Below are 115,343 nucleotides of genomic sequence, written 5' to 3'. Positions count from 1 at the left end.
GGGCTACAAGGCCGGACCGCCGTGATCGCAGGCTCCAGAAGCCGCGTCGAGCGGCTGCTGGCAGCCGTGGTGGCCTGGTTCAAATCCGTCGGAGAATCGCTGGGCCACACGTGGCGGCGATCGCTGCAGTTGCGCGTGGTGGTTTCCACGCTCACCCTGTCGCTGATCGTCATCACGATTCTCGGTGTGGTGCTGACCAGTCAGATCACCGACCGCCTCCTGGACGCGAAAGTCAATGCGGCCGTTGAGGAGATGGGCCGCGCCCGCAATACCGTCGAGGCGCAGCTCACGGGTGTCTCCGATTCGAGCACCCAGGCGGTCCGGTTGCAGGACGCCGTGCGTGCCCTCTCCTCCGGCGGCAGTTCGTCCACCGGCGGTGCCGGAACCTACAACGTCGCTCTGGCGATGGTCGGCGACGGACAGCAGGAGGTGACCGCCGGGCCGATGCTGGAGGTTCCCGCCGAGTTGCGCCGGTTCGTCCAGCAGAACCAGGTGAGTTACCAGTTCGCGACGATCTCGGATCCGGACGGATATCGCGGGCCGGCGCTGATCATCGGCAGCCCGAGCTCGGAAGTGCCGACCCTCGAGGTGTATCTGATCTTCCCGCTCAACAACGAGCAGCGCAGCCTGAGCCTGATGCGCGGCACCATGCTGATCGGCGGCATCGTGCTGCTGTTGTTGCTGGCCGCGATCACCGCGCTGGTGGCCCGGCAGGTGGTGTTGCCGATCCGCTCGGCCGCCCGGATCGCCGGACGCTTCGCCGACGGCCGCCTCAAGGAGCGGATGCTGGTCCGAGGTGAGGACGATATGGCCAGACTCGCCATGTCGTTCAACGAGATGGCCGAAAGTCTGTCCAATCAGATCACCCAGCTGGAGGAATTCGGCAATCTGCAACGCCGCTTCACCTCCGATGTCAGCCACGAACTGCGGACCCCGCTCACCACGGTGCGGATGGCCGCCGACCTGATCCACGGGTCCAGCGACGAACTCGATCCGGCGCTGGCACGCAGTGCCGAACTGCTGGTGACCGAGCTGGACCGGTTCGAGGGCCTGCTCAACGACCTGCTCGAGATCAGCCGCCACGACGCGGGTGTGGCCGAATTGCAGATCGAATCGCTCGACGTGCGGATGTGCGCGCGGGCGGCGGTCTCCACGGTCCGGCATCTGGCCAAGGAATCCGGCTGCGAACTGGTGGTGGATCTGCCCGAGGAGCCGCTGGTGGCGGAGGTCGATCCGCGCCGCGTCGAACGTGTGCTGCGCAATCTGCTCGCCAACGCCATCGATCACAGCGAGGGCAAGCCGGTCCTGATCCGGATGCGCGGCGACGTCGACGCCAATGCCGTCGCGATGGTGGTGCGCGATCAGGGCGTCGGACTGCGCCCCGGCGAGGAGAAGCTGGTCTTCAATCGCTTCTGGCGGTCCGATCCCTCGCGGATGCGGCGTTCCGGCGGTACCGGGCTGGGTCTGTCGATCAGTGTGGAGGATGCGAATCTGCACGACGGACGCCTCGAGGCCTGGGGTGAACCCGGCGCGGGCGCGAGCTTCCGCCTGACCCTGCCGCTGGTGCGCGGCCGCAAACTCGGCGCGAGCCCCCTGTCCCTGGAACCGCCCAAGCGACGGTTGGCCGAGCTGCCCGCCGGTTCGGTGGCCGCGGCGGAGGACGAGGTGGACCCGGCCGCAGACGCCGATCCGGCGGGCGATTCCCCCGACCCGGCGGATCCGGCCGCGAGCCGACCGCCGGCCGACGGACCCGACGGCCCGGCGAGCGTCCCCGGTACCGTCGAAGCGAATGCCGATGCCGAACCGTCGGCCCGTACGACGCCGGCGGACGAGGACGCGCCGGAGCCTCCGGAGTCACCGGACGGTGAACCGGCGGCCGCGCGGACATCGCCGAACCCCGCGGGGAAGAGCGCCGGCGGTTCGGACGACACCGCACTCGCCGACAAAGAGGACATCAATCCATGAACCGCACCCGCCTGGCAACGCTGCTCGCCGCGCTGTTCAGCTGCGTGCTGGTTCTCGCCGGCTGCGCCAATCTGCCGGATTCCTCGGCTCCGCAGGCGCTGGGCACGCTCAGCCACGAACCGACCTCGACCGGCCCGCATCCGCCGATCGTCGGGCGCGACCCGGATCTGCTGCTGCACGACTTCCTGGAGGCGACCGCCGACCCGACCGACCATCATCGGACGGCTCGGCAGTACCTCACCCCGGCGGCCGCGCAGAGCTGGGACGACACGGCCAGCACGGTCATCGTCGACAAGCCGGATACGCTGCGCGAATCGCGGTCGGACAATACGGCGACCTATCAGATCCGCGCCCGCAAGGTCGGGCAGCTGGAGGCCGACGGCGCCTACAGTCCGGTCGACAATCTACTCGAGAGCAAGATCGAGATGACGAAGATCGGCGGCGAGTGGCGGATCGACGACCTGCCCGCGGGCGTCGCGATCGACAGCAACGCCTTCTACAAGTCCTATCGGCGCTACACGGTGAACTTCGCCAACACCGAGGGGACCGCGATGGTGCCGGACCTGCGGTGGGTGTCGGCCCGGAAGGAGCAGCTCACCAAGGTACTGCTGTCGCTGCTCTCGCAGGGGCCGCAGCAGGCCCTCGCGCCCGCCGTGCGCAACGTGCTGGCCGATCCGGTGACCGTGCGGGGCATCAGCAAGGCCAACGGCGACGTCGAGGGTGTGGGCGTGGGCCTCGGCGGCGTCCGGGTCGACTTCACCGGCACGGGGGGATTGGATCCGCACAGCAGGGAACTGCTCGCCGCCCAGGTGGTGCTGACCCTGTCGAGTGCCGACATCCTGGGCCCGTACTTCTTGTTCGGCGACGGTAAGCCGCTCGACGAACGGCATGCGGAATCCGGCTGGTCGGTCGCCGACGTCGGTAACTACAACGTGATCAACCGCGCGCACAACAAGATCGGCCTGCACGTGGTGCGCGACGGTGCGCTGATGAAGGTGACCGATACCTCCGTCGTGCCCGTACCCGGATATTTCGGGGCCGCGCGCAATCTGCAGTCGGTCGGGCTGTCCGAGGACGGCAAACTCGTCGCGGCGGTGGCCGACAGCGGCCAGCCCGCGCCGGCTCCGGCGCAGACGTTGATCATCGGCAGCTACGACGGCACGGCGTTCCCGGTTGCCCAGGGCAACACCTTCACGCGGCCGTCGTGGGCCTTCGACGGTGGATCGGCGTGGGTGGTCGTGGACGGCAACCGCGTCATCCGGGCCGTGCACGACCAGGCCAACGGCAATGTGTCGGTTCAGGACGTCGACTCCTCCGACTTGTTCGCGGTGGCGCCGGCCAGTTCCTCCGGATCGATTCCGCCGCGGCTGCCCATCACCGAACTGCGGATCTCCCGCACCGGCGCGCGGGCGGCGATGATCATCGGCGGCAAGGTCTACGTCGCGGTGGTGGTACCCAGGGGCGACGGGAAGTACGCGCTCACCTCGCCGCAGCCGGTGGCCGTGAGTCTCAGTACGCCCGCGGTCTCGGCCGACTGGCTCGGCGCCGACACCCTGATCGTGGCCCGCGAGGGCAGCGTCGATCCGGTGCAGTCGGTCGTCATCGACGGATCGCAGCCGAATCCGTTCACCAGCCGGAACCTGACCACCCCGGTGCGGGTGGTCAGCGCCTCCCCGGACGAACAGTACGTCGCCGATTCCCGCGCGGTCATGCAACTGCAATCGGTGGAACCCAATACGGAACGCTTCTGGCGAGAGGTCCAGGGCATGGGCGCCAACGCGATTCCGGTGTTGCCGGGCTAGTAGCCACCCGCGCCGGCTGTCGGTGCCCTCGGCCACACTGGGCCGATGCGGACGCTGCTGGATTTGGTCCTGCCGCAGTACTGCGGGGGATGTGGATCGGCCGGAACCGGATGGTGCGAGGAATGTGCCGCCGCATTGAGCGTGGAGCCGATGCGGGTGTGGCCGCGCGCCGATCCGGGGGTGCCGTGCTGGGCGTTGAGCGGATACGCGGGTCCGGCGCGGCGCGCGGTGGTGGCGGCCAAGGAGTCGGGCCGCCGGGATCTGGCCGCACCGCTGGGCCGCGCCTTGGCCCGCGGCCTGGGCCTGCTGCGGGCTCCCGGCCGTCCGCTGATTCTGGTCCCGGCGCCGAGCCGCCGGGTCGCGGCACGACGCCGCGGGGGTGATCCGGTCCTGCGGACCGCGCGCGTCGCGACCGGTTGGCTGCCCGATTGCCATCTCGCACCCGTGCTGTGGGCACGAGGTGGGGTGCGCGACTCGGTCGGCTTGGGCGCGCGTGCACGCCGGGACAACCTGGCGGGCCGGATCGCCGGCCGCATCGAGGCGTCCTCGGTGCTGGTCACCCTGGCGGCCGCCGACATCGTGCTGGTAGACGATGTCCTCACCACGGGGGCGACCGCGGCGGAATCGGTGCGGGTACTGGCTGGCGCAGGGGTGAACGTGCGTGCCGTGATGGTGACGTGCGCCGCGTGAGTCGGAGAAATTTGCGTGAACAGTGGCGGACCGCACGTCGGCGTAATAGCGTTGCTGACAGAGCGATCTGACACCCGAACCCAGAGTTTGGAGGTGGCGACTCGGACGACTTCGTACCGAGCTTTCCGGCATGAGTGGCGGGCCACGGGTGGCAGTCTGCAAGCCCTTTCCGAATCCCGCGCAACCTCTCAGTCCGGCTCGGTGCGGTTGCTAACCCGCCGCACATGAATCGATTGTGCGGCCAGATCCGGGAGGTACGCGTGACGACTTCACGACCTTCAGTGAAAGAAGCAGATCCCTCGACCGGTACGGGCACCCAGCTGGGTTCCGGTGAACTGAACGGAGCCGAACAGACTATTTCGGATGTGCCCCGGACGCCCGATGCGGACGTCGTGGTCAAGGGACGTAACGTCGAGGTACCCGATCATTTCCGCATTCACGTCGCGGACCGACTCTCCCGCCTGGAACGTTTCGACCCGTCGATCTACCTATTCGATGTCGAGCTGTTCCACGAACGAAACCGCCGCCAGCGCAAGAACTGTCAGCGTGTCGAGATCACCGTGCGCGGCAAGGGCCCGGTGGTCCGGGCCGAAGCCTGTGCCGACAGCTTCTACGGCGCACTGGAGTCCGCGGTGGTCAAACTCGAGGCCCGATTGCGGCGCAGCAAGGACCGCCGCCGGGTGCACTACGGAGAGAAGACGCCGGTATCGGTCGCCGAGGCGACCGCCGCCCTGGTGGAAGACACCCTGCCCGTCGGCGCCGACGGCTCCGAGTCGGCCGACCGCGCCGATACCGAATCGGGCGAGTACGCCGGACCGGGGCATATCGTGCGCACCAAGGTCCATTCCGCGACTCCGATGTCGGTGGACGACGCCCTGTATCAGATGGAGCTCGTCGGCCACGACTTCTTCCTCTTCCACGACCGCGAGACCGATCGTCCGTCGGTGGTGTACCGCCGCCACGCCTTCGACTACGGGTTGATCAGGCTGGCGTAGCGAGTGTCGAAAGCCGGACGGCCGGGGCGAAAACGCCCCGGCCGTCCGCCGTTCACCGGACCGGTGAGATTACCGTGACACCTTGTATCGGGATCTTGCTCGCCCTACTGTAAGGGCATGGCCACCAAGCGTTCTCGTCGCGCCGTCATCGTCGCCGGTGCTCGCACCCCGTTCCTGCGTGCCTTCACCGACTACACCCGAATGGACACCATCGATCTGGGTGTCCTGGCGGTCGGTGGTCTGCTCGCGCGGACCGGACTGCCCAAGGATCAGGTACAGGCGATGGTGTGGGGCGGGGTGATCCTGCCGAGTGCGGCGCCCAACGTCGCGCGGGAGATCGCGTTGGATCTGGGCCTCGACCACGGTTGCGAGGGCTACACCGTGACCCGCGCCTGCGCCTCCGGACTTCAGGCCGTGACCGCGGCGGCGGCCGCCATCGAGCGCGGCGAATACGACATCATGGTCGCCGGTGGCAGCGATTCGACCAGTAATGCCGAGGTGAAGCTGCCGCAGAAGATGGTGCACGCGGCCGCTCCGCTGGCCCTGGGCAAGCCGAAGCCGAAGGATTACCTGTCCGCGGTGGCGCAGCTGGCGCCGTTCACGGATCTGCTGCCGCGCCGGCCGAAGATCGCCGAGCGCACCACCGGCGAGGTGATGGGGGAGTCAGCGGAGAAGATGGCCCGCATCCACGGCATCACCCGGGAAGAACAGGACGTCTTCGCCGCCCGCTCGCACCATCGCGCGGCGGCGGCGATCGAATCCGGCCGGTTCGACCGGGAGGTCCTTCCGGTCGCCACCGCGGACGGGAAGACGGTCATCCGGGACGGGCTCGTGCGCGCGAACACCAGTGTGGAGAAGCTGGCGACCCTCGCCCCGGTTTTCCAGCGCGACGGCACGGTGACAGCGGGCAACGCCAGCCCGCTCACCGACGGCGCGGCGGCCGTACTGCTGATGAGCGAGGAGAAGGCGCGCGCCCTCGGCTTCGAACCGCTGGCGGCCTTCCGGTCCTGGAGTTTCGTCAGTGTCGACCCGTCCGATCAGGTGCTGATCGGTCCGGCCATCTCCATGCCGCGGGCGCTCGACAAGGCCGGCCTCGCGCTGCCGGACGTGGATTTCGTCGATATCCACGAGGCCTTCGCCGCCCAGACCCTGTCGGTGGTGTCGGCCCTCGGCAGCGACACGTGGGCGAAATCGCGGCTGGACCGCGACAGTGCCGTCGGCGAGATCGACCCCGACATTCTCAACGTGCACGGCGGTTCGGTCTCACTCGGCCATCCCTTCGGCGCCACCGGCGCCCGCATGGTGACGACCATGGCCAACGAGCTGGCACTCACCGGGAAGAACACCGCGCTGCTGGGCATCTGCGCCGCGGGAGGGCACGGCGCTTCCGCCGTCCTCGAACGGGTGTAGCGCGGGGCCGCTAGTACCGCTCCCAGTGGATCGCGTCGCCGAGTGGACGCCGGTCGCGCCAGCCGAACCGTTCCAGGTCCGGCGTCTGCTGGAATTCGTGCACGGGTCCGACGCACAGCCACGCAACGGGACGAATGCCGGCGGGCAGCTCGATCAGGTCGGTGAGGAAGGGGGCGTCGTAGAAGCTCACCCAGCCGACGCCCACGCCTTCGGAGGTGGCGGCCAGCCACAGGTTCTGGATCGCGAGAACGGTGGAGTACAAACCGGTTTCGGGGACCGTCGCGCGACCGAGGATCTGCGGTCCGCCGCGACTGTCGTCGTGGGTGACGACGATCCCGGTCCCGCTCTCGGTGATGCCCTCGACCTTGATCGGTTCGAAGGTGCGCGCCCGTTCCGGGGGCAGCGAATCCCGGAATTCGCTGCGTTTGCCGGCGACATGTGCGGCGAACCGCGTCAACGTCGCCGGGTCCCGCACGACGACGAAATCCCATGGCTGCGAATTGCCGACGCTGGGTGCGCGGTGGGCCGCGTCGAGGATTCGAAGCAGGGTCGCATCGTCGACGAGATCTCCGGTGAATTCGGCACGCACATCGCGGCGCCGCCGGATCACGTCGTAGATGCTGGATTCTTGCGGTGACACCGGTTCAGTCAATCAGGCCCGGACACCGGCAGACGAAAGGGGCTCCGCGGAGGTCGTCTCCGCGGAGCCCCTTTCGGGTTCGATATCGTCTCAGGCGGCCGAGCCGACCGGCTGACGACGTTCCGCCACCCGGCGCTTACCTTCCTTCAGCGCGGTGCGCAGCCCGCGCCGGCGCCCGGTCACCGGGTCGACCGTGCCGATACCGCCGAACGCGCGCTCGGATTTGGTTTCGGGGGCGTCGTCGGTGCCGCGCCGCAGATATTTGTTGGGCACCGACAGTTTGATGATGGTGCGCCACGACTTCGCGTACTGCACCGGCAACGAGCCGCTGGTGTAGGGCAGATCGTATTTGTCGCACAGTTCCCGCACCCGCACGGCGATGGCCCGCAGCCGGTTGCTCGGCAGGTCCGGGAACAGGTGGTGCTCGATCTGATGAGAGAGGTTGCCGGTCATGAAATGCATGAGCGCGCCGCCGGTGATATTGGCGCTGCCCAACATCTGACGCAGATACCACTCGCCCTGCGTTTCGTTGTCCACATCGCCCCTGGTGAACTTCTCCGCGCCGTCGGGGAAGTGGCCGCAGAAGATCACCGCATTGGTCCACACATTGCGGACGATATTCGCGGTGATATTGGCCGTCAGCGTGGACAGGAAGGCCGGTCCGGTCAGCAGCGGGAAGATCACGTAATCTTTGGCCGCCTGCTTGCCAATCTTCTTCAGCACGAGCTTGCGGTCCTGCTCGAATTGCCGGCGTTCCGGCGAGTCGGGCGCCCACTTCTTCTTCGCGACCTTGCCCAGCTCCAGATGCTGGATCGCCACGCCGTATTCGAAGAACATCTGCAGCAGCAGGTTGTAGACCGGCTGCCCGAGATAGAACGGTGACCACCGCTGATCGCGCGTCACGCGCAGCAGGCCGTAGCCGATGTCGTCATCCATACCCAGCACGTTGGTGTACTTGTGGTGCAGGTAGTTGTGCGTGATCTTCCAGTGTTCGGACGGCCCGGCGTTGTCCCACTCCCAGTTGGAGGAGTGGATCTCCGGATCGTTCATCCAGTCCCACTGGCCGTGCATGACGTTGTGGCCGATCTCCATGTTCTCGATGATCTTGGCGGCCGACAACATCGCGGTGCCGGCCAGCCAGGCCGGCGGTAGGAAACTGGCGAACAGGGTGGCGCGGCCCCCGATTTCCAGGGCGCGCTGCAAACGGATCACGTTACGGATGTAGCGGGCGTCGTGCTCGCCCCGGGAGGCCTCGATTTCGCGACGGATCGCGTCCAGCTCCGCGCCGATCGCTTCCACATCCTCGGGAGTGAGGTGGGCGTATTCCTTGACATCCGAGATCGCCATACTGGTTACACTACCGTAGGTTACGGTCCCGTAGGTTGTATCCGGAACAGATTACAACTGTGGCGTATACCGCATTGTGATCGCGCCCGACATGACCTAGGTTAGTCGCCTTCGTTGTTGCCGCAACCGGACGCGAACAGTCGCTCGTCCCCGCAGTCCGCGGCGCTGGAGCAACTGCTTCTCGGCGCGCGCCTTTTCCTGCAGGGCGAGCTTCGCTTCGCGTAGCGCCGCCTTTTCCTGCCGGGCCTTCTCCCGCAGCGCGGCCTTCGCTTCGACCAGTGCCGACCGCAATCCCTGACGCCGGCCGGTGAGCGGGTCGACACCGAACAACGGCTCGTCCGCACCGACCGTCAACGGCCGGGGCAGCAGCGAGAATTTGCGTTCCGACGACGTCTCCGGGGCGTCGTCGGCGGTGCGGCGCAGGAATCGATCGGGCAGTGCCAGTTTGTGAATCGTGCGAAACGCCAGCGCATATTGTTTGCCCAGCGACCCCGTGGTGTACGGCAAGTCGTATTTGTCGCAGAGTTGACGTACCTGCTCGGCGATCTCCGGATACCGATTGCTCGGAATGTCCGGAAAGAGATGATGTTCGATCTGGTAGCACAGGTTGCCACTCATGAACGCCATCGCCGGGCCGGCCTGGAAGTTGGCACTGCCCAGCATCTGCCGCAGATACCATTCCGCCCGGGTCTCGTCCGCGAACTGTTCCTGGGTGAATTTCTCGGCGCCGTCCGGGAAATGCCCACAGAAGATCACCGCGTAGGCCCACAGATTGCGGATCAGATTGGCCGTCGCGTTGGCCTTCAGCGTGGCCTTCCAGCCCGGGCCGCTCAGCAGCGGGAAGACCACGAAGTCCTTGGCGACCTGGCGGCCGGCCTTGCGCAGGAACTGCCGGTTGGGTTCGGACAGCAGATCGCTGCGCGGAACCCCGGCCTGCAGTTTCTCGATCTTCAGATCGTGCAGGGCGATACCCCACTCGAACAGGGCCGCCAGGATCAGATTCGCCACCGGCTGCGCGAGATTGATCGGCTTCCACTCTTCGTCGCGGGTCATGCGCAGGATGCCGAAGCCCACGTCGTCGTCCATGCCGACGATGTTCGTATAGGTGTGGTGCGAGAAGTTGTGCGCCCGTTTCCACTGCCCGGAGGTTCCGGTCATATCCCACTCCCAGCTGGTGGAGTGGATCTCCGGGTCGTTCATCCAATCCCATTGCCCGTGGCTGATGTTGTGCCCGAGCTCCATATTCTCGATGATCTTGGCGACCGACAACATCGCGGTGCCGGCGACCCAGGCCCATCTGTTCCGGCCGGCGAACAGGACCGCCCGGCCGGCGGCCTCGAGCGTGCGCTGGGCGCGGATGGAGCGCCGGATGTAGGCGGCGTCGCGCTCACCCAGTGATTGTTCGACCGTGCGGCGGATGGTGTCGAGTTCCTGCCCCAGTGTCTCGATATCGGCAGCCGTCAGATGCGAGTACGCCTTGATGTCGGTGATGGCCACGGTCCTGCAATGCCTCCGCTTCGCTCCGGCGGTGTCGAAATGAATGCCTCTGCGTCGCGTCGGCGGGCCGGGATCGGATTGCCTCCGCTGCGCTTCGGTGGAATCGCCTCCGCTGCGCTCCGGTGGAATCGCCTCCGCTGCGCTTCGGAGGAGTCGCCTCCGCTGCGCTTCGGTGGGAGGTCTCGGTCTTGTCCTCTTCAGGATATCGGGTACCGGTGGTGATCGCTCGCGCCGCCGCGGGGCGAGCGGGTGAACACCACCGGAACGCGACTCACACGTCCAGGGTGCAATTTCCGGCCGCGGCCGAGATGCAGGTCTGCACCTTCTCCCCGGCCTGATGTTCGGCGCCGTTGCGCAGATCGCGCACATGCCCGTCGGTCAGGGTGACCACGCAGGTCTGGCAAATACCCATCCGGCAGCCGAACGGCATCTGCACGCCCGCCGCCTCACCGGCCTCGAGCAGGCTGGTGGCGCCGTCGACCTCGGTGCTGCGATCGGTGCGAGCGAAGGTGACGGTGCCGCCCTCGCCGACCGCCGACCGTTCCACCTCGAACCGCTCGACGTGCAGTTTGTCGCTGATACCGGCGGCGGCCCAATGCTTTTCGACATCGTTGAGCAGCCCGGCCGGACCACAGGCCCAGGTCTCGCGCTCGCGCCAGTCCGGGAACCGCGCATCGAGATCGGCCAGATCGAATTTGCCCTGCTCACCCGTGAGGTGGATATGGGCGGTGAACCCCGGATGCTTGTCGTGCAGCGCCCGCAGTTCCGCGCCGAACATGACGTCCTCGGCGGTCCGGGCGGAATGAATGTGCACGATGTCGTCCATCGCGTCGCCGTCGGTGCGGTCGGCGGCGCGGCGATCCATGGTCCGCAGCATGGCCATCACCGGAGTGATGCCGCTACCCGCGGTGATGAACAACACCTTCGCCGGCGGCGGCTCCGGCAGCACGAACCCGCCCTGCGGCGCGGCCAGGCGGACGACCGTGCCCTGCGGCACGCCGTTGACCAGGTGGCTGGACAGGAAGCCCTCCGGCATCGCCTTCACCGCGATCGAGATCACCCGCTCGGCGCGGTTGTCCGGGGCGGTCCAGTCCGGCGGGCAGGTCAGCGAATACGACCGCCAGTGCCAGCGTCCGTCGACCAGGACACCGATGCCGATGTACTGGCCCGGCGTGAAGGTGAAGTCGAAACCCCAGCCCGGTTTGATCACCAGGGTCACCGAGTCCGCGGTCTCCTTGCGGACTTCGACGATCCGCCCGCGCAGCTCCCGCGCCGACCACAGCGGATTCACCAGATGCAGATAATCGTCGGGTAGCAGCGGGGTGGTGATGCGGGCGGCCGCTCCGCGCAGCGCGTCCAAGCGCGTCCGTCCGGCCATCTTCGCGTCGGCGACGGGGGCCTCGAGCCATGCCCGCAGGCCTTGTACCGATTTCGACACCATCGTGCGAATGCTCATTTCCTGTGATCACGCGCCTGCGGCGCACCCTTCGAGCAAGGTTACGGCATCGTAGGTTAGCGGGCGGATCAGAGGAGGTCGAGCAGGAACGGCAACTCCTGTGCCGCGTACCAAGCCAGCTGGTGATCCTCCGCGTCGCCCAGCACGAATTCCGCGTCCGGATCGCCCAGATCGGCCGCATCGACGACATCGACGGCCTTCGCGACCTGCGGTTCGGCCTCGGCCAGGTCGACGTGGACCGAGGCGATGCGCTGATAGGTGATCGGCCCGGACAGCCGGACCACCGCATCGTCGAGGTCCGGGCGCAGCGTCGTGCCCGTCACATCGGCGGCGATCACGGCACGGCGATAGACCGGGGCCGAATACGACGATCCGGCGTCCTCGGCGGCAGCGTCCGGATCGGTGCCGGCGGGCTCGGCGTCGCCGTCGTCGGCGTGCAGCAGCGCCGATTCGCGTTCCTCGGCCAGCAGGCGCAGCGATGCGCGCGCCGCCTCGCCCATCGCGACCTCGGCCAGTTCCTCGTCGTCGCCGGAGGCATATGCCTCGCGCAGCGCGGGAGTGACCGCGAAGGCGGTGTCGTTCACCGCGCGGATTTCGCGCTGTGCCACCAATTCCCGGAGCATGGCGATGGTGGCCGGGACATAGACGCGTAGCTTGCCCTGATCAGACGCAGGCACCGAGCATCTCCTCCATGGATTCGCGCACCGCCGCCGCCAGTACGGCGATATCGGCCATCGCCTCGCGGTCGGCATTGAGACCGTAGAACACACGTCCGTCGTAGGACGTGATTCCGATGCTCGACGCCTGATTGCGCAGCAACGGCGATACCGGATACATCTCCAGCATCCGTGCGCCGCCGATGTACATCGGCCGCTGCGGACCCGGGGCGTTGGTGATCACCAGATTGAATGTGTGTTCTGCGAACGTACTCGCCGCCCGCACACTCATCGCGTGCAGGCTCGCCGGGGCGAAGCCGGCCATGTGAACCAGGGTGCGCGCCCGCACGCCGCGCCGATGCCGGGAATTCTCGGCAGTGGCATGCGAGATGTGGGACAGCCGCATCACCGGATTCTGCTCTCCCACCGGCAGATCGATCAGGAACGAGGAGACTTCGCTGGTCGGGCGCAACGTGTGGTCGGGCGGCCCGTCGACGTAGACCGACATCGGCACCACCGCTCGCAGCACCGCCGATTCGACCAGGACCTCTCCCCGCGACTGCAGGAAGATCCGCAGGGCGCCGGTCACCACGGCGAGGATGGCGTCGTTGATCGAGCAGTCGAAGTGTCTTCGGATGCGGCGATAGTCCTCGAGGTCGGTCCGTGCGATATCGAACCGGCGGCACCGCGAGATCGAGGTGTTGAAGGGACTGTCCGGTGCCGTCCGCCCGGCCGCGCGCACCCGGCTGACCGCGGCGTCGACGGCCTTGCCCGCGGCGGCGACCACCGCGGACGCGTTGGCGCCGGCGTCGCGCACGACTTCCCACGCCGCCGCGGGCTGGGTCGCCATTTCGGCCAGCGACATGCCCAGCAGTTCCGCCTCGCCGGGTTCGCGGTGAGCCACCCAGGTATCGGGTGCGACCACCCGCGGTGAGGGCCCCGAGTCGAGGATGACGTGCCCGATCTCGAGCGCGGTGTCGCCGTCCACCAGCGCCGAATGGGTTTTGGTGAAGATCGCGCAGCGGTCGTCGGACAGGCCTTCGATCAAGTACATCTCCCACAGCGGCCGGCTCGGGTCGAGTGCTCGCGAGGACAGCCGCCCGACCAGTTCGTAGAGCTGTTCATCGGAGCCCGGAGCCGGCAGCGCCGAGCGCCGCACGTGATAGGTCAGGTCGAAGCGACTGTCCTCGACCCACACCGGACGACCGAGCTTGAACGGCACCTCGCGCACCTTGCGGCGGTAGCGCGGCACCATCGACAATCGGCTGTCGACCAGATCCAGCAGTGTCTGGTAGTCCACGCACGCGGAGCCGTCGCCGAGGTCCTCGGGGGCGACGCGCACGATCGCGAGAGAGCCGATGTGCATGGGATTGCTGCTCGACTCGAGGCGGAAGAACGAGGCGTCCTGCGGCGTCAGTCTCGTGATCACGCTGTCCGATGCTCCTCTCCGTTGCCGCTCTCCATTGTGCGGTGACACAAACCTTCCGCGAGGGACTGTGTGGGACTTGTCGCGTCGGTGCCGGAATTCCGTCGTCGAGGATGCCGGGCATGGCATGCTGGTTCGATCCGTGCCCAAGCATGCCGACCAGGGGGAGTGTCGAATGCTCGAGTCTTCTGCAAGCCCGGTATACACCCGCCGCGCCCGCCGCGCGCCGATATTCGAACCACCGTTGGAACCGAAGGGCTCCGGTGGTCGAACGCCGCTCGATCGGGGGACGGCCGACCACGGTGCGCCGCGACTGCGGGCGCCGCGCCGGTCCGCCCACGACGGGCGCTCGCCGCACTCCGGAGCCGGTGCCTCGGCACCGCACGGAATGTGCAATGACGATGAAATCGGCTCTGCCGCAGCAATTTTCGCGGTGCGGTCGCTGCGTCTGGTGCTCGAGGTCATCGACGGCCGGCGTCCGCTCGGGCAGCTGCGTTCGGTGGTCGAGCCGACCGTGCTGGCCGCCGTCGAAACGCTCGCCCGCACCGCCGCCGCGGAACGCCGCCTCGGGACGGCGGTGCTCGTCACGGTGAAACTCGCCGAGGTCACCGGGCACACCGCGGAGGTGTGCGGCGGATACGAGCGGGGCGAGCGCCGGTTCGCCGTCGCCGCGCGGTTGGTGCTGCGGCGCGGACACTGGCGGGTGAGTGCCCTGCGCATGCGGTGATCGCCGGGCCCGTGGCGTGCCGAAGTGTGATCGATCACTGTCGGCCCTCGAGGGGGCACCGCCGTCCGTGGATGTGCTGACGCGGCGGCGCCTACGATGGAGGCCGCATTACCATGGACGATGCCGCTTATCCGCGCGCCGGGAATTTCGCCCATACGATGTGGCGGGGGCTTCGGTATGCCGCGAGTAGTGCGGTGTGCCGAAGATGTAGCACTGCAAGACGACAACATCGACCAGAGGACTGACGAGACCCGTGCCTGCGCTGACACTGACGAGGTTGCTACGTTTTGGTGAGGGTCGCACCGTCAAGCGGCTCGCGCATCTGGCCGACGAAGTTCTCAGTCTGGAAGACGACTACGCCGATCTCACCGACGCGGAACTGCGCGCGAAGACCGACGAATTCAAACAGCGCTACGCCGACGGCGAATCCCTGGACGAGTTGCTGCTCGAGGCTTTCGCCGCCGCCCGTGAGGCATCCTGGCGCGTGCTGAATCAGAAGCATTACAAGGTGCAGGTGATGGGTGGCGCGGCCCTGCACATCGGCAATGTCGCCGAGATGAAAACCGGTGAAGGTAAGACGCTCACCTCGGTGCTGCCCGCGTATCTCAATGCGATCAGCGGCGACGGTGTCCACATCGTCACCACCAACGATTACCTGGCCCGCCGTGACTCCGAGTGGATGGGCCGTGTGCACCGTTTCCTCGGCCTGCAGGTCGGCGCGATCCTGTCCGGGATGAGCCCGGCCGAGCGGCGTGCGGCCTACAGCGCCGACATCACCTACGGCACGAACAACGAATTCGGCTTCGATTATCTGCGCGACAACATGACCCATTCGCTGGACGATCTGGTCCAGCGCGGGCACAACTTCGCCGTGGTCGACGAGGTCGACTCGATTCTGATCGACGAGGCCCGGACGCCGCTGATCATTTCCGGCCCGGCCGACGCGTCGAGTAAGTGGTATGCCGAATTCGCCCGTATCGCACCGCTTCTGAAGAAGGATGTGCACTACGAGGTCGACATCAAGAAGCGCACCATCGGCGTGCACGAGGCCGGTGTCGAATTCGTCGAGGATCAGCTCGGTATCGACAATCTGTACGAGGCCGCCAACTCGCCGCTGGTCAGCTATCTGAACAACGCGATCAAGGCCAAGGAACTCTACGTTCGCGACAAGGATTACATCGTCCGCAACGGCGAGGTCATCATCGTCGACGAATTCACCGGCCGCATTCTGGTGGGCCGTCGCTACAACGAGGGCATGCACCAGGCCATCGAGGCCAAAGAAGGTGTGGAGATCCAGCCGGAGAACCAGACGCTGGCCACCATCACGCTGCAGAACTACTTCCGTCTGTACGACAAATTGTCCGGTATGACCGGTACCGCCGAAACCGAGGCGGCCGAGCTCCACCAGACCTACGGCCTCGGTGTGGTGCCGATCCCCACCAACAAGCCGATGATCCGCATGGACCAGGCGGATCTGATCTACAAGACCGAGGAATCGAAATTCGCCGCGGTCGCCGACGACATCGCCGAGCGGCACGAGAAGAACCAGCCGGTGCTGATCGGTACCACCTCGGTGGAGCGGTCGGAGTACCTGTCGAAGCTGCTCACCAAGCGCGGTATTCCGCACAACGTGCTGAACGCGAAGTTCCACGAGCAGGAAGCGCAGATCATCGCCGAGGCCGGCCGCCCGGGTGCGGTCACCGTGGCGACGAATATGGCCGGTCGTGGTACCGACATCGTGCTCGGCGGTAACCCCGACATCATCACCGATACGCTGCTGCGCCGCCAGGGCCTGGACCCGGTCGAGACGCCGGACGACTACGAGGCCAACTGGCTGCCCGCGCTCGAGCAGGTCAAGCGGCAGGTCGAAGACGACGCCGATCTGGTGCGCGACGCCGGTGGCCTCTACGTGCTGGGCACCGAGCGGCACGAGTCGCGGCGCATCGACAACCAGCTGCGCGGTCGTGCCGGCCGCCAGGGCGACCCGGGTGAATCGCGCTTCTACCTCTCGCTCGGCGACGAGTTGATGCGGCGCTTCAACGGCGCGGCCCTGGAGTCGATCATGACCCGGCTCAACCTGCCCGACGACGTGCCGATCGAGGCCAAGATGGTCTCCCGCGCGATCAAGAGCGCCCAGACCCAGGTCGAGCAGCAGAACTTCGAAATCCGCAAGAATGTTCTGAAGTACGACGAGGTGATGAACCAGCAGCGCACCGTCATCTACGCCGAGCGCCAGCGCATCCTGGCCGGCGAGGATATGGAGGGCCAGGTTCAGTCGATGATCACCGACGTGATCACCGCCTACGTCGACGGCGCCACCTCCGAGGGCTACGTCGAGGACTGGGATCTCGCCAAGCTGTGGACCGCGCTGAAGACGCTGTACTCGGTCGGCATCGAATACCAGGATCTGACCGGTGAAACCGAGGACGGCGAGATCGGCGAACTGAGCCGCGAGGAACTGCTCGAGGCCGTTCTCGAAGACGCCCACGACGCCTATGCGCGGCGTGAGAAGGAGATCGACGATCTGGCCGGTCCCGGCAGCATGCGCAACCTCGAGCGCCAGGTTCTGCTGTCGGTTCTCGACCGCAAGTGGCGCGAGCACCTCTACGAGATGGACTACCTCAAGGAGGGCATCGGCCTGCGCGCGATGGCGCAGCGCGATCCGCTCGTCGAATACCAGCGTGAGGGTTTCGACATGTTCTCCGCCATGCTCGAGGGTTTGAAGGAGGAGTCGGTCGGCTTCCTGTTCAACCTCCAGGTCGAGGTCCAGCAGGCCCCCGAACAGCAGCCCGCGGTCGACCCCGGCCTGCGGTCCCCGGTCGGCGCGTCCCACCCGGCCCCCGCCGTCCCGCAGGGCAATGGCGCCGCCGAGAACGCCCCGGCGGCCTTGCGCGCCAAGGGAATCGACGAATCCGGCCCGCGCGGTCTGAGCTTCTCCGGCCCGGACGAGGGCGGCCACGCCGAAGTCCGCAGCGCCGCCCAAGAATACGGCGACACCCCCGCCACCGGCATGACCCGCCGGGAGCGCCGCGAGGCCGAGCGTGATCGCGCCAAGCAGGGCAAGCCGGCGAAGACCAAGCGCCGCCGGTAATTCCGGAACACGAAACGGCTAGTGTGCGGTTTCGGTTTGCCGCTCGTAGCGTTCGCGGGCCTCGTGGACCCGGTCCATGTTCTGCTCGGCCCAGTCTTTGACCGCGCGCATCACCGGTAGCAGGGAATGGCCGAGTGGGGTGAGCTCGTATTCGACGCGGACCGGGACCGCGGGGGTGGCGGTGCGAGAGACCAGGCCGTCGCGTTCGAGGTTGCGCAGCGTTTGGGTGAGCATCTTCTGGCTGATGCTGGCGAGGCGGCGTTGCAGGTCGCTGTAGCGCTGGGGGCCGTCGGCGAGGGCGTTGACGGCCAGGCTCACCCATTTGTCGGCGATGCGGTCCAGTAGTTGCCGAGCGGGGCATTGCGCCAGGTACGCGTCGTAGTCCGCGCTCGCCTGGGCTCGGCGTTGGGCGGCGGTTCGGGTGGCCACGGGTCTCCTCCGGGTGGGATACGCACCTTCGAGTGCGTACTTCCCTTTGGAGAGTAGCTCTCCATACATTGTGCAGCATGAGTTCTGGAAACAGCATGCGGGCAGTGGTCGTTCGGCGGGTGGGTGGCCCGGAGGCACTCGAGATGGTGCGGGTGCCGGTGCCAGAACCCGGGCCCCGGCAGGTGCGGATCCGGGTGGAGGCGGCGGCGGTCAATCCGGTGGATATCGCGACCCGCAGCGGCGCCCTGATCGACGCGGGGCTGATGGCGCCGCGCGAGACCATCGGAATCGGCTGGGACGTCGCGGGAACAGTCGACCGTATCGGTCCGGGAGTCACGACATTCGTTGTAGGCCAACGGGTTATCGGACTACGTGACCTGCTCGACCGGTCGCTGGGTGCTTACGCCGAGTATCTGATCCTCGATACCGATGCGGTCGCGCCGGCCCCACCGGACGTCGATGCGACCGAGGCGGCCACCCTGCCGCTGAATGCGCTGACCGCGCAGCAGGCGCTCACGCTGCTCGACCTTCGCCCCGGTGACACGCTGCTGGTGACCGGCGCCGCCGGAGCGGTCGGCGGTTTCGCGGTCGAGTTGGGCGTGCGTGGCGGATTGCGGGTGGTCGCGCAGGTCGCCGACGAGGATGTGGCGTTCGTTCGCGGACTCGGCGCCGAATGGACCGTGCCTCGCAAGTGCGCCGACCTCGCCGAAGCGATACGTGCGCTGGTTCCCGGAGGTGTCGGTGGCGCGCTGGACGGCGCGGGCCTGGGTGTGCGCGCCGCGGCGGCGGTCCGCAACGGCGGCGCGTACGCCGGAGTGGCCGGTGGTCCGGCCCCTGTTCCGTTGCGCGGCATGAGAATTCATCAGGAATGGATCAGGGCCGACGGCGCCGCGCTGGCCGAGCTCGCGGCGCTCGGCCTGACCTTGCGGGTCGCCGATGTCCTTCCGCTCGAGCGCGCGGCCGAGGCGCACGAGCGTTTGTCCGCCGGTGGATTGCGCGGACGGTTGGTGCTGACGCCGTAGCCATCCACTGGTTATGTGCTTCGTCAGCACGCCGCGGCGATCTCGTCTGTGACTTCTCAACAGGGGGAACCGGGAGGCAGGCGAACAGCTAATACGGGGCATACGGTCGGTTTCATCGAAGGCCGACACCGACCAGGAGCTGCCCATGTGTTCGACGCCGCAATTCTCACCGCACCGCGTCACCGAGACCGCCGTGACGGCGGTCTCCGGTGCGGTATCCACCGCCGCACCGAGAGGCGGTGTTCGCGGTGACCGGTGACCGCTCGGATACCGAGGGCGCCCGGGTGGCCACGGTATCGCCGCTGCTGGTGCTGGAAGGAGGCGGCGCCGAGGTGATCGGCGGCCTGCCCACCGCCGAAATGCTGCTGCGGATGGTGCGTGATTCGCGCCCGGCCGCGCATCCCCTGGACCCACTCGCGCGGCAACTCGCGGAACTGCACACCGGCGCGGCCCAGTCGAAGGATGCCGAGTATCGCCGCGCGGCCGAGGCATCGCGCCGCGAGACAGTGCGGGTGATCGACCGATGGATCGAAGCCCACGTCCCGCAGCATCGGCACGGCACCGCGATCCATACCGAAACCGTCGGTTCCGTGATCGATCGGCTCATGGCGGCGTACGCCCGTGCCGCGCACCTGCTGGAAACCGCCACCGACGATCTGGCATTGCACGCGGCGTGGTTCCGAGTGGCCGAACTGGTCAACGGCTATGACGATCTGGTCGCGGCGATCACACACGGCGAGCGCCGGCTGCCGACCTCGGCGTGAACGCGGCCGGTCTCGGCACTCGGCGGGGCCGTCTCGTCGAACATGGGGCCGCCCGCGCGGCGAATCGGAATCGCGTCACGCCCGCCGGGCGGTGACCAGAAGGTACTCCCAGCGCATCCGCCCGCCGCCGAGGTTGTGGCGAGCGGCCAGGTCGGCGAGGGCGCGGTCCAGTTCGGCGATGCGGTCCGGGTCGCCTGCCAGGGCTTTGTACACGGCGACCGTGGGACCGTAATTGGCCTTGAAGAAGTCACGGAAGCGGTCCCCGTCGGCGAAACACTCCACCGTCGCGAATTCGCGCTCGATGCGCAGGTCGGTGACGCGGTCGCCGAACAGGTCCCGGAGGTGGTCGGCGGTGCCCCAGAGCAGCGGCGATTGCGCACCGGGCGGCGGAGGCGGCGCGAACCGCTTCGCGATGGCGAACATTTCGCCGATGAATCCCTCCGGCGTCCAGTTGATCAGCCCGATCGTCGCATTCGGCGCCGTCACTCGGAGCAGTTCGTCGGCGGCCGCCCGATGCGACGGAGCGAACATGATGCCCACACACGACATGGCGACGTCGAATCGACCGTCGTCGTACGGCAGCGCCTGGGCGTCGGCGGTCTCCCAGGTGAGATGGACACCGCGGGCGGCCGCCGCGGCCCGGCCCGCGTCGAACATTTCCGGAGTCAGGTCACTGGCGATGACGTCCGCGCCGGCTTCGGCTGCCGGAATGGCCGCATTCCCCGCTCCGGCGGCGATATCGAGAACTCGCCGGCCAGGACGGATATCGCAGGCTCGAACCAGGCGCCGGCCCAGGCCGGGGATGACGGTGTCGGCGACGCGGGGATAGTCGCCGAGGGCCCAGAGCGCGTGAGTGCGTTCGGTGAGGTCGAGGGGTGATTGCTGGGTGTGATGGATTGCTGTCATATCGCCAGCATCCGGCGGCGGCGGTAGCTTCGGCCAGTTCAACATCTGTACCCCGCGCGCGCGGAGTGGTCTACTGGTTGTGTGTCCGGCTACGGGGAGTTCTGCCCGATCGCCAAGGCAATGGATGTCCTCGACGAGCGGTGGACATTGCTCGTCGTGCGCGAATTACTTTTGGGTAGTACGCATTTCAACGAGCTGCGGCGGGGCAATCCGAAGATGTCGCCCGCTTTGCTCTCCCGGCGTCTGCGCTCGCTGGAGCGGTCCGGGGTGCTGCGTCGCGAGATCGGGGTGGACGGGCGCGCCGCCTATATCCTGACCGAGGCCGGACGAGAGCTGTCGACCGTCGTACAGGCGCTCGGAGCGTGGGGGGTGCGCTGGATCGGCGATCTCGGCGACAGGGATCTGGATCCGCACCTGTTGCTGTGGGATATGCGCCGCACGATACCGATCCGGGCGTGGCCCGACGAGCGGACGGTTCTGGCGGTCGAGTTCACCGATGTCCCCGGCAAGGAGGCGCACTGGTGGCTGTTGGTCGAGCGCGGTACGGCGGCGATCTGCGACTACGACCCCGGATTCGAGGTCGCGGCGACGGTGCGCAGTACGTTGCGCCAGCTCACCGAGATCTGGCGTGGCGACCGGAGCTGGGCGGCGGCGCTACGGGAGGAAACGACCGAGATCGTGGGCCCGGCCTCGATTCGGCGGCAGGTACCGCACTGGATCGGCCAGGCGAGCCTGGCGGCGACTCCGCGCCCGGAAAGGGCCGATTGACCACCTCAGCCGTTGCCGACCACCCAGGGATCGTTGGAATTCAGTGCCGTCAGCAGCAGGCGGATCGCCGCGACCCGCCGTTCCTTGCCCGGTAGTTCATCGAGGGCGCATTCCGGGTCGGCGGGCGGGCCGAGGTGGGTGCAGCCGCGGGGGCAGTCCTCGATGGCCTCGGACAGATCGGGGAAGGCGGCGATCACGTCGTCGGGGGAGATGTGGGCGAGGCCGAAGGAGCGGATGCCGGGGGTGTCGATGACCCAGCCCCCGCCCGCCAGGGGCAGGGCTACGGACTGGGTGGAGGTGTGGCGGCCCTTGCCGACGCCGGAGACCGTGCCCACGGCCCGTTCCGCATCGGGCACAAGGCGATTCACCAAGGTCGACTTGCCGACGCCGGAGTGGCCGAGCAGGCATGTCAGCGAATCGTGCAGGAGTGCGTGAATGGGTTCCAGCGGATCGTCGCGGCCGCCGTAGACGATGGTCAGATCCAGATCCGCGAATTCCGAGGCGAATTCGGAATCGGCGGCCAGGTCGTGTTTGGTCAGGCACAGAATCGGTTGCAGCCCACCGGCATACGCGGCCACCATGGCGCGTTCGACGAAGCCGGTCCGGGGCGGCGGATCGGCCAGCGCCACAACGATGAACAGCTGCTCGGCATTCGACACCACGATGCGTTCGAAGGGGTCGGTGTCGTCGGCGGTGCGGCGCAACACCGTTCGGCGATCGGCGACGCGGACTATGCGTGCGAGGGAATCGGGTTTACCGGACAGGTCCCCGACCACATCGACCTGGTCGCCGACCACGATCGGGGTGCGGCCCAGCTCACGGGCCCGCATCGCCACCACATGCCGATCCGGGTCGCCACCGAGGACACAACCCCACCGACCCCGATCCACCGAAACGACCATGGCCGCCACCGCATCCCGGTGTTCGGGCCGGGTCTTGGTGCGGGGACGCGAACCCCTGCCCGGGCGGACCCGGACATCGGATTCGTCGTACTCCCGGCGCCTCAGTGGGCCGCTCCCTCACCCGATAGGGCGCCGGCGCCCGCCAGCATCGATTCCCACAGGGTGACGAATTCGGGCAGCGTCTTGGCGGTGGTGCCGATGTCCTCGATGCTCACACCGGGTACGCGCAGGCCGAGAATCGCTCCCGCCGTGGCCATCCGGTGATCGGCGTAGGAATGCCACTGCCCGCCCTTCAGCGGGGCCGGCTCGATGCTCAGCCCGTCTTCGGTTTCGGTGACATTGCCGCCGAGGCGGTTGATCTCGGTGGTCAGCGCGGCCAGCCGATCGGTTTCGTGTCCGCGCAGATGGGCGATTCCGCGCAGCCGCGACGGGGAGTCGGCCAGGGCGGCCAGGGCGGCCACGGTCGGCGTCAGTTCGCCCACATCGTGCAGGTCGATATCGATACCGGCGAGGGACTGCGGGCCACGCACGGTCAGTTTGCCGTCGAAGCGCCGCGCCTCGGCCCCCATCCGGACCAGGATTTCGCGGATCACGTCACCGGCCTGGGTGGTCAGCTGCGGCCAATGCGGAATCGTCACCTCACCACCGGTCACCGCCGCCGCGGCCAGGAAGGGAGTGGCGTTGGACAGATCCGGTTCGACGTCCCAGTCGACGGCGTGGATCGGCCCGGGCTCGACGGTCCAGACCTGTTCCTTGCGCGGATCGGCCGGCGCCTGCACTCGCACGCCGGCCTGCTGCAGCATCTGCACCGTCATCTCGATATGCGGCATGGACGGCAGCGGTGCGCCCTCGTGCTGCACGGTGATCCCGGTCTCGAAATGCGCCGCCGACAACAGCAGCCCGGAGACGAACTGCGAGGAACCGGAGGCGTCGATGGTGACCGACCCGCCGCGCAGCGTCCCGGCGCCGTGCACGACGAAGGGCAGGGTGTTGCCGTCGATGTCGATGCCGAGGCTGCGCAGCGCGTCGAGAATCGTGTGCAGCGGACGCAGCCGCGCCTGCTCGTCCCCGAAGAACGCGACATCGCCGTGCGCGAGCGCGGCCACCGGCGGCAGGAACCGCATCACGGTGCCGGCCAGTCCGCAATCGACGGTGGCGTTGTGCAACTGCGCCGGCGGGGTGACGGCGAGGGTATCGCCGTCACCGGTGATTTCGGTGCCCATCGCGCGCAAGCCCGCGATCATCAACTCGGTGTCCCGGCTGCGCAGGGCGCCGGTGATCGTCGAGGGGCGGTCGGCGAGCGCGGCCAGAATCAATGCCCGGTTGGTGATCGATTTGGACCCGGGCAGGGTGACGGTCGCGTGCACGGCATGGTCGATGTGGGGCGCGGGCCAGAAACTCACCGGACCATCTTCGCGCATGAGAGCTGACCCCGTGTGCAGGGAGCGCGGTTTTGTGATCTCCGACGTATGCTCGTTTATTTGCTGGATTCGGACATTTGCGGCCTCATGCGGGATCTCGCCGGTAGCCATGGGCGATTTCGGCATGCGAAAGGGCCCGCGCCATTGGGTGCGGGCCCGATCACGAGGCCGTGATCCACTCGTCGCGGATCTGCCCGTCGCGGATCTACTTGTGGCGGCCGTGCAGCAGCGGAACCACCTTGCGCAGCAGCTTCATCGTGCTGTCGGTGCGCTTGTAGCTCAGCAGCGCCATGCCCGGAATGGCGAAGCGCTGCACCGCGATCGAATGCGGGCTGGTGAACTCCAGCAGACCCGGCGCGCCGTGGATGCGGCCGATACCGGAGTCGCCGACGCCGCCGAAGGGCAGCGACGCGATGGCGGCGAAGCCGAGCACCGAGTTGACCGAGGTCGCGCCGGCGCGCAGGCGGCGGGCGATCTCGAGGCCGTGCTTGCGTGAGTACACGGCCGAACCCAGGCCGTACTTCGAGTTGTTCGCCAGGTCGACCGCCTCGTCGATGTTGTCGACGGTGCGGATGGTGACGGTCGGGCCGAAGGTCTCCTCGCAGACGGCGTCCGAGCTCTCGTCGACATCGACCAGCACCACCGGCTCGATATACGGCGCGTGCACCGATTCCGGGCCGCCCAGCACCGCGGTGCCGCCGTTGGCCAGGGCCGATTCGATGTGCCGACGCACGATGTCGACCTGCGACGGCATGGTCATCGGACCGTAGGAGGCCTTGTCGTCGGATCCGGCGTGCACGTTCGACAGGATCTTCTTCACCTCGGCCAGGAACGGCTCGCGAATCGACTTGTCGACGTACACGCGTTCGACGCCGGCGCAGGTCTGGCCGCTGTTCATCGTCGCGCCGTAGGCCACGGCGTCGGCTGCCGCCGCGATATCGGCATCGGCGGCGACGATCACCGCGTCCTTGCCGCCGCATTCCAGCAGCACCGGAGTCAGTGTTTCGGCCGCGGCGGCCATGATCTTCTTACCGGTCGCGGTGGAGCCGGTGAAGGCGATCTTGTCGACTCCGGCACGCACCAGCGCGGCACCGGTCGCGCCGAAGCCGTTGATCGTGACGAAAACGCCCTCGGGCAGATCGGGGTTGGCGTCCACGAAGGCCTGACCGACGAAATTGCCGATCGCGGTGGAGTATTCACTCGGCTTGAACACCACGGTGTTGCCGGCGGCCAACGCGTAGGCGAGCGAGCCGTTCGGGGTGTAGACGGGGTAGTTCCACGGGCCGATCACCCCGACCACGCCCAGCGGCCGCTGTTCGATCGACGCCGCGAAATTCGACATCAGCGCGCCGGGCGAGACCTTCTTCGGTTTGAGGACCTTCTCGGCGTTCTTGGCGGCCCAGGCGATGTGTTCGAGGGCCAGCATCAATTCCAGGTACGCGTCGTCGCGCGGTTTGCCGTTCTCGGCGTGGATCAGATCGCAGAATTCGTCGGCACGGGCGACGAGGCGGCTGGACCAGCGCAGCAGCGCCCGCTTGCGGTCGGCGAAACCGAGGCCGCCCCAGGTCGCGGCGGCCGCGCGGGCCTTGGCGACGGCCGCGCGCACCGCCTCGTCGTCGGCGATGGGGTGCGTGGCAATGATCTCGCCCGTGGCCGGATTCAGTGAGGAGAGCTCGGTGGGCAGAGCGGTTTCGGCTGCCTGTGCCGACTCGGTGGTGGCGGTGGACTCGGTGGTGGACATGATTCGGCGACCCCTAATGAGAGAGTTATGGCAAAAAGTTCTCACATTCAAGATGTGATGTCAATCGCCTTCAGTTGGATTCGTCTCGTTGTGCGGGTATAGCCGAGCCTACGGATTCTGTCGGTCCGGAATGGCAGCATGGAGATATGTGCGGCAGATATGCGACCACGGCGAATCCCGCCAGGCTGGCGGTCGAACTCGACGCCCTCGACGAAACCGCCGACGGGGCGCCGAGTGGCGAGGCCGCGGGAAAGCCGGCGCGCGGCGGTGAATCCGGAAACGGCGCCAACTACAACGTCGCCCCGACGAATCAGATCCTCACCGTCGTGCGCCGCCACGATCACGACCACCCCGACGACGATCCGGCGTTGCGCCTCCGTCGCATGCGCTGGGGTCTGATCCCGGTGTGGAGCAAGGCTGCCGAACCGGGGGTTCCGGCCAAGGGCAAGCCGCTGTTCAATGCCCGCGCCGACCGTGCCGCCACCGCACCCTCGTTCCGGGATTCGGTGAAGAAGCGCCGCTGCCTGGTTCCGATGGACGGCTGGTACGAGTGGCTCACCGAACCACACCCCACCGGGTCCGGCAAGGCTGTGAAGCAGCCGTACTACATGTCGGATGCGGAGGGGAACCGGTTGTACATGGCCGGCCTGTGGTCGGTGTGGCGGGACCCGGCGCAGCGGGATATGGCCCCGTTGATGTCCTGTACGATCCTCACCACCGACGCGGTGGGCGATCTGACCCGCATCCACGATCGGATGCCGCTGATGATGCCGCGCGAACACTGGGACGCCTGGCTCGACCCCGACCATCCGGCGCCGCACGAACTGCTGGAAACCCCGAAGCCACAGGTGATTTCGTCGATCGTCGCGCGGCCGGTGTCACCGTTGGTGAATTCGGTGCGCAACAACGGTCCGCAGCTGCTGGAGCCGGTACCGGGTGCGGGCAGCGAACAGGCCGGGCAGATCAGCCTGATCTGAACCCGGCCCGGCGCTGTTCGCGTGCCGCTAGTCACATTTCACGGATGGCATCGCGATATTCAGCCCACATTTCAGGACATCGGCGCCCATCTCGACGATCTTCGTGGTGGTGTCGGTGGCCAGTTCGATGATGTCGGTGGCGGCGTGGCCGCCCAGCTTCTCGGCCTTGTCCGCCTGCGGATCCTGCTCCGGCGTGCCCGGATGTTCGGCGTCGCCGCCGAGCGGATAGTTCGGATCGTGCACGGGGACCGGCGCGCTCGGAGCAGCGCCGGCGGGCGCTGCCGTCAGCAGACCGGATCCCAGGGTGAGCAGTGCGGCGCCGGCGGTCGCTGCGAGCAGGCTACGTACGCGCGGACGATGGTTCATTTCGCATCACATCCTCGGTTCGGAACGAATCGGGGGACAACGAACTGCCCGACAAGTAACGCACAGAGACGGGTGAGCTTCGGGTAATTGGCGGGAATCGTGGGGTGTGGCGCAGCGTGTCCAGCGGAGTGTTGCCGCCCGCGCCGGATCACCTCTGTAGAGTCGCCGCCGGATCCGGCTCTGTCCGCACCGCTGTCGCGGTCGGTTCGGCCTTCTCGCCGCCCACCGGAGCGGAGTCGGCATCGGCCGGGCCACGCGGCTCGCTGGTCTCCGCACTCGCCTGCAGTCCACCCGCCGTGCGTAGTGGCACTTCCTTCCAGAACATCACCAGCAGCAGCGCGATCCCGGCGATGGCGGTGACGGCCAGGAAGACGGTGTCCATCGAATCGGCGAAACCGACCTGGAACGGGCGGGCCAGCGTCGGATTCAACCGCTGGATCACCGAACTGTCGCTCATCACCTGTCCCGCTGCCGAAACATCGTGGGACAGCAAGCCCTTCGACAGTGCCGCGTCGGCCGGATCGCTGCTGTGCGCACCGTCGATCACGGCCTGTTGGTAGGCCGGTTGTGTTGCCGCGCTGTGTAATTCGTCGCTGATATGCGGTGTCAGCTGTGCGAACAGAATGGACAGGAAAACCGCCACGCCCAGGGTGCCGCCGATCTGCCGGAAGAAGGTGGCCGCGGCGGTGGACACGCCCATATCCTTCGGCGGCAACGCGTTCTGCAATGCCAGCGTGAGCGGCTGCATGAGGTTGCCGAGGCCGGAGCCGGTGATCGCCATGAAGACCATCACCAGCCACAACGGGCTGTCGGCGCCGATCAGGTGCAGCAGGAACAGTCCGAGCGTCAGGAGGCCGGCGCCGATCAGCGGGAAGATGCGGTAGCGGCCGGTGCGCGAGATCGTCTGGCCCGCGATGACCGAGGCCGTCATCATCCCGAGCACCATGGGCAGCATCTGGAGTCCGGCGACGGTCGGACTCGATCCGCGCACCACCTGCAGATACTGCGGCAGCAGGGAGATCCCGCCGAACATGGCGGCACCGACCACGAACGAAATGACCACGCCCAGAGCGAAGGTCGAATTCTTGAACATCCGCAACGGGATCAGGGCCAGATCGCCGAGTTTCGCCTCGACCGCGACGAAGCCGAGAACGCCGACCGCGCCGATGAGATAGCAGGCGATGGCGTCGGGACTGCCCCAGCCCCATTCCCGGCCCTGCTCGGCCACGACCAGCAGCGGGACGATGCCGACCGCCAGCATCAGCACGCCCCACCAGTCGATCCGCACACCGGGATGCGGGCGGCGCGGCAGATGCAGGACCTTGGTGACGACGGCGAAGGCGAGCAGCCCGATCGGCACGTTGACCAGGAACACCCAGCGCCAGCCGTCGATGCCCAGAATGGCCGGCTGACCGGCGAACAGGCCGCCCAGCACGGGCCCCACGACGCTCGAGGTGCCGAAGACGGCCAGGAAGTAGCCCTGATAGCGGGCGCGCTCACGGGGGGAGACGATATCGCCCATGATGGTCAGCGCCAGCGACATCAGCCCGCCCGCGCCCAGCCCCTGGAATGCGCGGAAGGCGGCCAGTTCGTACATCGACTGCGCCATGGTGCACAGCAGCGACCCGGCGACGAAGATGGCGATCGCCGCCAGGTAGAAGGGCTTGCGCCCGAACATGTCCGACAATTTCCCGTACAGCGGCGTGCTGAGGGTGGCGGTGATGAGGTAGGCGGTGGTGACCCAGGCCTGCAGTGAATAGCCGCTGAGGTCGTCGGAAATGGTGCGGATGGCCGTGGACACGATGGTCTGGTCCAGTGAGGCCAGCAGCATGCCGAGGATCAGGCCGCTCATGATCACCAGCACCTGCCGGTGGGTGAAGCCCGCGGCGTTCGGTGCGGTGCCGGCTGCGGCCGGGGTGGTGGTCGTGGTCACGAATTCTTCTCCGTCGCAGGGCCTTCCGTGGGGGAGGGGAGGGTGAGCATCGCCGGTCGCGCGGATTCGTAGTCGTCGACGAAGCGGTGCAGCAGGACCGCGAACCGCTCGCGGTCGGGGTCGTTCCAGCCGGTCAGGATGCGGCCGATCATCTCGTTGCGCCGCGCGCGCAACTGGGCGGCCATCTCCTTACCGGCGTCGGTGACGATCAGGACGCTGGCGCGGCCGTCGCTGGGATCGGCCTCGCGGCGCAGCAGGCCCCGCTTGACCAGGGCCGCCACCTGGCGGCTGATCGTGGAAGCGTCGGAGTACATGGCCTCGGCCAGCGCGCCGGAGCGCATCGGACCGTCCCAGAGCAGTCGGAAGATGATGCGGTAGGCCGAAAGGTCGACGTCGCCGTGCGAGGCCGCCGCCACCTGGGCGTTCGTCCGCTCCCGGATCCGCCCCAGACGAATCAGCTGCTGGGCGATCTGATCGATCACCTGCTCGCTGTCCATATATCGGACCTCCCGCTGTCGCCCGCTCGACCGGGTACCGGCCGAAAACTACTTGCATCAATCAACTATTTGTATACACCAACTAGTTGTTACACGCAAATATTTCCGATCCGTGCGGTCGGATCTCACAGACTGCGAGAATCAGGCGACGATGGGCGCTGTGACCGCGCCGGTCAGCCGGATCAGCTCGCCGGGGGCGAGTTCGATCTCGAGCCCGCGCTTGCCGGCGCTGACAAGGATGCGATCCCAGGTCAGAGCGGATTCGTCCACCACGGTGGGCAGTGCCCGCTTCTGTCCGAGCGGCGACACTCCGCCCAGGACGTAACCGGTGATGCGCTGGGCCTTCGCCTTGTCGGCCATGGCGGCCTTGGGTGCGCCCAGCGCCGCGGCCGCCGCCTTCAGCGACAGCGACTGCGGAACCGGGAGCACCGAGACCGCGGGCGTGCCGGTCGACAGTTCGACGATCAGCGTCTTGAAGATCTGAGCGGCCGTCACACCCACCCGCTCCGACAGGGCGGTGACGGCCTCGTCGCCGTAGGAATCGCTGCGCGGATCGTGCGGATAGGAATGCACCACATGCGTCACCTTCGCCTGGGTCAGCGCCCGGATCGCGGGTGTCGATGCGGCCATGCCGGTCACCCTAGCGGCGCCGGTTCACACCCGGCAATCGCGTGTGCGCCCGATGTGACGCGTCCGGTGGGAACACAGTCGGGGTCGTGCATGTTGCACTGTTCCGCCAGCACAGCGCAGCTGCCTTCGCAGCCGCTCGAGATCGGAAAAGTTCGAAGGAGATGCCGGTGACCGTCCTCGTCGACGAACGCCCGGTAACGACCGGTGACACGCTGTCGTACCCGCTGATCGACATCATCGTCCCGGACACCGGGTTCGATCGGCGGCCCTCGCGCGCGGTAGATTCAGATGCTACGGCGACCGAAGGGACTTCCGTGACGAGCGACGACGAACTGGCGGCCGATCGCCCCCGCGGTGACACCGCGGGCGGTTCCCGGCCGGAGGATATCGAGATCCCCGACGACCCGGTGGACGACGACTCGGCGTCCGAGGACGCGCAGGCTCGCGAGGACGCGGAGATCGACGGCGATTCGACCGTGCGCTCCACAGCCGACGAGGCCGAACTCGCGCGGCGCTTCGAGCGCGACGCGCTGCCGCTGCTGGATCAGCTCTACGGCGCGGCCCTGCGGATGACCCGCAACCCGGCCGACGCCGAGGATCTGGTGCAGGAGACCTTCGCCAAGGCATACCAGGGCTTCCGGTCCTTCCGGGAGGGCACCAACCTGCGGGCCTGGTTGTACCGGATCCTCACCAACACCTACATCAACTCCTATCGCAAGAAGCAGCGCCAGCCCGCGCAGTACCCCACCGACGAGATCACGGACTGGCAGCTCGCCGCCACGGCTGAGCACACCTCCACCGGTCTGCGCTCGGCGGAGATGGAGGCGCTGGAGGCGCTGCCCGACGACGACATCAAGGCGGCACTGCAGTCGCTGCCGGAGGAATTCCGGATGGCGGTGTACTACGCCGATGTAGAGGGCTTCCCCTACAAGGAGATCGCCGACATCATGGGGACTCCGATCGGCACCGTCATGTCCCGGCTGCACCGCGGGCGCAAACAGCTCAAGGGGCTGTTGGCCGATGTCGCGCACGAGCGGGGGTTCGACCGGAACCGAACGGGCAACGGGGCGCGTCAGGAGGTAACCCAGTGAGCACGAGTGGGCACGAGCACGACGATCGGGGTGCCGGGGACGAGATGGAACTGGACTGTTCGGCGGTACTCACCGACGTCTGGCTGATCCTCGACGGCGAATGCGACGAGGCCACGCGGGCGCGATTGCAGCACCACATGGACCATTGCTCGCCGTGTATCGAGGCATACGGTCTGGAAGAGAAGCTCAAGCGCCTGCTGAGCCGTAAATGTGGTGGGGATCGTGCCCCCGAATCCCTGCGCGAGCGGCTCACTCTCGACATCCGGCGGTCGATCACGATCACCGAAACGCGGGTCGAACGCGAGTCCTGACCGCACAGACGAATGCGGCACGCCATCCACGATGGCGTGCCGCATTGTCGTTTTCAGCAGTGCACCGAGTCCGCTGGGCGGTCCCGGGGCGCACGGCGCGACGGCTCAGGAGTTGGGCCGCTTGCCGTGGTTGGCCGCGTTCTTACGGCGGCTGCGCTTCTTACGCCCACGCTTACCCATCGGTATCTCCCTTCTGACCACACCAGGCTGGGGTGAACCCGCCTCAGGTGCGAGTTCCTGGGAGGAAAGGTTACATGCGCCGCCCGCCCGCCCGGCAATCGGCCGGTGAGCGACCGAAAAGCAGTGACCCGTACCACCTACGCGGTATCGGCGTGCGTCAGATGATCGGGGGCGCTGTGCGCGCGACGGGGGGAAGTGGGGCGGTCTCGGCGGTGGTGGCGAAGGCTCGGATCACGAAGGCGGCGAAGCGGCGGGAGGCGGCGACTCGGGCGGCCACGCTCGGGAGTTCCGGAGTGGTCGCCCATTTCGCCCTGGCGCACGCCCGTTTCTCTCCCGGTGAGTCGGTCCTGATCCGGGGTGCGGCCGGCAGTATCGGGGTCACCGCCGTTCAACTCGCGTCCCGCGGCGGCGCCGGCGCGGTGGCGGTGACGACGTCGTCGGCCGGCCGTGGCGACCGTTTGCGTGGACTCGGCGCGACCCACGTCCTGGACCGCTCGGGGGAGGGAGGAGCGGAGGCTCCGGCGGGCTACGAGGTCATCATCGATGTCGTAGCCGGTGCGGACCTGCCCTCGTTCTTCGCCCATCTGAAACCGAACGGGCGCATGGTGGCGGTCGGGGTCGTGGGCGGCCACCCTGCGGCGGACTTCGGCATGCGGATGATGGCCGCGTTCCGAAAGTCGTTGTCCTTCGCCACTTTCAGCGCGGACACCGTCGCCGAATCCGATCGCCGCGCCGTCCGTACAGAACAGTTCGCCGCCGCCGGGCGCGGCGAACTCCGCACGGTGGTCCACGAGATACTTCCGTTGGACGATGCCGTTCTCGCGCACCGGAAGATGGACGCGGGCGAAGTGTTCGGGCGAATCGTCCTCGCTCCGTAGGCGCGGCCGGACGGGTGTTGCTTCGCGCGTCCCGAAGCGACGGCGTCCTCGCGGCGCGTGGGGGCGAAACCGGCGTCATCGTGCGGGCCGCGGTTGTACCGAACCGAGGCGTCGGTACCGTGGGCGCAGGAGGTGCCAGGTGGTGGACAGACAGATGACGCAGGCCAGGCAGCAACGCCGGCGGGTGATCCTGGCCGCGGCGGCGGGTTTGTTCGCCGCGTGCGGGTATCGGGCCGCGGGCATGGAGGAGATCGCCTGCCGGGCCGGGATCAGCAAGCCCGTCCTGTACAAGTCGTTCTCGAGCAAGCTGGAACTGTATCTGGCCGTGCTGCACGAGGCGATGCAGGAACTGGAGGAGACGCTCACCGCCGCACTCGAACCCGCCGAGGGCATGCGATCGATCGTGGAGGCCTCGGTGTCGGCGGTGTTCGACTACGCCGACACCCGGCCCCGCAGCGCCGTCCTGCTGGCCGGCGCCGCGGTGGCCGACGAACCGTCGGCGCAGCGCATCGCACATCAGGCCGCCACCATCTGCATCGACACGCTCGCCCGGGCGCTGGCACCGCATCCGCTGCCGCACGCCGAACACGGATGGCTGATCACGGCCGAGTTGGTCGCGATCGCCCAGTCGTGTGCGCGGGACTGGGTCGCCACCGGCAAACCCCTGCCCAAACACGAGGCCGTCGCCACGACCGCCAGCCTGTGCTGGACCGGTCTGGCCGGTGTCCAGCTGGCGCCGCAACCCCCGGCCCGCCCGGTCCCGGACGCCACGGCGTAGGGGTAACTGTCCGGTGAGCTGTCGCGGTGATGCGTTGAGCCGATTCGACTTTCGCCGCCACGACCACAACCTCGGCCCGTCGAGGAACTCGGACCTGCGTCTTCGATGCGATCAGTAGAGTGAATTCGTGAGTCCCGCGAAGATCGTGATCATCGGCGGTGGTTTCTCCGGCGTCGAATGTGCCCGCTATCTGGAACGGCATCTCGGCGCCGACGAAGCGTTCATCCAACTCGTGACACCTGATGCGGGGCTGCTCTATCTGCCGCTGCTGCCGCAGGTCGCATCGGGTGTGCTGAATCCGCGGTCGATCACGGTGTCGCTGCGGCGGGTGCTGCGCCGCACCGAGGTGGTTCCGGGTATGGCGATCGGGGTGCATCCGGATACCCGGCAGGTCGTGGTCCGCGGGTCGGCCGGGACCGAAAGTGCTCTCGACTACGACCATCTGGTGCTCGTTCCGGGCAGCATCACCCGCGTCCTCGACGTGCCCGGACTCGACGAGTACGGATTCGGGATGAAGACGCTCGCCGAGGCCATGTTCCTGCGTGACCACGTCCTGCAGCAGTTGGATATCGCGGCCGTGCGCGGTGGTGAGGAGGAAGATCGGGAGCGCCTGAACTTCGTCACCATCGGCGCCGGATACGCCGGTACCGAGACCGCGGCGGTGCTCAACAAGGTCACCCGGGCGGCCGCGCGCCGGTATTTCCCGAAGCTGGAATCCGGCATGGTGCGCTGGCATCTGGTCACGCACGGCGACCGGATCATGCCCGAACTCGGACAGCGACTCGGGGAACAGGCCAAGCGGAATCTGGCCGATCGGGGCATCGAACTGATCACCGGTGCGTCGGCGAAAGAGGTTACCGCCCATGGTGTTCAGCTCACCAACGGCCGGTTCATCCCGACGCGGACGGTGCTGTGGACCGCAGGTGTCGTGCCCAGTCCCCTCGCCGGACATCTGGGCGCGGCGACGACGAAGGGCCGCATCGTGGCCGAAGCCGATTTCACCGTGCCGGGACTCACCGGTGTGTGGGCCTGTGGCGATGCGGCGGCGGTTCCCGACCTGACCGCCGATGCGGGCACCCTGTGCGCTCCCACCGCGCAGCACGCGATGCGCCAGGGCCGCCACCTCGGTAGGAATCTGGTGGCCGTGCTGCGTGGCGGCCGGCCCACGCCGTACCGGCATCAGGACCTCGGCATGGTGGTCGACCTCGGCGGCGCCGATGCGGTGGCGCGTCCGCTGAAGATCGGATTGCGCGGTATCCCAGCACAATTCGTCACGCGCGGCTATCACCTGATGGCCCTGCGCACACTCGTCGCCCGAGCTCGGGTGGCCTTCGACTGGACCGTGCACGGCCTCAGCGGCGACGACTTCCTGCGTATCGGCTACGGCGACTACACCACCCACACGATCGGCGGTTTCGAGCAGACCGGATGCTATCTACCGGCCGAGGAAGTCCCGCGGACCTTGAAAGCGCTGTGCGACAACGACTGACCTCGGCGCCCCGCCACCGACCGGCCGGCGACCGCGCCGGACGCTCTCATCTCACCGGTTCGCCGCGGACGCGGTCAGAACGGGCTTGATGTCGAGAACCGGAGTCCCGTCGAAGGCTTCCAGGTGGGCGACGCGGACCCGGGTACCGGCGATGGACAGGATCCGGACCTCGTGCAGCCCGATCGGATTGGGACGGTGTGGTGCGCGCGTGCTGAAGACACCGCTGAGCGGTCGGCTCGTGTCCCCCCGGGGATGGACTGCCAGAGTGTCCCGGTCGGCGCGGTCGAGCCAGGTCAGCAGTACCAGGTCCATACCCGGCGCGAGGCCTTTCAGCGCTTCGGCGTAACGGTCGTCGAGCACCACCCACGCCGGTGGGGCGCCCTCGTCGGCCTGGCGCGGTGCGGGAGCGAGGTCCGTGAGCTCGGATTCGACGAATCCGATCGGGCGCAGCAGGTAGTCGGTCACCGCACCAGTGTGAAACCGCCCGGCCAATCCTGCCGGGTGATCGCCGGTTTCCGCCGACGGGTACGCCCTTACCTGCGAGCGACTTTCGGCAGGCCCAGGGCGACCTCGGAAACCATGTCGCGCATCACCTCGTTCACCCCCCCGCCGAAGGTGATCACGACGTTCCGCTCGGCATCCACGTCCAGCGCCTTCAGAGTGTGCGCCGTGACCGGGTCCGCGGGATCGCCCCACGCGCACACGATGTCCTCCGCGATGCGCGCGACGCGTTGTACCCGGGTGGTGTGGAACACCTTGGACGCCGGGGCATCCGCCCGCGCACGTCGTCTCGATCGAGGACCCGGTTCTGTCGGACGTCAGGGCTGGACGAAAGCCCGGTCCAGGAGCGTGTGCAGCCGGGCTCGGTCCTCGTCGCCGAGCCTGCTCAAGCCTTCTCGGGTCCGGTGCATTTTCGCGCGGATCGCGTCGACGGCACGCTCGCCCTCGGAGGTGATGACCAGATTGGTCACGCGGCGGTCCGATGCGCTGGCCTCCCGGCGCACGAGCCCCCGCTTCTCCAGCCGGTTGATGATCCCGGTGACGTTGGACGCGTCGCACGCCAGTATCTCGGCCAGGGTGCGCATCGCGGCGGGGCCCCGGCGCAGCACCGTCAATGCCTTGCCCTGACTCGCGGTGAGGTTCTCACTCGCCGCTGCGGCCGTGAAGTCGCTGTAGTACACGCCCAGCGACACCGAGAGCAGCTCCATGAGCCGGCCGGTGTCGACGTGCGGGACCTCTGCCATGCGATTCATCCTACGTCCCGAAACTTGACCATCTCAACTATTCACCCCTACCGTGGAAATTGCTTGAGGTTATCAACCATCAACGTTGTCAAGTTTCTACGAGGAGCATCCCGTGCCCGTCACCGCGTCCGACGTCTCCCGCGCAGCGGAGATCCTGTCCCGGCCCGTGTCCCTGAACAGTCTCACCATCCCCAACCGCATCGTGATGGCGCCGATGACGCGCATGTTCTCCCCGGGCGGTATCCCCGGTGACGAGGTGCGGTCCTACTACGCGCGCCGGGCTGCCGCCGGTGTCGGCCTGATCGTCACCGAGGGGACCTACGTCGGCCACGGGTCGGCCGGTCAGAGTGATCGGGTACCGCGATTCCACGGTGCCGAGCAGTTGGCGGGCTGGGCGAAGGTCGCCGCGGACGTGCACGCGGCGGGCGGCACGATCGTGCCGCAGCTGTGGCATATCGGCATGGTCCGCAACCACGGCGAACAGCCCTACCCCGAGGCCCCGGCCATGGGCCCCTCCGGCATCCGCGTCGACGGTACCGAGGGGGCCGGTGAGGCGATGACGCAGCGCGACCTGGACGACGTCGTCGCCGCCTTCGCCGAGGCTGCCGCGGCCGCCGAGCGCATCGGTTTCGACGGGGTCGAACTGCACGGCGCTCACGGCTACCTCATCGACCAGTTCCTGTGGGCGCGCACGAACCGCCGCACCGATGCCTACGGTGGAGATCCCTCGGCGCGCACCAGGTTCGCGACCGAGATCGTCGCCGCGGTCCGCGCGGCCGTATCGCCCGGCTTCCCGGTGATCTTCCGCTTCTCGCAGTGGAAGCAGGAGGCCTACGACGCCCGGCTCGCCGAGACCCCGCAGGAACTCGACGCGATCCTGGCGCCGCTGGCCGCCGCCGGTGTCGATGCCTTCCACGCCTCCACCCGCCGGTACTGGCTCTCGGAGTTCGAGGGCTCGGACCTGAACCTGGCCGGGTGGACCAAGAAGCTCACCGGCAAACCCACCATCACAGTCGGCTCGGTCGGCCTCGACGGCGACTTCCTCCACGCCTTCACGGGCCGAGGCGCCGAACTCGGCAGCCTCGACAACCTCCTCGACCGCCTGGAACGCGACGAGTTCGACCTGGTCGCCGTCGGCCGCGCGCTCCTGCAGGATCCGGAATGGGCAGCCAAGGTGCTGGGCGGCCGGATCGACGAACTGAAGGCCTACGACGCGGCGGCGCTGAAGACCCTGAGCTAGGAGTCTTCATCGCCTTCGGGGCCGGCGAGCTCGTCCGTCACAATCCTTGCGGGACAACGATTTCGCGCTTGAGGATCTTGCCTGTCGGCCCCTTGGGCAGAGCGTCGACCAGCCATACCTGGCGTGGATACTTGTAGGCCGCCACGCGGGCCTTGACGTAGTCGCGCAAGTCGTCGGCGGTCGCTTCGACACCCGGTGCGAGCGCGACCACCGCGGCTACTTCCTCGCCGTGGGTCGGGTGGGGCACGCCGAGCACCGCGGCTTCGAGGACGGCCGGGTGTTCGTAGAGGACCTCCTCGATCTCGCGCGGGTAGACGTTGAAACCGCCACGGATGATCAGGTCCTTCTTGCGGTCGAGGATGTAGAAGTAGCCGTCCTCGTCCTGCTTCGCCATATCGCCGGTGTGGAACCAGCCGTCCCTGATCGCCTCGGCGGTCGCCGTGGGGCGATCCCAGTAGCCGCGCATGACATTGTGTCCACGAATGGCGATCTCGCCGGCGTCACCGGGTGCGACGTCGTTGCCGTCGGCGTCGACGACACGCATCCGCACGCCCTCGATCGGGGTGCCGATCGACCCGGGCCGAGCGGCGCCGACGCGGTTGAACGAGGCGACCGGCGAGGTCTCCGACAGTCCGTACCCTTCGAGGACCGGAACGCCGAATCGCTCTTCGAATCCCCGCAGGATTTCGACCGGGAGTGCCGCGCCGCCGGACAGGCACAGCCGCAACGTGCCGGTGTCGGCGATGCCGGGGCCCGCGCCGAGCATGGCGACGTACATCGTCGGCACGCCTTCGAAGATGGTGACGCCGTCGCGTTCGATCAGCTTCAGCACTAGCTCCGGGTCGAAGCGTGGGGTCAATGTGATGGTGGCTCCGCTGAGCACGGCGACGTTGAGGCAGCACGTCTGCCCGAAGGCGTGAAACAGGGGCAGGCAGCCCATGATCACGTCGTCCGGGGTCGCGGTGAGCAATGTGCGTGCGGCGACGGCGGCGTTTGCCCGCAGGTTGGCGTGGGTCAGCTGCGCGCCTTTGGGGGTGCCGGTCGTGCCGGAGGTGTAGAGCAGCACCGCGGTGTCCTCGTCGTCGCGGACCGTCACTTCCGGGGAGTCCCGCCACGAGGCGAACTCGGTCACCGCGTCGTCGGCGACGGTGAGAACGCGCACCTGCGTCTGTGCCGCTCCGGCGGTGGCCTCGGGGACGGCGGTATGCCACGCGAAGAGGAGCCGAGCGCCCGAGTCGGCGAGGTGGTGCCGGACTTCGCGTTCCTTCAGGAGGGGATTCATCGGCACCGCGATCAGGCCGGCCCGCAGGATGCCGTAGTAGATGATCGGGAACGCGGTGACATTGGGCAGCATCATCGCGACTCGGTCACCGGGCCGCGCGCCCAGGTCGCGCAGACGCCCGGCCACGCGGGCGCTCACATCGTCGAACGCGGCGTAGGTCAGGACCTGATCGTCGAGGCGGACCGCGGCACGGTCCGGAAACTGACCGGCGGCGTCCTTGAGATTCATGGCGAGGTTGGTCACATCCACAATCGTCTGCATCCGACAGCGCCGGGCCTATAGGGCGGGCGACAGCCGACAACCGGGAAATCTGTGCCCGGCGATATTCTCGCCGGTCGCGCATGGCCGTAGCCTACGCATCGTGCCCCGCAGCCTTCCCGATCCTTTGACAGCGCCGATAGCGAACGGACTGACCGGGCGGCTCGATGAACTGACCGACGACCTGGTCGAGCGCATCGTCGACGAGATCGAGATCTACCGTGAGCCGGGCGTGGTGCCGCGCGCGGAACTGCGCCGGTCGACCCGATCGAACCTCGAGTACATGCTGCATCGGCTGGCGCACGGCCGGACGCCGGAACTTCTGGCACCGCGTTCGACCGGCCGCGAGCGCGCCGGACAAGGGGCGCCGCTGCCCGAGGTATTGCGGGCTTTCCGGCTCGGATTCGCCTTTCTCTGGCAGCGACTGCTCGAGTCCGCCCGTGCCTCGGGGCAGTGTTCGCTCGATGCCCTGCTCAACGTGGCGACCGAAATCTGGGCCATGGCCGACGACTATTCGACCGCGCTCACCGAGTCCTACCGCGCCGCGGTCGGCGAGGCCGTGATTCTCGCGGATCGGCGGCGCTCGGCGCTGGTGGCGGCCCTGCTGAACGGTCCTTCCGAGGAGAACCACACCGCCTGGGAAATCGCGAAGTTGCTCGATATGCCTTATGACGGTTCATTTCTCGTCGTCGTCGCCGAGACACCGGAGCTCGGCCTGCCTGCGCTGCCCGGACTCGAGGAACGGCTGCGTGCACTCGATGTGGCCTCCGCGTGGCGAACCGGGCCGGAACACGAGATCGTCATCCTCTCCTGCGGCCGGCGCCGCACCGACGAAATTCGTTCGCTGGTCGCCAAATTCGCGTCTGCTCGAGTCGGGGTGAGCCCCCCGTACAGCCGGCTCGACCGGACACCGCGCGCACTGCGATTCGCGAAAATCGCAGTGGAAACGTTCGAACCCGACGCCACCGGCGTACGCCAGCTATCCGACACCCCCATGGCCGAGCTCGTGATGGGCAACCTCGATACGACCCGCCGTTTCGTCAGGCGGGTCCTGGGTCGCGTGCTCACGATGGCCGACGACGATCGCAGTACCTTGATCACGACGGCGGAGGCGTGGCTGAACGCTCGCTCCTCCGCTGCCGAGGCCGGGCGCGTGCTGTACTGCCACGAGAACACCGTCCGTTATCGGATGCGCCGGCTCGAGGAGCGTCTGGACGGCGAACTCGACGACCCGGCGACCGTCGCCGAGCTGGCGGCCGCGTTGCAAGCGATACGCACCTTCCCCGAACTGGGCGCGCGCCTGACTCCCGATCCCCACGAGGAACACGAATGATCGGTGAACCGCCGACGGGCAGCGGCTGACGTGGCCTGTTCACACCGCCGATTGCCCGGCGACCCAGGCGGCGATCTGGGCGCGTGAGGTGAAGCCCAGTTTGGTCAGGATATGTTCGACATGGCCTTCCGCGGTGCGTTGCGAAATCACCAGCCTGGCGGCGATCGCCTTGTTGGTCCAACCCTGGGCGACGAGTTCGGCGACTTGGCGTTCCCGCTTGGTCAGTCGCCGGTCCGAATGCGCTGTCGGCCCGGCGATGTCGCCTCCCTCGCCGAGGGCGAAGGACACCGCCGTATCGAAGTCCATCGCCGCGCCTTGTCGGCGGGCGGTGTCGAAGGTTCGTGATCCCAGCGCCGTGCGGCTGCTCCGTTCGGAGTTTTCACGGTAGCCGAGCAGATCGTGAAACATGAAGGCCGAGCTGCCCGCGACGCTGCTCGAGGCATCGGCAGCACCCATCAATACCGCCGCGCGCCGGAACTGACGGTCCTCGGCGGCCAGCCAGGCCAGGATTTCCGAGCAAGCCGCGGCGGCGAGAGGGTCACCCAGCAGTCGTGCGACGCGAATCCCCTCTTTCAAATAACTTGTGGCGCGGCCGGTTTCGTTCCGGCGCCACAATGTGAACCCCACAGCCCACAGTGTCCAGGATCGACGCATGGTCTCATCGGCCGATTCGGTGGCGGTGAGAGCCTCGCGGAAGTACGGGAGGGCGCGATCGGTGTCGTTCTGCAGTGTGTACGACCATCCGAGCGAGATCTGGGCGTCGAGTTGCAGCCCCGATTCGCCGGCCTTCGCGTAGATGTCGATGGCCTCGGTGAGCAGGGCGCTCGCACGAGACAGGTCCCCGCTCGCCAGGCACTCGTATCCCCGCGCGTGGGCGAGCAGGGCGGTGACGAGAGGGTCGGTGAGGTCGTCGGCCAGACTTTCCAGTTGTGCGATTTTCTCGGGGATGGCAGACAAGTCGGTTTGAATCGCGGCTGTCTCGACGGCCTGGTAGAGCACTCTGGCTCGGTCGACGGTTCGTATGTCGGGGGTATGGCTCGAGGCGTGCTCGAGCCACCGGCGCCCCTCGGTCAGCCGCCCTCTTATGGTCCAGAAGGGGTAGAGAGCAGCGGTCATTCGCAATGCGCTCTCGCCCCCCTCGGACACGCTGAACTCCAGCGCCTTCGCCAGATTGGGCAGCTCCCGTTCCAGTCGCGCGACCCACTGCAGCTGGCGTGGGCCCACCCACTCCCGATCCGCTGCCAGTGCCAGTCGTTCGCACCAATCCCGTTGGCGGCGAATAGGTTCGGCGTCGTCGCCGTCGTCCCGCGCCCTGCGTCTGCCGTACTCCTGGATGGTTTCGAGCATCCGGAAACGGACGGTTCCGTCGGTGTCTTCGCGGATCAGAATCGACTTGTCCACCAGCGCGGCCACGGCATCGAGTAGTTCCGCGTCGCCGAGGTCGGGGCCGCAGACATGTTCGGCGGCATCGAGCTCGAACCCGCCCTCGAATACCGAAAGCTGTTTCCACAGGCGTTGTTCGGACCTGGTGCACAGGTCGTAGCTCCAGCCGATGCAGTACTGGAGGGTCTGCTGGCGTTTCGGGGCGCTACGACTCCCTCGGGTGAGCAGCGCGTAGCGATCGTCGAGCCGGGACAGGATCTGTTCGGGGGACATGGCGCGAAGCCGCGCCGCTGCGAGTTCGATTGCCAGTGGCAATCCGTCCAATCGGGAGCAAATCCGGGCAACGGTGTCGGTGTTGCGCTCGGTGAGCTCGAATCCGGGTACGGCCGTTGCCGCTCGTGCGGCGAACAGCGTGACGGCGTCCTCGCGAGCGGCGCGGCGCGCCATCCTGCCCGCCGGAGCCGAAACCGTCAGCGGGGGCACCGCGAACACCGATTCGCCGGCGGCACTCAGCGCCTCGCGACTGGTGGCCAGGATCCGGATCCGCGGGCAGGCGCGCAACAGCGATTCGGTCAGTGTCGTCACCGCGTCGATGACGTGTTCGCAATTGTCGAGCAGCAACAGCAGATCGCGGGTGGACAGATATCGGATGAGGACGTCCAGGGTCGGCTCCAGGCCCCAGCTCCGCAGACCGAGAGTGGCGGCGACGACATCGACCACCGCGGTCGCGTCGCGCAGGCCGGCCAGCTCGATCAGCCACACCCCGTCGAGGAAATCCGGCTCGAGCTGGTGGGCGATCCGCAGTGCGAGCCGGGATTTGCCCACTCCGCCGGTTCCGGTCAGGGTGACCAACCGCGACCCGGTCAGCAGTTTCTCGAGCATGGTCACCTGGGAGTGCCGATCGATGAAGCTGGTCAACTCGAGCGGAAGGCTGGCGGGACCGTTTCCCGCACCACCCAGCGGTCGGGTCCCGGACGGCTTCTCGGTACCCGGTTCGCTGCGCAGCGCCATCTCGTCGACCGTGAATCCATGGCTTCGTTCCGCCTGGCGCAGTTGTTCGCCCAGTAACTCCGCGGTGGGGCGATCGGACGGTTCGCGCGACATCGCCGCTTCGATGATCGAGCTGACGTCGTCGGGGATGTCCTGCTCGCGCAGGTCCGGAACCGGCTGCCGGGTGATGCGCAGGAACTGTGCGACCAGTTGCTCACCGCTGCGGCGCTCGAACGCAGCGTGCCCGGTCAAGGCGCAGAAGAGTGTGGCCGCCAGCCCGTACACATCCGATGCCCGGCTGGGCGCGGCCCCACTCAGTACTTCCGGTGCGGTGAAGGCGGGGGAACCGGTAATCGTGCCGGTGGAGGTCTCGAAGCCACCGGCGATGTGGGCGATACCGAAGTCGGTCAACGCGGGCTCGTCGTAGTCGGTGAGCAGGATGTTTCCCGGCTTGATATCGCGGTGCAGGATGTCGGCGCGATGCGCGGTTTCCAGCGCGCCCGCGATCTTCACCCCGAGCCGCAACGCATCCGACAGCGGCAGGGGACCATCGTGGCGGATGCGGGAGTCGAGGGAACCGCGAGCGTGATAGGGCATCACCAGGTACGGGCGGCCGGTCCCCGTCACGCCGACTTCGAGCATGTCGACTATGTTCGGATGCCCGGTCAGCCGCCCCATCGCTCGCTGCTCGCGAAAGAAACGCGCCCGGTTTTCGTCGAGTTCGCCGCTCAGTACCTTCACCGCCACCGTGCGATCCACCGCCGGTTGGGTACAGCGGAACACCTGGCCGAAACCACCTCGTCCGATTTCTTCGACGTCGGTGAAACCCGCAGAATGCAACTCCGTGACGACGTCGACACCACCATCACGCTGTGTTTCGAACGGGTCGCTCTCGACCATCGGCTACTTGTCAACTTCTGCCGCAGGTACCAGTCAGAATATCCCTGATACCCCTGCCGATGTCCGCCCGCCGCCGGTCGGAAGCCCGCTCCTCGAAGTCCATCACGGTCGCCTCCGTCGTGGAGATACGGAGGCGACGATGAGGCGCCAGGCCACTGCGGCATCTTTCATCAGGCGGGCGTGGTCGCCGGGTCGGGGGCGGTGACCTGGTTGGTGAAGTCGATCAGGGCGGCAATGCCGACGGGCACGCCGACCAGGATGATCCCGGCGGCGGTCCCCAAGGCGACGCCGACCGCGGCGCCGGCCAGGCATCCGCCGAGCGCACCGGCGAAGAAAACCGGGAAGGTGATGGTTCCCACGGTCAGTGCGCCCGCGATACAGCCCAGCGGGAGGCCGATGAGTGTGCCGATCAAGGTGCCGACGCTGATCGCCAATCCGAATTCGGTGGCGGCCGTGGCCATCGCATTCTGGAACTGTGCGTCGGACGCGACCGGACGCGGAAGCTCCACCGGAGTGGCGGGCCGGGCCGACGCGGGGTCGGTACCGGGGGTCAGGGTCGCGGTGTTGCCGTCGATCCGTGCCGCGATGGGCCAGTCCTTGTCGTCCTTGCGGTAGGTGAGCGGGAACCCGGCGGCGAGGTTGCCCTGCGCGTCGAGCACCTGGAACTGGTTGCCGCGCACCGTGAGTGAGCCGCCGTCGGTGCTGATCCGCACCGATCCGTCGACGATGCTCGAGGTGTAGTGGATACCCGGAAGGACGGCGGTGCGAATACTCGAATTCGGGGGAAGCGCCGGATTCGCGGGTGCGGGTTCGGCGCAGGCGACAGCGGTCGTCAGGCCGACGGTGAGTGCGGTGAGGCAGGTGGTCGCGACCAGGTTGTTGATTTTCATGTCATCCGATTTCTGTTGTGCGGATAGTTGTTTCGAGGATCTGCCGGCTCAGCACCGGCGCCGGATGCCGAGTAGCGCCGGCACCGCGAGCAGGGCGGCGGCCGCGCCGAAGGCGTACAGCAGGCGGTAGTTGTTCGGGCCGTCGATGGCGAGGAGTGCGGGGGCCACGAGCGGTGCGACCATCAATGCCGCCGACTGGGTCAGCACGACCAGCCCGAGATCGCGGGCCGCGTTCTCCCACGAGGTCATCGTGGATGCTGCCAAGGCCAGCATCTGCCCGAGCAGCAGACCGTATCCGATGCCGAAAAACACACAGCCGGTGAGGAATTCGGGGATGGTGCCGACGACATCCATCACGGTGCATCCGACGGCGACGAGCAGGCCCGCGGCGGCGAACAAGGGTTTGCGCCTGCCGATCCGGTCGGCGAAGCGGCCGCCCAGGGGACTGATGATCGACGCCGTACCGTTGATGATCAGCGTCGCCTCGAAGACGGTGGGAACCAGGGCGGCGTCGTCGAGCTTCAGCTCGATTTGCAGGAAGTAGACCAGAAAGGTCGCCACCACCGCCGCACCGAGGGTGATACCGAAGATGGAGGCCAGGCACCAGCCGAAGTCGGGTGCCTTACGCGGATCGAAATAGAGCGTCCGGGCGAAGTCGCGGATATTGAAGATCGGCCGGACATGTCCGGCGAAATCGGTTTCCCGGAGAATGGCGACGAATATCAGGACGAGTCCGGCGCCGAGAGCTGCCGGAACGAGAAGGCGCGCGGTCATTCCCGGGGTGATGCGGACGATGAAGGTCCCCGCGATGAGCCCCACACCCTGTGCCGCACCGGCGAGACCGGCGACGAAACCCGCGCGCTCCGGCGGAATGGAATCCGCGAGCATGGACCACAACACCGTCAATCCGATGGTGCCGGCCACCGAGACGATGATCCATCCGACGATGAGCCCGGCGATGGTGCCGGAAACGGCGACAATTGCGTTGCCCGCCATGATGGTGGTGGCTGCGACCACCAGCCATGGCCGTCGCCGGCCGAAGCGCGACATGGTGATATCGGCCAGGCGCCCGAAGAACGGGCCCGCGGGCAGTGAGACGAGAGCGCCCGTCGCCGCGATCGCCGAATAGGCCACGGAGGTATGGGCGGGGACAGCCTGCGCGACCCGGAGTGCTAAAGTGATCATGGTCGGGGTCAGAACGGCAGTCCACACACCGAAGATCGCCAGGACATACATCCAGATGAATGCAGTTCCGGTGTGATTGAGAGTGATGGCCGTGGGCGTTGCGTCGGTGGATACGGAGGTACCGGTTTCCGTATCTGTCGCGGGTGTGGGCGAATCTTGAGCTGTCATGGTGCTTTCCGAACTTCGGTGAATGGGAATGGGTGCGTCACGTCCTGGCGCGGTGGTGGCGAGAATGCTCGCGCGAAACACTGCACGAAGCGGTGTGCGGTGAGTTCGCAGCCCGTGGACGGCAATCGACGGGCGTTGTTTCGGCGATGTGGGAAGAGTGGCCGTAGTTTCCGGCCCGGTGGGAAGCCCGGTTCAGTCGAGTGGCCTGTCGGCGTGCACTGAGGGCACCGCCGAATTGCCCGTTCGCCCACCGCGCGCGAGTCCCCGATTGTGATCATCGAGTGCCCGGTAGCCGTGGTAGTAGGTCGTGATCATGAGCGCCCAGATCGCCAGTGCCGGAATGTAGAACAATGTGTGGTCGGCGTCGTCGCCGGGAATATGGACGAAGTCATAGGTCGACGCGATGGTCGCCCCGAGTAACGTCGCGATGAAAACCCAGGCCGCGCAACGTCGTTCACCGATCCGCCACAGCCGGCCGGCGACCGTCACCATGAACACCGCGACAGCGAGATTCAGTGCGAGGTAGAACAGCGACCATTGCGGGCTGACGGGCCGCACGTCGATCGTTCGCCACAGCCCGACCACGGTCGCTGCCCCGAAGGCGGCGGCCTCCACCACAAGCGAGGCGCGGTACCCGCGGGTCACCGCCATCATGCCGAGTACGAACACCAGCGTCATGCCGAACGACCGCGAGAACGCGTCGAAGAACACCATCAGGTGGTAGCTCACGCTCGAATGATCGATTCCGGTGGCGGCCAGGAAGAGAACGTTCGTGCCCGATATCCCGATCACCAGCCATTCGAGACCGAGCAGGTAGTTGCGGTGGCGGCGAATGATCCGCACCCCGTAGTAGAGGCCGGCCGCCGCCATCCACGTGTCGGCGGCCAGAAGCAATGCCATTGCGAGCGTATTCATCGAGAATTCCTTCGATTCAACAGAATTCGGAGTAGGTACGCCGCACTCGCCCAGCCGCGTCGAGCACCGGCGTGACGCGGAACGGGTGACGGGGGCGTATGAACGGCGGCACGGCGGCCGTCCGTTCGGGTGGAGGACCCGTCCGCGTCGCGGCTGGGGGATCGGATCGGTTGCTGTTCGCGCTATGCGGAACGGGCAGACACCTGCTGCAGGACTCGCTCGAGGCGCGAGGCCGTTTCTCCGATGTCGGCGAGCGTGTGTGCGGTGCTGAGGAAGATCTTTCCGGACGGCATGAAGACGACACCCGATTCGAGCATGCCGGCCGCGATCTCGGCCCACAGTCCGTCCGTGCCGTGCAGACTCGTCGCCTGATCGCGCGGCACGAACTGCGCGAGCGACCCGACGCGCCGGAGACTGCCGGGCGCACCGGTCGACACCAGCACGTCGGTGATCGCCTGCTCGAAGGCGTCTCCCAGATCTTCCAGTTTCTCGAATACGCCCGGCGCGGCGGACAATTCCATCGCGGCTTTCACCGATGCGAGCGCGATCGGGTTGCCGTTGAACGTTCCGGCGTGAGTGAGGCCGTGCTCCACCAGATCGATGATGTCCGCGCGACCGACGACCGCACTCTGCGTGAACCCACCGGCGATCGCCTTACCGAACACCGAGAGATCCGGGCGCACACCGAATCTCTCGGCCGCGCCGCCGCGGGCTATCCGGAACCCGGTGATCACCTCGTCGAAGATCAGCACGACGCCGTGCCGGTCGCACAGACTGCGCAGGGTTTCGAGGAAGCCGGGTTCCGGTGTGAGCACGCCGGCGTTGCTCATGATCGGGTCGACGAGCACGGCGGCGATTCGGCGCTCTTCGGCGCGGGCCAGCAGTTCGGCGATCGCGGCGGTGTCGTTGAACCGGCTGATGATCAAGTCGGCGTGGGCATTCGGGCTCTGTCCGAGGGCGGCGGGAACGGGTGACTCACCCGTGTCGTCCGCGCCCATGCTCGCGTACACGCTGTCGTGCCAGCCGTGGTAGGCCTTCGCGAACTTGACGATGCGGTGTCTGCCGGTCGCCGCCCGCGCGAACCTCAAGGCGACCTGCACGGCCTCGGTTCCGGTGTTCGTCCATACGAGACGCTGTGCACCGGGCACGGATGCGAGTACCGCCTCGGCGGCTTCGTACTCGAGACGATGGCCCATCCCGACGACCTGCATCGAGGTCGCGACTCGTGCCACCGCGTCGATGATGTGCGGGTGGCTGTGGCCGTGGACCAACGGTCCCCAGGCCATCACGTAGTCGACGTAGCGGTCCCCGTCGAGGTCCCAGAGGTGAGCTCCGTGGCCCCGCTCGACGAAGAGCGGAACCGGCCGCATCGCGGCGCGAAGGCCCGAACTGACGCCACCGCCGACGCTGCGACGGGTCCGCTCGAATGCGGTTCTGGAGGAGTCGATTCCCATACATATCCTTGAGGGCTGCGAGCGGACCTGCCGGAGAGGCTCGTCGCCTCTCCGGCAGGTCGCGAGGCGAGAGTTGTGCCGACCGGCACCTCAGAGCTTCAGGTAGTCCGCGAGCTCGCTGTAGTCCACCTGCCAGAGGCCGGGCGAGCCCTTGGGGTACTGGGAACGGAAACCGAGAATCCGCTGCACCCGCGGCGAGAGCTGCTTCGCGATCTCCATGTCGACGAGGAACGGGTAGGCCTCCTCGCCGGTCAGGAAGCCCAGGTTGAGCGGGAAGGCCAGTCCCCGGCGGTACTGGTCGGTCGTGACGTTCGCTCCGCCGCCGTGCACGGTCTTGCCGCTGTAGAAGAACGCGTCACCGGCCTTCATGACCGCGGGGATGGTGTCCTCGGGGGTGCCGCGATTTTCGAAGTCGTCCCAGAGGTGGCTGCCCGGGATGACCCGCGTGGCGCCGTTCTCCTCGGTGAAGTCGGTGAACGCGATCATGAAGTTCACGCACACCTCGGGTCCCTGTGGGCCCATACCGACGAACGGGTACCAGTTCTCCAGGTCCCGATGCAGGAACTGTGCGCGGTTGCCGGGGCCGATCTCGATGAGCTGCGCGGTGGTCAGCCAGTAGGTACCGGACTCCTCGAGGAACAGGGCGTCGCAGAGGTCGTGGATCAAGTCCTGCTCGAGGATCTCCTCGCGGAAGGTCTTGCTGTGCGTCACCAGGTTCGTCAGCCGCTTGGTGTTGCGGCCGTGGAACTCCGCGACGATCTCGTCCTCATGGGTCGAGCCGGGAGCCAGCGCTGCCATGGGCTGCTCGACCTCGGCGTTGAATCGCGCGATCTGCTCCGCCGAGAGGAAGTTCTCGATGATCACGCCGCCGTCCTCGGCGACGATGTCGAGGATCTCGGCGAGGGGGGCCGTCGCCGCCACGGATCGTAGAGCGGCCTTGGCTTCGGTGGTCATAACTCTCCATTCCCACGTCCGATCAAATGTCTTAATCACTTGATCTGATCGAATGATCTGATTGTGTGCCGCGCCACACCGGGTGTCAAGAGCGAATCGAAGACTCGTCCGAAAAATCGTGTTTGCCGTCACTCCCGCACGGATGGTGCGCGCGCCTGGGAAGCCGCTGTCTGTACGCTTGACTTGATCAAACATTCAGAGCGCCTACGTGCGCCAATGAGCGAATGAGGTGAAACGATTGGCCCACGTGTCGACAGAGGACCGTTCCGTGCAGTTCATCGATGCGGCGGTCCGAGTCATCGCCGAGCGCGGGGTCGGGAGTGCGACGACGCGCAGGATCGCCGAAGCGGCCGACGCTCCTCTGGCCTCTCTGCACTACTGCTTCCGAGACAAGGACGGCCTCTTCCTCGCCGTCTTCGAGTATCTCGCCGCCGAAATCACCAAGCAGTTCACCTCCATCGAGCCGGACGAGCTCGAGGCGACCGCGGTAGAAGTCGTCCGGCGATCGGTGCGCTGGCTCATGGAGCACCCGGACTACGCGTTGGCGGAAGTCGATCTGTACATGTGGATGACCCGTAATCGGCCGGCGCTGGCGAAAGAGGCCTACGACGTCTTCCTGCGGGCGGTCACCGACGTGTTGCAGCGCGCGGCAGGGCCCGGCGCACGCGCGGAGGCCATCGAGAATCTCGGCGCGGTGCTGATCGGCGCCACCGACGGACTTGTGTTGCAGTGGGCCTCGGATCGGGATCGGGCGCGGGCCGATGCCTTCGCCGATGTGCTCTGCGCGGGGATCCCGGCAATGTGCAGCGGGATTCGGAAGTAGGTCCTGCCTGGTTTCCACAGAGGTTGGTTGCGCGGTCGGCAGCCGAATACGTTCCGGCGAAACGAGATCGGGGTCAGGCCCCGCGATCGCCGCCCGTACCGTCCGTTGCCGGCGAATGTGCTTCGGCCGCTCGGGCTCTCAGCAGGTACTTCTGGGTCTTGCCCGTCGACGTCTTGGGAAGCGGACCGAAGAGAACCTTGCGAGGAGCCTTGTAGCGCGCCAGGCTCCGTTTGACGTGCGCCACGAGTTCCTCGGCCGTGGCTCCGGCGCCGGGTGCGAGATGCACGAATGCGACAGGGATCTCTCCCCAGCGAGGATCGGCGGTGCCGACGACGGCCGCCTCGAGCACCGCGGGATGCTCGGCGAGGACGTGCTCGACCTCGACGCTGGCGATGTTCTCACCCCCGCTGATGATGATGTCCTTACTTCGGTCGCGCAGCTCGACATACCCGTCGTGATGGCGCACCGCGAGATCGCCGGTCCGGAACCAGCCGTCCGGAATCGCCTCCCGGGTGGCGGCCTCGTCGCCGAGGTAGCCGAGCATGACGTTGTTGCCGCGCAGTGCGATCTCACCGATCGTCCTGCCGTCGGCGGGGACGTCGGTGCCGGCCTCGTCGACCACCCGCGGCGGCAGGGACACCACGTTGCCGACTCCTTGGCGTGCCTTCAGCCGGATCACGGCCTCGTCGTCGAGACCCTCCCACTCGGGCACCGGCTCGCAGATGAGCGCGGGGCCGAAGCTTTCGGTCAGCCCGTAGAGGTGCGTGATGTCGAACCCGAGGCGCGCCATCCGGCGCAGCACCGCCGGCGCGGGGGGCGCCCCTCCGGTGCCCACCGATACGGCGCGCGACAGCATCGTGGCATCGTCGAAATGCGCGATCATGTCGAGCACCGCCGGGGCGCCGTTGAGGGACGTGACCCGCTCCTGCCGGATCAGTCGCCATATGTCGGCGGGCTCGACCTTGGGCAGGCATACGTGCGTGCCGCCGGCCGCCGTGACCGCCCAGGTGAAACACCATCCGTTGCAATGGAACATGGGCAGTGTCCACAGGTGGACCGAGTGCGGGCCGAGCGCGAAATGGCTCGCCATGGCCAGCGACTGCAGGTACGCACCGCGATGGTGGTACATGACCCCCTTCGGCGCTCCCGTGGTGCCGGAGGTGTAATTGATTGCCAGCAGCGAACTTTCGTCGGTGATCTGTTCCCGGCAGGGTTCGGCGCGCGCGATCAGTTTCTCGTAGTCGGAGTCGGCGCAGCCCGAGCCGATGACCACCGGAGGCATCTCCAGGGCCTCGCAGACCTCGCGAACAAGGCTCGCGTACCGGGCATCGCAGACGATCACCCCGCTACCGGAATGCTCCAGGATGTAGGTCAACTCCCGGATCCCGAGTCGAGTGTTGAGGGCTACCAAGGGAACTCCCGCCCAGGGCACGCCGTAGTGGGCTTCCAGAAGTTCGTGAGTGTTGGGTGCCAGGACCGCCACCGGCCGGCCGGCGGCGAGCTCTCGTAACCCGCCCGCCAGCCGTCGGCACCGATCGCGGAATTCGGTGTAGGTCCAGCGCAGGTCGCCGTCGACGACCGCGATACGGGATCCGTGTGCTGCCGCGGCGCGGTCGAGGAACGCCGTGGGCGTCATCGCTGCCCAGGCGTGCGTCGCCGCGGTCGTATTCGGATCAGACATAGCGGAGAACGTCGTCGTCGACCGACTCCAGCAGTCGCATGGTTTCGGCATAGTTCTGCGGATTGAGCCAGGGCTCGTGGTCCCCTTGTACCGGCATGCGCCGGGCAGCTCGCTGCATATACCCCGAGGTCACACCCGCGGTGTAGGGGAGCTGCGGCATGGCGTCGTCGCCCGGTGCCAGAGTGGGGGTGACCCGTCGCGCGCCGACTTCGTCCATATGCCCGAGAACGCGGCACAAGAAGTCGTCGACCGCTTCGATCCGCAGCGTCCACGACGAATTCACGAACCCGAACGCGTAGGTCAGGTTCGGCACTCCGGACAACGCCAGGCCCTTGTAGGTCCAGCAGCTCCCGAAGTCGACGATCTCACCGTCGACGTCGAATGTCGCCTCACCGCCCATGACGAGGTTCAGGCCCGTCGCCTTCACGATGATGTCGGCCTCGACATGCGTCCCGTCCCGCATCGCCACGCCGGTCGGGGTGAGCCGGTCGATGTGGCCGGTGACGACGTCCGCGGATCCGTCGCGGATCGCCTGGAACAGATCGGCGCCGGGCACCAGGCACACGCGCTGATCCCACGGCTCGTATGTCGGAGTGAAGTGCGCTTTGCGGACCTCGACGCCGACGACCTCGTCGATGGCGTCGAATATCGCCCTCTTGAATTCCTGCGGGTGTTGCCGCGCGTAACGGTAGGTCTCCTGCTGGGCGTGCAGATTACGCAGACGGATCCGGCTGAACGCGGCCTCGGGACCCATCTCCTCGCGCAAGCGCTCGGCTTCGGGATCGACGGCCGGCGCGATGGACACGTAGGTGGGCGACCGCTGGACCATGGTGACCTTCGCCGTCTCGCCCGCGAGACTGGGAACGAGCGTGATGGCGGTGGCCCCCGACCCGATCACCGCGACCTTGCGGCCCCGGTAGTCGAGATCCTCCGGCCACTCCTGTGGGTGGACCACCCGGCCTTCGAACGAATCCTCGCCGGGGAGTTCGGGATTGAACCCACCGCGGTAGCTGTAGTAGCCGGTGGCGAGGTGGAGGAACCGGCAGCGCAGCTGTGTGTCGCCGTCCGCGGCGCGCAATCCGAGGGTCCAGGTGTCGTCCGCGCTGCTCCACGACGCGGAGACCAGACGGGTTCCGAACCGGATCTTCTCGGTGATGCCGAACTGATCGGCGGTCTCCTGCAGATAGTTCTTGATCGCCCCGCCGGAAGCGATCGCCTCCCGTTCGGTCCAGGGCTTGAAGCCGTAGCCCAACGTGAACATGTCGCTGTCGGAGCGTATGCCCGGGTAGGTGAACAGATCCCAGGTGCCACCCAGGGATTCGCGCATCTCCAGCACCGCGAAACTTTTGCCGGGACATTTCCGTTGCAGTTCGGCAGCGGCGGCAATTCCGGAAATACCGGCGCCGACGATGACGACGTCGATCTCGGCCGGGCCGTTCACATCCATCTCCTAATCGTTGAGCTCGCCGGCGGAAGCGGCGACTGCTTCGGCAACCTGTGCCTGCTCGACAAGCCAGGGAAAACAAGGGTCGAGCTCGACGATGGCCTCGGGGTGCCATTGCAGGCCGAGAACCGGCCGACCGGGCAGCTCGATGGCCTCGACCACGCCGTCGGGGGCTCGGCCGGAAACCACCAGACCTTCACCGGGGCGATCGACCGCTTGGTGGTGCCACGAGTTCACTCGAGCCCGTGCTCCGTAGAGCCGCGCGGCGAGGGTTCCCTCGGCGAAGTCGACCGGGTGTTCGCGGTCCGGGCGCCGGTCGGGGACAGCGGCGAGGGAGTAGTGCCTGATCCCCAGATCACTCAGATCCGGAATCAGCGTGCCGCCGAGCGCGACGTTGAGGACCTGCAGGCCACGACATATCCCGAGCACCGGTATGCCGCGCGCGATGGCGTGACGTACCAGGGCGATCTCGTACTCGTCGCGGCGCCGGTCGATCGTCAGTACCTCGCCGCCGGTCGAGTTGGGCGGGGAAGGTGGTCCACCCCAGAGTTCGGGGTCGACGTCCTGGCCGCCGGTCATCACCAATGCGTCGACGCGTGCGATGACTTCGGGCCCCGCGGACTCGTAGGGAAGCAGGACGGGAATGCCACCGGCCTCGGAGATCTTCAAGTCGAACTCGGCCCAGAACATGTCGGCTCGGCATGCTGCCCAGCGGCTGTCGACGCCCACGAGCGTTTCGGCGGAGATCCGCCGGCCGGTGATCGCGATGACGGGCTTCACGAGTCACCCCCGATGCGCGCGACCACCCGCGTGCCGCCGGCGTTTCTCATGAGCTCGAAACCCTCGTTGATCTGCTCCAGGCTCACGATCGCCGACACCATGTCGTCGAGATTCAGCCGGCCCTGCTCGTAATACCGGACGTAGCCGGGGATGTCGGCCGGGAATTGATTCGAGCCCATCAGCGCTCCCTGCAGCCGCTTCTCGAGCAGGAACAGCTCCGAGGCGCGCAGCGATATCGGCTGACTGTCCGGAACCAGACCGACCACGGTGGCCGTGCCGCCCGGGCCCAGCATCGCGAACGCCTGCTCCACGGTGGCGGCGAGCCCGACGGCCTCGAACGAATAGTCGACCCCGCCCTGAGTCAGCTCCCGCACCGCCGCCACCGTGTCGCCGGACCCGGCTCGCACAGTCGCGGTGGCCCCGAACTTCACGGCATCGGTCAACCGGGCCTCGACCGCGTCGACGGCGATGATCTCGCGAGCACCCGCAAGCCGAGCGCCCTGGATCGCCGCGACGCCGATGCCACCGCAGCCCACGACGGCGACCGTCGACCCGGGTTCCACACGCGCGCTGCGGAATACCGAGCTCAACCCGGTCACCACCGCGCATCCGAGGATCGAGGCGGCGGCCAGGGGCATCGTGTCGGGAATGCGTACCGCCGAGTGCTCGTGCACCACCGTCGCCTCGGCGAACGTCCCGAGCCGCGCGGTCGGGTGCACGGACTGTCCTCGCGCGTTGACCAGGACGGGTTGCGACCGGCTCCCCAGGGAGCTACGGCGGGTACACAGGGTCATCCGGCCGGACAGGCAGAACCGGCATTCCCCGCAGTAGATGCTCAAGCAGGTCACCACGTGGTCGCCGGGGCGCAGGGTGGCGACCCGATCACCGACGCCGCGAACCACACCGGATGCCTCGTGACCCAGGAGGGTCGGGCAGGTGGCCGGCCACGCGCCTTCGATCTCGTGGAGGTCGGAACGGCACAATCCCGCGTACCGCACATCGATGAGCACCTCGTCCGGACCGGGATCGTCCAGGACGAGCGTTTCCAGCTCGAGCTTTCCCGGCGCCGTATTGAGCACGGCGGCGGTGATATTCACTGGCATAAACCTGTCTCCGCTCTGGCCGTTGGTGCGTGGCTGCTACCTACCGCACCGCTGGCGGCACTGTGTCTGCTGCGATGGCCGCAATCCGGCCCGGGTCTAGAGGGTGATCCAGGTCGTCTTCAGCTGGGAGTACTTGTCCAGGGCGTAGGTGCCTTTGTCGGCGCCGTTGCCGGACAGCTTCCGGCCCGCGAAAGGTGTCGACGGCACGCCTTCCTCGTAGGAGTTGACCCAGACGTTCCCGGCATCGAGTCCCCTTGCCATCCGGTGGATCCGCGAGACGTCGCGGGTCCACACCGACGCGCCGAGCCCGAAATCGGTGTCATTGGCGAGCCGGAGCGCTTCCTCCTCGTCGCGGAACGGCTGGATGCACACGACGGGCCCGAAGATCTCCGCGCGCGTGATCTGCATCGACGGGTTCGTGTCGACGAAGACCGCCGGCGCGACCAGGGAGCGCTCCTCGTCGAGCGGCTGTTCCCGGCCCGCCAACAGCGTGGCTCCGTCGCGCACACCGGATTTGACGAATTCGAGGACGGTGTCGCACTGGTTGCGGCTGCTCAGCGGGCCGAGCACGGTATTCGGGTCGAGCGGATCGCCCATCGTGAGGGTCGAGACCTGAGCACACACACCGGCGACCACCTGGTCGTACACCGGCTGCTCCACGAACAGCCGCGACCCGGCGGTGCACATCTGCCCGGTGTTGAAGGTGAACGCCCAGGTCGCGGTGCGAACGGCCTGTTCGAGATCGGGGGCGTCGGCGAAGATGATGTTCGGTGACTTTCCACCGAGTTCGAGGGATACCGGCTTCCCGTTGGAGACCGCGGAGTCGGCGAGTAGCCGCAGACCGACCTCGGTCGATCCGGTGAAGGTCACGCAGGCGACGCTGTGGTGCCGGCTCAGCGCCGTGCCCACGGTCGCGCCGCGTCCGGTGACCACCTGCAGCACCCCGTCGGGAAGTCCGGCCAGACTGCTCAGCTCGGCCAAGCGCAGCGAGGACGCCGAGGTCTGCAACGCGGGCTTGAGCACGACGCTGTTTCCCGCCGTCAGCGCCGGCGCGAGTTTGAGCATGGCGAGGCTGATCGGAAAGTTCCACGGCGTGATGGCGGCCACCACACCGAGCGGCTCGCGCGTCACCAGAGCAAGCGCGTCCTGGAGGCCACGCGGAGACTCGTCCATCAGCTTGTCCGCCAGCTCGCCGTACCAGCGGAGATTCCGTACCGCGGAGGCGAGCTCGAAGTCGCGGGCCTGGTGGAACGGCTTTCCCATCTCGCGGGAGATCAGCACGGCGAGTTGATCGGCATCCCGCTCGATCAGGTCCGCCCAGGCGATCAGGACGCGGCCCCGCGCCGTCGGCGCCATCCGCGACCACACACCGCTGTCGAAGGCGGCCCGGGCATTCTCGACTATGCGATCGACATCGGCGGCGGTGGCGGCGGGCACGGTGGTGAACTGCTCGCCCGCCCACGGATCGCGCAGGGGGAGGGTCTCGGAGTTGCTCGCATCGGCCCACGTCCCGCCCTCCCACATCCCGAAGGATGTGGGGACAGCGGCGGCCAGAGCCCGCACGTGTTCGTCGCCGGTCATGCGAGCTCGAAGTAGCGCAGGGACTCCCAGACCGAGATCTGGTCGTCGTCGCGTTCGGTTTCGGTGTGGAACGACAGCCACTCCCAGCGACGAAGGCCGATCCAGTAGTCGATGAATTCGTCTCCGAGATACCGGCGCAGCTGGTCGTCGGCTTCCAGCGCGGTGACCGCGTCGTAGAGGTTCTTCGGGACCGCGGGAACGACACCCGGCGCCAGCGCCCACGCCATCTGCTCGAAGGGTGGGGGAGGCGCCGACTTCTCGTCGAGTCCCAGCAGGCCACCGGCCAGGAACGCGGCCAGCGTGGAGTACACGTTCGAATCCGCGGACGGCAGCCGGTACTCCAGGCGGGTGGCCGAGGCGCCGGCCAGCACCGCGCGAACAGCACACGATTTGTTCGCGACACCCCAGGTCTGGGTGGTCGGCGGCCCTTCGAGCTCCTGCAGCCGCCGGTAGGCGGTGATGGTCGGCAGGGCGAAGCTGGTCGATGCCTCGAGCGTGCTCATCACGCCACCGAGGAAGTGCAGCATCCGCTCACTCGGAACCTTCGGCTCGTTCGCGTCGAAGAAGATGTTGCCGTTCTCGTCGCTGACCGAGACGTTGAGGTGGGCGCCCTGCCCGTACTCCGCGGACCACTTCGACATGAAGGTCACCGAACGCCCCAGGGAGTAGGCGACCTCGCGCATGACCTGACGGGCGCGTGCCCACCGGTCCGCGGCCGTGACCGGATCGGCCGGGGCGATGTTGAACTCGATCTGACCGCTCGCGGCCTCGTCGGACCACGCCTCCCACGGAATGCCGATCTCATCGAAGCGAGCGGCGACCGCTTCCACGTACTCCGTGTAATCCGGAGACTTCGCATGGACCAGCGCGGCTCCGGCGGTGCCTCCGAGCGGCGTGAGGTTCTGGTACTGCTGTGCGCGCGCCTGCTCGACGGACTCCTGGAAGACCGTCGCTTCGATCTCCACGCACGCCAGGATGTTCAGACCGCGCTCGGTGTACGCGGCCGCGATCCGCTTGAGCGCCTGCCGGGGATCTGCCTGCACGGGCTCGCCCCGCAGAGTCCACAGGTCACCGATCACCGAAGCCATGCCGGGCTTCCATTCGATCAGCGTGCTCTCGTCCGGCCGCAGCTCGATGTCGGTCATCAGACCGTCGCGCCGCCATGCCGGGAAACCGAACCCGAGAGCGGAATGATTGTTGAGGTCCAAGCCCAGGGCCAGGTCGGGGAGTGTGATGCCCTTCCCCCGGCACGATCGGTACTTCGCGGCGGAGAGCGTCTTGCCGATCAGGACGCCGTCATGGTTGGTCGCCTCGAGACGCACGCGCGACACGGAGTTCATGTCTTCGAAACGGTCAGAGCTCACCGCACACCACCTTCAGATTGGCGCCGACGAGCGCCGAGAGATCGGACAGCGAGCCGTGCAGCGCCAGCTCACCGCCTTGGAGTTCTTCCATGACCAGCGTCCGGCCGCCGAACATGCGCGACAGCGCGGCCGCCGAGCCGAGGAACGAATAGCCGTTGTTCTCGACGTCGCCGAACGCGGCGAATTCGTTCTCGTCGAAGCAGTAGATACCGAGGCCGCCCGGCATTCCGCGGAGCGCGCTCGCGCGCTCCCAGAAAGACTCCGCCGCCGAGCGCCAGTCGATGTCCGCACCCGACAGCAACACCTGCATCTCTTTCGCGAAGCCGTCCAGCGCCTCGCCCGGGGTCTCGGCCGGCACCGGATCGGGCCAGTGCACCTCCCAGCTGAGGTCCGGCTCGGCGCCGCTGTCGGCGGCGACGGTGATCTCCGTGCCGGCGAAGGTGACGAAGGCCTGCTGCGCGTCGGTGGCCGAAGACAGGCGGACCGTCCTGACGTCGTCGGTCGCGGTGAACGTCGCACCACGGGCAAACGCGTCGCGAAGACGACGCGCCACCGACAGAACCATCGGGGTGGGGCGGTCTATCACCGCCACGTTGCCGGTCACCGCGTGACTCGTTGAATCGGACATGTCTGCCTCTCTGCAGCTGTGGTCATGTGACTTAATCATGTGATCTAATCGGGTGTCCTGTCAATACCCGCGACCCGCTTCGTGCGACGAAGCGAGGTGGTAGGTGGCCTGGAAGGAGGCTCGGATGGGCCTGTCCGTAACCGCGATGCTCGACCTGCTCGACGAGGACGCGCGCACGCTCGCGCAAGCGCTGCTCGATCAGGCGCCGGAACCCCCGTACGCCCGGTACGGGGTGGCGGGCGTGCGGTCGATCTTCGACACGGTCGACCCCGCCCCACAGCCGATACGGCCGGTGCACAACGTCGAAGAGCGGATCGTCGACGGTCCCGGCGGTCCGCTGCGAGTGCGGTGTTACCGCCCGTCGTCCGCATCCGAACTGCCCGCCTTGATCTACATCCACGGCGGCGGGTTCGTGGTGGGCACATTGAACGGCGTCGACGATGTCTGCAGATTGCTGTGTGTCGAGGCCGGGTGCGTCGTCATCTCGGTGGACTATCGGCGCGCTCCCGAACATGTCTTTCCGGCGGCTGCCGACGATTGCCTCCGGACCTACGAGTGGGTCCGGCGCGAGGCCGGGTCACTCGGTGTCGACCCATCCCGGATCGCCCTGGCCGGTGACAGCGCCGGTGGAAATCTCGCGCTGTCGGTCTGCACCGCGTTGGCCGAAGCGCGCCGCGCCGCACCGAGGGCGCTCGTCCTGGCCTACCCTGCGACGTCGAACGCCCACACGGGCCCGTCCTGGGACGCCTTCGAGCACGCGCCGGTCCTCTGCAAGACCGACGCGCTGTGGTTCTGGTCGAATTACGCCGCGGGCGGGGAAGCGGATCTGGATCCGCGCGCTGTGCCCATCCTGTCGACGACGCTGCACGCGCTGCCGCCGACCTTGCTGGTGGCGGCCGAGGTGGACGTCACGAGGTCGAACTACGAGCATTTCGCCGCAACGGCGGCGCGCGCCGGCGCCGAGGTGGAAATCCGCCAGTACGACGGTGTCCCGCACGGCTTCTTCACCGAGGTGGCCGTCATCGACAAGGCCAGGCGTGCTGTCGCCGACGCGGCGCACCATCTCGACACACACTTCGGCGATTGATGCGCATCTCCTGTGGCACGCCGCGTGGCGAGTCGTACGCCGCACTCCACCGTCAGCGATTGCGCGAAATCGGTTCGCGGCGAGTCGGTCCGGTCATCTTCCGCACTTCGGTGGGGCCGGACCAACCGCAGGGGAGTCCGCATGTCCCACGCGTGGTGACGGTGGTCCTGCCGTCCGCGTAGTACGTGGTTGTCAGGTATGCGTGTGCGGCGTAGCCGCATGCGGGGCAGACCTCGAAGTGATCGAGAACTTCTCGCGATCGTTGCTGTACGACGAGCGTCGACGGCATCGATACCGCGACGCCCGCCTGACGATGGATTTCCATATCTGTGTCCCTCGAAGTTCGGATTCCCGACCGACGTGGCTTCCTCGCGAACGGGAGTGGACTCGGATACCAGCTCAGCTCGCCGGATCGTGAAACAATCGCTCGCACGGAAGGCGTGGCAAAAGTCTTGGGTCGCAAAGTGTTTCGACAACCAGCTCGATGGCCTCCCGGCGTCGATGTCCCCATTCGGTGAAGAACGTGTGGGCTGCCGCACGGGTAGCGCGGAAGTCGAAAGCCATGTCGCCCAGCCAGATTCGGAGGTGCACATCACTGTCGGACGGTTGCGGATCCGCGAAACGCATCGAAGCTTCCCTCGCCCATCGGATTCATACGACTAAGTCATATGATCAGAGAGTAGCCAAAGCGATGCCGCGGGTCAACACTCCGGGCCGTATCGAGTTTCGATCGCGGATCGGATTTGCTCCCGAAGCCGCATGGTCGCCAGCGGTGACCTCCGTCTACCCGCCTTCACTCCGATGACAGACCGGTCTACCCGCTCGAGCCCGAAAGTTGCTGTGCCGCAACCGCGCAGCGGCGACTACGGCCCGAACTCGGGCCGGGGCATGTCCTTCATTCGAACGGGGCCGGTGGGTTACCGCGGCCGGGATTCGCGAGGCTGGTCCTCGGCTCTGCGCACGCCACCGTGATGGCCACCCTCCACGCCTTCGTCGGTGGCGTCGGTTTCGGGGGCCTGCGACGCGGGTTTCTCTTCGGCGGGCGCGGCGGTGGCCCCGCCGGGAGTCTTCTCAGGGGCCGGGGATTTGAACTCCGAGTCGGTCACCGGGTGTTTCGCGCCCCCGGTCTCGGCGTCGCTGTCCTGTGCGGTGGCGCCGGCGATCTCTCCTGTGCTCGTTCGGCGGCCTTCGTAGGGCGGGATTGCCGGTTCGGTGTCCGCGGGAGGGAGCGTCCCCGTGGTGGCAATGTCGTCTTCGGCTGGGTTGTGGTCCCGAGTCGACGTGACTTCTTCCTGGTCGAATGTGCCGGCTGGGCGATCGGTCGAGCCGCCGCCCGGTGTTTCCGACCCTGTGTCTCGCGAGCCTTTGGCTCCTCGTTGCGATTGAGGCTCTTCGGACAGATGTTCGCTGGACATAGCTCCATCGTCTCCTCGAATAGAGCGCTGGATTATATATGCTGCATTTCCAGCGTGGTACTCGATTCAACGGCAGTCAAGACTCCACCACATCGGCCTGCGCACCATCGAGTACCACGGCTTTCCGGTGCGCTTGCGGCATCGGCTGATCATTCTGGCCGCCTGCCTTTCCCACACCGTGCAGTGGCCGATCTGCCGGTTCTGGGACTTCCGGCACCGCATGCCTACAGGCCGTCGGCGACCGAGTCGCCGGTAGGTTCTTCACGCCAGCTGATCTCGATCTCGATCTCGGTTTCGTCGCCGTCGATCTCGATTTCGAGTTCCAGGTGGACGCGGTCGGGGACGACGATATCGATCGTGTCGCCCTCGGATCCCAGTTCCACGTCGGAGCCGGCGGCAAGGGCCTGTCCGATCGCGATGAGCCGCTCGGACACTTCTCGGCGGGAGAGCTCGGACTTTCTGTTGATCTCCAACTTCGCCACGACGACTCCTGCCTCGATGCGGTGTGGATCAATAACTGAACCATAGCTGGTGCGGGGTTGATACCAGGGCGAACCGGGTAACGGCGTCGGTTTCGGTGAGGTTGTCGGTGGCGTCGACACTCAACGCGTGTTCCCGAGGATCGTGGGTCGGGTCGGCGGGCGGCGGGCGATGTCGAGAAGTGTGATCCAATCGAGTGGCGGTGCGGCAGTGCGTGTTCCGGGCCTGCTTCGCGGAACCCGCACTCGTAGGGCCTCGGGTTGGACGACGCACCGCACGGGGGTGTCCAGGAGGAGCGATTCGCCGTCCACCCCGACCGCGATCCGCGGGGTGTCGGCGTCGACCACAACGTCGATCGCGGTTCGCTGTGTCAGTCCTCGGCTATGAGTGCGGCGAAGTAATCCGACGGCGTCGCGGGTATTGGACACCGAGAGTGTGACTGCGCCGAGTGCGCCGCTGTCGAGGCGGTCACGGCGGCTCAGGCCGGCCAGATCACTGAGGCCGTAGGGATTGTTGCTCACCAGGATCGCCTGTGGTGCCTCGACCGTCGTGTTGCCGATATGGGCGACGAGCCGCGTGCCGGTATGCCCGGCGAGAAGGTCGGGAAGAAGTCGCAGGACGGTCGCGGTCTTGTCGTTGCGATAGGCGGGACTGCGCACGATTTCGGCGTAGACGCCGAACGACGCGTTGTTGACGAAGGGGTGACCGTTGATCCGGCCGAGATCGACGCGCAGCTCCACCCCGTCTCGGAGCGCGTCGAGTCCCGCCGCGGGATTCGCGCGATCGAGGCCGAGGTCCATGGCGAAGTGGTTGCGCGTGCCGGCGCTGATGACCATGAACGGCAGGTGGTGTTCGGCCGCCACGCCCGCGACGAGGGCTTGTGTTCCGTCACCGCCTGCCACGCCGAGCAGGTCCGCGCCGCGTGCGACCGCCTGTCGCGCGACGGCGACGACGTCGATGGTGTCCGGTCCGTCCAGCATGACGACTTCGGCGCCGAGTCGCTCGGCTTTGTCGCGCAGCCCGAACTGCGCGACCTTTCCGCCGCCGGAGCGCGGATTCATGATCAGGAACGGATGGCGCGGCGGCGGCGCGGGATATTCGGTTGCGGGGACCTCCGACATTTCGGCGCGCAACGCGACGCGTGCGCATACGACGGCCAGCAGGGCGGTCAGGCACGTCAACGGAATCACCCACAGCAACTGCGCGCGGATCAACAGGATGAAGACGGTGACCGGCACGAGCACTGCGACGCTCAGCGACACCCACCGCAGGACTCCGCGCGTGGTCAAGAACCAGTACAGCGCGGCCACCGTGACCACGACACCTCCGATGCTGGTGATGAACACGGCAAGCGCGCCCAGCAAGCCGGCGAACAACACCGGAATCACGACCGCGGCAGCGGCGAAGAAGAAGGCTGCCCGGCTCGCCCAGCACCGACCCCGGGCGTGGGGTTCGTCGCTCACTCCTCGGCCCGCCGATCGCGCGCGACGAGGTCGGTGATGCGAATCGCCGGGAGACAGCGGAAACGTTCGTGACCCACGGTGTGCCTCGCTTCGGCCCCGGCGTCCAGCATCGGGTTCATCGTTCACCTGCCGCAGATGTATTCGCTGATCGCTTGCCGGGCAACTCTTTCGGACGAGAAGTGGAACGAAATAGTTATTCGGACATCGGTGAAAAGTGTGTGAACATCACGTCCCTGAGAATAGGCCGGTAGACAGCGCAAGCGCGTGCCCGTGACAAGATTCCCGATGACTTGCTCGGCCCGAAACAATTCGTTGTCGCCAGGCCATGGATCTATCGTCGGCCCGATCGGGAATATTCGTCAAGGCGTGGGATCGGTGCCGAAAGCCGGCGTCGCGCGTGGAGTCCGGCCGTGGTGTGCGATCCGGCCGTCACGCCGGCTGACGGTCCTCGGTGGCCGCGCACCCTTCGGTGGTCGATCGTGACAGCTGCTTCACGACCTGAGTGGGGCCTCCGATGCGCAATGCCTCGCGTTGCCGAACAGCGCCGTTGCCGTCCCGCAGAACTGCCGCCAACGCACCGCGCGTGAATTCGTAGTCGCCGGACTGTTCGAGAGCGGGGCGGATATGGGACAGCAGGTGTGCAACGGATCCCCGCAGGGGAACGGAATGCTTTGTAGCCGTGCGAAATTGCGGGCCCGCCAGACCGTCGCGGGCCGCGCGTCGGCATGCCGCCCGTAGGTGTGCAAGGCCGACAGGGTCGGACGGCCGCCCGCTGTCCACAGCCGCGACGGAGGTGATGACCAGTGCACGGACAAGGCTCGCGAAGAGAGCCGTTTCCTCGACCGTGGCCGGAACGTCGCTGATGCGGATCTCGATCGTGGGCAGATGCGAGGACAACCGCACATCCCAATAGACCATCGCGGTGTCGAGGATGTGCCCGTCCTCGACGAGCTTGGCCACCGCGTCGTCGTAGTCGGCGGCGGATCGCAGGTACGGGGGAGGACCGGCGCTGGGCCACCGTGCCCACAGCCGGTGGCGCCAGCTGGCGTATCCGGTATCGGTGCCACCGGTGATCGGGGAGTTCGCCGTCAGCGCCAACAGGGTTGGCAGCCAAGGGCGCAGGTGATTGCTGACCTGCACCGCGACGTCGCGGTCGGGCACACAGACATGGACGTGGCAACCGCAGATCACCTGCTCGGCCAGTTCGCCGAAATGCGCGGCCATGAGCCGGTATCTGGGGGTGTCGGTGACGGACCCGGGCGGTGGACCCCAGATCGGTACCCCCACCGCCAGTGCCCGCGCCCCCGCGCGTGCCGCTGCCCGCGTGACCGAGAGTCGCGCCCGCCGGAGTTCGCGGTGCAACTCCGGAATGCTCGCGCACACCGGTGTACAGGTCTCGACCTGACACTGAGATAGTTCCAGTTGCAGTTCGGCATCCGGGGCGCGCGCCGCGACGATGGTGTTCGTCAGCGAGGGCAGGCCGGTGGCCGGATCGACGAGAACGAACTCCTCTTCCACGCCGACGGTGAATGGACGAATACCATTGCCGTGCAATGGATCACGTGGCTCACTCGACAACAGGGACGTCACGGCCACCTCCGGGGTTGTTGCCGTCGAGGCATGCGCGCTCGCCGAATTCGTTGGATCGCTCAGTGCTGACAGTTCAGATGGCCTGTGTGAACAATTTGTCGTTGATTCTCCGACTGTGGCCTGTATTGCTACGGAGTTCGGGTTAACGGGGACTGAAATGAGTCTTTGCGCTATTTCTCCGATTCGTCGACCAGCGTGACTGCCACGCTGGTGGAATTTTGTCTTCCATCTCCAGAATGTGAGGTACACGAAGTTTACCGGAAAATTGCCCACTAAACAGGGCGTTGGCGAAGGTCTTGCGGCTGCTTCGAACGCGAGCGGGCTCCATCCGCCTGGAGGCCGAAGGACCGTCGGGCGGGATCGGAGCAGTGCCGATGCGATGCGTCGGGGAGTTCGGTCGCGCTCGGGCGCCTTCGATGAGACAGCTATGACCGACAGCGAACCCCCGGCCGGCATGTCCCGCCCCGTTTCACTCCGGTAGATCTCGCCGAGACTAGGCGGCAAGCTTTTCTTCGACCAGCGCCGCAACAGTGGAAACCTCGCGGCGGCATCTCGAGATTCCGGGCGATAACACTGATCGGCTCACCGGCACGCCACCGGCCCCACAACTCATTCTGACGAGCAGCAGTCATCCCGTATTCCCGCACGCAAACCTCCACGCCGACATGATCATCCACATGGTGATGCAGTGATCACTCGAGCCCAAGGATCGATTGACAACACACCTACTCCACAGCGAATTGGACAACGACATCGCCACGATGGGCGGCCAATCCTGAGGCTCGACATGGGTAGGTTTCAGAGCGAGATCCGCAGACCAGTCGAACATCGGCTCCGGAGGCCCCCATCGTTTGGGATTTGAACGAAACGGGATGCACGCCGAAGTCCGCCTTCTCAATTGTGCAGGCGCCGGAGAAGGTCGCGCCGTCGAACCTGGCGTCGCTGGAGAAGGTCGCGCGGTCGAACTTGAATGTATGTTCGTCAGGTAGGCTGTCTTCCCAGGTCCAAGGGATTCACCACCAGTACTGGAGGTAGAGTTATGGATCAGGACACGATGCTGCAACTTGCCGCCGACGAGCTCGCGATGCGAGCGCTCCGGTATCGCGAGATCGAGATTCTCGACTACATACCCTCCCAGCCCGATCGCGTGCTGCTCTGTCCCGAAGGTTCGGTTCGCGTCTTCGTCGCCGCCCAGGGCGATCCGCTCCTGCGACAGCTGCGCGCGGCGGCCGCCGACAGCGAGGGCGCGGATGTCGGCCTGGTCGAGAACGTGATCAGACCCCGCTTCGAGGGACGTACGAGAATCTCGGCCTATCAGGCGTGGCGGTTGCTGCAACGCTCGCCGGTCTTCGCGAGCATCCGCTACGGTGGCCGCACCCTCGCGACGAACGTCTTCCCGCCCGACGACCTCGGCATGGTCATCCTCGACAACCCGTACAACGGCGGACAGCTGAATCCGACCACGCTGACCCTCGTGGAGCACCGGCGCGACGACGCCGAGGGCGGATTGGAAGCCGTGGCCCTCAAATACGCGCCGCCGCTGACCCCGGCCGAACGCGCCGCCCTGGCACAGGTGCCGGAGGACCAGCTGGAAGGGAACATGACGATCGACGCGAGCTGTTGCCACAACGGCACTTTCGTCGCGTGGGCCGCCATGGCCGTCACCGTCGCCGTCATCTGCACGGCCGCCGTCATGGCCGACGAGGAGGAACAGCAGCACCTCTCGGACGAGCAGATCCAACGCTTGGGCCCGTCCGCGACCGCCCGGGAACTGCTCGACATCCGTCGAGAAGCCCTCGGGCACCTGCACTGACATGGTCCTCGACGACCTTATCTGCGCCGCGCTCACGATCGTCCTTGTGGCGTGGTTCGTGATCACGGTGCTCTGCCAGATCCCCCGCGATGCCAGGACATGGGGGTCTACCAGGCTGGAGCGCTGGGTGCGCATGCATGACGTCTGCGGACTCGTACCCCGCTGGCACTTCTTCGCGCCCACGCCCGCGACCGACGACCTGCATCTGCTCTACCGTGATCGACTGCCGGACGGCCGCGTCACCCGCTGGTCCGAGGTGCCCGCGGGCACTTCACCGAAATGGTTGGGGCCGGTATGGAATCCGCGCCGGCGACAGAACAAGGCGCTGATCGACATCTCGGTCGAACTCGCGAAAGCGGGCCTGGCGCTGGACGGTGATCCCGCCGCGATCCAGCTCTCGCTGCCGTACATCGCGACACTCAACTTCGTCTGCGCTCTGCCCCGCGATCACCGCGCCGACGGCACCCAATTTCTCATCATGCGATCGAAGGGACTCCACGCCGATGCGGATCACCACGTGATCTTCCTGTCGACCATGCATACCTCGGAACCCGTGCTCAGCGACGCGTAGCCGATGCTCGCCACCTCGGACGCGCTGTACCTGTCGGCCGCCATCGGCTCGGTCGCTGTCATGATCGGATCGTTGGAGCGGCTGGCGGCGCCGCGGCTGCTCGCAGACAGCGCCCTCGCCGGATGGCCGGTCTCCGCCACCAGTGTTCCTTTGCTGACCAGGAAGTCCTTCCAGAGCAGCGTCGGCCGGCTGCTGGCATACCCGCGCGTGCTCGGTCTCATCGCCGCCTGTCTGGCGTGCGCGGTGTTGCTGGTCGTGCACCCGTCGTCCGCTCTGAACGCCGTGGCGGCCGGCGTGATCGCCGCGACCTACATTCTGCTGAGCATGCGCTCCCGCTTCGGGGGCGACGGCGCCGACCAGATGACGATCATCCTCTTCGTAGCCCTGGCACTGGCCTTCGCCGTCGGCCAGCAGCGCGCCGAGGTGATCGTTCTCTGGTTCATCACGGCCCAGGTGTGCCTCGCGTATTTCACCGCGGGCGTGGCGAAGCTGGTCAGCCCCCTGTGGCGCAGCGGAGCGGCGTTACCCGAGATCTTGGCGACCCACGCCTACGGGCATCGGCGGGCCGCCGAGATCCTTGCACGCCATCGAACCGCCGCGGCGGCGATGTGCTGGTCGGTGATCCTGCTGGAGTGCGGTTTTCCGCTGGTCCTGCTCGGAATGGCCCCGGTCACCTACCTGCTCGTGATCACCGGCGCCCTCCTGCACATCGGCACCGCGATCCTCATGCGCCTCAACACCTTCGTGTGGGCGTTCCTCGCCACCTATCCGGCGGTCATCTACTGCACGACCTGATCGGACCCGCACCTGATCGTGCTGTTCCACAAATCCGAGGAAGCGTGGAATCACCGTTTCCGATATGGCCCACAGCATTTCGTGCCCGACACCGGGGAATGATCTGGGTGCCCGCGCATAGGTGTGTTGTTGGTCATCGGCGTCAGCGCTCCAGCAGAGCCAGGCAGGGCGAACAACGTCTCCATCGTGGCGGGCGCGCCGATCGCCAAGCACCCGCCGGTGCGTCTGCCGAGCAGAAGGGACGCGATCACCGATGGCCGGCTGCACGCGGCGCCGTTGCCGTAAGGGGATATGAATGGTCCCGTCGCGCATCAGGATCCAGCCCAGCGCGGCAAAGACCTTGCGATCCACGACCCGCCCGCCTCACCCGACCGTGGACATCCCGACGACCAGGTCGGCATCCGGCGCGGGAACCGGCAGCGGGGCAAGCGAATGCGGGCCGTGGATCAGCTGCTGCAACGGCGTCTGCGGAGGGATCACCGGTGCGATCACGCGCACCACCCCCGCACACCGCGGGGCAATGAGGGGCGCACGAACGCACGCAAATATGGCATTCGTGCTACCGAAGTGCGCGTGTCACAGACTGTTGTCCCTGGTCGTCCTTCGCGTGGTTGAGTGCGCTCACCCACGCGGACGCGGGTCACTCGCGAAAGGCTCTCCCGTCATTGCTACTCGGATCCAGAACGATGACGGGGATTTCACGAGTGCCCGCTTCGGCGCGGAATTGCGCGAAGTGCGGCCACGCGGCATCGGCGACCTTCCACCATCGGCTCTTTTCCGCGCCGTGCACTTCGCGGGCTCGGAACCGGTTGGTCGATGTGCCGTCCCGCACCCACACTTCCGGGTGCGCGAGGAGGTTGTAGTACCACGACGGGTTGGTGGTGGCCCCGCCGTTGGATGCCACGGCAATGTATGTGTCGCCGTTCTTGATTCGCATGACCGGGTTCTTGCGTAGGTGGCCCGTTCTGGCTCCCTTGGTGGTCAAGATGATCACGGGCCGGCCGTCGAGGGTGCCGCCTTCACGGCCTCCGGTCGTCTCGTATCGGTCGACCTGGGTTCGGACACGGTCGATCGGACTGGGCACGTAGTCGGCGTGCGCGCGATGGGAGCCGTGGTCGCCTGCTGGGTGCAGCCAGTCCGCGATGTTGCGTACGTAGTCCTTGTAGACGGCGAGCCGGGTGGGGTCGGTCTTGATCTCCGTGCCCGGCCGCTCGCCGACGAAGGATGGCTTGCCGCGGTCGAGATCCCAGTTGTAGTCGGCGAAGTGGTGAAAGGTGGATTCGGCGAGTGCGCGGCCCATCGTCCTGCCGTCCGTCGCGATCTCGTCCGCCAGCACGACGGCGAGGGCGAACGTCCGGCCCGACACCGTGCTGCGGCCGCGGGCGAGGACGTTCGAGCCCGGCACGCATGCCGACACGGCACCTTCGTGCGGGTGTGCCGGGAACCATTCGATCCGGCCGCTGGCGGTCTTGCCGGTGCGCAGCAGCGGGTGGAGCGGTTCGGTCGCGAACACCGGCTGGTAGTCGCCGTTGGCACCGGAGTGATAGTTGGGCCACGAGATTGCTGGTGTGTCCTGATCGTCGCGCTTGCGGGTGGGATCCGGGTTCATCAGGTGGAAGTGGTTCACTTCGCCCAAGGATCCGAGTCCCAGCAGGCAGCTGCCCAGGTCCTGGTGATCGCGCGCGGTGAGGACCCCGCCGCCGCGCTCGCGGAAACGCACGATGGCCCGCGCCTCGTCGGCGGTGAGACCGTCGCCGACATCGACGGCCAGCAGCCACAGCTGGTCGAACGCCGAGGTGTCGAGCCGGACCAGGACCGGGTCGTTCGCGCCGCGGCCGAGTCGGTTGCGAGCGGTGACGTCGTGGCCGGCAGCCCGTAGTTCGGCTGCCAGCAGCGAGAACCTGGCGATGTCCCAGTCGTCGGCGCTGTCGGGGATGGTCGTTTGCAGCAGGATCTTCGACACTGAAATACTCTCTCCGGCTCAGGCTTTCGGCTCGGCGGGGATTCGACGGCCCGCGCGGGCGAGCAACTCGTCGTCATCGACGAGAACGAGCATCGGCAGGCTCGGATCGCAGATCATCGTGACGACGAAACGCAGGCGGGTGTCGTCGCGGTGGTTGCCGTCCGAATAGTGGATGATGTCGCCGCCGGGCTCCCAGAAGGCCTCGCCCGCTCGGATCACGCGGGGCGGTTCGCCTTCCAGCTCGAAGAGCATCTCGCCTTCGATCACATAGCCGAACGCGGGACCGCCAGGGTGCCGGTGCGGCGGCGCGCCCGGGTCGCCCGGCGGGTATTCGATGACGACCGTCATCGCGTGTGCTGCAGCGGGAATGAACGGTGGCGTCACTTCCTGGACAACGGTGAGGGCCTTCTTCCAGGTGCTGCGGATGGGTGCTGCTGCGGGCTCATCGGTCATCGGGATACCTCCGGCGCTGTCGTTCAGGGGTTACACAGCGAGGACAACGGAAGCTCCGGATCTGTGACAGCGAGACGCCTGCCCTGCTCGTCACGAATGACATCGCTGTCCTGTCCTACGTGGAAACCTGGACAGATCCCTGGAGTCGCGACTGATGACCAAGAAACCGACCAAGCCCGCGTTCGGCACGCCACAACGGCGGGTGCTGATGCGCGGCCGATCGATCGACGAGCCGCATCGCGCGGCGACCCAGCTGGAGCTGCTGTTCGACCTGACCTTCGTCGTCGCGGTGGCGGGATTGGTGGCGCAGTTCGGGCACGCCGTCGGCGCCGGGCACGCTGTGTCGGCGCTGGCGCCGTTTCTCCAGGTGTTCTTCGCCGTGTGGTGGGCGTGGATGAACTTCACCTGGTTTGCCTCGGCGTACGACACCGACGACGTCCGATATCGGTTACTCACCCTGACGCAGATGGCGGGAGTGTTGTTGCTGGCGGCAGGAATTCCGTCCGCGTTCTGCCGCCGCGATTATCTGGTCATCACCGTCGGTTATCTGGTGATGCGCAGTGCTTCGGCGGCGCAATGGCTACGGGCCGCACGCGAGGACGCCGCGGGCAGGGCGACCGCGCTGCGGTACGCATGGTGGGTCGCCGTGCTTGAACTGCTGTGGCTGGCAAGACAGCTGGCGGCCGGAGCGGATGTACTGCGCGGTGCGGCGGCGCAGTGGGCTTTCGGCGCCCTGGTCGTCGCGGAACTCGCGGTTCCCGTCTGGGCCGAGCGGGCCGGCGGAACGACCTGGCATCCGCATCACATCGCGGAGCGCTACACGCTGTTCACGATCATTCTGCTGGGCGAGAGCGTGCTGGCGGTGTCCACCGGCATCGCCGACGCGCTCGCCGACGGCCTGCGGCCGATGCCCGTGCTCATCGCGCTGTCCGGGCTGGTGCTGTTGTTCGCGCTGTGGTGGCTCTACGAATCACAGCCCAGCGGCGCGGCGCTGGCCGCACGTCGGACGCGGTCGTTCCTGTGGGGCTACGGGCATTACGGGTCCTTCGCGGCGCTCGCGGCGCTCGGGGCGGGCCTGGAGGTGGCGGTGCGTGCCGACGGCCATGCCGGTTCGCCGGCTACCGGGTACGCCGTCGCGATTCCGGCAGCCGTATTCCTGCTGCTGCTCTGGGTGACACACGCGGGGCCGGCGTCCCGGCCGCGGCCGGAAATCCTTGTCACCGCGGCGCTTTCGATCCTGCTCGTCCCCCTGGCCACCGCCGCGATTCCGGATCTGACGGTTCCCGCCGTCACCGTCGTGTGTGTGGCGGCCCTGACCGCGTCACTGCGCGGCCGGGCCTCCGGTCAGGCCGACGGATTGCGCGAGGCGGCTCAGTTTGTCGGGATTGAGGATCCAGTAGACACGGTCGATGTGCTCGCTGTCGGCGGCACCGACGGTGAGCCAGGCGACGGCCTCCCCGTCCCGGCTGATGAGCACCGAGGCACGACCGTTGGCCTCGACCCGGTCCAGGGTGACCCCGGTCCAGAAGTGTGACGCGAACGCCGCGACATATTTGGCCACCCGGTCGCGTCCGACGACCGGAACACGCGAGGCCCGGACCGGCTTGCCGCCGCCGTCGCTGTAACTGGCCACCTCGGTGGCGAACAGCGCCTCGAGATCGTCGAGGTCCCCGGCGCGCGCCGCGTCGAGGAACGCCTCGAGCAGCCGGCGCTGCTGCTCGTCGTCGACCGGTGTGTGCCGCTCGGAGGCGATGCCGTGGCGCGCGCGGCTCACCAGTTTGCGGGCGGTGGCCTCCTTGACCTCGAGCACTTCGGCGATTTTGCCGTACGGGTAGTCGAAGGCCTCGCGCAGGACGAACGCGGCCCGCTCGGTGGGGGTCATCTTCTCCAGCACGACGAGCACCGCGGTCTCGAGCGCCGCGGCCCGCTCGGCGCCGAGGGAGGGATCGGCGCCGGTGTCGACCGGTTCGGGAAGCCACGGACCGAGATACGTTTCGCGGCGCACCCGCGCGGTGCGCGTCGCGTTGATCGCCAGCCGGGTGGTCATCGTGACCAGAAAGGCAGTCGTATCCTGAACCGCGGCACGGTCAGGATACGACTGCCATTTCACCCACGCGTCCTGGACGATGTCCTCGGCGTCGGCCACGGTGCCGAGCATGCGGTAGGCGATGCCGAACAGCCGTGGCCTGAGGCCGGAGAAGTCGCCCAGCGCGCGGTCGAGATCGGCGTCGGGCGCAGTGCCGGTCATGCGCTGATCACGCGCCGAGACAGTGCGGGGCCGTCATTCGACCAGCTTCCCATCCGTCGAGACGTCGCGCATCAGCCGGGCGATCTCGTCGGGAATTCCGGGGATCTCCTCACGCTCGAGCCGGCCCGGACCCGACCACACCAGATTCACCCGCAACTGCGGATCGAGCGCGGGGTAGTCCGAGCGGTTGTGGCAGCCGCGTGTCTCGCGTCGTTCCCGGGCGGCCTCGAGGGTGGCGCGTGCGGCGAGGGCCGACGACTTCAGGTCGAAGGCGTGGGCGAGATCCTGGAAGCCGGCCGCGTCGGGGTGCACGCCGATATCCGCGATGCGATCCTCGATCTCGTCGACCTCGGACAGGCCCGTGCGCAGGCCGGCGTCGTCCCGGACGACCCCGGCGTATTCGGTCATCGTGTCGCGCAGGGCGCGCTGCAGGGCCCGTACGTTCTCGCGGCCGTCGGCGGTGAGCAGGGCGTCGATTTCGGCGCGGGCCTCGGCGAGCGCGCCGTGGGAACGCCGCTGCACCGACAGCTCCGCCGAATACCGCGCCGCCGCCTCGCCGACGATCCGGCCGTAGACGAGCAGTTCGATCAGCGAGTTGCCGCCGAGGCGATTGGCGCCGTGCAGTCCGCTGGAGGCCTCGCCGATGGCGTACAAACCCTCGACGCCGGTGCTGTGGTCCGCGGAGCGCACCCACACACCACCCATCGAATAGTGTGCGGTGGGCGCTATTTCGATCGGATCGCGGGTGATATCGAGCATCTGCAGTTCGAGCATCGTCTGGTAGACGCGGGGCAGCCGCCGCATGATGGTCTCCCGGGGGAGATGTGAAACATCCAGCCAGACACCACCTTTCGCGGTACCGCGGCCTTCTTTGATCTCGGTGTAGGCGGCCAGGGCGACGCGGTCGCGGGTGGACAGTTCCATGCGTGCGGGATCGTAGCGTTTCATGAAGCGCTCGCCCTCGCCGTTGCGCAGGATGCCGCCCTCCCCGCGCGCGGCCTCCGATACCAGTGTGCCGGCCGCGTTCTCCGGCTCGATCAGCCCCGAGGGATGGAACTGCACGAGCTCCGGATCGCGAATCCGGCCACCGGCGAGCACCGCGAGCCGGAAGGAGTCGCCGGTGTTCTCGTCCCGCCGTGAGGAGGTGCGCCGCCAGATCCGGGTGTGGCCGCCCGCGGCGAGAATCACCGCGTCGGCCCGGAAGCTGTAGCGGACGCCCGATTCCAGGTCGAAGCCGTAAGCGCCGAAAACGACGTTGTCGTGCACCAGGATTCGTGTCACATAGCAGGTGTCGATGATCCGGATGCCGAGCTGGGCCGCCCGGTTCACCAGGGTGCGCTGGATCTCGAGCCCGGTGTAGTCACCGGCGAACGAGGTGCGCCGGTAGGTGTGGGCGCCGAAGAACCGCTGGGAGATTCGTCCGTCGGCCTCGCGTGCGAACGGCATTCCCCACCGCTCGAGGTCCTCGATGCCGCGCGTGGCGTTCTCGGTGACGGTGCGCACCGTGTCGGGACGGGCCAGCAGATAGCTCTCGGTGAGGGTGTCGGCCGCGTGCTGCTGCCAGCTGTCCTCGGTGTCCATGGTCGACAGCGCGGCGTTGATCCCGCCTGCGGCGAGCGTGGTGTGCGCGTCCGCCTTCGGTCGCTTGCCGACCATGAGCACGTCCACACCGCGCTCCGCCAGTTCGATGGCCGCGCGCAGTCCGGCGCCGCCGGTACCGATCACCAGCACCGAAGTGGCGAGTTGTCGTTCGGTCGAAGAGTCGACCATCGGGTTGTCTCCTGTCCGCGTTCGGGCGAGTACACGCGGGCGACCGGATCGCGGCCGCCCGCGTGCGAGTAGTTACTGCCGGGCCAGCCACTCCGCGAGCCGTATCGTCCCGATGCGCGCATCCGGGCCGGGCAGCAGGCTGTCCCGGGTCAGACGCGTTCCGAAGTACCGTGCCTGCGGATCGCCGACGACCTCGCGCGAATCGGACCGGGCGGTCAGCACGGTGCGAACCCACTCGTCGAGGCCGAACACCTCGGGTCCGGCAACCTCCACGACGCCGTTGAGCGGGTCACCGGCCGCGGTCCGCCCGACCGCGGCCGAGACCTCCTCGGCCGCCACCGGCTGCACACCGCCGTTCGGCAGCCGCACCTCCGCGCCGCTGGTGGCGGAATCGGCGATCCCACCGGCGAATTCGAAGAACTGGGTCGCATGCACCAGCGAGTGGGGCAGGCCCGATTCCTTGATCAGCTTCTCCTGCGCGACCTTCGCTCGCAGGTACCCGGATTCCGGCAAGCGGTCCGCACCCACCACCGACAGCGCGACGTAGTGGCCGACACCGGCACTGCCTGCCGCCTCGAGGAGGTTGGTGGTCGCGGTCCGGAAGAAGGCCATGACGTCGTCGTCGGCGAACGACGGTGAATTCGAGACGTCGACGAGTACGTTCGCCCCTTGCAGCACCTCCTTCACGCCTTCGCCGGTGATCGTGTTCACACCCGTGTTGGGCGCGGCCGCGACCGCGTCGTGGCCGTGCTCGCCCAGCCGGGCGACCACCTTCGAGCCGATGAGCCCGGTGCCGCCGATTACGACGATCTTCATGATCTTTCCTTCCGTTGCAGTGCTGTTTCGGAGTCGGTGGAAAACGTCTCTGTATCGAGGACAGGACAGGCGGCGCATTCGTGACGGCGGGCGCATCCGGCGGCGGGTGGGACCAGCCACGCTCTGCTTGACGCGTACTCCGGGGAGCCGTCTGAAACCCGGTGTTCCCGCTCTTATCTCGCGACTCGGCCGGATACGCCCGAAGGCTCCGCCCGCCGCTCAGGCCCGCTGGTCGAGCGGCACGTATTCGAAGGTCGGGCCCGCGGTGGTGCGGCCGTCGCCGCTTGGCATCTTCATCAGCGCCTGGGCCTGCGACTTCAGGGCGTACATCGCCCCGATCGCGTCCCGCATCTGCGCGGGATTGCCGTTGAAGGTGTCCTCCAGCAGATACAGCAGCAGGCAGTAGGTGTTGTTGAACTCCTCCTGCGCCAGCCGTACCGCGCTGCCCTCGGGGTAGTCGGTGGTGCGCGGGTTGGGACGCATCGGCAGCACGCCGCCCGGGTCCACCGCGATCGGATCCCCGGTAGGCCCGGACTGCGGAGTGTCACCGGGCTGGAACCGCCGCCCCTCCCGTAGTTCGACGAACCGGTAGTAATGGGCGACCTGATCGCGCTCGGGATGGAAGACGTCCTTGTCGCCGTCCCACACCTCGGTCCGGGCCGCGCCCTCGCCCTGTTCGATGATCTCGGCCAGCGCGGCCAGCGCGGACTTCAGGTCGTACACCGGAACGACCTGTCCGCTCCCGCTGCTGAAGTGCATCTCCTGAAGCTGCCGGTTCGGATCGCCGCAGAAAACCGCGTCCTCACCGAGGGTGTCGGTCAGGGTGCGCAACCCGGACTCGAGGGCGGCGTAGAACTGCCCGATCGTGTGGTAGTCCTGGGTTTCCGGCGGTGCGTCGGCCGCGGCGGGGCGCTCGACGTTCAGGAACAGTTCCAGCGCCTCGGGCCCGAACGGTGCCAGGTTGATGTGCACGGCGGGATCGCCATGCGGCAAGGGGTGGGGGTAGGCCGGGAGCAGCTGGGGCGCATCCAGTTTCGGCTCCCCACCGACGGCGTTGAGCAGGTTCGCCGCCAGTGCGAGGTGCAACATCTCCTCGACGAACACGCTGCTGATCACCTGTGCCGCCTCGGCATTGCGACCCGGGTCCAGGGAGTACAGCGCGCACAGGTAAGGCGGGATGGTCGCGTGTTCGAGTTCGATCGCCCATTGCAGATGGCGACGTAGATCGTCGAGTGAATCGATGGCGGGGAGGCCGGTGTCCATGCGGGAACCTCGTCTCGGGAAGTCGGCGGAGTCTGTCGCCAACTAGGACCGGACAGGGTGGCGAATCGTGACGAGGTGTCACCGGACACGGTCCGGCGCCCTTTCGTCTCGGGAAAAATCCGGACAGGATGGGATCTGGGTGACCGCTGGATGCACCAGCGCGGATCGCCCTCGGTGAAAGCAGGAGAGGTGGCAGTGCGGCGGAGTGTGGGACTGGTGGGCCGGCAGTCGGAATGCGCGGTCCTCGATGGGTTGATCACCGCCGTGCGCACCGGTGAAAGCCGGGTGCTCGTCGTGCACGGCACGGCCGGAGTCGGCAAGTCCGCGCTGCTCGAGCATCTCGCTGAAGCGGCGGCCGGGCTGCGACAACTACGCGCGGTCGGCGTCGAATCCGAAATGGAACTGCCTTTCGCCGCCCTGCACCAGCTGTGTGTGCCGCTGCTGGACCGGTTGGCGGAACTCCCTGCACCGCAGCGTGATTCGCTCGAAACAGTGTTCGGAATGCGCTCGGGCACACCACCGCAGCCCTTCCTGGTCGGGCTGGCGGTTCTGAGCCTGTTTTCGGACGCCTCGGAGAGCGGCCCGGTGCTGTGTGTGGTCGATGACGCGCAGTGGATGGATCAGGCTTCAGCACAGGTTCTCGGCTTCGTGGCCCGGCGGCTGCTCGCGGAGTCGGTGGCACTGGTCTTCGCCGCCCGCGACCGCACCCCGCAGTTGTCGGGCCTGCCCGACCTCGAGGTCTCAGGGCTGGCCAGGGCCGACGCCCTTGCGCTGCTCGATTCCGCGACTCTTGGTCAGCTGGATTCCCACATTCGCGACCGAGTGGTCGCGGAAGCCGCCGGCAACCCGCTCGCCCTGCTCGAGTTGCCGCGCGAGCGCACCGTGACGCAGTTGGCGGGCGGATACGGCCTTCTACACCCCGAGTCGCTGCCCACCCGCATCGAGCAGAGCTTCCTGACCCGGATCGCGGCGCTGCCGCACCAGAGCCGGCTGCTTCTGCTGATCGCCGCCGCCGAACCCGTCGGGGATCCCGCCCTCGTGTGGGGCGCCGCCGACCGGCTCGGGGTCGCACCGGAGACAGCGCTCGACGACGACACCGAGAGGCTGGTGTCGTTCGACATCCGCGTGACCTTCCGGCACCCGCTGGTGCGCTCCGCGGTGTACCGCGCCGCTGGTGACGTAGAACGCCGGGCTGTGCATCTGGCTCTGGCGGAGGTCACCGACCCTCGCGTCGACCCGGACCGGCGGGCGTGGCATCTGGCATCGGCCGCCGCCGGACCGGACGAGGCCGTGGCGGCCGAACTCGAACGGTCCGCCGGCCGTGCCCAGGCTCGCGGCGGGATGGCCGCGGCCGCGGCGTTCCTGCAGCGATCGGTGCTGCTGACCGTCGATTCCGAGCGGCGCGCGGAACGTGCGGTGGCGGCCGCGGACACCAGCGTCCGGGCGGGTGATCTGGATGCCGCACGGCGCTTCCTCGATATCGCCGAACTCGATGCGCGCAGCGAATCACTCAGTGCCCGAGCGTATCTGGTGCGTGGCCGGATCGCTCACGCGGCCGGATTCAACAACGAGGCGCCGCCGATGCTGCTCACGGCTGCCCGCAGGCTCGAACCCTTCGACATGGCGCTCGCGCGGGAGACCTACCTGCTCGCCTGGGGTGCGGCGGCGTGGGGCGCCGCCGATGCCGACAGCCTGATGTCGATCTCCGAAGCGATCCGAAAACTGCCTGCCCCACCGGGGGATCCACGTCCCATCGACCTGGTGCTCGAAGCGTGCGCCCTGCTCGTCACGGAAGGGCTGGGCACCGCCATCACCACGCTGCGCCGGGCCATGGCCGCACTCGTCGAGCTGCCGGTGCCGGACGTGCTGCGCTGGGGCTGGGCCGCTTGCGGCCTCAGCCCCGCGGTGTGGAGCGAACAAGTCATGATCGAGACCTACTCGCGGGCGGCTGAGGTGGTCCGGGCCGCCGGCATCCTCACCGAGCTCCCCATCTACCTCGCCTCTCTGGGAGCGGCGACCTCGCTGATCGGAGACTTCACGACGGCGGCCGGGATCGTCGCGGAGTCCGAGGGGCTCGCCGCCGCCACCGGCATCCCGCTCGCGCCGTACACGACTCTGATCCTGACCGCGATGCAGGGCCACGAGAACGAGGCCGCGCCGCTCATCGCCGCCACGATCGAACAGACCGGCGCCGACGGGCAGTTGACCGGCGTCACCACCGCGCACTGGGCGGCCGCGGTGCTCTACAACGGCCTGGCCCGCTACGAGGAGGCCCTGTCGGCCGCACAGGCCAGCACCCGCATCGCCCAACTGGTGGTCTCGGTGTGGGTGCTGCCCGAGCTCATCGAGGCCGCGGTGCGAGTCCACGACGACGCGGCTGCGCGTGAGGCGCTCGACCGCTTGGTGGCCGCCGCGGCGGCCGGCGACACCGACTGGTCGCACGGGATCCTCGCTCGCTGCCGCGCGTTGCTGGCCGGCGAGGCGGCAGAGGATCTGTATCGCGAATCGATCGACAGACTCGGCAAGACCCTGATGCGGCCCGAGCTGGCACGCGCTCATCTGCTCTACGGCGAATGGTTGCGCAGGCAGTCCCGCCGCGTCGACGCTCGCCGGCAGTTGCGCACGGCCTACGACATGTTCGTGTCGATCGGCATGGCGGCGTTCGCCGAACGCGCCCGCCGCGAACTGCTCGCCGCGGGCGAGAAGGCCCGCAAGCGGACGGTCGAATCCGCTCCGGACGAGCTGACGCCGCAGGAGCGCCAGATCGCGCAGCTGGTCGGTGCGGGCCTGTCGAATCCGGAGGTGGGAGCCCGGATGTACCTGAGCCCACGAACGGTCGAATGGCATCTGCGCAAGATCTTCACGAAGCTGTCGATCACCTCGCGGCGAGAGCTCCGGGACGCCCTGCCACCCGGCTGACGACCGCGCGTGCGATCCCTGGTCCGCGAGACCAGGGTGTCTCCCGGGGGCGACCGGGGGTCCGGACCCGCGACGCTGAGCGGGTCGGCACCGCACGCCGATCGTCTCGAACAGGGAAGTGGGGCAGTCATGTCAGAACGTCCGTTGGCCGGAGCCGTCGCACTGGTCACCGGCGCCAGCAGCGGCATCGGCGCCGCGACCGCGCGCCGACTGGCCGCGGAGGGCGCCGCCGTGGCGCTGGTCGCCCGGCGCGGTGACCGGCTGGACCGACTCGCCGAAGACCTCAGTGCCGGTGGCGGGCGCGCTGTCGTGGTGGCGGCCGACATCACCGAACCGGCATCGGCCTATCGAGCGGTGGAGGACACCCACGAGCTGTTCGGCCGATTGGACGTCGTGGTCAACGGTGCGAGCGTCATGGTGCTCGACTCCGCGCTGCACACACCGATCGAGGAGTGGGATCGAATGATCTCGCTGAATGTGTCCGCACTGGTGCACATCACGCACGCCGCCATTCCCTATCTGATCGACGCGGCGGCGACCTCGCCGCGACGGGTGGCGGATCTGGTCAACGTGGGCTCGGCGGCGGGACGGGTCGCGCGGCCGCCCGGCAGTGTCTACAACCTGACCACCTCCGGTCTCGACGGATTCACCGAATCGCTACGGCGGGAACTGGTTTCCGAGGGCGTGCGGGCCAGCGTGGTGGCGCCCGGTGTCGTCGACCGCGCCGGGCCGGAGGCGGCCCGGCAGCTGGTCGACCCGATGTCGGCGTTACGGCCCGACGACGTCGCCGACGTCATCGCCTACATCGTCACGCGCGAACGGCACGTGGCCGTCAACGAGATGGTGGTCCGGGCGGGCGGGCAGAACTGGTAGCGCACAATGTGATTCATCGTCCCAGCGCCGTGCGAAGCTCCTTGCGTGAGGTGAGATCCAGCTTGGTGAACACCTTGCGCAGGTGCCACTCCACGGTGCGCGGACTGATGAACAGCTCGGCGCCGATTTCCGAGTTGGTGAGGCCGTCACCGGCCAGTGTGGCGATCTGAATCTCTTGAGCGGTGAGGCGGTCGGCGGCCGCGATATCGCCCCGGCGCACGGACTCGCCGGTGGCCGCCAATTCCCGGCGGGCTCGCTCGGCGAACGCCGCGGCGCCGAAACGGTGCAGCATCTCGTGGGCGGTCCGCAAGTGCTCGCGGGCATCGGCACGCCGGTTCTCGCGGCGCAGCCACTCGCCGTACACCAGGTGGGCACGGGCCAGGTGCACGGCGACCCGGCTGCGTGAAAGGCGTTCGATCGCTTCACGATACGAAGCCTCGGCCGCGTCGCCGGTGCTGAGCAGCGCCTGCGACCGGGCCAGTATGCCGAGCGCCCACTCGGTTCCGCTGGCCCGCGCACGGCGTTCGAGCCGGTGCAGCGCGGCGCGGGCGGCCGCGTCGGCATCGGTCCGTACACCGGCCTCCACCAACTCGGCGAGCGCATGCCCCACCGATGCGAGATCATCGTATTCACAGGCCTTCTCGGCGTTGGCGAGTGCGGCCTGATACTGCCCCTGACCGTTGTGCAGCACCGCGAGCAACTGATTGCCCGTGCCGATCACCCGGCCTTCACCCCAACCGGACGCCCGCCGCAGGCCGGCTTCGATCGTGCGCAACGCCTGCGGGTCGGTGCCCCGCCAGGCGATGAGCAACAGCGCGGTGTAGCCCAGCGGCGAGTTGCCGGAGGCCTCGGTGAGTACGTCGGCCTCCTCGACGAGCGCTGCGGCCACGTCGAATTCGCCGGCATACAAGTGCACGGCGGCACGGTAGGTCAGGGCCAGCGGGAGAAAGTTCAGCGCGCCGGTCTCCCGTGCGGTACGGACCGCTCGAGTGGTCAGCCAGTGGCACGCTTCGTCGTCCCACAGGTCGGCGGCGACGGGCCAGGACAGCCACAACCAGCGCATGACGTCATCGGCGTCCGCGTCCGCACCACGGAATGCCCGCAGCGCGGCGAACATCGGTGCCGCGCCTTGGACGTAGCCATCGGCGAAGCGGGCCGTGAGTCCGCCGAGCAACGCGTCGACCGCCCTCGGCGGCTCCGGCAGTGCGCCACGCGCCGTTTCGGCCACCGTGCCGACGGTGTCGGCCCCGTGCAGCCGACCGGCGAATATCGCGGAGCCGATCGCCTCCAGGTACGTCTCGCGTGCCTGCTCCGGAGAGTGGATCCGCAGCCGACCGGCCGCGTCGAGCAGCAGGGGGAGCGCCGCGCCGCCGCGTCTGCGCGCGAAGACGATCTGCCCCCGGAGTCGCGCGAGCCGTCCGCGTGCGGAATCGTCGAGCGGTCCCAGTTCCGCCGCCGTGAGCAGTTCGAGAGCGGCCTCGGGCGCACCGGCCTCGAACGCCGCCCGTGCCGCGGCCAGCGCGCGTGTGCCGCGTCTGCCGGGATCGGGTGTCAGGGCGGTCGCGCGGCGCAGGAACGCGGCCGCCGCGGCGACGCCACCGCGCGCCTGCGCGCGTGCCGCGGATCGCTCGAGCTCCGCTGCTACCTCCTCGTCGGGTTCGACCGTGGCACTCGCTCGATGCCAGGCTCGCCGATCCGGATCGGCGACCGGATCCGTCTCCTCCGCCAGCACGCGATGCACCGCTCGACGCTCGCCGGGGTCCGCGGCGCGATAGGCCGCCGACCGGACCAACGGATGGCGGAAGCGGACCTGCGCCCCGAATTCGATCAGTCCGGCGTTCTCCGCGGCCGCCGCGGCATCCGCCCCGCTGCCGAGCCGCTCGGCCACCCGCCGCAGCAGCGCCACATCGCCGACCGGCTCCGCCGCTGCCGCGAGCAACAACCGGCGCGCGGGATCGGGGAGCGCCTCGATACGCCGCAGGAAACTCTGTTCGATCCGCGTCACCACCGGCCGCGCGTCCGGCCGACCGTACCCACCGGCGAGTTCGGCGCCGGTCAGCCCACGCGGCAATTCGAGTAGCGCCAGCGGGTTGCCACGAGCCTCGGACACGATGCGATCGATGACGCGCTCATCGAGACGTCCACGGATCGCCGATTCGAGCAGAGCCCGGGCATCGCTGTCACGCAGCCCCCGGATCGGCAGTTCCGGCAGCCCCGCGAGAGAATCCTCGCCGCCCTCGGCCGTCGGCGTCCGCACCGCGAACACCAGCGCGACCCGCTCGGCCAGCAGCCGGCGCGCGACGAAAGCCAGGGTCTGCGCGGAGACGCGGTCGAACCACTGGGCGTCGTCGACGACACAGAGCAGCGGCTGGTCCTCGGCCGCGTCGGCCAGCAAACTGAGTACGGCCAAGCCGACCAGGAACCGGTCCGGCACACTGCCGGCGCTGAGGCCGAAGGCCACCGACAGCGCCCCGCGCTGCGGGCCGGGAAGGCGATCGAGCCTGTTCAGCATCGGCACGCACAGCTGATGCAGGCCCGCGAAGGCGAGCTCCATCTGCGACTCGACGCCGGCGGCCCGGACGATTCGATACCCTGCCGCGTTCCGTACTGCGTGTTCGATCAGTGCCGTCTTCCCGATGCCGGCCTCGCCGCGCAACACCAGCACACCGCTCGCGCCCGAGCGTGCCTCGGTGAGTAACCGATCCAGCGGCTCGCACTCGTTTCGCCTGCCGCGCAGTGTGCGCGGCTGCTCGCTGCCCGACATCACCACCACCGCATCCGAGAGCCGAGCCCCGGTCCGTACGGGGCCTGCACATGATGTCACTCGCGGAAAACCCATCGGAAGGACAACCGGGCGTAGCGCTCGCCACAACGGGCACGGGCCGTACGCGACTCGTGTCTCCCGGGGATCGGCAAGCCCCGGGCACGTGTCCCTGGGCGGTCCCGGCCCGGGCATTCGCCCGGGTCTTCCAAGGGCGCGATCGGCATGCCCGGCGGGCGACCGTTGGGATGCGGCTCGTCCGGGCCGCTCGTTCGGTCGCCGGTCGATGGCGATCGAGGCTTCCGAAAGGACCGTCGCCATGAGCCCGATGAGCACCGCAACCGCCCCGCCCGAGTCGGAGTCACCGCCAGGACCGTTACCGGAGGCGACCGGTCTAGCGCACTTCCAGTGCGCCCGCCCACGTCTGTTCGGGATCGCCTACCGGATGCTCGGTCGCGCGGCCGACGCCGAGGATGTCGTGCAGGATGTCTGGCTGCGCTGGCAACGCACCGACCGCGCGCAGGTTCGAGACGGACTCGCCTTCCTGGTGACCGTCACCACCCGCGTCTCCCTCAATTCCGTCGGATCGGCCCGTGCCCGCCGGGAGATCCCGGTCGATAACTGGTTGCCGGGACAGGTGCCCGTGGCGGAGGACCCGTGCTCGGTGAGCGAGCGATCCGCCGTCCTGTCGGACGCGGTTGCGCTACTGCTGCAACGCTTGTCGCCGACCGAACGCGCGGTCTTCGTACTGCGCGAGGCATTCGACTATCCGTTCCGCGATATCGCCGGGCAACTCGGGATCAGCGAGGCCAACGCCCGGCAGTTGGCGCGCCGGGCCCGCGCGCATCTGACTGAGCCGCGTCCCGCGACCGTCTCGCGAACGGCACACGACCGCTTGCTGACGGCATTCCTCGCCGCGGCCCGGGACGGCGCGGTGATGCCGTTGGAACGCATACTCGCCGAAGACATCTCGGCACCGGCCGGACGTGACGGAACCACTGGGCCGGCGGGAGAACGTCGATCGCGACCACTGCCCGGCGTCACGAATTCCACCGGACCCGGGTCCTTGCTCACAGAAGCTCGCGGAAAGGCGATCCCATGAACGAACCCATCCTGGAGCCGGCAGCTCAGCAGTTCGCCGATGCCACCTCCCATCCACCTTTTCTGTACGAACTCGGCGCCGAGGGCGCCCGGAAGGTGCTCGACGACGTCCAAGCCACGCCGGGGGGGCAAGCCATCGGTCGACGAGCGGTGGATCACCGTGCCCGCGGCGGTCGGCGAGGTCCCGGTCCGTGTCGTCCGCCCCGTCGGCGCCGCGGACGCGTTGCCGGTAGTGCTGTACATCCACGGCGGCGGCTGGGTCCTCGGCGATGCCGGCACACATGACCGGCTGGTCCGCGAGCTGGCCGTCGGCGTCGACGCCGCAGTGGTGTTCGTCGAGTACGATCGCTCACCCGAGGCGCGGTACCCGGTCGCGCTCGAGCAGGCGTACGCCACCGCGCAATGGATCACCGCACACGGCGCCGGCGCGGGCCTCGACCCCTCCCGGCTGGCGGTGGCCGGGGATTCCGTCGGCGGCAATATGGCCGCGGCGCTGACGATTCTGGCCAAACAGCGCGGCGATGTGACCTTTGTGCACCAGTCGCTGTACTACCCGGTCACCGACGCGGGGCAGGACACCGAGAGCTACCGCCGGTTCGCCGACGGGCCGAATCTCACGGCCCGGGCGATGGCCTGGTTCTGGGATGCCTACCTGCCCGACCGGGATGGCCGCGACGCGATCACCGCCTCACCGCTACGCGCGGGACTCGACGATCTCGCCGGCCTGCCCGAGGCGTTCGTCGTCGTCGCCGAGAACGACGTGCTTCGTGACGAGGGAGAGGCATACGCCCGCAAGCTCACAGCGGCCGGCGTGCGCACGACCAGTGTCCGCTACAACGGCACCCTGCACGACTTCATGATGCTCGACCCCGTACGTGACACCGCCGCCTCGCGCGCGGCGACCGCCCAAGCAATCCTTGTGCTCCGCAACGTATTTCACTGATCTTCGACCGGAGGAACGCAATGTCCGAACAACCGACCGTCGTCCTAGTCCACGGAGCCTTCGCGGAATCGTCGAGCTGGTCCAGCGTCATCGAGCGACTGCGCGACCACGATCTGAAGGTCGTCGCGATCGCGAACCCGCTGCGAAGCCTGCCGGATGACGCCGCCTATCTGCGGAATGTCCTCGCCACGATCACTACCCCCGTGGTGCTTGTCGGCCATTCGTATGGCGGGATGGTGATCACCGAGGCGGCTGCCGGGAGCACCGATGTGGCCGCGCTCGTCTACGTCTGCGCCTTCGCGCCCGCGCCCGGCGAGTCCGCGTTCGAGCTGTCGGACCGGTTTCCCGGCAGCACCCTGGGCGAAACGCTTACCGCCTACCCGATCAACCAGGGCGGCAACGAATTCGCCATCCGCCCGGAGGCCTTCCACCACCAGTTCGCCGCCGACGTCCCGGCCACCCAGGCCGCCGTAATGAGCGCGGTCCAGCGTCCAGTCACCGAGATCGCGCTCACCACGGGACTGACGGCCGGCACTTCGGCTTGGCAGTCGACACCCTCATGGTTCGTCTACGGCGACGCGGACCTCAACATACCCGTCGCGCTCCACCGCTTCATGGCACACCGCGCCGCCGCCAAAGCAATCCATGAGATCGCCGGCGCATCCCACGCAATCAGCGTGTCCCGCCCCGAGACGGTAGCCGCTGCGATTCTCGAAGCAGTTGAGGCGATCGTCTCGTCGTAAAGTCGCAGGCAACCACGGCGAGGCGGTGGATGTGCCGATCTGGCGGCCGAATCAACGCTCGCGGCCTGCAACAAACTATGTCCGCCGGCTCCACCTGGTTCCAGGTCGGTTCGGGTTACTACTGGTTTGTGGACGTTGGGGGAGCTTACTCGAACACACAAGCGCAGGTAGATGAGTCGAGCCCGGCCGGTGCGGTACCGAGTTTGGGCGCGGGCGTCGGGGAGCTGACGGTGGTGGACTATCCGGCACGAACACGGAGCGCGGTACCGCGCGGCTGGATTGGCCGCGCAACGTCGAAACCAACAGCCACGCCCATTGGGAGTGCTGCGGCATTTCCGGTGCCGACAACGTGTGCTGAAGATGGTTGGTGGTGCACCGGAATACTCTGTCCCGCAAGAGTTATCGTCGATCGTGGTGGTCGCGCCGAAATATTCGTCTACCGGTGATCTAAATTGCTGGTCGATGTGGGGAGTAGGCATCAAATTTGGCATCACGACAGGATGCAACCCGCTGATACGGGTGGGACCACGCGAACAGAAAGGGCGTTTGCGTCCCCCGCTTACCTGCACAGACGGGGCGTTATGACATGCAAAGATTCCACCGGGACTATCCCTCGTTGGCTCATAACCCAGAGGTCGCAGCCTCGATCCTGTTGCTGTGAGTGCGCGCGCTGCCGTCCCCGTGTGGGCTCGCCGACGGAGGACGTATGTACCCGTGTGGTCGCGGTTCGGGCTCGGGTGGGCACGCACGGTGTTCGGCCGGTGTGACCGCCGTACGTCTTCCGTGGGCCGCGAACTGTGCCTTGGTCGGGATGTGAGTGTGAGTTGTCGCCAATGGATTTCGTTTGTTGCGGTCGACCGAGCCGGGCGCCGCGACGGAGCCGAAGATCGCATTATCAACCGAGGCAGCCCGCTCGAAGCGGGGCGGTTGTCAGCGGGCCGCGAATCAGCTGCTGCAGCGGCCCCTGCGGTCGGTTGAGGGGCGGGGCTATCGACTACCGGAGGCATTCGGGGGATGTCGTGGCCGGAAGTCGATCCCGGCATCCGCCGGAGATTCGAGTAGTTCGGAAGTTGTATTCGTAGGTCGCCTCGGTGTTCGAGTAGGGCTCGAACACCGAGGCACGCACGCCCGGCAAGTTCGCCGGGAATCTGTGTGCGAGGAGTGTCCGAGACACGCTCTTCCGGCAAATTTGCCCTGAACGAGTGTTCGAGCGGTGCGCGAGGGGGGATTTCGTCGCCCCGCAGACCCACGGCTGGATCGGTCGCGTGCATGAGCGCATCCGTCGATGCTGCTTCCAACAGGTTTGGACATTAGCAGATCTGGGGTGGTTGGCGGCCGGGTATCCGTCCTGGGCGATATTGAGCCGAACAGTCCGCTGCGATGGTCCAATGCCAGCGCGCAGTACTCGTCGACCAGATGCCGGTACGCCTCGCCGGGATGGGCGCGGTAGCGGGCGAGTTGGTCGGGCCAACTGGGCACGTTCACGAAGCAGCACTTCTCGCCGCAGCGATCGTGTCTACATAAGTATGTGTGTGCAGTTACCGTGCATTGGCGCTGGTCGGCCGCGAAGGTAGATCGATGATCGCGTGTCTCGTTACAGGGTTCGTCAGTGTGCGCAACTTCATAGGGTCCTCACTCGCTGGAGTCGGGCTGATGGCGGCGCGGTTCGGCGCGGTCCGCTTCGTGGACGAGTAGCGATGCTGGAAAAACGTGTGCTCTGGTGACAATCCAGGTCCGCAACCGGACCGCCTGCTGTGAGGTCAGTCCGACGATGATCGCGATGAACCGGTCGAAACGAAGTTCGGGGTCGTAGACGTGGCGTAAGTAGGAGGACAGATCGAGTTCGCTGGGTGTGAGGTCTTGGGAAGGATGCGTATGCCATTCTCCTATCCATTGGCTACCGTCGGCCTGCCAAGCGAGAGTGGCGAGTTGGTTGGCGTGGTCGAGATCGCGGCGGAAGGAATGGGACGCTCTGCGTGCCTTGGGACCTGGAGTGCCTGCGCTGGTGATCAGGACATCGCCGCTGTGTTCGGTACCGAGGAGGATGCCGCCGGTTTCGAGGCCGTCGCGGGACTGCTGGGCTGTGTTCGCGATGGTCTCGCGGGCGGTGTTGGTGATCCGGTACATCATGAAAGCGAGGTCGGATTGCACGTCGGGCATGCCGAGCGCGGTGGCGGGATGGTGGCCCAGCGAAGGTCGGCCGCGTGGGTGAGATCGAATGGCGTTGTCAGGTTGTTTGCGGGATGTAGCCCGATGATGGCGTGTTCTCCGGGGAGGCGTTGGGTGTGGTCGCCGTGTAGGGATTCGAGGATGGTCGCGACCGCGACCTTGGCTGCCAGGGTGCCGATGAGGTGTAGATCCGGGGGGATCGCGGTCATCGGCTGGTGGGGATTGCCGGTGCCGTAGTCGAGTTCTTGGTCGGCTTCGGTGTCGATGGCCCCGAGATTTGCGAGGTGCTGTCGTGAACACAGCAGGCATCCGAAGCGTGGGGTCGGCCGCAATCGTAGGACTTCACCGAGCGAGCCCTGGTCGAGTACGCAGGCCAAGACCGCGGGTTTGTATGCTCGGCGGCCGAGGTGGCTGACGACGCGTCGCGGGGCGATGCCGTCGGCAGTGCAAACGACAATATCGACTGAGTCGATCAAAGATCGTATGTGGTGGGCGCCATCGACCACGTCGAGTCGGTGTGCGGTGACGGTCTGCTGGGGCCACAATTGATTGTGGCGGGATTTGAGGGCATCGACTTTGTAACGACTCACGCTTTCGGGGCCGAGAACGTGGCGAACGATGTTGTGCCACACGAAGCGGTCCGGGTCTACCAGGTGCAGGTTTCCGATGCCGTACGCGGCGAGGGCTTGTGCAGCGGCACCGCCTATGCTGCCACACCCCACCAGCATGACCGAGGTACGGGTGAGCAGGTCTACAGGCCAGTCATTTCGAAGCTGCGCGATTCCGAGTGTCGCCGGTTCGACGACGACCTGGATGGGTCGGACTCCGTCGCGCTCGATAAGCCATCCAGCGAATTCCGCTGCCCCGGCGGCACGTAACTGTGGGTCCAGATCCGGATCGTAGGTGATCAACAACCCGAGGCCAGTGCTCGGATCCCTTACTCCTGGTGCCATCGCCCGGAAGGCTTCGTATCGGATCGCGGTGCCTGGTCGGCGCAGCACAACCAAATGATGGAGATGAATGTCGCTGCCGGCCTTGTTCATCCATTGGCCAGCGTGTCGGGTCTCACCTGATCGCAGTGCGGTGTATTCCCGAGGAATGTCGGCCTGGATTCGAGTGTGGCGCGCGTTTTCGACACTGTGGACGACGTAGGTATCCGATGCTGACGTATAGCGCAGGGTGAGATCACCGGCTGTGATGGTGGAGTTCGCTATGAGCCTGGCGCCGTCGCGGGTCAAGACAATGAACGGGTCAGTGTGATCAGTTGGCACCGTGGTCCCGGCTTTCTGCGTCGTGGTCTGTCATCCGGTGTGCGGCATGCAGGATGAGGTGGTCGTGCGAGGGGTCGGACACGATGCCGTTGACCGACATCTGGTCGATCACTGCGGCTTTCATCAGCGCGTACTCGATTCGCCAGCCCGCTGCTTTCGCGAGGAGTTCGGTGATGCTCGCCTCAGGCAGCCACGCTCCGACCGATCTCAGCAGGCACAGGGATCCTCCCGGAGCGACATGCCATGTGGTCTGGGTCCTCTCCTCGAGCGTCGGAACCGGGTCGAGAGGGTAGATAAGCGGAGGCACCATCGGATACGCCGCACGATATGCGACAGACACCGGCAATCCGGCTGTGCCGATCAACTCGTCCAAGCTCTCGGGGGCTGGCCGGTTGAAAGGCCATCGCGGTAGCTCCCCCTTCCAACCACCGTGCGGGATCTCGCTGTCAGGATCGGGCGGGCAGTACATGAGATGGGGCGCAAAGTCTGCCACCTCGGTCAGATCTCGTTGCAAGCGATCAGGTTCGGCGTCGACCCACAAAATCGGTGTGGTCGTTCGGTCGGGCTCCGACGCGGAGGTGGTCATGCGAGGCGTCATCCCTGTGGAGTGTCCTTTACCGGACGGGGACCCACAGGTACGGCAGCAGGTAGCGGACTGCCATCTGAGGTGGTAGGCGCGGGGAAATCGGACCCGAAGACAGCACCCCAATGAAGAATCGCCAAGTTCGCATCATTGTTGGCCTGCGCCTGGGCTGCGGCCACCGCATTATCGCGGGCGTCAGCGAGCCGGTCCGCGAACTCCGAGTAGTCGAGATCGGACTGAATCGGACCACAGATGTTCGCCGGATCGGTGACTTCGCTACCGCCGTCGATGAAATAGCTGGCCGAGACGAAGAACTGCTTCACCGCAGCGGATTGAGTCGATCCAAGTGGGAGATGTTGCAGTGCAAGGACTTCCATTACCAAAGACTTAATCTTGATGTCCTGATCCGCCGCCCACTTCTTCAGCATCCGGACAGTGCCCGCGAACTTGTTCCATTCCGCGTGTCTAGCCGCTGTCTCTGCGATCAGGTACTCGGGATGGCAGTATATCCACTTCTCGGAGGTTGCCTCGGGAACGAACAGCATGCCGTCACGCCGAAATGCCGGCATGGCGTCGACAGTGAAGGCATCGGGATCCTCGGGATCATCGAGAAAGCATTTCACGGCGTGGTTGCGCCAACGCGCGAGACGCACTGCGGTCGCCACCGTCCCGTTCGTGGCGCCGAGAAGTGTATTGACTCTGGTCCGGGTGTAGTCGAGGCAGTCGGTGGCGGATTGTCCTGGTACGCCCCAGCCAGGGTGTTTGGCAGGATCGAAGATCAGGACGACGTCGACGTCGTGGATGGGGTCTTTGTGCGTGCCGCGGGCCAGCGAGCCGGAGGGAACGACTTCGAGGATGTCGGGCTCGGGTCGAAAGGCTTTCTTGAATAGGTCGCGGCGGGCGCGCGCTTCGCGCACAGCCTCGATATCTGCGTTCACGGTCTGCTGGAATGCCGCGAAGGCGGTAGCCACGCTCACGTTGTGCTCCGATCCGTTGCCGACGATGCCGTGCAAAACCTAGCCGATGCCACCGACAGGCCCGGGCAGCGATAGCGAGGGCCACGACCCTGACGTCGCAGGTGGGCTGGGGCGGGGCGGCGACAGGGCATGTTCGGGAAATCGCGAGAAAGGTGGGACGCTGTCCAGTAGCGTGGCGCCGGTTGTCGGCCACTGTTTGTGGTTTTGCGATGAGATGAGTTGAGACGTGCCAGTTCTGAATCACGAGATGCCGCGGATGACAGTCTCCGCTGCTGGTTCGCCCCTGGGAGGCGGCGGTTTAAGGGCGCTGTTCGCCGATGGCTCTGCGCTGATCAGCATCGGCGGCCTCGTCGCAGGTGGGTTCGCCGTCGAAGCCGCCAAGTCGTTCATGACGAACGAGCCCAAGGGCCGCATTTGGTTCGTCCTAGCGTTCGCGGCCGGCGTGACGGTCATCCTCGTCGGATTCTGGCAAAGGGCGTGGCGACGCCGCCGACTACAGGTCGGGATTGTGATTACCGCAGCCGATAATCTCGCGGCGGCACGGCAGCGGGAGCAGCAAGCCGAAGCGTTCAGCAGTCAGGAGTGCGTGCTGACCCTGAAGGCCGCCGTTGACCTGCCCATCGATCAGCTACAACGACTGGTATTGATGGAGGCGTTGGTCGAGGAGACCCTCCAGGCGATCATCACCGCCCAGCGTCTGACGCCGGATGCTGCCCGAATCAACCTCATTCCGACCATGCGGTTACAGATCGCGTTCTGGTACGGCGCTCGCTTGGGCCACACCCACTCTCGCGAAATCGCGGTCTACTCCGTCCGCCAAGGCAACGGGAACCCCGCCTATTTTCACGCTACCGGTCTACGTGCCAGCCGAAACCGCAAACAAATTCTCACCGTCGCACCCCTCGAAACAGTGCCCGGCGGCGACCCTTCACGTGTCGCATTGGCGCTGGATTTGCAGGGACGCGGCACCGGATTCCACGACCAGGTTCTCAACGACTGTCGCAACCGCGGCATCGGAACCCTCCTGCTACTCAGTCACACGAACCCGACCCTTCCGGAGACGAAAAAAGCGTTCACCGCTGTCACCGACCAGATCTGCCAGGTCTGGCGGGATTCCACGCTGCCCGTCGGCGGACGGACCTCGCAACACACGATCTACCTGAGCGGTCCGGTAGCAATCTCGGTCGCCCTCGGGGCGCGCTTGGCCGCCGCAGACCGAAACCGGTGGACAGCGCTGTCCTACAACACGGTAACCAGCGCATACGAGCCATTCCCGTCGTAGGCGCAACATCAGGCGCTGGCCGTTGCAGGGCCGGACTACCCCACCGCGTTGGGTTTGACGAAACTACGCACGGCGCCGGAGGAGGAAGCGCACCACGAAGTCGAGTGATCTCGTCGTACTGGGCCGCCAGTCGTGACACGGCCTCAACCCGGAACGTGGCCAGTTCGGCGTTACGCTGGTCCTCGCCAACCACGTCGCGGCGGCGGCAAGTGGTTCAGGACCTGCTCATCGAACCGCCCGACCAGGCCGTGTCCCAGGTCGGCGGGCTACCCGCTCCCTGGGTACGCTCACCCTTCTGCCCAAGCAGTCTCTGGGCATGAGTCCAGGGTATAAATTCCCTTCAGGTCCGCTGGGCACCACGGGTGTGATGATCGACTAGGGCGTCTCGCACACGTGCCTTCAGCGCGATGTAGCTGTCGTGCTCAAGGTTGGTCGGGCGCACCAAGGTCGAATGATCGCCCTCGACGATGCCCTGGTAGCGGTCGGGAAACACCGATCGGGCCGACTGGCTGTTCACCACGCCGTCGCAGTCACCTGCATAAGTCCAGATCGGAATCCGCATCGCAGGGTCGGCGGCATTGACGATCTTTTCCATCACCAGACCAAGGTTTCGGGTGTTATGGGCGTTGATAGGCGCCAGTCGATTCGCTTGATTGTGGTTGCGAAGGAATCGCTTTCGGAGGCCATAGAGGTAGAGCGAGCCCTCGTGCGGACAACCGAACATGACGACACCAGCGATCCGCGCCAAGTCGTTGTCGTCTTGAACCGTAATCCGCGACGCAAGGTATTCGACCACGGCTAGGCCGCCCATGCTGTGAGTCACAATGATGGTTGGACGATCTTGCGGCACACGATCTCGTAGGACGCCGCCGAGTCGCGAGGCAATATCCGACAGCTCCGGAAGTCGGCGCATCCGCGGAAGCTTCCGACTTGTCAGATCGTAAATCGGTCGCCACCCCAATAACCGCGTCTCGAAGGTGAGAAACCTCAGCTCGGCGTTCTTGTAATCGTCATCGCTGCCAATGAGGCTTCGGAACTCCCGCCACGTGTCGGCGCCGGACAGGAATCCGTGGATGAAGATCATATTGAAGACGCCCAATGCGGCCAGGTTTCCCAGCCGCGTCGACGATTCCTCTGCTTGTCCACCGTTGCCACTCTGGGCTGTCGGCATCCTCACCCTTTCATCTGGCCCAATGCTCGGGGAGGACGTCACCAGCCCGCACCCCGTCAGAACCTGCCGCGGTCGCGGTCCCACGCCCTCGGAGCGATAGCATCCCCCTCCAGTCAGATTTGTGCAACTCGCGCTCTTCGCGGCTCGCTCTTGGTTGTTTTCGCCAACATCGAGTAAAATTTGGCTATGGCCAAGAAAGTTGATGCGCTGGGGCCGACGGGTATCCGGGTCGGGGAGCGCCTGCGCGAGCTCAGGCAGGTCAGGGGGCTGACCCTCAACGCGCTTGCAGCCAAGCTGGAGGAGGCGGGTCGTCCGATCGACTGGTCGGCGCTTGCGAAGATGGAGAAAGGGCAACGGCGCATCGATGTTGACGATCTGCTAGCGCTCGCGCTTGCCCTAAACGCCCCACCTAACTGGCTTCTATTCTCGCACAGTGAAAATGAGACACCCCTGCAGCTGACTCCGGCGGTGCAGGTGAGCGCTCTCGCTGCCTGGAGTTGGGCTACGCAAGCTCTGAATTCCGAAGTGGCCAGTCCGCGCACAGTCAACGTGCCATCAAGGGAGGCGCGCGGTACCAGGTCCACACCGAGCGGTCGCGACCACTTCGTGAGTGTCGATCCCGGAGCGAAAATCCGACAAGTAAGGGCGGCGCTACATGCGGAATTCGATTCTTTAATCGGCTCGCACTACGACGATTATGATACGAATTCCGACTGCGGCGAGCGCATCTTTTTAAGCAGAGCACTTGCTGCGTTTGCTGCACGTCAACTAACTGGATGCAGTAGCATAGCCGCCGCCGAGACGGTAATCGATGGACCGGGAGACGGCGGTATTGATGCTTTCGCTCTGAACCACAAGATGTCGACTCTCGTTCTTGTGCAAGCCAAGTGGAGTTCTGACGGATCGGCGCGAGTCGACCATGCGACGGCAGTCAAATTGATAGACGGAATGAAGAGGCTGGAATCGTTCCACTTCGACAGATTCCCTGACCGACTCAAAGAAAAGTCGGAGGATATCACAACCGTACTCCAACATCCACGCGCTCGGGTAATATTAGTCTTCGCGGTGCTCGGATCACATGATCTGTCCGCGGAAATCTCGGATCTATTAGATCGCACGTGCGCGGAGTACAATACCTTCGGGCAAATGCTAGAGTATCGAACGCTAGGAATCGACGATTTTCTCCAACAGATAAGAGTCGATCAACGTGGACCGGGCAAGAAATTCACCCTGAAGCTTAATGGCTGGACCAGGTATTCTCGGCCCAGTCAGGCCTATTTGGCAACAGTGTCAGCAGCGGAGATTTCAAGGTTTTACGAAGCGTGCGGAGATCGGCTGTTCTCTAGAAATATAAGAGACGGGCTCGGTGGAACGGCCGTAAACAAGGCTATGGTCGAGACTCTGGTACGAACGCCTGAAAATTTTTGGCATGTCAACAATGGGATAACAATTTTGAGTTCTGATATATCGGCGACTTTTCCGGACTCACCTTATCGCTCAAGCCTTGACTTATCATTGAACGACCCTGTCGTTGCCAACGGAGTGCAAACCCTTCATTCTGTGTATCAAGTATTCCAGCAGAATCCAACAGCAATAGAAAAAGCGCTAGTCGCCGTTCGGATAATTCAGGCGAAACCAGAGGATGATATCGCAACTAGAATTGCCCTGAGCTCTAATTATATGAACTCTATAGAACCGAGCGACCTTGTCGGACTCGACTCGGTACAGGCCGGGATAAGGGATGCGTTTGCGGTTGAACTGGATAAGATCTATGTGTTCAAGCGCGGTCAGCCGGCTCCGGAGCCAGATTTAGGATGTTCGGTTGACGAAGCAGCGCTAGCGCTGGCATGTGCACAGAAGGATGCGGGGTTCGTTGCTCACGTATTCGACAACCGCCAGTTCCTGTGGGACGGTGGACCCAATGGGGGCTACGCATCTATATTTGCTGTACAACCGTCAGCCGAGAAACTGTGGCGGATAGTGCAGCTGTATCGAGAAATCAACGCAGCTATTGACCTGAAGGCGACGCAAACTTCTGGCAGAGGTTCCTCTATAGTTCGTTCAGGGTCGCTACTTGTAGCACACATCGCTTTTCAGCTCGTTGACTTGGACGGGCTGACATCCGACCACCATTCGTGGAAAGTCGAAGCTTCCCGGGCTCGTGCGCGAGTCCCTGAAATAATAGACAGGATGATCAATAGTATGAACTCACAATTCGGTGAATCTTCGTACATTCTTGCTACGTTAAAGAATCCGGAACGCTGTCGACAATTGGCAAGTTCAGTATTAGCTGATACTGCAAAGACGCAGCACATCCAGCCGAAGTGAAGAATCCAGCTGTATATCTGATAGTTGTCTTCGAGGGTAGGGATTAGAGGGTCCGGTGGCGCGGGGATGGCTCCGGCTTGCGGACGCCGGTCTTGCCGGCGGCGGCGTTGTCTCGGAGCCCAGCATCAAACAGAGTCGTAGTAGAGATGCAATCGGCTCATTGTCGTCGAGCACCCGTTCCCGCAGTGCGCGAAGAACGGCGGTGTCAGTCATCTTGGTCCTCTCGCCGGGTGATCGGCCAACTAGGAGACGTTCTCCGAGATCGTCACTGGTCAAAGAGGCGCTTCAAGGGCTAGAGGAGTCTGGGCTTCGACGAGCAACTCTGCGGCGATTACATCAGAGCTTGCTACTATGCCCCCGCGAGGTTTTCGAGAAGACGCTCAGCGAGTGCGGCAAGCGTTTCTCCATCTTGAGTGACCCCCGGCTAGGCGGTACCCCTGCCTTATCGAGGCTTGCATACCAGCCTGCTCGTGTGCCGATCGTGGATGTCTGGTCGAGCAATCCTGCACCGCCAAAGCCGAGTGCGAGCGCTAACGCTCGGGCGTGTTGCCCATCCACGCGGCTCTGGTGCAATGTGTGGAAGCGCTTGAGCAGCCCCTCAACTTTCGAACTTCTGTCCGTGCGAGTGAAAGGGGTGTGGTTCGCCGGTCAATGCTGAGAGAGCCACAGCCGTTTCGGACAGTGTGGCGCGCACGTATGTCATTGTTGCGCCGACGTTCCCGGCCACTCCGGAGTGGCCCGCGTAGGCACGGGCGATGGCGTAGCCGAAGTTGCGTTCGACCCAGGTGAGGGTGGTGTGCCGTAGCCAGTGGGCGGTGATCTGTTGCGTGCGTACCCAGGGGAGGTGTCGTCCGATGCGGGTCCATAGGTGGTCGTAGCGACGGCCGGTGATCGGTTTGCCGTTGCGGGAGCGCAGAAGTTGGCCTTCGGGATCGGTGCCGCGGTCCGCGTGGGCGAGTAGCGCGTCGGCGAGGGTGGGGGAGATGGGTTGCCAGCGGTCGGATTGGTCCTTCTCGCGCAGCCAGAGCAGGCAGTGGTCGCGGTCGATGTCTTTGGGGCGCAATGCGAGTGCGCCTCCGCGGCGGCATGCTGTTTCGATGTGTAGGCGCAGGAGTAGGGCGTCGAGTTCGGGGTCGTTGCCGGTGGTTTCGGCGATCCGGATTATTTGTGAGAGTTGCTGGTCGGTGAGGACGCCGCGAGGGCTTGGTGCCCGTCGTGGTTTGGCTAATGTGGTTGCTGGGCTGTCGATTTGATTGAGGTAGCCGTCGTCGCGGGCGTGGCGGTAGAGGCAGCGGATGGCGGCGACCATGTGCTCGGCAGCGGAGCGGCCGCCCCGGGAGTTGCGTCGCACGATCGCCTGGGACTTGGCGGTCTCGACCAACTGTTTGAGTTCCGAGGCGGTCGGTTCGTCGAGCTGTCGATCGTGCCAGAGGGTTTCGATGCGCGTCCAGTAACTCGCGTAGGCCCGCGATGTTCCGATTGGTACAGCGGTGCGGAGTCGCGGAATGTAGTCGCCGAAGGTGGGCGTGGTTGTCGAAGTGGTGGCGTTGTTCACGAGCTCTTCGGGGCGAACGCCGAGGCGTTGCAGCACGATTCGAGCGGCCTCGACATCGGTGTGGTTCATCGCTGCGCTCGGTCGTGCTCTGCGGATCGGGCCAGCACTGCTTCGAGCTTTGTCGAGGGATAGATCCTGAGGCGGGGAGGGGTGAGCGCGGCTACGAGCACTTTGTCGCCAGACCGGATGTCGGCCGCGTGTCGCAGTGACGTCGGCAGGTAGACGTGGAGGCTCGGGCCTATTCGAAGGCCGGCCTCTTCCCGGTTTGCGGTTCGCATCTCGATGCAACCATCGTCCAGTGAAATCGAAAGTAGCTGTCCCGGTGTCCATTCGAGATGACGGATTGGGCCTGCAATGGCTAGTCTGCCGCCGGGGCTGACTGTCGATAGAGCCATATACGGCACTACCCGGCGATTGCCGGATCTCAGTTCCAACGACGGGAGAGGCAGGCCTGGAACCTGCCGAGTGGTGTTTTCCGTCGGGGTGGTCCGGGTGTCGGTATCGGCCGAGTGGTGGCTGGCACCGAAACTTGCAGTACGCGGCATAGTGGGCCTCGATTCAGCTTCCAGTAATCGAGTCCTCGCGTGCGCCAGCTCTCGTCAAGAGTGACATCTTTGCGTTGGTAATGAAAGCAGGTACTCGAATCTTGACATCCAGAGCCCAGCTCGGAGTTGCCCTTCTCCTGGACACTGCGGCGGGCCGCAGCCATTAGTTTCCATCTGACTGCTTCGAGTCCCCGCCGAGAGATCGCGTTCGAACCGGCGCGTGACGTGCTGGGGTAGGGAATTCGCTGCGGTCTGGTTGTGATCCTGCTGTCCTTGATCACGGGGATCCGGCCTGGACGACTACGAGACTCAGTTCACCCACTCCGTGGGCGGGCCTCAGGCCTGGTGTCGCTCGGGGTGAGCTGAGAGTTCCATGATCAGGACATCAAAGAGGGGCGCGTCGGGCCAGTTCGGACGTAGATGTCCGACGCGTTGCCAACCCCATTTGAGGTATGCGCTGTACGCGCGAGTGTTCTCCGGTTCGACGAGCAGTGTGGCGCGTTCTTCGGGACGATTCCGGAGCAGTTCGTCATGCAGAGCATGGGCAAGTCCGTGGCCGGTGTGTTCTTGACAGACCATGATCTCGCTGAGTGCGAAGGTGCGGGTGCCCGTCTCGGCTGTGAAGTCGGCGGTATCGCCGCTGTCGAGGCGGAGCCCGTCCCACCAGGCTGTTTTGGGAGTGAGTGGCCATCCCCATGCTTGACCGATGGCGTTGCCTCGAAAGCGGCTGATCACGAGTTCGAACCCGGTTGATCGCGCGGGATCGGTATATGCGTCGAACCGGGCCATGAACTGGTCTGGCGTATCGAATAGCTCGCCTGATGCAACGACGTCGGCATAGGCCCGGCGATAGATGTCTTCGACGATGTCCTTCAGTTCTCGCGCTTGGCCGGCGTCTAGGTGCTCGAACTCGACGTCGTCGGGAAGCCGGGTCATCCGGTAATGGCTTTCTGTGTGAGAGCGTCGAATTGGTGGCGGAAGGTGTCGCCCGCCGCTATGTCGTCGGCGGCTCGGCGAACTGGTTCCAGGACGCGCAAGGTTCGGGTTGAGGACACGGTGGAGAGGTCTGTGATCACTGGTGTGCCAGTCTCGAGTGCGCCTGCGACGTCGCCCATCTGGGCCCTTGTCGTGGCGATCCATGCGCGGAGATTGATCGCGTTGCGTGTGCCGGCCTGTTGGTCGGCGGCGATGGTGTACAGCTCGAGTGATCTCGGCAGATCGCCGACATCGCCGTATCCGCGCGCTTCGTGGCCGCCGATTTCAGCGTGGTTCATGAACCGTAGCCACTGGGGGCAGCCCTCGATCGCCTCGAACTGAGCGGCATGGTCCATCTCACGCCATGCGGTGGCAATGGCGCGGCCGAACGCGATGCGATCGCCGCGAGCCGCCTCGGCCTGCGCCTCCCGCACGGCGATCAGGGCGTGGATCCGGCCTGGAGGTCGGCCGCGCATGAGGTCGCGAGCACGGCTGACCAGTTGTAAGGCTTTGTGTGGACTTCCTTTTCCGGCGCGTGCGAGCGCGATGGATTGGTTGGCCGCGCACAGGCAGGTGTCTGCGATCAAGTCGTCGTTGTCGGCTTCGGTGCCGAGCGCCATGGCGTCGGCGAAGCAACGCTGCGCTAGGCGATGGCGGTCTGCGTCGTAGGCCAGCCATCCGGTCAGTACCGCCAGTTCTCCGGTCGCGCTGGTGAATGCGACTCCGGTTTTGCTGTCGTACGTGCTGGTGTGCAGCGTGTGCTTGGCCCGCTCGAGTTGACCGATCGCGAAGCCGACCAGTTCGGCACCACCGGTGTGTTGGTCTCGTTGTTCGAGCGCATCTACCGCGGACAGCAAGCGGTAGGCATCGCTCATCCCGATTCGGGCCTGGTCGCCGGACAGGAAGGCTACTGCTCCAGTAGCGGCGAGCTTTCCGAAATCGCGCCGTCTCACCTCTTCATCGACTTCCCGCTCGACGGCCCCGGACTCGGTCGAGCCGGGAGGGTTACTCGACGCGAGGACTGGTGCCGCGCCGCTGAGAACAGGATGCCAATTCGTAGCCGGCCGCGCACCATGCAGATGTATCCAGAACCGTTGTTCCTGAGCGTATGAGAGACGCTGGTACACGGTGTCGAGTGCTTCGGCTGACCGCCCTCTGACGGGGCGGTCGGTGGTTGCCTTCTGCTCCCACTTCTGGACCGTTTCGACCTTGAAGCCGACGAATTCGGCGAATTCTTCTTGGGTCATCCGGAGGGCAGCCTGGCGCAGTGCGCGAACTTCGGCCTTGGTCCATGTGCTCACGATCATTGCCGCCCCCGTGGTTTCGGCGCTGGGTATGAGAAGCGTACGACTTCCGTCGGAATTCCGTGCCTGGGATCACACCTGAGGGTGCGCGACGCTCAATCCAGGCCTCCGCTGCCGGTCAGACCTCAGCCCCCTTTGGGGACGTTTTCATCTGATCGTGACGCCACGATCGGCGCGAGATCGCGGCGGCGGATGCCTGCAGACACGAGCTGAGAGGACTTCGCAATGAACTCCGGAAAGTGGAGTGTTGAGCGCCCGACAGCAGTCGATCTGGTGCGCACCGATGTTTCTGGAACCCGAATAGCCCAACATGCCAACATGATTCGTCGACGTGCCCAACGTTCGGGGTACCTCTACCTTTACACGGTATGCCCGCCTGTCGATGATGATCCGATTGGGTATGCGCTGGGTGTGGCCGCCGGTTTCGACGCGGACGCGCTGTTCGTCTACGACTTGGAGACAGTCGGTCATTCGCCGAGTCGGGTGTGCGAGACGTTGGATCTGGAGACTGTCAGTCCACCTGCGACCTGGGCGGTTGTCGTGTCCGGCGATGTCGCTTCGGCGCACGCCCACCCGGAGCAGTCGCTTACTGTCGAGTCGGCTCATCGAATCATGCAGCAGCACTTGGGTTGTCGTTCCTTCGAGTGTCAGCGGAAGGCCGCCGCTTGCAGCTTCCTTGTCCGCACGGGCAAGATTGTCCCGCCTGTAGATAGTCCGCGTGAACGAGCTGCCGCGCGAGGGTTGCCGTTCCGCCTACGTCGCGACGCGTACGGATCGATGCCGAAGGGCGTGACTCTGCGGACTCTGCTGGACGTTTTGGCCGGGCTCGCTGAGCTGGAAGGCGATGCGGGCGATTCGGCCGCAACTGACCTGCTAGCCGATAGCACTGAGGCTGGAAGTACAAGCAGGCTGTCATGAGTTACGCGAGTCTTTCGGTAGCGCAAGCTGTTTCGCCTGCACCACACGAGCCTGATGTGCTTCTTCGTGTCCGCATCAGTCTCTTGAGCGGGCAGGAACTGACGTTCGTTGCCTGCGAGTCGGCCGCCCGCCGGTTCGCCGAGTATTGGGTCGCTTATCACCGGCCTGACACCGTCACGTTCGCACCGCCGGATCGGACGTGTCCGCGGCTCCCATGCGAGCGCCTGTGGGCACTTCCATAGCCAGTTCCACTGATACTTCGCTTCCACCAAATTCGAAACGCAAGGGGCCAGAATGCGTGACCGTCATCGAATCGAACAAATAGCCATGCCGAGGAAGCTGAACGAGTCCATCCGGCAGTGCCCGACCGCAGGTACAGCCAGCGCCCTGCATCGTGCCCTCGATCTCGGAATGTTGTTCAAAGGGCGGCCTGATGTTTTCGAAAGGCGCATGTCGGCCAGTGAGATTCGGGATCGTCTGGTCACCGGGTTGCCGGCGGAGGGACTGACAGTAGAAGCGGCCTTGGATCGTCTTATTGCCGAGATTCTGCCGCTGTGTAAGAACGAGGCGAGTCCTCGGTTCCTCGGTTTCGGCGACACCGGCGATGATCCGGGAGCGTTGGTCGGTGGTGTCCTCGCGATGTTGACGCAGCAGAACATGATCAATCAGAGCTTCGATTCACCGAGCGCCACGTTCATCGAGATTGCGGTACTGCGGTGGTTGAGGGAGTTGATCGGGTACCGCAATCTCGCCGTCGCCGATGTGTCGTCGGTGTGGGACGTCGGTGGCGTGGTCACGCACGGCGGAACGACGAGCAATGCCGTCGCGATGCTGTTGGCACGTGAGGCGAAAGCACCGGGAACGATGCAGCGCGGTGTGACTGACGTCGATAGGTTCGGTGTTGTCGTGCCCCGTGGTATCGGTCATTACAGCGTGAAGAGTGCGTTGGCCTGGATCGGTGTCGGAGCGCGTGTGATCGAGGCGAAGACGCGGGGGTTTCGTTATGACCTGGACGATTTGGGGCGATTGTTGGTCGAGCACCGGGGCCGGGTGATGGCTGTGGTCGCATATGCCGGCGACAGCCGTACGCAGACTGTCGACCATTTGCGCGCGGTGCATGATGTGGTCCGTGCTGCCGATCCGGCGATCTGGCTGCATGCCGATGCATGTTGGGGGTTGGTTGCCACATTCAGCGACCTGTTGCGTCACCTGGTGGCGGGTATCGAGTTGTTCGACAGCGTGACGGTCGATCCGCACAAGGTGATGGCGGTGCCATATGGATTGAGCGCCTTACTGGTTCGGCGGCCCGACAGTTTGCGCATGGTCGCGAGTCATTCTGATCTGATCATGCAGGAGGACTTTGCCTTCGGTCACGCTACGCCGTTCATAGGCACAAAAGACTGGTCGTCGTTGAAGCTGTGGATGATGATGGTGACCAACGGGCGAACTGGGCTCGCGGAAATCGCCGATCGGCGAATCACCCTCGCACGTAGGTTTTCAGACTTGGTGGATGAGCGGTCCGGGTTGCGGCGCCTTCATGAACCCGATCTTGCGGCAGTCGCCTTCGTTTGTCTTCCGTCGGGCCTTTCCGCCGATGGGTCTCTCACCGCCGCGGACCTGGAAGAAATCAATGTCCTGAACCGCCGTGTCCACCAGCGGATACTCGACGACGGGCGTTGGTATCTTCACCACTTCACTCTGCCCGATGACCACGGTGTGCTTCGCCGCGGAGAGATTGTGCATGCGCTGCGGTTCATGGCGAACAATCCGCGGCTGACCGACAGCCACATGACTCAGGTCTTGGACTACGTGGCAGAGCTCTGCCGGCTGGTGGATGCGCGCGATGAGTGAGCTTGGTCAGTTCCGGGCTGTGTACGAGTCCGCTGGTGTGTACGACAAGCTGTTGTTGCCGCACTACTTCGATGGCCGAGATGACGTGGCGCTGGTCGCGGACCTGCTCGAGCGCACGATCGGTGTGCCCGGCCAGTCGTTGTCCATTGTTGAATTCGGTTGCGGTACAGGGCGAATGACCTCGGCATTGGAGCCGTATGCCTCTCGATTGGTGGCTTGTGATTACAGCGTGGCCATGATCGATGCCGTGGTCGACAACGTCGCGGCAGTCGAAGCGGTCCGTTCGGATACTCGTGACGCGGTGGCGAAGTTCTTGCGCGAAGGTCAAGGCGGTCGGTTCGATGTCGTCGCGGCGTTCTGGTCGTTGAGTTATCCGATAGGGGAGTTCTTCGAGCAGATGTCGGCTCACACGATTATTCCGCGCGAGGACGTCGACCTGGCTCGGGAACGGGCCGTGCAGTTCATCGGAGATATGGTGAAACTACTTGCACCGCAAGGGCATTTCTTAGCCCTGCACTTCGACGCCGAGACGCCCGAACAACGGCTTGTCACCCGACTGTGGGAACGAGTGTGCCCATTTCCTGAGGGCGGGCGCAGCTACACGCTGAGCCTTCTGCTCGACGGGCTACGTGTCTACGAGGACCATGGGTATGGCGTCCTGTCGCACACGCGCTGCGGTGGATCAGCCTTGGCGCCCAACCGGGAAGCGGCGTTGCGATGGTTCCTCGTGGTGCACCTCAAGAGCTATCCAGCACTTGTTCGGGACCCGCAAGTTCATGCGGAGATCGAGGAGTTCATCGACCACTACGCGCTGCCAGACGGTTCGGTCGCCCTGCCCAGTGGGGCACACGTCGTCCATTTCCGGCGCAGCAGTCACCCCCTCTGTCACATCCCGCGGCGGCAGCCATGAGCATTCTCGCCGCAGTGGAACAGGCCTGCCGTATACGCGGCGACTACATCGCTCGCCAGGGATATGGGCTGGTCTACGGCTCGCACGCCACCGGAACCGCCACGCCGACATCGGACCTGGATCTTGTCCTAATTGGTCCTGAACAACTTCCGGCGCCGCGAATGAGCCAGCTCATAACCGAGGTCTGCGCCCTTCACCATCGCTTCGGGCTCGACTTGGATACCGAAGTCGCCTACGAGACGAAACTGTTCGCCACTTTCGATGACGTCCACAACGCCGTCGCGCTGCGGTGCTTCGACCGCGACGACGGAATAGTCCGGGCAGTCCCAGTAGTGGCCGAGCCCGCTTTTCTGAACTCCCATCGGTTTGGATCGCGCCTACTGCTCAACGCCCTCACCAGTCCACACATCTTTCTGGGTGGCAACACCACTCGGTATCGCGGTCACCAGCGGGAAGCAGAGGCAGCGCTGGCACGGCTCGCGTTGGCATTGGTGTCGGATACGGTCGTGAGCATGGCTGACATCAGCCGCGCCGTTGTCGGTTGTGCGAGCGCGGCTGGTAAGGACTTCCTCGGGTACGACGACGGAGCGCATCTGCGGTCGACACTTGCCCGGGGGTTGGGCGAGTTGGTGGCTGAAGGATCAGTCAGCGACATCGGTGGTACTCACATCTGCAAGCCGATGGGTCGGCCGCAGGATAGCTGACATGCCGACAGGCCTGCTCCTTGCCAGCCTGGGATACTGGCTCATCCCTACTATCAGGAGGATTCTTCCCGTGGCCCAATCCGGGGTTCTGCCGTTGATCGACCTTGTCGCTGATACCGTGTCTCGTACGGTCAGCGTGGTCCGACCCGATGCGGCAGGCGCAGACCCGGTAGTCCGACGATCCGTACACGCTGATTTCCAATCCAATGTCGCTTTGTCTCTGGCCAAGCGGTTGAAGACCAAGCCGGCCGAACTGGCGAAAGAACTCGCTGAGAAGCTGGAAACTGCTGAAGCACCGGTTGTTTCAGTGGAGTCGTCCGGGCCGGGTTTTCTGAATATCCGGGTTTCGGATATGGCGGTGTGGCAGCATGTCGCGGCACGATTGGACGATGACCGCCTCGGGGTGGCGGCGTCGGAGGATGGTCGTCGGACGGTGATCGATTACTCGGCGCCCAACATCGCCAAGGAGATGCACGTCGGGCATCTGAGGACGACGATCATCGGCGACAACTTGGCCCGTGTGCTGGAGTTCTTGGGGGCGAAGGTGGTTCGTCAGAATCACCTGGGGGACTGGGGAACTCAGTTCGGGATGCTGATCCAATACTTGGACGAGCACCCGGATGCGCGCTGGCGCCGCGAGGACCTCGCTGAGCGGGACGGTTCGTCGGTGTCCGCGTTGGACGCGTTGTACAAGGGGGCGCGTAAGGAGTTCGATACTGACTCGGCGTTCGCGGACAGGTCGCGGGCGAGGGTGGTGGCATTGCAGGCCGGTGATCCGGCGACGCTGGCTCGGTGGCGCGAGATCGTGTCGGAGTCGGAACAAGCCTTCGCCGATATTTACCGTCGGCTCGGGGTGTTGCTGACTGCCGAGGATTCGGTGGGGGAATCCTTCTACAACTCAATGCTGGTGGACACCATCGACGAGCTGGTCGGCAAGGGGATCGCGGTCGAGAGTGGTGGCGCGCTGGTCGTTTTCTCCGAGGAAGTGAACGGTCCCGACGGCCGGCCCGTGCCATTGATGGTGCGCAAAAGCGACGGTGGATACGGTTACGACACAACCGATCTCGCTACGATCTGCTACCGGATCAACGAGTTGGGGGCGCAACGGCTGCTGTATGTGACCGACTCCCGCCAAGCCCTGCACTTCCAGCTGATCTTCGAAACCGCGAGGCGCGCAGGCTGGCTCACCGAGAAGGTCGACGCGGAGCACATCGCCTATGGCACGGTCCTCGGCCCCGACGGCAGGCCGTTCAAGACCCGCGCCGGTGGAACCGTGCGATTGATGGACCTACTCGACGACGCTTTTACGAAGGCCCGTGAAGTTGTCGCTGATAAAGACCCCGACCTGGACCCGGTGGAGCTGGACAAGATCGCCGAACAGGCCGGGATCGGTGCGGTGAAGTATGCCGATCTGTCGACTTCGCGGGTCAAGGACTACACCTTCGACCTCGACCGCATGATCGCCTTCAACGGGAACACCTCCGTGTATCTGCAATACGCGCATACGCGGATCCGTTCGATCCTCCGCAAGGCGGGCGAGCCTGCACCAGTTGTCGATATCGGCCTGGTTCTTGAACCGGCCGAACGTGCACTCGCCTTGGAACTTGATGCCTATAGCTCGACCGTCCGTGAGGTCGCCGAAACACTCGAGCCACACCGGTTGTGCGGGTATTTGTATGAGCTGGCGCGCGACTTCACCACTTTCTATGACAACTGCCCGGTCCTGAGCGTGCCAGAACCTGTGCGGGGCAACCGCCTGGCGTTGTGTCAGCTCACTGCCGCGACGCTCGCTCACGGGCTAGGACTGTTGGGAATCGCTGCCCCTGAACGGATGTAGACAGCAATCGAAGAGAACTCGGCCGCCGCGACGTTGGTCTACCGCGTCTGCGGCGCCTGCTTCACCGTCGGTCCAGAAGTATCACACAGCCGTGGAGCGCAGATCTGGTCGGTCTGGCCCGCCAGGATGCCCCTGCTAAGAAGACAAGCCGCAGGTTCAACCTGCGGCTCGAAAGCGGGCTAACGCTAATCAATCCGAACCCTCCGGTGGTTGATGGTCCCGCGCTGGGGATCAAACCGATTGGTTCAGGTATGCGGTTTCTGAGGCTTGACGATGTACAGGTTGGGGAGTTGATCGTCGGGTATGAGGGTGGCACGACGGTGTAGTTGGGGATCGGTTCCGTGTCGAACGGCGAACGGTCGAGTCAGATCCCGCACTGGCACGGGGTGTCGATGCGGCGCAAGGGGTTGTCTCTCGAGCAGATTCATGAGGCGATCCATTTGTCGACAGGTAGCTTTGCGTTTGCCGCTACCCCCGATCGTCACCGCGCGGGAATCTGCGCCGACAGCCCCCAGCGGATCCGCAGCGGTCGCCGCCTGGCCGAGCTGTCGGTCGGGCAGTTCATCCAATTGCCAGGGCTTGCTATATGACTGGTCTCTGATTCACTGCTGCTTCGTAGAAGGCAACGGCGAGTGCAGCGACGTCAGCGTCTACGCGAGGGTCGTTGCTGAAGTAGTATCCAGCTAGGGCGCCCTCGGCCCCCTGGCTGTCGATGACCGCCTCGGTGACCGCCGCTCGGAAGTCCTGCGACTCCATGAACTGCTCCTTGGAGTTCGCCATAGCTTGTCGAACCAGCTCAGGGCGTGTGAGTAGCTTTCCCATCAGGACGTCCTCGAGCTGAGCTGCAGTGAACGACTCCGAGTGGTCGTCCCCGTCCAGGGCATCCTCGCGGTGGATACTCTGCGCCAAATCCAACAGTGTCTGGCCGTCATCGAGTTGCCAACGAACAGTTCCTTGGTTTGCTACCGGGCGGTCGTCCCATCCAGCGTCGATCCACATCTTGGTAACCAAGCCCGATGCTGAGTACTGTTGGCTGTCGTACGTCCAGAGGATCGACTTGCTGCGGTGGTTGACCCACGTGGCCTGTCCTCGACGCTCGTCGGCAGCAAGCCAATCGATCAACGCGAGACGCTCGGGCTCTGTCCGTGCCACGAATCGGAGCGGCGTCCCGTCTTTGATCACTCGGCGGTCGACCAGGAGCGGGACGGTGTTCTGTCGGCGCGGCTTCCGCGGCGGCGCGGGCTTTACGGGGACTTGGAATCCATCCGCGAGTTGCTCGAGGACCTGGTTGGCCAGTATCTGGCTTTCGGCGCTGGAACGAAAGAGGGCTCGGATCTCTCGTCGCGAATTGGTCTGCTCAATCAGATATGCCAGGTGGCGCACCAGCTCGGGCACAAGTGCCGGGACCTTCTCCAAAACTTCGCTGTCCCAGTCGAAGTCCGGGTCACCGATACTCGCGCCACCCAGGAACTGGAAGATCAGATGGGTGATGAGCAGCCCGCCGTGTTCGGCGATGGATGCTTCGCGGCCCAACCGTCCTTCGGCGTCGGCACCCAGGCTATGCCGTCTCTCGGTGTCGGCACCCAGTCTGTGCACCTCGCTACGGGTCGCGCGGAGAGTCAGCACCGACCGCCAGACCGTCAGCGGTGATGGTTCGCGCTTGAAGAGGACTGTGTGACTGCCCGTTGGTCCCTGCTCCCACAGATTCTCGGTGGAACTGTTGGCCCGTGCCGAATGGTCGGCATCCGGGTGCAGGCAGGCCAGTGCGAGGCCAAGTTCGTCCAGGGAGCACCCGGTGTCCGGTGCTGCGACCAGCTCGCCACGCTTGACGACGTAGTGCTTGCGCAACTCGGCACGCAGATTGGCCTTGATCGCCTGATGGACAGGTTCGAGGGCGATATGGTCGCGCTGCTCGATCGCGTTCTGCCGGTTCGCTGCTTGCGAGACGTCTACCGCGAGTTGTTTGTCGCCTTGCGTGTTTATGACCTTGATGCTCAGCATCGCGTTGGCAGCGGCCTCACCGTCGTCGTGCATTGCTCGCGCGATCGAACGAACGGTTTGTGCGCCGTTGACGATGCTGGCGCCGTTGACCGACAGCGTGGTCGGCCTACTTTGTGGCGACCGAGCGCTGTCGTGCTTTGCGGTCAGCCCGTTGCAGATCATGGTGATTCCGTTGTTCAGATACCAGAATTTCCCGGGAGCCGTGGTAAGTGTCTGACCGATTGTCGCGTTGGTGGTTGTAGTGCCAAGGGGTGCCCGGAGGTTGTGCTCGAACAGGGCGATCCCGTGTTGCTCGAACCAGTCAGCCACACTCTCGGCCGCGACGCTGCCTTGGTAAGCGTCATACGGCCCTTTCTGCTGGTACCAGTCGTCGAGTCGGACCTCCAACGAGATCGGAGTCGGGCGCAAGTCCTCATGAATCTGTTCGTGGAAATCGGAAGCGTACAGCGTCTCGATGGTGAATCGGGCACCGGATCTTCCGAATACGCCAAATGCGTTTTTGAGGACTTCCAGCGCTGGTTGTTGCGGTTTCTCCGCCCCCATCAAGGCGATAACCAGGACCACGTGCCCGGAAATGAAAATTGAGCGGGACTGCTGAGCGAGGTCCGCGGCGCGCTGATTGAACTGGCTGTAGAGTTCTTCGTCAATCCGGTTGAGCCCGTCGATCATGGCTTTCGCGGCGTCGACGTCGAAGGTCGCCGAACAGCTGTTACTCCACTTCGCCTGCACGAACAGGACCCGACCCGTGTCCGGCAGCGGCGCGATGGCGTCCAATCCCTGGTCGGCGATACCGTCGGTCACGAAGCTGGCCGCCTCTGCCGCCGAGCACTTGGCCACACGCCGAACTGCCAGTGCGGCGAGTGCGCGCGACAGGTATCGGTTCTCGTAGTTGGGCCCTTGCAGGTTGGCGATGTCGCTGTCGTCGATCAGGCCGTCGAAGGTCTCGTGCAGCTGCTCACGAACTTGCGTGACCTGACGACGGGTATCCGCTTCCAGCGGTGCCATGGTTGTCCGTCCTCCATCGTCTTCGGTCTATCGCGGGAGCGGGGTGTCAAGGGAAAACGTCGAACCATTGCCACGAGGTCGCGTGCTCAGATCAATCACGAGTAGCGCGTGGCCAATCACCCGTACCGAATCGGCAACCAAATTGATGACATCGTCCAGCAGCAGATTTCGTGAGCCGAACCATCCGTCACGAACGAGCCGGGCGAAATCGGTCGGTACCAGATGACGACTGAACCTGGCAGGGGTCGAACGAGGTCGGCCGGCCTCCGTCAGGACTTGCGTGATCGGATAAATGGATCCAGAACTGGTCTGCGCCAAGCCTGGCGTGAATGGTTGGTCGTCATGTATCCGAACGAAAAGCGGATCCTTGAGCAGCCGAAAGTCATCAGTATTTTGCTCAACTGTCGGTGTTGCGTTCCTGGCTCTATCTCTGAGCGTGGCCAGGAGTGTGCAGCTGTCGGGCGACGCGAGCATCTGCGGCTGCATGTACCGTAGAATTACGAGAGTGCCGGTGGACGCATGGAAATAGTAGGCATCAATTGAGGCGTTGCTTGACGAAACTCTGGTCCCTGAGACAATTGTCGTCAGCTCAAGATGGTGGCGTGGCGCGTGTGGATTGGCGGCATCAATGAATGTACGGGATGTCAAGTGTCCTAGTTTGCCGAGAATATCGTCGATTTGCTTCTGCGTGCAGCGGTCGAACGCTAATTGGACCGCGTCACCTCCAACCCCACTGAGAAAGCTATGATCGGCCGAGGTTCGATCCCAGTCTTTGATGCTGGGGATGCTGTTCGGGGTTAGCCCAGCCACCTTGGCGAACAACAACACCGCGTCCCGCTCGTCGCGCCACCGGAGGGCGCGCTCCGTCCAATCGGGCCGCTCGTCAAGCAGATCCGTCAACGTCTTCAGCTTGGCGGCGTCACTCTTCAGTAGTTGCGTCAGACTGGTGAGAATGCTGACAACGTTCAGGTTCACCGGGCCTGTGACCGGTAACCGGTCGGGTCGATGGTCGTCGGACCAGTCGTTCGGTACGTCGACCATCTCTTGTAGCAGGTGAATGTGGGAGAGGGTCACCTTCTGGTCGGCGTCAGTCTTGTGGCCGGCCTTCGCAATTCCTACTCCCCAGATCTGGTCAGCGAGTTGGTCGCCGGCGCCTGCGGCCCGGTCGGCCGGTACGAGGAGGATGGCTAGGTGCGGCTTGGAGCCGGGCCAGTCGCGACAGCTCTGCGAGTACGACCACTCTTTTCCAGAGGACACGCCGATCTTCGCGCGGAGTTCGCTGTCGGGCCGCAGTACAGCCAGCGGCACGACTTGGGTTGAGTCATCGACCTCTGGATGTCGTCTTCGTGCCAAGACCAGCTACCCCCTGCTTCTGCTCCATCGAGCGTGGACCAGATTAGCTTGCAGCATAGGTATTTTCACATTGGGGTGACCGTGGTGTGGTCGATGGTCGTCAGGCGGATGCTGTCGTGATCGTCGACCGCCGCCCTCGTCTGGCGGCTTGCTGGTCCGCAGGATACCGCGGTGCGACATGATGTTCTTGTGGCCGACCCTGTGGGCTGCGCTGTCTCCGCTCGGTGGCACGCGCGCCTACTCGCCGGCCCAACCGTTGCCGTCGAGTGAGAACGTAAGGAGCCACGTGAGCGCCCTCGGTAGTTTCATCTGGTCGATCGCCGACCAACTTCGGGGTCCTTACCGCCCCAACCAGTACGGCAACGTCATCCTCCCGCTCACCATCCTGCGCCGCCTCGACTGCATCCTCGAACCCGACCGGGACACCGTCCGCGAGCTAGCCGCGAGATTCGACAACCCGAATCGGCTCAAGGTCGAGGTCAAGAAGGCCACCGGCCGGCCGTTCTACAACACCTCCAACTACTCCTTCGACAACCTCCTCCAGGACGCCGACGGGCTGGCGGACAACCTAGTCGACTACATCGACCGGTTCTCCGCCGACGTCGATGTGTTCGAGTACTTCGACTTCAAGAAGGAGATCCTCGCCCTCGAGAAGGCCGAGCTCCTGCGCGAGGTGCTCACCTCGTTCAAAGGCGTTGACCTGCACCCGGATACGGTCTCCAACGCCGACATGGGCGACGCGTTTGAGTACATCATCCGCAAGTTCAACGAGGCCGCGAACGAGACCTCCGGAGATCACTACACGCCGCGCGACGCGATCCGGCTGCTGGTCGACCTGCTCTTCGCCGAGAAGGACGTCGACCTGACCGAGGACAACATCGTTCGCACTCTCTACGACCCGACAGCCGGCACCGGCGGCATGCTCGCGCTCGCAGAGGAGCACCTGCTGGCGCAGAACCCCGATGCGAAGTTGACGTTGTTCGGGCAGGAATACAACCCGCAGTCCTACGCGATCTGCAAGTCCGACCTGCTGGCCAAGGGCCACGATGCGACGCACATCGCCTTCGGGAACACGTTGACCGAGGACGCTTTCCGGGGCCGTAAGTTCGACTTCTGTATGTCCAACCCGCCCTACGGTGTGGACTGGAAGCAGTACGCCAAGGCGGTCACCAGGGAACGTGACGCGGCCGGCCCCTACGGCCGGTTCGCACCTGGCCTGCCGGCGACCTCGGACGGGCAGATGCTGTTCTTGCTGCACTTGGCCCACAAGATGCGGGCGCCCGAGGACGGCGGGGGCCGGGTCGGCATAGTTATGAACGGGTCGCCGCTGTTCAGTGGCGCCGCGGAGTCTGGGCCGTCGAATATCCGAAGGTGGTTACTCGAGAATGACCTGGTCGAGGCGATCGTGGCGCTGCCGACCAACATGTTCTTCAACACCGGGATCGCGACATACATCTGGATTCTGGACAACACCAAGCATCCCGAGCGGAGGGGTTTGATCCAGCTAATCGACGGATCGTCGTTCTGGACCAAGATGCGCAAGAACCTTGGCGCCAAGAACCGTGAACTCAGCTCGGCGGATCGCGCAAGGATACTGAAGTTGTACGACGCCTTCACCGCCGCAGATCCCGACTACAGCAAAGTGCTGGATAACAACGAGTTCGGCTACTGGGCTGTCACCATCGAGCGCCCGCTGCTGACCGAAGGTGGCAAGCCGTCGGTTGATCGTATGGGCAACCCGAAGCCGGACCCCAGGAAGCGCGACATCGAGAACATCCCATTCAACTACGGCGGTTCGACCGAGGGGCCTGAGGGCAAGCTGGAAGTGATTCAGCGGTATTTCGACGCTGAGGTGAAGCCACACACCCCGGACGCGTGGATCGCTTGGTCCAAGATCAAGACCGGGTACGAGATCCCGTTCACTCGGCACTTCTACAAGTACGTGCCACCTCGTCCCCTTGCGGAAATTGATGCTGATCTGGAGAGGCAGATCGCTAAGATCCTCGTGCTCCTGCGTGAGGTAGAGCAGTGAAGGGTCCACTTTGGGACAGTTTGCCCGAGGGGTGGTCAGCGTGTCAGGTCAAGAACGCTGCAGCGGTAACTCTTGGAAAGATGCTGCAGAGCAAGGACTCCGGTAACGACGTATTCGCCCCGTACTTGCGGGCCGCCAACGTGCAGCCTGACGGTGTGTTGGCTCTCGACGATGTGAATGAGATGTGGTTCCGCGAGTCGGAATTGACACAGTTGAGTATCCGGGCGGGGGACGTTGTCGTCGTCGAGGGCGGTCAGGGCGGCTTTGGTCGCGCGGCGTACGTGGGTGAGGATCTGCCGGGCTGGGGATTCCAGAACTCGATCAATCGACTCCGACCGTTGGACGGCTTCGATGGACGGTTCCTCACGTTCTATCTGATTGCGTTACGAGCCAGCGGTTTCATGCGGGCGTACTCCAATGTCGTCTCGATGCCGCACCTCACCGCAGAGAAACTGGCGAGGTTGCCGTTGCCTCTTCCCCCTGTCGAGGTACAGCACTCCATCGCCGACTACCTGGACCGCGAGACTGACAGCATCGACACCCTGATAGAGGCGCAGCAGCGCCTGGTCGAGATGCTCCGCGAGCGTCGCCATGCGGCTGTCGAGGAAACGGTTGCCGTTGTCGGTGTCGATGGTACTCGCCTGAAGCACATCATCCGATCGGTGCGGCAGGGATGGAGTCCACAATGCTGCTCGTGGCCGGCGGATGGCATCGAGACATGGGCCGTGCTGAAGGCGGGTGCAGCAAACGGTGGTCAGTTTCGCCCACTAGAGAACAAGGAACTGCCCGACGACGCGACTCCGCGCCCCGAGATCGTCGTACGTCGCGGCGATCTGCTGGTATCGCGTGCAAACACCCGTGAACTGGTCGGGAGTGCGGCCGTGGTTGACGGCGACTATCCGAGGCTCATGCTCTCCGACAAGCTTTATGCGTTATCGCTTGATGAGAACCAAGCGGATCCGCGATTCGTGGCTGCAGTGCTTGGGAGCCGACGGTGGCGTGATCTGATCGAGTTGGAGGCCACTGGCGCGAGCTACTCGATGCTCAATATCAGCCAGGCCGATATCGTGAACCTTCCGATGCAGCTGCCCTCGCTGGAGGAGCAGCGTCGACGTATTGCCTTCTTGGACAACGAGTCTGCCAGAATCGAAGCTCTCATCGCCGAGACCGAAGGCTGTATCGAACTCGCGCGCGAACGCCGGTCAGCCCTGATCACAGCTGCAGTAACGGGTCAGATAGATACACGGAAGTAGGCGCTATGGTCGACCACCACGAGGTCGTCTTCGAATCTGAAATCTGCGCTCATCTCAACGCTCACGGGTGGCTGTACTCGGCAAACGACACCAGCTACGACCGGGAACGGGCACTGTTACCAGATGACCTGTTCGCCTGGCTGCGGGCCACCCAGCAGCTGGCGTTCGAAAAAGCTTTGAAGGCAGCAGGCTCGGAGACGAAGTTCCTCGACGTGTTGACCACCGCGCTCGACAAGCCCCTTGAACACGGCGGCGGAACACTGAACGTCCTGCGCAATGGAGTGCAGTACATCGGGGGCGGCCGGTTGAAGATGGCGCAGTTCCGGCCTGACACCAGCCTGAACGCGACCACCGTCGAGCAGTACGCCGCAATGCGGGTGCGGGTGATGCGGCAGGTGCATTTCTCCACTGCCGACAAGCGCAGCATCGACCTGGTCTTTTTCATCAACGGGCTGCCTGTAGCGACCGTAGAGCTGAAGACCGACTTCACCCAGTCTTTGGACGCGGCGATCGACCAGTACCGCAAGCAGCGCAACCCGATCACCAACGGCCGCCCGGAACCGTTGCTGTCGTTCGGGCATCGGGCACTGGTCCATTTCGCTGTGTCGAACGACCTGGCCGCGATGACCACGAAGCTCGAGGGCGAGAAGACTTCGTTCCTGCCGTTCAACATTGGCCACGACGGCGGCGCCGGCAATCCACCTGCCGCGGACGGGAAGTCGGCGACGGCGTATCTGTGGGAGCGGGTCTGGGCGAAAGACGCCTGGCTCAACATTATCGGCCGGCTAATGATCGTCGACACCAAGGACGAATGGGACGTCGCGACCGGCACGTCGATGCGGCGCACCAGCATGCTGTTCCCGCGGTTCCACCAGTGGGAAGCTGTGACGAACATCGTCGCCGCCGTCACCGAGGAAGGCGTGGGTCAGCGATATCTGATCGAGCATTCGGCGGGGTCGGGGAAGACGAACACCATCGCCTGGACCGCGCACCGGCTCGCCCGGCTGCACGTCGACGATACGAAGGTGTTCGACTCGGTGATCGTGGTCGTGGACCGTACAGTGCTCGATGGACAGTTGCAGGAGGCGGTCCGGCAGATCGACGGGTCCGGGAAGATCGTGACGACGATCAGCCCGGAAGACGTCCGCAAGGCCGGCGCGCAGTCGAAGTCCAGCCTGTTGGCGACGGCGTTGAAGAACAGCGACCTGATCATCGCGGTGACGGTGCAGACGTTTCCGTTCGCGCTCGACGAGATCCGCGCCGACACCTCGCTGCAGGGCCGGCGGTTCGCGGTGATCGCCGACGAGGCGCATTCGTCGCAGTCCGGGCAGATCTCATCGAAACTGAGGGCAGTACTGACCGCAGAACAGGTCAATGAGATCGAGGACGGCGGCGAGATCGATGTGGAGGCGATCCTCGCTGCGGAGATGACCGAACGGGCTGAGTCGCAGAACATCTCCTACTTCGCGTTCACCGCGACCCCGAAGAACAAGACCCTGGAACTGTTTGGCCGCAAGGGTCCCGACGGGAAACCGGTCGAGTTCCACCTGTACTCGATGCGCCAAGCGATCGAGGAGGGCTACATACTCGACGTGCTGCGCGGCTACCAGACTTACGACACCGCGTTGAAGATCGCCGAGAACGCCAAGAACGGCGGCGACGAGGTCGACGAGGCCACAGCCCGTAAGGGGATGATGCGGTGGGTGTCGCTGCACCCGACCAACATCGGGTCGAAAGTGCGGATCATCGTTGAGCACTTCCACGCCAATGTCGCTCACCTACTGGAGGGCCGGGCGAAGGCGATGGTGGTGACTGACTCCCGCAAGGCGGCGGTGAAGTACAAGAAGGCGATCGACGCCTACATCGC

The 115,343-nt window shown here is 66.0% G+C and carries 96 protein-coding genes and 2 pseudogenes (2 of these 98 cut by a window edge); 41 read left to right on the top strand and 57 right to left on the bottom strand.

The window, feature by feature from the left end:
• The 6 genes from mtrA to NMI01S_RS07495 form a co-directional block, all read left to right on the top strand.
• Window positions 1–25 carry the final stretch of an MtrAB system response regulator MtrA gene (gene mtrA, locus NMI01S_RS07520; RefSeq protein ID WP_062995265.1) on the top strand. It extends 653 nt beyond the left edge of the window, so the window shows 25 of its 678 coding nt (coding positions 654–678); the start codon falls outside the window, past its left edge; its stop codon occupies window positions 23–25.
• Entirely contained in the window at window positions 22–1,965 is a 1,944-nt protein-coding gene (gene mtrB / locus NMI01S_RS07515; protein ID WP_084512655.1) for an MtrAB system histidine kinase MtrB, read from the top strand. The genes mtrA and mtrB overlap by 4 nt, the downstream gene beginning before the upstream one ends.
• The gene (lpqB, locus tag NMI01S_RS07510) at window positions 1,962–3,767 is read left to right on the top strand and encodes an MtrAB system accessory lipoprotein LpqB (protein ID WP_062995264.1); all 1,806 of its coding nucleotides are present in this window, start codon (window positions 1,962–1,964) and stop codon (window positions 3,765–3,767) included. Before mtrB ends, lpqB begins: the two co-directional genes overlap by 4 nt.
• Before the next feature lie 45 nt (window positions 3,768–3,812).
• A complete protein-coding gene (locus tag NMI01S_RS07505) occupies window positions 3,813–4,457 on the top strand; it encodes a ComF family protein (RefSeq protein ID WP_174554455.1) in 645 nt (214 codons plus the stop codon).
• Between the two features lie 335 nt (window positions 4,458–4,792).
• Window positions 4,793–5,452 (top strand): ribosome hibernation-promoting factor, HPF/YfiA family, encoded by a 660-nt coding sequence (hpf, locus tag NMI01S_RS07500; RefSeq protein WP_439956247.1) that lies wholly within the window; start codon window positions 4,793–4,795, stop codon window positions 5,450–5,452.
• A 117-nt stretch (window positions 5,453–5,569) separates the two neighbouring features.
• The gene (locus NMI01S_RS07495; RefSeq protein ID WP_062995263.1) at window positions 5,570–6,862 is read left to right on the top strand and encodes an acetyl-CoA C-acyltransferase; all 1,293 of its coding nucleotides are present in this window, start codon (window positions 5,570–5,572) and stop codon (window positions 6,860–6,862) included.
• A 10-nt stretch (window positions 6,863–6,872) separates the two neighbouring features.
• On the opposite strand, the gene bluB is transcribed toward NMI01S_RS07495, so the two are convergent.
• The 6 genes from bluB to NMI01S_RS07465 all read right to left on the bottom strand — a co-directional run bounded on the left by bluB (window position 6,873) and on the right by NMI01S_RS07465 (window position 13,887).
• A complete protein-coding gene (gene bluB / locus NMI01S_RS07490) occupies window positions 6,873–7,502 on the bottom strand; it encodes a 5,6-dimethylbenzimidazole synthase (RefSeq protein ID WP_062995262.1) in 630 nt (209 codons plus the stop codon).
• 90 nt (window positions 7,503–7,592) lie between these two features.
• Window positions 7,593–8,849: a fatty acid desaturase family protein gene (locus NMI01S_RS07485; RefSeq protein ID WP_062995261.1), complete on the bottom strand. Its 1,257-nt coding sequence runs from the start codon at window positions 8,847–8,849 to the stop codon at window positions 7,593–7,595.
• A 96-nt stretch (window positions 8,850–8,945) separates the two neighbouring features.
• Window positions 8,946–10,346, bottom strand: coding sequence for a fatty acid desaturase family protein (locus NMI01S_RS07480; RefSeq protein WP_062995260.1), 1,401 nt, complete (start codon window positions 10,344–10,346; stop codon window positions 8,946–8,948).
• Window positions 10,347–10,617: 271 nt separating this feature from the next.
• A complete protein-coding gene (locus tag NMI01S_RS07475) occupies window positions 10,618–11,787 on the bottom strand; it encodes a ferredoxin reductase (RefSeq protein ID WP_062995565.1) in 1,170 nt (389 codons plus the stop codon).
• Window positions 11,788–11,870: 83 nt separating this feature from the next.
• Window positions 11,871–12,479 (bottom strand): DUF6912 family protein, encoded by a 609-nt coding sequence (locus NMI01S_RS07470; RefSeq protein WP_439956240.1) that lies wholly within the window; start codon window positions 12,477–12,479, stop codon window positions 11,871–11,873.
• Window positions 12,466–13,887, bottom strand: a complete 1,422-nt coding sequence (locus NMI01S_RS07465; protein WP_062995258.1) for a WS/DGAT/MGAT family O-acyltransferase — start codon at window positions 13,885–13,887, stop codon at window positions 12,466–12,468. Before NMI01S_RS07465 ends, NMI01S_RS07470 begins: the two co-directional genes overlap by 14 nt.
• Before the next feature lie 430 nt (window positions 13,888–14,317).
• Between NMI01S_RS07465 and NMI01S_RS34735 the strand changes: the two genes are divergently transcribed.
• Together NMI01S_RS34735 and secA are read left to right on the top strand one after the other, a co-directional pair.
• Complete coding sequence (locus NMI01S_RS34735) at window positions 14,318–14,611, top strand: Rv3235 family protein (protein WP_157126077.1); 294 nt, start codon at window positions 14,318–14,320, stop codon at window positions 14,609–14,611.
• A gap of 253 nt (window positions 14,612–14,864) precedes the next feature.
• On the top strand, window positions 14,865–17,702 hold the full coding sequence (gene secA, locus NMI01S_RS07455) for a preprotein translocase subunit SecA (protein WP_062995256.1): 2,838 nt from the start codon (window positions 14,865–14,867) through the stop codon (window positions 17,700–17,702).
• A gap of 18 nt (window positions 17,703–17,720) precedes the next feature.
• Here secA and NMI01S_RS07450 read toward each other — a convergent pair whose 3' ends face one another.
• Window positions 17,721–18,131, bottom strand: a complete 411-nt coding sequence (locus NMI01S_RS07450) for a winged helix-turn-helix transcriptional regulator (RefSeq protein ID WP_062995255.1) — start codon at window positions 18,129–18,131, stop codon at window positions 17,721–17,723.
• A gap of 77 nt (window positions 18,132–18,208) precedes the next feature.
• Between NMI01S_RS07450 and NMI01S_RS07445 the strand changes: the two genes are divergently transcribed.
• Together NMI01S_RS07445 and NMI01S_RS07440 are read left to right on the top strand one after the other, a co-directional pair.
• Window positions 18,209–19,153, top strand: a complete 945-nt coding sequence (locus NMI01S_RS07445; RefSeq protein ID WP_245716754.1) for an NADP-dependent oxidoreductase — start codon at window positions 18,209–18,211, stop codon at window positions 19,151–19,153.
• 248 nt (window positions 19,154–19,401) lie between these two features.
• Window positions 19,402–19,917, top strand: coding sequence for a DUF4254 domain-containing protein (locus NMI01S_RS07440; protein ID WP_157126076.1), 516 nt, complete (start codon window positions 19,402–19,404; stop codon window positions 19,915–19,917).
• Between the two features lie 75 nt (window positions 19,918–19,992).
• Here the strand turns inward: NMI01S_RS07440 and NMI01S_RS07435 are convergent, their stop codons facing one another.
• Window positions 19,993–20,823, bottom strand: coding sequence for a class I SAM-dependent methyltransferase (locus NMI01S_RS07435; RefSeq protein ID WP_062995252.1), 831 nt, complete (start codon window positions 20,821–20,823; stop codon window positions 19,993–19,995).
• An 81-nt stretch (window positions 20,824–20,904) separates the two neighbouring features.
• Here NMI01S_RS07435 and NMI01S_RS07430 point away from each other — a divergent pair, with 81 nt between their 5' ends.
• Window positions 20,905–21,591, top strand: coding sequence for a winged helix-turn-helix transcriptional regulator (locus tag NMI01S_RS07430; protein ID WP_062995251.1), 687 nt, complete (start codon window positions 20,905–20,907; stop codon window positions 21,589–21,591).
• Between the two features lie 5 nt (window positions 21,592–21,596).
• Here NMI01S_RS07430 and rsgA read toward each other — a convergent pair whose 3' ends face one another.
• The 3 genes from rsgA to NMI01S_RS07415 form a co-directional block, all read right to left on the bottom strand.
• Window positions 21,597–22,598, bottom strand: coding sequence for a ribosome small subunit-dependent GTPase A (gene rsgA / locus NMI01S_RS07425; RefSeq protein ID WP_062995250.1), 1,002 nt, complete (start codon window positions 22,596–22,598; stop codon window positions 21,597–21,599).
• Window positions 22,595–23,914 (bottom strand): 3-phosphoshikimate 1-carboxyvinyltransferase, encoded by a 1,320-nt coding sequence (gene aroA, locus NMI01S_RS07420; protein ID WP_062995249.1) that lies wholly within the window; start codon window positions 23,912–23,914, stop codon window positions 22,595–22,597. The genes rsgA and aroA overlap by 4 nt, the downstream gene beginning before the upstream one ends.
• 205 nt (window positions 23,915–24,119) lie before the next feature.
• Window positions 24,120–25,655 carry an aldehyde dehydrogenase family protein gene (locus tag NMI01S_RS07415; RefSeq protein WP_062995248.1) on the bottom strand — a complete coding sequence of 512 codons (1,536 nt, stop codon included), beginning with the start codon at window positions 25,653–25,655 and terminating at the stop codon, window positions 24,120–24,122.
• Between the two features lie 146 nt (window positions 25,656–25,801).
• On the opposite strand from NMI01S_RS07415, the gene NMI01S_RS07410 reads away from it, so the two are divergent.
• Window positions 25,802–26,632 (top strand): SOS response-associated peptidase, encoded by an 831-nt coding sequence (locus NMI01S_RS07410; RefSeq protein WP_062995247.1) that lies wholly within the window; start codon window positions 25,802–25,804, stop codon window positions 26,630–26,632.
• A 27-nt stretch (window positions 26,633–26,659) separates the two neighbouring features.
• On the opposite strand, the gene NMI01S_RS07405 is transcribed toward NMI01S_RS07410, so the two are convergent.
• From NMI01S_RS07405 to ybaK, 4 genes are all read right to left on the bottom strand, one after another.
• Window positions 26,660–26,998, bottom strand: coding sequence for a hypothetical protein (locus tag NMI01S_RS07405; protein ID WP_062995246.1), 339 nt, complete (start codon window positions 26,996–26,998; stop codon window positions 26,660–26,662).
• Between the two features lie 148 nt (window positions 26,999–27,146).
• Window positions 27,147–28,850 carry an MDR family MFS transporter gene (locus tag NMI01S_RS07400; RefSeq protein ID WP_084512795.1) on the bottom strand — a complete coding sequence of 568 codons (1,704 nt, stop codon included), beginning with the start codon at window positions 28,848–28,850 and terminating at the stop codon, window positions 27,147–27,149.
• A gap of 77 nt (window positions 28,851–28,927) precedes the next feature.
• On the bottom strand, window positions 28,928–29,428 hold the full coding sequence (locus NMI01S_RS07395) for a MarR family winged helix-turn-helix transcriptional regulator (RefSeq protein WP_062995244.1): 501 nt from the start codon (window positions 29,426–29,428) through the stop codon (window positions 28,928–28,930).
• 141 nt (window positions 29,429–29,569) lie between these two features.
• The gene (gene ybaK, locus NMI01S_RS07390; RefSeq protein WP_062995243.1) at window positions 29,570–30,058 is read right to left on the bottom strand and encodes a Cys-tRNA(Pro) deacylase; all 489 of its coding nucleotides are present in this window, start codon (window positions 30,056–30,058) and stop codon (window positions 29,570–29,572) included.
• Between the two features lie 458 nt (window positions 30,059–30,516).
• On the opposite strand from ybaK, the gene NMI01S_RS07385 reads away from it, so the two are divergent.
• Both NMI01S_RS07385 and rsrA read left to right on the top strand, forming a co-directional pair.
• The gene (locus tag NMI01S_RS07385; protein WP_051024905.1) at window positions 30,517–31,149 is read left to right on the top strand and encodes a sigma-70 family RNA polymerase sigma factor; all 633 of its coding nucleotides are present in this window, start codon (window positions 30,517–30,519) and stop codon (window positions 31,147–31,149) included.
• Between the two features lie 44 nt (window positions 31,150–31,193).
• Window positions 31,194–31,460 carry a mycothiol system anti-sigma-R factor gene (gene rsrA / locus NMI01S_RS07380; RefSeq protein WP_036504643.1) on the top strand — a complete coding sequence of 89 codons (267 nt, stop codon included), beginning with the start codon at window positions 31,194–31,196 and terminating at the stop codon, window positions 31,458–31,460.
• A gap of 105 nt (window positions 31,461–31,565) precedes the next feature.
• Here the strand turns inward: rsrA and NMI01S_RS36515 are convergent, their stop codons facing one another.
• The gene (locus NMI01S_RS36515; RefSeq protein WP_369801531.1) at window positions 31,566–31,640 is read right to left on the bottom strand and encodes a 50S ribosomal protein bL37; all 75 of its coding nucleotides are present in this window, start codon (window positions 31,638–31,640) and stop codon (window positions 31,566–31,568) included.
• Between the two features lie 74 nt (window positions 31,641–31,714).
• Here NMI01S_RS36515 and NMI01S_RS07375 point away from each other — a divergent pair, with 74 nt between their 5' ends.
• The 3 genes from NMI01S_RS07375 (at window position 31,715) to NMI01S_RS07365 (ending at window position 34,785) form a co-directional block, all read left to right on the top strand.
• The gene (locus NMI01S_RS07375; RefSeq protein WP_218020939.1) at window positions 31,715–32,518 is read left to right on the top strand and encodes a zinc-binding dehydrogenase; all 804 of its coding nucleotides are present in this window, start codon (window positions 31,715–31,717) and stop codon (window positions 32,516–32,518) included.
• 139 nt (window positions 32,519–32,657) lie between these two features.
• The gene (locus NMI01S_RS07370) at window positions 32,658–33,296 is read left to right on the top strand and encodes a TetR/AcrR family transcriptional regulator (protein WP_062995242.1); all 639 of its coding nucleotides are present in this window, start codon (window positions 32,658–32,660) and stop codon (window positions 33,294–33,296) included.
• A 127-nt stretch (window positions 33,297–33,423) separates the two neighbouring features.
• Window positions 33,424–34,785 (top strand): NAD(P)/FAD-dependent oxidoreductase, encoded by a 1,362-nt coding sequence (locus NMI01S_RS07365; protein WP_062995241.1) that lies wholly within the window; start codon window positions 33,424–33,426, stop codon window positions 34,783–34,785.
• Between the two features lie 51 nt (window positions 34,786–34,836).
• On the opposite strand, the gene tsaA is transcribed toward NMI01S_RS07365, so the two are convergent.
• The 3 genes from tsaA to NMI01S_RS07350 all read right to left on the bottom strand — a co-directional run bounded on the left by tsaA (window position 34,837) and on the right by NMI01S_RS07350 (window position 36,029).
• A complete protein-coding gene (tsaA, locus tag NMI01S_RS07360; RefSeq protein ID WP_062995240.1) occupies window positions 34,837–35,250 on the bottom strand; it encodes a tRNA (N6-threonylcarbamoyladenosine(37)-N6)-methyltransferase TrmO in 414 nt (137 codons plus the stop codon).
• Between the two features lie 68 nt (window positions 35,251–35,318).
• The gene (locus tag NMI01S_RS07355; RefSeq protein ID WP_062995239.1) at window positions 35,319–35,540 is read right to left on the bottom strand and encodes a hypothetical protein; all 222 of its coding nucleotides are present in this window, start codon (window positions 35,538–35,540) and stop codon (window positions 35,319–35,321) included.
• Between the two features lie 63 nt (window positions 35,541–35,603).
• On the bottom strand, window positions 35,604–36,029 hold the full coding sequence (locus NMI01S_RS07350; protein WP_062995238.1) for a MarR family winged helix-turn-helix transcriptional regulator: 426 nt from the start codon (window positions 36,027–36,029) through the stop codon (window positions 35,604–35,606).
• 112 nt (window positions 36,030–36,141) lie between these two features.
• Between NMI01S_RS07350 and NMI01S_RS07345 the strand changes: the two genes are divergently transcribed.
• Complete coding sequence (locus tag NMI01S_RS07345; RefSeq protein ID WP_062995237.1) at window positions 36,142–37,269, top strand: NADH:flavin oxidoreductase; 1,128 nt, start codon at window positions 36,142–36,144, stop codon at window positions 37,267–37,269.
• Between the two features lie 37 nt (window positions 37,270–37,306).
• Here NMI01S_RS07345 and NMI01S_RS07340 read toward each other — a convergent pair whose 3' ends face one another.
• A complete protein-coding gene (locus NMI01S_RS07340; protein WP_062995561.1) occupies window positions 37,307–38,794 on the bottom strand; it encodes a long-chain-fatty-acid--CoA ligase in 1,488 nt (495 codons plus the stop codon).
• 118 nt (window positions 38,795–38,912) lie between these two features.
• Between NMI01S_RS07340 and NMI01S_RS07335 the strand changes: the two genes are divergently transcribed.
• The gene (locus NMI01S_RS07335; RefSeq protein ID WP_062995236.1) at window positions 38,913–40,142 is read left to right on the top strand and encodes a PucR family transcriptional regulator; all 1,230 of its coding nucleotides are present in this window, start codon (window positions 38,913–38,915) and stop codon (window positions 40,140–40,142) included.
• Window positions 40,143–40,181: 39 nt separating this feature from the next.
• Here NMI01S_RS07335 and NMI01S_RS07330 read toward each other — a convergent pair whose 3' ends face one another.
• The 6 genes from NMI01S_RS07330 to NMI01S_RS07305 all read right to left on the bottom strand — a co-directional run bounded on the left by NMI01S_RS07330 (window position 40,182) and on the right by NMI01S_RS07305 (window position 48,981).
• Window positions 40,182–43,415, bottom strand: coding sequence for a protein kinase domain-containing protein (locus NMI01S_RS07330; RefSeq protein ID WP_062995235.1), 3,234 nt, complete (start codon window positions 43,413–43,415; stop codon window positions 40,182–40,184).
• Between the two features lie 170 nt (window positions 43,416–43,585).
• Window positions 43,586–44,305, bottom strand: a complete 720-nt coding sequence (locus tag NMI01S_RS07325; protein ID WP_062995234.1) for a DUF8020 domain-containing protein — start codon at window positions 44,303–44,305, stop codon at window positions 43,586–43,588.
• A gap of 48 nt (window positions 44,306–44,353) precedes the next feature.
• Window positions 44,354–45,658, bottom strand: coding sequence for an MFS transporter (locus tag NMI01S_RS07320; RefSeq protein WP_084512639.1), 1,305 nt, complete (start codon window positions 45,656–45,658; stop codon window positions 44,354–44,356).
• A gap of 192 nt (window positions 45,659–45,850) precedes the next feature.
• Complete coding sequence (locus NMI01S_RS07315) at window positions 45,851–46,573, bottom strand: hypothetical protein (protein WP_063920674.1); 723 nt, start codon at window positions 46,571–46,573, stop codon at window positions 45,851–45,853.
• A gap of 182 nt (window positions 46,574–46,755) precedes the next feature.
• Window positions 46,756–48,027 carry an aspartate aminotransferase family protein gene (locus tag NMI01S_RS07310; protein WP_062995232.1) on the bottom strand — a complete coding sequence of 424 codons (1,272 nt, stop codon included), beginning with the start codon at window positions 48,025–48,027 and terminating at the stop codon, window positions 46,756–46,758.
• A 90-nt stretch (window positions 48,028–48,117) separates the two neighbouring features.
• The gene (locus NMI01S_RS07305; protein ID WP_062995231.1) at window positions 48,118–48,981 is read right to left on the bottom strand and encodes a phytanoyl-CoA dioxygenase family protein; all 864 of its coding nucleotides are present in this window, start codon (window positions 48,979–48,981) and stop codon (window positions 48,118–48,120) included.
• 268 nt (window positions 48,982–49,249) lie between these two features.
• Here NMI01S_RS07305 and NMI01S_RS07300 point away from each other — a divergent pair, with 268 nt between their 5' ends.
• Window positions 49,250–49,804: a TetR/AcrR family transcriptional regulator gene (locus NMI01S_RS07300; RefSeq protein ID WP_062995230.1), complete on the top strand. Its 555-nt coding sequence runs from the start codon at window positions 49,250–49,252 to the stop codon at window positions 49,802–49,804.
• 73 nt (window positions 49,805–49,877) lie between these two features.
• Here the strand turns inward: NMI01S_RS07300 and NMI01S_RS07295 are convergent, their stop codons facing one another.
• From NMI01S_RS07295 to NMI01S_RS07265, 7 genes are all read right to left on the bottom strand, one after another.
• Window positions 49,878–51,485 carry an AMP-binding protein gene (locus NMI01S_RS07295; protein ID WP_062995229.1) on the bottom strand — a complete coding sequence of 536 codons (1,608 nt, stop codon included), beginning with the start codon at window positions 51,483–51,485 and terminating at the stop codon, window positions 49,878–49,880.
• Window positions 51,478–52,932, bottom strand: coding sequence for a flavin-containing monooxygenase (locus tag NMI01S_RS07290; protein ID WP_062995228.1), 1,455 nt, complete (start codon window positions 52,930–52,932; stop codon window positions 51,478–51,480). Before NMI01S_RS07290 ends, NMI01S_RS07295 begins: the two co-directional genes overlap by 8 nt.
• A 3-nt stretch (window positions 52,933–52,935) precedes the next feature.
• The gene (locus tag NMI01S_RS34730; protein WP_062995227.1) at window positions 52,936–53,709 is read right to left on the bottom strand and encodes a gamma-glutamyl-gamma-aminobutyrate hydrolase family protein; all 774 of its coding nucleotides are present in this window, start codon (window positions 53,707–53,709) and stop codon (window positions 52,936–52,938) included.
• On the bottom strand, window positions 53,706–54,812 hold the full coding sequence (locus NMI01S_RS07280) for a Zn-dependent alcohol dehydrogenase (protein ID WP_062995226.1): 1,107 nt from the start codon (window positions 54,810–54,812) through the stop codon (window positions 53,706–53,708). The genes NMI01S_RS34730 and NMI01S_RS07280 overlap by 4 nt, the downstream gene beginning before the upstream one ends.
• A gap of 96 nt (window positions 54,813–54,908) precedes the next feature.
• Window positions 54,909–56,393, bottom strand: a complete 1,485-nt coding sequence (locus NMI01S_RS07275) for an aldehyde dehydrogenase family protein (protein WP_062995225.1) — start codon at window positions 56,391–56,393, stop codon at window positions 54,909–54,911.
• Window positions 56,390–57,757, bottom strand: a complete 1,368-nt coding sequence (locus tag NMI01S_RS07270; protein WP_245716753.1) for a glutamine synthetase family protein — start codon at window positions 57,755–57,757, stop codon at window positions 56,390–56,392. Before NMI01S_RS07270 ends, NMI01S_RS07275 begins: the two co-directional genes overlap by 4 nt.
• Window positions 57,747–58,385, bottom strand: coding sequence for a hypothetical protein (locus NMI01S_RS07265; RefSeq protein ID WP_157126075.1), 639 nt, complete (start codon window positions 58,383–58,385; stop codon window positions 57,747–57,749). The genes NMI01S_RS07270 and NMI01S_RS07265 overlap by 11 nt, the downstream gene beginning before the upstream one ends.
• A 124-nt stretch (window positions 58,386–58,509) precedes the next feature.
• On the opposite strand from NMI01S_RS07265, the gene NMI01S_RS07260 reads away from it, so the two are divergent.
• Window positions 58,510–59,472, top strand: coding sequence for an alpha/beta hydrolase (locus NMI01S_RS07260; protein WP_062995222.1), 963 nt, complete (start codon window positions 58,510–58,512; stop codon window positions 59,470–59,472).
• Between the two features lie 399 nt (window positions 59,473–59,871).
• Here NMI01S_RS07260 and NMI01S_RS34725 read toward each other — a convergent pair whose 3' ends face one another.
• The 5 genes from NMI01S_RS34725 to NMI01S_RS07235 form a co-directional block, all read right to left on the bottom strand.
• A complete protein-coding gene (locus NMI01S_RS34725; protein WP_157126074.1) occupies window positions 59,872–60,099 on the bottom strand; it encodes a hypothetical protein in 228 nt (75 codons plus the stop codon).
• 290 nt (window positions 60,100–60,389) lie between these two features.
• Entirely contained in the window at window positions 60,390–60,887 is a 498-nt protein-coding gene (locus NMI01S_RS07250; RefSeq protein WP_062995220.1) for a hypothetical protein, read from the bottom strand.
• Window positions 60,888–61,111: 224 nt separating this feature from the next.
• The gene (locus NMI01S_RS07245) at window positions 61,112–61,369 is read right to left on the bottom strand and encodes an amphi-Trp domain-containing protein (RefSeq protein WP_084512633.1); all 258 of its coding nucleotides are present in this window, start codon (window positions 61,367–61,369) and stop codon (window positions 61,112–61,114) included.
• Window positions 61,370–61,489: 120 nt separating this feature from the next.
• A complete protein-coding gene (locus NMI01S_RS07240; RefSeq protein ID WP_062995219.1) occupies window positions 61,490–62,830 on the bottom strand; it encodes a diacylglycerol/lipid kinase family protein in 1,341 nt (446 codons plus the stop codon).
• 429 nt (window positions 62,831–63,259) lie between these two features.
• Window positions 63,260–64,348 (bottom strand): carboxylate-amine ligase, encoded by a 1,089-nt coding sequence (locus NMI01S_RS07235; protein WP_369689902.1) that lies wholly within the window; start codon window positions 64,346–64,348, stop codon window positions 63,260–63,262.
• A 1,111-nt stretch (window positions 64,349–65,459) separates the two neighbouring features.
• Between NMI01S_RS07235 and NMI01S_RS07230 the strand changes: the two genes are divergently transcribed.
• From NMI01S_RS07230 to NMI01S_RS07220, 3 genes are all read left to right on the top strand, one after another.
• Complete coding sequence (locus NMI01S_RS07230) at window positions 65,460–66,233, top strand: hypothetical protein (protein WP_062995218.1); 774 nt, start codon at window positions 65,460–65,462, stop codon at window positions 66,231–66,233.
• Between the two features lie 127 nt (window positions 66,234–66,360).
• Window positions 66,361–66,804, top strand: coding sequence for a hypothetical protein (locus tag NMI01S_RS07225; protein ID WP_157126073.1), 444 nt, complete (start codon window positions 66,361–66,363; stop codon window positions 66,802–66,804).
• A 3-nt stretch (window positions 66,805–66,807) separates the two neighbouring features.
• Window positions 66,808–67,599 carry an HTTM domain-containing protein gene (locus NMI01S_RS07220; RefSeq protein WP_062995216.1) on the top strand — a complete coding sequence of 264 codons (792 nt, stop codon included), beginning with the start codon at window positions 66,808–66,810 and terminating at the stop codon, window positions 67,597–67,599.
• Window positions 67,600–67,962: 363 nt separating this feature from the next.
• Here the strand turns inward: NMI01S_RS07220 and NMI01S_RS36240 are convergent, their stop codons facing one another.
• The 4 genes and pseudogenes from NMI01S_RS36240 to NMI01S_RS07210 form a co-directional block, all read right to left on the bottom strand.
• Window positions 67,963–68,091 (bottom strand): hypothetical protein, encoded by a 129-nt coding sequence (locus NMI01S_RS36240; protein ID WP_281186653.1) that lies wholly within the window; start codon window positions 68,089–68,091, stop codon window positions 67,963–67,965.
• Between the two features lie 148 nt (window positions 68,092–68,239).
• Entirely contained in the window at window positions 68,240–68,683 is a 444-nt protein-coding gene (locus NMI01S_RS34720) for a nitroreductase family deazaflavin-dependent oxidoreductase (RefSeq protein ID WP_369689903.1), read from the bottom strand.
• 36 nt (window positions 68,684–68,719) lie between these two features.
• A pseudogene (locus tag NMI01S_RS35805) lies at window positions 68,720–69,562 on the bottom strand (hypothetical protein); the annotation flags it as partial.
• Window positions 69,563–69,580: 18 nt separating this feature from the next.
• Window positions 69,581–70,015, bottom strand: coding sequence for a cupin domain-containing protein (locus NMI01S_RS07210; RefSeq protein ID WP_062995215.1), 435 nt, complete (start codon window positions 70,013–70,015; stop codon window positions 69,581–69,583).
• Window positions 70,016–70,169: 154 nt separating this feature from the next.
• Here NMI01S_RS07210 and NMI01S_RS35800 point away from each other — a divergent pair.
• A pseudogene (locus tag NMI01S_RS35800) lies at window positions 70,170–71,321 on the top strand (low temperature requirement protein A); the annotation flags it as partial.
• A 15-nt stretch (window positions 71,322–71,336) separates the two neighbouring features.
• Here the strand turns inward: NMI01S_RS35800 and sigJ are convergent.
• From sigJ to NMI01S_RS07190, 4 genes are all read right to left on the bottom strand, one after another.
• Window positions 71,337–72,263, bottom strand: coding sequence for an RNA polymerase sigma factor SigJ (gene sigJ / locus NMI01S_RS07205; RefSeq protein WP_062995214.1), 927 nt, complete (start codon window positions 72,261–72,263; stop codon window positions 71,337–71,339).
• A 33-nt stretch (window positions 72,264–72,296) separates the two neighbouring features.
• A complete protein-coding gene (locus tag NMI01S_RS07200) occupies window positions 72,297–74,033 on the bottom strand; it encodes an L-aspartate oxidase (RefSeq protein ID WP_062995213.1) in 1,737 nt (578 codons plus the stop codon).
• A gap of 72 nt (window positions 74,034–74,105) precedes the next feature.
• Window positions 74,106–74,849: an SDR family oxidoreductase gene (locus NMI01S_RS07195; protein ID WP_062995212.1), complete on the bottom strand. Its 744-nt coding sequence runs from the start codon at window positions 74,847–74,849 to the stop codon at window positions 74,106–74,108.
• 219 nt (window positions 74,850–75,068) lie between these two features.
• The gene (locus NMI01S_RS07190; RefSeq protein ID WP_062995211.1) at window positions 75,069–76,112 is read right to left on the bottom strand and encodes a ferritin-like domain-containing protein; all 1,044 of its coding nucleotides are present in this window, start codon (window positions 76,110–76,112) and stop codon (window positions 75,069–75,071) included.
• Window positions 76,113–76,301: 189 nt separating this feature from the next.
• Between NMI01S_RS07190 and NMI01S_RS07185 the strand changes: the two genes are divergently transcribed.
• Both NMI01S_RS07185 and NMI01S_RS07180 read left to right on the top strand, forming a co-directional pair.
• Window positions 76,302–79,031 (top strand): helix-turn-helix transcriptional regulator, encoded by a 2,730-nt coding sequence (locus NMI01S_RS07185; protein ID WP_245716752.1) that lies wholly within the window; start codon window positions 76,302–76,304, stop codon window positions 79,029–79,031.
• Between the two features lie 129 nt (window positions 79,032–79,160).
• Window positions 79,161–79,904 (top strand): SDR family oxidoreductase, encoded by a 744-nt coding sequence (locus NMI01S_RS07180; RefSeq protein ID WP_062995209.1) that lies wholly within the window; start codon window positions 79,161–79,163, stop codon window positions 79,902–79,904.
• 13 nt (window positions 79,905–79,917) lie between these two features.
• On the opposite strand, the gene NMI01S_RS07175 is transcribed toward NMI01S_RS07180, so the two are convergent.
• On the bottom strand, window positions 79,918–82,668 hold the full coding sequence (locus NMI01S_RS07175; RefSeq protein WP_084512788.1) for a helix-turn-helix transcriptional regulator: 2,751 nt from the start codon (window positions 82,666–82,668) through the stop codon (window positions 79,918–79,920).
• Window positions 82,669–82,993: 325 nt separating this feature from the next.
• Between NMI01S_RS07175 and NMI01S_RS07170 the strand changes: the two genes are divergently transcribed.
• The 3 genes from NMI01S_RS07170 (at window position 82,994) to NMI01S_RS07160 (ending at window position 85,452) form a co-directional block, all read left to right on the top strand.
• Window positions 82,994–83,767: a sigma-70 family RNA polymerase sigma factor gene (locus NMI01S_RS07170; protein ID WP_167669878.1), complete on the top strand. Its 774-nt coding sequence runs from the start codon at window positions 82,994–82,996 to the stop codon at window positions 83,765–83,767.
• A 159-nt stretch (window positions 83,768–83,926) separates the two neighbouring features.
• The gene (locus NMI01S_RS07165; protein ID WP_369689901.1) at window positions 83,927–84,709 is read left to right on the top strand and encodes an alpha/beta hydrolase; all 783 of its coding nucleotides are present in this window, start codon (window positions 83,927–83,929) and stop codon (window positions 84,707–84,709) included.
• Between the two features lie 20 nt (window positions 84,710–84,729).
• Entirely contained in the window at window positions 84,730–85,452 is a 723-nt protein-coding gene (locus NMI01S_RS07160; RefSeq protein ID WP_062995207.1) for an alpha/beta fold hydrolase, read from the top strand.
• A gap of 1,632 nt (window positions 85,453–87,084) precedes the next feature.
• On the opposite strand, the gene NMI01S_RS07155 is transcribed toward NMI01S_RS07160, so the two are convergent.
• The 4 genes from NMI01S_RS07155 to NMI01S_RS07140 are packed head-to-tail and all read right to left on the bottom strand — an operon-like array spanning window position 87,085 to window position 90,452.
• Window positions 87,085–87,612 carry a Mov34/MPN/PAD-1 family protein gene (locus tag NMI01S_RS07155; protein ID WP_084512621.1) on the bottom strand — a complete coding sequence of 176 codons (528 nt, stop codon included), beginning with the start codon at window positions 87,610–87,612 and terminating at the stop codon, window positions 87,085–87,087.
• Window positions 87,579–88,892 (bottom strand): ThiF family adenylyltransferase, encoded by a 1,314-nt coding sequence (locus tag NMI01S_RS07150; RefSeq protein WP_062995205.1) that lies wholly within the window; start codon window positions 88,890–88,892, stop codon window positions 87,579–87,581. Before NMI01S_RS07150 ends, NMI01S_RS07155 begins: the two co-directional genes overlap by 34 nt.
• Window positions 88,882–89,478, bottom strand: a complete 597-nt coding sequence (locus NMI01S_RS07145) for a hypothetical protein (RefSeq protein WP_062995204.1) — start codon at window positions 89,476–89,478, stop codon at window positions 88,882–88,884. Before NMI01S_RS07145 ends, NMI01S_RS07150 begins: the two co-directional genes overlap by 11 nt.
• A gap of 8 nt (window positions 89,479–89,486) precedes the next feature.
• Entirely contained in the window at window positions 89,487–90,452 is a 966-nt protein-coding gene (locus NMI01S_RS07140; RefSeq protein WP_062995555.1) for a nucleotidyltransferase, read from the bottom strand.
• 226 nt (window positions 90,453–90,678) lie between these two features.
• Between NMI01S_RS07140 and NMI01S_RS07135 the strand changes: the two genes are divergently transcribed.
• Window positions 90,679–91,734 (top strand): SAVED domain-containing protein, encoded by a 1,056-nt coding sequence (locus NMI01S_RS07135; protein WP_218020938.1) that lies wholly within the window; start codon window positions 90,679–90,681, stop codon window positions 91,732–91,734.
• A gap of 340 nt (window positions 91,735–92,074) precedes the next feature.
• Here NMI01S_RS07135 and NMI01S_RS07130 read toward each other — a convergent pair whose 3' ends face one another.
• Entirely contained in the window at window positions 92,075–92,905 is an 831-nt protein-coding gene (locus NMI01S_RS07130; protein WP_084512618.1) for an alpha/beta fold hydrolase, read from the bottom strand.
• A 186-nt stretch (window positions 92,906–93,091) separates the two neighbouring features.
• On the opposite strand from NMI01S_RS07130, the gene NMI01S_RS33945 reads away from it, so the two are divergent.
• The gene (locus NMI01S_RS33945) at window positions 93,092–95,233 is read left to right on the top strand and encodes an AIPR family protein (RefSeq protein ID WP_084512615.1); all 2,142 of its coding nucleotides are present in this window, start codon (window positions 93,092–93,094) and stop codon (window positions 95,231–95,233) included.
• 598 nt (window positions 95,234–95,831) lie between these two features.
• Here NMI01S_RS33945 and NMI01S_RS07125 read toward each other — a convergent pair.
• The 3 genes from NMI01S_RS07125 to NMI01S_RS07115 all read right to left on the bottom strand — a co-directional run bounded on the left by NMI01S_RS07125 (window position 95,832) and on the right by NMI01S_RS07115 (window position 99,615).
• Window positions 95,832–96,857, bottom strand: coding sequence for a tyrosine-type recombinase/integrase (locus NMI01S_RS07125; protein WP_062995201.1), 1,026 nt, complete (start codon window positions 96,855–96,857; stop codon window positions 95,832–95,834).
• An 812-nt stretch (window positions 96,858–97,669) separates the two neighbouring features.
• Window positions 97,670–98,269: a GNAT family N-acetyltransferase gene (locus NMI01S_RS07120; RefSeq protein WP_062995200.1), complete on the bottom strand. Its 600-nt coding sequence runs from the start codon at window positions 98,267–98,269 to the stop codon at window positions 97,670–97,672.
• Window positions 98,266–99,615, bottom strand: coding sequence for a helix-turn-helix domain-containing protein (locus NMI01S_RS07115; RefSeq protein WP_062995199.1), 1,350 nt, complete (start codon window positions 99,613–99,615; stop codon window positions 98,266–98,268). Before NMI01S_RS07115 ends, NMI01S_RS07120 begins: the two co-directional genes overlap by 4 nt.
• Before the next feature lie 222 nt (window positions 99,616–99,837).
• On the opposite strand from NMI01S_RS07115, the gene NMI01S_RS07110 reads away from it, so the two are divergent.
• The 6 genes from NMI01S_RS07110 (at window position 99,838) to NMI01S_RS07085 (ending at window position 106,422) form a co-directional block, all read left to right on the top strand.
• Complete coding sequence (locus tag NMI01S_RS07110; protein ID WP_157126072.1) at window positions 99,838–100,530, top strand: hypothetical protein; 693 nt, start codon at window positions 99,838–99,840, stop codon at window positions 100,528–100,530.
• Between the two features lie 294 nt (window positions 100,531–100,824).
• Window positions 100,825–102,381 carry a pyridoxal phosphate-dependent decarboxylase family protein gene (locus NMI01S_RS07105; protein ID WP_218020937.1) on the top strand — a complete coding sequence of 519 codons (1,557 nt, stop codon included), beginning with the start codon at window positions 100,825–100,827 and terminating at the stop codon, window positions 102,379–102,381.
• A complete protein-coding gene (locus NMI01S_RS07100; RefSeq protein ID WP_062995553.1) occupies window positions 102,374–103,291 on the top strand; it encodes a class I SAM-dependent methyltransferase in 918 nt (305 codons plus the stop codon). Before NMI01S_RS07105 ends, NMI01S_RS07100 begins: the two co-directional genes overlap by 8 nt.
• A complete protein-coding gene (locus tag NMI01S_RS07095) occupies window positions 103,288–103,995 on the top strand; it encodes a nucleotidyltransferase domain-containing protein (RefSeq protein WP_084512611.1) in 708 nt (235 codons plus the stop codon). The genes NMI01S_RS07100 and NMI01S_RS07095 overlap by 4 nt, the downstream gene beginning before the upstream one ends.
• Before the next feature lie 70 nt (window positions 103,996–104,065).
• Complete coding sequence (argS, locus tag NMI01S_RS07090) at window positions 104,066–105,832, top strand: arginine--tRNA ligase (RefSeq protein WP_218020936.1); 1,767 nt, start codon at window positions 104,066–104,068, stop codon at window positions 105,830–105,832.
• Window positions 105,833–106,173: 341 nt separating this feature from the next.
• The gene (locus tag NMI01S_RS07085) at window positions 106,174–106,422 is read left to right on the top strand and encodes a hypothetical protein (RefSeq protein ID WP_062995196.1); all 249 of its coding nucleotides are present in this window, start codon (window positions 106,174–106,176) and stop codon (window positions 106,420–106,422) included.
• Here NMI01S_RS07085 and NMI01S_RS07080 read toward each other — a convergent pair.
• Together NMI01S_RS07080 and NMI01S_RS07075 are read right to left on the bottom strand one after the other, a co-directional pair.
• A complete protein-coding gene (locus NMI01S_RS07080) occupies window positions 106,415–108,838 on the bottom strand; it encodes an AIPR family protein (protein ID WP_062995195.1) in 2,424 nt (807 codons plus the stop codon). The two genes, NMI01S_RS07085 and NMI01S_RS07080, sit on opposite strands and share 8 nt — an antisense overlap.
• Window positions 108,839–108,865: 27 nt before the next feature.
• Window positions 108,866–110,146, bottom strand: coding sequence for a hypothetical protein (locus NMI01S_RS07075; RefSeq protein WP_062995194.1), 1,281 nt, complete (start codon window positions 110,144–110,146; stop codon window positions 108,866–108,868).
• Window positions 110,147–110,477: 331 nt separating this feature from the next.
• Between NMI01S_RS07075 and NMI01S_RS07070 the strand changes: the two genes are divergently transcribed.
• The 3 genes in view from NMI01S_RS07070 to NMI01S_RS07060 are tightly spaced (at most 5 nt apart) and all read left to right on the top strand, a layout consistent with a single transcriptional unit that may run on beyond the window.
• The gene (locus tag NMI01S_RS07070) at window positions 110,478–112,223 is read left to right on the top strand and encodes a type I restriction-modification system subunit M (RefSeq protein WP_062995547.1); all 1,746 of its coding nucleotides are present in this window, start codon (window positions 110,478–110,480) and stop codon (window positions 112,221–112,223) included.
• Complete coding sequence (locus NMI01S_RS07065; protein ID WP_084512605.1) at window positions 112,220–113,476, top strand: restriction endonuclease subunit S; 1,257 nt, start codon at window positions 112,220–112,222, stop codon at window positions 113,474–113,476. The genes NMI01S_RS07070 and NMI01S_RS07065 overlap by 4 nt, the downstream gene beginning before the upstream one ends.
• A gap of 5 nt (window positions 113,477–113,481) precedes the next feature.
• Window positions 113,482–115,343: the 5' portion of a type I restriction endonuclease subunit R gene (locus NMI01S_RS07060; RefSeq protein WP_062995192.1), read on the top strand. It continues 1,264 nt past the right edge of the window; 1,862 of the gene's 3,126 nt are visible here — the first part of the coding sequence; its start codon is at window positions 113,482–113,484; its stop codon lies off the right edge, out of view.

Origin of the sequence: Nocardia mikamii NBRC 108933 (assembly GCF_001613505.1) — a bacterium.
GTDB classification, from domain to species: Bacteria; Actinomycetota; Actinomycetes; order Mycobacteriales; family Mycobacteriaceae; genus Nocardia; species Nocardia mikamii.
The sequence above is the reverse complement of the archived record's forward strand: the minus strand, read 5'-3'. Positions and strand labels throughout refer to the sequence as shown.

Bases quoted from the DNA above. Each gene is read 5' to 3' on its own strand.
- NMI01S_RS07475 (WP_062995565.1), bottom strand. From the start codon at position 11,787: ATGGTGTCGAAATCGGTACAAGGCCTGCGGGCATGGCTCGAGGCCCCC.
- NMI01S_RS07095 (WP_084512611.1), top strand. From the start codon at position 103,288: ATGAGCATTCTCGCCGCAGTGGAACAGGCCTGCCGTATACGCGGCGAC.
- NMI01S_RS07310 (WP_062995232.1), bottom strand. From the start codon at position 48,027: ATGGGAATCGACTCCTCCAGAACCGCATTCGAGCGGACCCGTCGCAGC.
- NMI01S_RS07220 (WP_062995216.1), top strand. From the start codon at position 66,808: ATGCTCGCCACCTCGGACGCGCTGTACCTGTCGGCCGCCATCGGCTCG.
- NMI01S_RS07395 (WP_062995244.1), bottom strand. From the start codon at position 29,428: ATGGACAGCGAGCAGGTGATCGATCAGATCGCCCAGCAGCTGATTCGT.
- NMI01S_RS07505 (WP_174554455.1), top strand. From the start codon at position 3,813: ATGCGGACGCTGCTGGATTTGGTCCTGCCGCAGTACTGCGGGGGATGT.
- NMI01S_RS07080 (WP_062995195.1), bottom strand. From the start codon at position 108,838: ATGGCACCGCTGGAAGCGGATACCCGTCGTCAGGTCACGCAAGTTCGT.
- NMI01S_RS34725 (WP_157126074.1), bottom strand. From the start codon at position 60,099: ATGCGTTTCGCGGATCCGCAACCGTCCGACAGTGATGTGCACCTCCGA.
- NMI01S_RS07100 (WP_062995553.1), top strand. From the start codon at position 102,374: ATGAGTGAGCTTGGTCAGTTCCGGGCTGTGTACGAGTCCGCTGGTGTG.
- NMI01S_RS07210 (WP_062995215.1), bottom strand. From the start codon at position 70,015: ATGACCGATGAGCCCGCAGCAGCACCCATCCGCAGCACCTGGAAGAAG.
- NMI01S_RS07290 (WP_062995228.1), bottom strand. From the start codon at position 52,932: ATGGATGTGAACGGCCCGGCCGAGATCGACGTCGTCATCGTCGGCGCC.
- NMI01S_RS07435 (WP_062995252.1), bottom strand. From the start codon at position 20,823: ATGACAGCAATCCATCACACCCAGCAATCACCCCTCGACCTCACCGAA.
- NMI01S_RS07105 (WP_218020937.1), top strand. From the start codon at position 100,825: ATGCGTGACCGTCATCGAATCGAACAAATAGCCATGCCGAGGAAGCTG.
- NMI01S_RS07405 (WP_062995246.1), bottom strand. From the start codon at position 26,998: ATGAACCATCGTCCGCGCGTACGTAGCCTGCTCGCAGCGACCGCCGGC.
- NMI01S_RS07155 (WP_084512621.1), bottom strand. From the start codon at position 87,612: ATGCCCGACGTGCAATCCGACCTCGCTTTCATGATGTACCGGATCACC.
- NMI01S_RS07115 (WP_062995199.1), bottom strand. From the start codon at position 99,615: ATGATCGTGAGCACATGGACCAAGGCCGAAGTTCGCGCACTGCGCCAG.
- lpqB (WP_062995264.1), top strand. From the start codon at position 1,962: ATGAACCGCACCCGCCTGGCAACGCTGCTCGCCGCGCTGTTCAGCTGC.
- NMI01S_RS07265 (WP_157126075.1), bottom strand. From the start codon at position 58,385: ATGTCCGATTCAACGAGTCACGCGGTGACCGGCAACGTGGCGGTGATA.
- NMI01S_RS07190 (WP_062995211.1), bottom strand. From the start codon at position 76,112: ATGGACACCGGCCTCCCCGCCATCGATTCACTCGACGATCTACGTCGC.
- NMI01S_RS07485 (WP_062995261.1), bottom strand. From the start codon at position 8,849: ATGGCGATCTCGGATGTCAAGGAATACGCCCACCTCACTCCCGAGGAT.
- NMI01S_RS07280 (WP_062995226.1), bottom strand. From the start codon at position 54,812: ATGCCAGTGAATATCACCGCCGCCGTGCTCAATACGGCGCCGGGAAAG.
- NMI01S_RS07305 (WP_062995231.1), bottom strand. From the start codon at position 48,981: ATGACCACCGAAGCCAAGGCCGCTCTACGATCCGTGGCGGCGACGGCC.
- NMI01S_RS07445 (WP_245716754.1), top strand. From the start codon at position 18,209: ATGAGTTCTGGAAACAGCATGCGGGCAGTGGTCGTTCGGCGGGTGGGT.
- NMI01S_RS07175 (WP_084512788.1), bottom strand. From the start codon at position 82,668: ATGTCGGGCAGCGAGCAGCCGCGCACACTGCGCGGCAGGCGAAACGAG.
- NMI01S_RS07350 (WP_062995238.1), bottom strand. From the start codon at position 36,029: ATGGCAGAGGTCCCGCACGTCGACACCGGCCGGCTCATGGAGCTGCTC.
- NMI01S_RS07275 (WP_062995225.1), bottom strand. From the start codon at position 56,393: ATGACCGGCGACGAACACGTGCGGGCTCTGGCCGCCGCTGTCCCCACA.
- sigJ (WP_062995214.1), bottom strand. From the start codon at position 72,263: ATGACCGGCACTGCGCCCGACGCCGATCTCGACCGCGCGCTGGGCGAC.
- NMI01S_RS07410 (WP_062995247.1), top strand. From the start codon at position 25,802: ATGTGCGGCAGATATGCGACCACGGCGAATCCCGCCAGGCTGGCGGTC.
- NMI01S_RS07180 (WP_062995209.1), top strand. From the start codon at position 79,161: ATGTCAGAACGTCCGTTGGCCGGAGCCGTCGCACTGGTCACCGGCGCC.
- NMI01S_RS07145 (WP_062995204.1), bottom strand. From the start codon at position 89,478: ATGACCACCTCCGCGTCGGAGCCCGACCGAACGACCACACCGATTTTG.
- NMI01S_RS07495 (WP_062995263.1), top strand. From the start codon at position 5,570: ATGGCCACCAAGCGTTCTCGTCGCGCCGTCATCGTCGCCGGTGCTCGC.
- NMI01S_RS07195 (WP_062995212.1), bottom strand. From the start codon at position 74,849: ATGAAGATCGTCGTAATCGGCGGCACCGGGCTCATCGGCTCGAAGGTG.
- NMI01S_RS07130 (WP_084512618.1), bottom strand. From the start codon at position 92,905: ATGCCGACAGCCCAGAGTGGCAACGGTGGACAAGCAGAGGAATCGTCG.
- NMI01S_RS07170 (WP_167669878.1), top strand. From the start codon at position 82,994: ATGAGCACCGCAACCGCCCCGCCCGAGTCGGAGTCACCGCCAGGACCG.
- NMI01S_RS07315 (WP_063920674.1), bottom strand. From the start codon at position 46,573: ATGAATACGCTCGCAATGGCATTGCTTCTGGCCGCCGACACGTGGATG.
- NMI01S_RS07125 (WP_062995201.1), bottom strand. From the start codon at position 96,857: ATGAACCACACCGATGTCGAGGCCGCTCGAATCGTGCTGCAACGCCTC.
- NMI01S_RS07415 (WP_062995248.1), bottom strand. From the start codon at position 25,655: ATGTCCACCACCGAGTCCACCGCCACCACCGAGTCGGCACAGGCAGCC.
- ybaK (WP_062995243.1), bottom strand. From the start codon at position 30,058: ATGGCCGCATCGACACCCGCGATCCGGGCGCTGACCCAGGCGAAGGTG.
- NMI01S_RS07200 (WP_062995213.1), bottom strand. From the start codon at position 74,033: ATGGTCGACTCTTCGACCGAACGACAACTCGCCACTTCGGTGCTGGTG.
- aroA (WP_062995249.1), bottom strand. From the start codon at position 23,914: ATGCGCGAAGATGGTCCGGTGAGTTTCTGGCCCGCGCCCCACATCGAC.
- NMI01S_RS07250 (WP_062995220.1), bottom strand. From the start codon at position 60,887: ATGTCCAGCGAACATCTGTCCGAAGAGCCTCAATCGCAACGAGGAGCC.
- NMI01S_RS07120 (WP_062995200.1), bottom strand. From the start codon at position 98,269: ATGACCCGGCTTCCCGACGACGTCGAGTTCGAGCACCTAGACGCCGGC.
- NMI01S_RS07330 (WP_062995235.1), bottom strand. From the start codon at position 43,415: ATGGTCGAGAGCGACCCGTTCGAAACACAGCGTGATGGTGGTGTCGAC.
- NMI01S_RS07110 (WP_157126072.1), top strand. From the start codon at position 99,838: ATGAACTCCGGAAAGTGGAGTGTTGAGCGCCCGACAGCAGTCGATCTG.
- NMI01S_RS07260 (WP_062995222.1), top strand. From the start codon at position 58,510: ATGGGCCTGTCCGTAACCGCGATGCTCGACCTGCTCGACGAGGACGCG.
- NMI01S_RS07230 (WP_062995218.1), top strand. From the start codon at position 65,460: ATGGATCAGGACACGATGCTGCAACTTGCCGCCGACGAGCTCGCGATG.
- NMI01S_RS07160 (WP_062995207.1), top strand. From the start codon at position 84,730: ATGTCCGAACAACCGACCGTCGTCCTAGTCCACGGAGCCTTCGCGGAA.
- rsrA (WP_036504643.1), top strand. From the start codon at position 31,194: ATGGAACTGGACTGTTCGGCGGTACTCACCGACGTCTGGCTGATCCTC.
- NMI01S_RS33945 (WP_084512615.1), top strand. From the start codon at position 93,092: ATGGCCAAGAAAGTTGATGCGCTGGGGCCGACGGGTATCCGGGTCGGG.
- NMI01S_RS07320 (WP_084512639.1), bottom strand. From the start codon at position 45,658: ATGACAGCTCAAGATTCGCCCACACCCGCGACAGATACGGAAACCGGT.
- NMI01S_RS07325 (WP_062995234.1), bottom strand. From the start codon at position 44,305: ATGAAAATCAACAACCTGGTCGCGACCACCTGCCTCACCGCACTCACC.
- NMI01S_RS07295 (WP_062995229.1), bottom strand. From the start codon at position 51,485: ATGTCTGATCCGAATACGACCGCGGCGACGCACGCCTGGGCAGCGATG.
- NMI01S_RS07400 (WP_084512795.1), bottom strand. From the start codon at position 28,850: ATGAGCGGCCTGATCCTCGGCATGCTGCTGGCCTCACTGGACCAGACC.
- NMI01S_RS07375 (WP_218020939.1), top strand. From the start codon at position 31,715: ATGCGCCGCCCGCCCGCCCGGCAATCGGCCGGTGAGCGACCGAAAAGC.